General features: G+C 72.2%; 105 protein-coding genes (2 of these 105 only partly in view). 59 read left to right on the plus strand and 46 right to left on the minus strand.

Translation table 11 applies throughout. The annotated features are described in order from the left end of the window. A protein-coding gene (locus tag AS97_RS39055) for a helix-turn-helix transcriptional regulator (protein ID WP_059146175.1) crosses the window boundary here: on the minus strand, nt 1-230 show its beginning. The gene continues 637 nt to the left of window position 1, outside the view; the window shows 230 of its 867 coding nt (coding positions 1-230); the start codon lies at nt 228-230; its stop codon lies off the left edge, out of view. 278 nt (nt 231-508) lie between these two features. Here AS97_RS39055 and AS97_RS39060 point away from each other — a divergent pair, with 278 nt between their 5' ends. Next, on the plus strand, nt 509-1912 hold the full coding sequence (locus AS97_RS39060) for a hypothetical protein (RefSeq protein ID WP_059146174.1): 1404 nt from the start codon (nt 509-511) through the stop codon (nt 1910-1912). Between the two features lie 115 nt (nt 1913-2027). Here AS97_RS39060 and AS97_RS39065 read toward each other — a convergent pair whose 3' ends face one another. Continuing rightward, the gene (locus tag AS97_RS39065) at nt 2028-2852 is read right to left on the minus strand and encodes an SDR family oxidoreductase (RefSeq protein WP_312847013.1); all 825 of its coding nucleotides are present in this window, start codon (nt 2850-2852) and stop codon (nt 2028-2030) included. Between the two features lie 577 nt (nt 2853-3429). Here AS97_RS39065 and AS97_RS39070 point away from each other — a divergent pair. Further along, nucleotides 3430-3855 carry an ATP-binding protein gene (locus AS97_RS39070; protein ID WP_236669764.1) on the plus strand — a complete coding sequence of 142 codons (426 nt, stop codon included), beginning with the start codon at nt 3430-3432 and terminating at the stop codon, nt 3853-3855. After that, nucleotides 3852-4364, plus strand: a complete 513-nt coding sequence (locus AS97_RS39075) for a hypothetical protein (protein WP_059146172.1) — start codon at nt 3852-3854, stop codon at nt 4362-4364. The genes AS97_RS39070 and AS97_RS39075 overlap by 4 nt, the downstream gene beginning before the upstream one ends. A 203-nt stretch (nt 4365-4567) precedes the next feature. Here AS97_RS39075 and AS97_RS39080 read toward each other — a convergent pair whose 3' ends face one another. Together AS97_RS39080 and AS97_RS39085 are read right to left on the minus strand one after the other, a co-directional pair. Then, on the minus strand, nt 4568-5434 hold the full coding sequence (locus tag AS97_RS39080) for an NAD(P)H-binding protein (protein WP_210566555.1): 867 nt from the start codon (nt 5432-5434) through the stop codon (nt 4568-4570). Next, complete coding sequence (locus AS97_RS39085) at nt 5427-5849, minus strand: nuclear transport factor 2 family protein (RefSeq protein WP_086707770.1); 423 nt, start codon at nt 5847-5849, stop codon at nt 5427-5429. The genes AS97_RS39080 and AS97_RS39085 overlap by 8 nt, the downstream gene beginning before the upstream one ends. 115 nt (nt 5850-5964) lie before the next feature. On the opposite strand from AS97_RS39085, the gene AS97_RS39090 reads away from it, so the two are divergent. From AS97_RS39090 to AS97_RS39105, 4 genes are all read left to right on the plus strand, one after another. Continuing rightward, nucleotides 5965-6576, plus strand: a complete 612-nt coding sequence (locus AS97_RS39090; protein WP_086707767.1) for a TetR/AcrR family transcriptional regulator — start codon at nt 5965-5967, stop codon at nt 6574-6576. Between the two features lie 206 nt (nt 6577-6782). After that, entirely contained in the window at nt 6783-7637 is an 855-nt protein-coding gene (locus AS97_RS39095; RefSeq protein ID WP_210566556.1) for a caspase family protein, read from the plus strand. A 98-nt stretch (nt 7638-7735) separates the two neighbouring features. Continuing rightward, nucleotides 7736-9844 carry a SpoIIE family protein phosphatase gene (locus tag AS97_RS39100; protein WP_125760233.1) on the plus strand — a complete coding sequence of 703 codons (2109 nt, stop codon included), beginning with the start codon at nt 7736-7738 and terminating at the stop codon, nt 9842-9844. A 47-nt stretch (nt 9845-9891) separates the two neighbouring features. Beyond that, nucleotides 9892-11016 (plus strand): asparaginase, encoded by a 1125-nt coding sequence (locus AS97_RS39105; protein ID WP_059146166.1) that lies wholly within the window; start codon nt 9892-9894, stop codon nt 11014-11016. Here the strand turns inward: AS97_RS39105 and AS97_RS39110 are convergent. Continuing rightward, a complete protein-coding gene (locus tag AS97_RS39110) occupies nt 11013-12008 on the minus strand; it encodes a helix-turn-helix domain-containing protein (protein ID WP_086707757.1) in 996 nt (331 codons plus the stop codon). The two genes, AS97_RS39105 and AS97_RS39110, sit on opposite strands and share 4 nt — an antisense overlap. Before the next feature lie 34 nt (nt 12009-12042). After that, nucleotides 12043-13047 (minus strand): non-homologous end-joining DNA ligase, encoded by a 1005-nt coding sequence (ligD, locus tag AS97_RS39115; protein ID WP_059146165.1) that lies wholly within the window; start codon nt 13045-13047, stop codon nt 12043-12045. Nucleotides 13048-13125: 78 nt separating this feature from the next. On the opposite strand from ligD, the gene AS97_RS39120 reads away from it, so the two are divergent. After that, nucleotides 13126-14202 carry an ATP-dependent DNA ligase gene (locus AS97_RS39120; protein WP_125761741.1) on the plus strand — a complete coding sequence of 359 codons (1077 nt, stop codon included), beginning with the start codon at nt 13126-13128 and terminating at the stop codon, nt 14200-14202. A 60-nt stretch (nt 14203-14262) separates the two neighbouring features. On the opposite strand, the gene AS97_RS39125 is transcribed toward AS97_RS39120, so the two are convergent. After that, nucleotides 14263-14931: a dienelactone hydrolase family protein gene (locus AS97_RS39125; protein WP_059146163.1), complete on the minus strand. Its 669-nt coding sequence runs from the start codon at nt 14929-14931 to the stop codon at nt 14263-14265. A gap of 41 nt (nt 14932-14972) precedes the next feature. Then, nucleotides 14973-15758, minus strand: coding sequence for a sigma-70 family RNA polymerase sigma factor (locus AS97_RS39130; protein ID WP_210566557.1), 786 nt, complete (start codon nt 15756-15758; stop codon nt 14973-14975). Between the two features lie 162 nt (nt 15759-15920). Between AS97_RS39130 and AS97_RS39135 the strand changes: the two genes are divergently transcribed. Beyond that, nucleotides 15921-16517 carry an HhH-GPD-type base excision DNA repair protein gene (locus AS97_RS39135; protein ID WP_125761739.1) on the plus strand — a complete coding sequence of 199 codons (597 nt, stop codon included), beginning with the start codon at nt 15921-15923 and terminating at the stop codon, nt 16515-16517. 45 nt (nt 16518-16562) lie between these two features. Here the strand turns inward: AS97_RS39135 and AS97_RS39140 are convergent, their stop codons facing one another. Next, on the minus strand, nt 16563-17531 hold the full coding sequence (locus tag AS97_RS39140; protein WP_059146161.1) for an alpha/beta hydrolase: 969 nt from the start codon (nt 17529-17531) through the stop codon (nt 16563-16565). A 572-nt stretch (nt 17532-18103) separates the two neighbouring features. Here AS97_RS39140 and AS97_RS39145 point away from each other — a divergent pair. Both AS97_RS39145 and AS97_RS39150 read left to right on the plus strand, forming a co-directional pair. After that, complete coding sequence (locus AS97_RS39145; protein ID WP_125761981.1) at nt 18104-19846, plus strand: ABC transporter ATP-binding protein; 1743 nt, start codon at nt 18104-18106, stop codon at nt 19844-19846. Continuing rightward, on the plus strand, nt 19843-21585 hold the full coding sequence (locus tag AS97_RS39150; RefSeq protein ID WP_210566558.1) for an ABC transporter ATP-binding protein: 1743 nt from the start codon (nt 19843-19845) through the stop codon (nt 21583-21585). Before AS97_RS39145 ends, AS97_RS39150 begins: the two co-directional genes overlap by 4 nt. A 26-nt stretch (nt 21586-21611) precedes the next feature. On the opposite strand, the gene AS97_RS39155 is transcribed toward AS97_RS39150, so the two are convergent. The 3 genes from AS97_RS39155 to AS97_RS47930 all read right to left on the minus strand — a co-directional run bounded on the left by AS97_RS39155 (nt 21612) and on the right by AS97_RS47930 (nt 25847). After that, entirely contained in the window at nt 21612-22427 is an 816-nt protein-coding gene (locus AS97_RS39155) for a DeoR/GlpR family DNA-binding transcription regulator (protein WP_059146158.1), read from the minus strand. Between the two features lie 85 nt (nt 22428-22512). Continuing rightward, entirely contained in the window at nt 22513-23568 is a 1056-nt protein-coding gene (pdxA, locus tag AS97_RS39160) for a 4-hydroxythreonine-4-phosphate dehydrogenase PdxA (protein ID WP_201724694.1), read from the minus strand. After that, entirely contained in the window at nt 23565-25847 is a 2283-nt protein-coding gene (locus AS97_RS47930) for a four-carbon acid sugar kinase family protein (RefSeq protein ID WP_349017623.1), read from the minus strand. The genes pdxA and AS97_RS47930 overlap by 4 nt, the downstream gene beginning before the upstream one ends. Nucleotides 25848-25951: 104 nt before the next feature. Here AS97_RS47930 and AS97_RS39175 point away from each other — a divergent pair, with 104 nt between their 5' ends. The 8 genes from AS97_RS39175 (at nt 25952) to AS97_RS39210 (ending at nt 34324) form a co-directional block, all read left to right on the plus strand. Next, on the plus strand, nt 25952-27526 hold the full coding sequence (locus AS97_RS39175) for an ABC transporter substrate-binding protein (RefSeq protein ID WP_210566559.1): 1575 nt from the start codon (nt 25952-25954) through the stop codon (nt 27524-27526). Between the two features lie 3 nt (nt 27527-27529). Beyond that, a complete protein-coding gene (locus AS97_RS39180) occupies nt 27530-28459 on the plus strand; it encodes an ABC transporter permease (RefSeq protein ID WP_086710310.1) in 930 nt (309 codons plus the stop codon). Between the two features lies 1 nt (nt 28460). Continuing rightward, nucleotides 28461-29402 (plus strand): ABC transporter permease, encoded by a 942-nt coding sequence (locus tag AS97_RS39185; protein ID WP_059146154.1) that lies wholly within the window; start codon nt 28461-28463, stop codon nt 29400-29402. Next, nucleotides 29399-30292 carry an ABC transporter ATP-binding protein gene (locus AS97_RS39190; protein WP_247204629.1) on the plus strand — a complete coding sequence of 298 codons (894 nt, stop codon included), beginning with the start codon at nt 29399-29401 and terminating at the stop codon, nt 30290-30292. The genes AS97_RS39185 and AS97_RS39190 overlap by 4 nt, the downstream gene beginning before the upstream one ends. Beyond that, on the plus strand, nt 30289-31131 hold the full coding sequence (locus tag AS97_RS39195; protein ID WP_059146152.1) for a dipeptide/oligopeptide/nickel ABC transporter ATP-binding protein: 843 nt from the start codon (nt 30289-30291) through the stop codon (nt 31129-31131). The genes AS97_RS39190 and AS97_RS39195 overlap by 4 nt, the downstream gene beginning before the upstream one ends. Further along, a complete protein-coding gene (locus AS97_RS39200) occupies nt 31128-32147 on the plus strand; it encodes an aldo/keto reductase (RefSeq protein ID WP_210566560.1) in 1020 nt (339 codons plus the stop codon). The genes AS97_RS39195 and AS97_RS39200 overlap by 4 nt, the downstream gene beginning before the upstream one ends. 295 nt (nt 32148-32442) lie before the next feature. Continuing rightward, on the plus strand, nt 32443-33648 hold the full coding sequence (locus AS97_RS39205) for an exo-alpha-sialidase (RefSeq protein WP_210566561.1): 1206 nt from the start codon (nt 32443-32445) through the stop codon (nt 33646-33648). Further along, nucleotides 33641-34324, plus strand: a complete 684-nt coding sequence (locus AS97_RS39210) for an SDR family oxidoreductase (protein ID WP_059146149.1) — start codon at nt 33641-33643, stop codon at nt 34322-34324. Before AS97_RS39205 ends, AS97_RS39210 begins: the two co-directional genes overlap by 8 nt. Here the strand turns inward: AS97_RS39210 and AS97_RS39215 are convergent. After that, the gene (locus AS97_RS39215) at nt 34316-34957 is read right to left on the minus strand and encodes a ScbR family autoregulator-binding transcription factor (RefSeq protein ID WP_059146148.1); all 642 of its coding nucleotides are present in this window, start codon (nt 34955-34957) and stop codon (nt 34316-34318) included. The two genes, AS97_RS39210 and AS97_RS39215, sit on opposite strands and share 9 nt — an antisense overlap. 110 nt (nt 34958-35067) lie before the next feature. On the opposite strand from AS97_RS39215, the gene AS97_RS39220 reads away from it, so the two are divergent. Both AS97_RS39220 and AS97_RS39225 read left to right on the plus strand, forming a co-directional pair. Next, nucleotides 35068-36000, plus strand: a complete 933-nt coding sequence (locus tag AS97_RS39220; RefSeq protein ID WP_059146147.1) for a ScbA/BarX family gamma-butyrolactone biosynthesis protein — start codon at nt 35068-35070, stop codon at nt 35998-36000. A 274-nt stretch (nt 36001-36274) separates the two neighbouring features. After that, complete coding sequence (locus tag AS97_RS39225; protein WP_210566562.1) at nt 36275-36952, plus strand: HAD family phosphatase; 678 nt, start codon at nt 36275-36277, stop codon at nt 36950-36952. Between the two features lie 43 nt (nt 36953-36995). On the opposite strand, the gene AS97_RS39230 is transcribed toward AS97_RS39225, so the two are convergent. From AS97_RS39230 to AS97_RS39245, 4 genes are all read right to left on the minus strand, one after another. Next, nucleotides 36996-37520, minus strand: a complete 525-nt coding sequence (locus AS97_RS39230; protein ID WP_086708794.1) for a hypothetical protein — start codon at nt 37518-37520, stop codon at nt 36996-36998. 90 nt (nt 37521-37610) lie between these two features. Further along, nucleotides 37611-38588: an SCO0930 family lipoprotein gene (locus tag AS97_RS39235; RefSeq protein ID WP_059146219.1), complete on the minus strand. Its 978-nt coding sequence runs from the start codon at nt 38586-38588 to the stop codon at nt 37611-37613. Nucleotides 38589-38790: 202 nt separating this feature from the next. Next, a complete protein-coding gene (locus AS97_RS39240; RefSeq protein ID WP_063804931.1) occupies nt 38791-40305 on the minus strand; it encodes an NADH-quinone oxidoreductase subunit NuoF family protein in 1515 nt (504 codons plus the stop codon). Continuing rightward, nucleotides 40302-41090 (minus strand): hypothetical protein, encoded by a 789-nt coding sequence (locus AS97_RS39245; RefSeq protein WP_247204630.1) that lies wholly within the window; start codon nt 41088-41090, stop codon nt 40302-40304. The genes AS97_RS39240 and AS97_RS39245 overlap by 4 nt, the downstream gene beginning before the upstream one ends. Nucleotides 41091-41547: 457 nt before the next feature. Here AS97_RS39245 and AS97_RS39250 point away from each other — a divergent pair, with 457 nt between their 5' ends. After that, entirely contained in the window at nt 41548-42723 is a 1176-nt protein-coding gene (locus AS97_RS39250) for a PucR family transcriptional regulator (protein ID WP_059146142.1), read from the plus strand. Between the two features lie 114 nt (nt 42724-42837). Here AS97_RS39250 and AS97_RS39255 read toward each other — a convergent pair whose 3' ends face one another. The 4 genes from AS97_RS39255 to AS97_RS39270 all read right to left on the minus strand — a co-directional run bounded on the left by AS97_RS39255 (nt 42838) and on the right by AS97_RS39270 (nt 49043). Next, on the minus strand, nt 42838-43767 hold the full coding sequence (locus AS97_RS39255) for a sigma-70 family RNA polymerase sigma factor (RefSeq protein WP_059146218.1): 930 nt from the start codon (nt 43765-43767) through the stop codon (nt 42838-42840). Continuing rightward, entirely contained in the window at nt 43767-45254 is a 1488-nt protein-coding gene (locus AS97_RS39260) for a DUF1996 domain-containing protein (RefSeq protein WP_125760695.1), read from the minus strand. Before AS97_RS39260 ends, AS97_RS39255 begins: the two co-directional genes overlap by 1 nt. A 20-nt stretch (nt 45255-45274) precedes the next feature. Then, nucleotides 45275-45916 (minus strand): DUF4142 domain-containing protein, encoded by a 642-nt coding sequence (locus AS97_RS39265; RefSeq protein WP_059146140.1) that lies wholly within the window; start codon nt 45914-45916, stop codon nt 45275-45277. Between the two features lie 307 nt (nt 45917-46223). Continuing rightward, nucleotides 46224-49043, minus strand: a complete 2820-nt coding sequence (locus AS97_RS39270; protein WP_349017624.1) for a BTAD domain-containing putative transcriptional regulator — start codon at nt 49041-49043, stop codon at nt 46224-46226. Between the two features lie 185 nt (nt 49044-49228). On the opposite strand from AS97_RS39270, the gene AS97_RS39275 reads away from it, so the two are divergent. The 8 genes from AS97_RS39275 to AS97_RS39310 all read left to right on the plus strand — a co-directional run bounded on the left by AS97_RS39275 (nt 49229) and on the right by AS97_RS39310 (nt 58148). Continuing rightward, nucleotides 49229-49759, plus strand: a complete 531-nt coding sequence (locus tag AS97_RS39275; protein ID WP_086708789.1) for a sigma-70 family RNA polymerase sigma factor — start codon at nt 49229-49231, stop codon at nt 49757-49759. 100 nt (nt 49760-49859) lie between these two features. Beyond that, complete coding sequence (locus tag AS97_RS39280; RefSeq protein ID WP_210566564.1) at nt 49860-50942, plus strand: substrate-binding domain-containing protein; 1083 nt, start codon at nt 49860-49862, stop codon at nt 50940-50942. Nucleotides 50943-51042: 100 nt separating this feature from the next. Then, nucleotides 51043-52401, plus strand: coding sequence for a sugar ABC transporter substrate-binding protein (locus tag AS97_RS39285; RefSeq protein ID WP_210566565.1), 1359 nt, complete (start codon nt 51043-51045; stop codon nt 52399-52401). Nucleotides 52402-52475: 74 nt separating this feature from the next. After that, entirely contained in the window at nt 52476-53423 is a 948-nt protein-coding gene (locus AS97_RS39290; RefSeq protein ID WP_086708799.1) for a sugar ABC transporter permease, read from the plus strand. Next, entirely contained in the window at nt 53423-54337 is a 915-nt protein-coding gene (locus tag AS97_RS39295; protein ID WP_059146134.1) for a carbohydrate ABC transporter permease, read from the plus strand. Before AS97_RS39290 ends, AS97_RS39295 begins: the two co-directional genes overlap by 1 nt. Further along, a complete protein-coding gene (locus tag AS97_RS39300; RefSeq protein WP_210566566.1) occupies nt 54334-55365 on the plus strand; it encodes a hydroxyacid dehydrogenase in 1032 nt (343 codons plus the stop codon). Before AS97_RS39295 ends, AS97_RS39300 begins: the two co-directional genes overlap by 4 nt. 48 nt (nt 55366-55413) lie before the next feature. After that, a complete protein-coding gene (locus AS97_RS39305) occupies nt 55414-57357 on the plus strand; it encodes a DUF2264 domain-containing protein (protein WP_210566567.1) in 1944 nt (647 codons plus the stop codon). Next, nucleotides 57354-58148 carry a TIM barrel protein gene (locus AS97_RS39310; protein WP_210566568.1) on the plus strand — a complete coding sequence of 265 codons (795 nt, stop codon included), beginning with the start codon at nt 57354-57356 and terminating at the stop codon, nt 58146-58148. Before AS97_RS39305 ends, AS97_RS39310 begins: the two co-directional genes overlap by 4 nt. A 277-nt stretch (nt 58149-58425) precedes the next feature. On the opposite strand, the gene AS97_RS39315 is transcribed toward AS97_RS39310, so the two are convergent. Beyond that, nucleotides 58426-58956 (minus strand): hypothetical protein, encoded by a 531-nt coding sequence (locus tag AS97_RS39315; protein ID WP_210566569.1) that lies wholly within the window; start codon nt 58954-58956, stop codon nt 58426-58428. A gap of 232 nt (nt 58957-59188) precedes the next feature. Between AS97_RS39315 and paaK the strand changes: the two genes are divergently transcribed. After that, the gene (gene paaK, locus AS97_RS39320) at nt 59189-60496 is read left to right on the plus strand and encodes a phenylacetate--CoA ligase PaaK (protein ID WP_086707941.1); all 1308 of its coding nucleotides are present in this window, start codon (nt 59189-59191) and stop codon (nt 60494-60496) included. 202 nt (nt 60497-60698) lie between these two features. On the opposite strand, the gene AS97_RS39325 is transcribed toward paaK, so the two are convergent. The 3 genes from AS97_RS39325 to def all read right to left on the minus strand — a co-directional run bounded on the left by AS97_RS39325 (nt 60699) and on the right by def (nt 63196). Next, a complete protein-coding gene (locus tag AS97_RS39325; protein ID WP_210566570.1) occupies nt 60699-61556 on the minus strand; it encodes a lysophospholipid acyltransferase family protein in 858 nt (285 codons plus the stop codon). Next, on the minus strand, nt 61553-62311 hold the full coding sequence (locus AS97_RS39330) for a GNAT family N-acyltransferase (RefSeq protein ID WP_210566571.1): 759 nt from the start codon (nt 62309-62311) through the stop codon (nt 61553-61555). Before AS97_RS39330 ends, AS97_RS39325 begins: the two co-directional genes overlap by 4 nt. A gap of 204 nt (nt 62312-62515) precedes the next feature. Continuing rightward, entirely contained in the window at nt 62516-63196 is a 681-nt protein-coding gene (def, locus tag AS97_RS39335; RefSeq protein WP_210566572.1) for a peptide deformylase, read from the minus strand. 326 nt (nt 63197-63522) lie between these two features. Between def and AS97_RS39340 the strand changes: the two genes are divergently transcribed. Next, nucleotides 63523-63786 carry a hypothetical protein gene (locus AS97_RS39340; RefSeq protein ID WP_349017625.1) on the plus strand — a complete coding sequence of 88 codons (264 nt, stop codon included), beginning with the start codon at nt 63523-63525 and terminating at the stop codon, nt 63784-63786. Nucleotides 63787-63919: 133 nt separating this feature from the next. Here AS97_RS39340 and AS97_RS39345 read toward each other — a convergent pair whose 3' ends face one another. Both AS97_RS39345 and AS97_RS39350 read right to left on the minus strand, forming a co-directional pair. After that, nucleotides 63920-64354, minus strand: coding sequence for a DUF2267 domain-containing protein (locus tag AS97_RS39345; RefSeq protein ID WP_059146127.1), 435 nt, complete (start codon nt 64352-64354; stop codon nt 63920-63922). A gap of 60 nt (nt 64355-64414) precedes the next feature. Next, nucleotides 64415-64948, minus strand: a complete 534-nt coding sequence (locus AS97_RS39350) for a helix-turn-helix domain-containing protein (RefSeq protein ID WP_210566573.1) — start codon at nt 64946-64948, stop codon at nt 64415-64417. Here AS97_RS39350 and AS97_RS39355 point away from each other — a divergent pair. The 3 genes from AS97_RS39355 (at nt 64947) to AS97_RS39365 (ending at nt 67843) form a co-directional block, all read left to right on the plus strand. Then, nucleotides 64947-65126 (plus strand): hypothetical protein, encoded by a 180-nt coding sequence (locus tag AS97_RS39355; RefSeq protein WP_086711897.1) that lies wholly within the window; start codon nt 64947-64949, stop codon nt 65124-65126. The two genes, AS97_RS39350 and AS97_RS39355, sit on opposite strands and share 2 nt — an antisense overlap. A 51-nt stretch (nt 65127-65177) precedes the next feature. Continuing rightward, on the plus strand, nt 65178-65699 hold the full coding sequence (locus AS97_RS39360) for an NUDIX domain-containing protein (RefSeq protein ID WP_210566574.1): 522 nt from the start codon (nt 65178-65180) through the stop codon (nt 65697-65699). A gap of 431 nt (nt 65700-66130) precedes the next feature. Beyond that, complete coding sequence (locus AS97_RS39365; protein ID WP_210566575.1) at nt 66131-67843, plus strand: GAF domain-containing protein; 1713 nt, start codon at nt 66131-66133, stop codon at nt 67841-67843. A gap of 77 nt (nt 67844-67920) precedes the next feature. On the opposite strand, the gene AS97_RS39370 is transcribed toward AS97_RS39365, so the two are convergent. Next, the gene (locus AS97_RS39370; protein WP_059146124.1) at nt 67921-68958 is read right to left on the minus strand and encodes a hypothetical protein; all 1038 of its coding nucleotides are present in this window, start codon (nt 68956-68958) and stop codon (nt 67921-67923) included. Nucleotides 68959-69020: 62 nt separating this feature from the next. Next, a complete protein-coding gene (locus AS97_RS39375) occupies nt 69021-69749 on the minus strand; it encodes a response regulator transcription factor (protein WP_125755485.1) in 729 nt (242 codons plus the stop codon). 147 nt (nt 69750-69896) lie between these two features. On the opposite strand from AS97_RS39375, the gene AS97_RS39380 reads away from it, so the two are divergent. Further along, nucleotides 69897-70478 carry a hypothetical protein gene (locus AS97_RS39380; RefSeq protein ID WP_063804925.1) on the plus strand — a complete coding sequence of 194 codons (582 nt, stop codon included), beginning with the start codon at nt 69897-69899 and terminating at the stop codon, nt 70476-70478. Between the two features lie 685 nt (nt 70479-71163). On the opposite strand, the gene AS97_RS39385 is transcribed toward AS97_RS39380, so the two are convergent. The 7 genes from AS97_RS39385 to AS97_RS39415 form a co-directional block, all read right to left on the minus strand. Continuing rightward, the gene (locus tag AS97_RS39385) at nt 71164-71829 is read right to left on the minus strand and encodes a CBS domain-containing protein (RefSeq protein WP_059146213.1); all 666 of its coding nucleotides are present in this window, start codon (nt 71827-71829) and stop codon (nt 71164-71166) included. 14 nt (nt 71830-71843) lie between these two features. Further along, nucleotides 71844-73202 (minus strand): nicotinate phosphoribosyltransferase, encoded by a 1359-nt coding sequence (locus tag AS97_RS39390; protein ID WP_059146121.1) that lies wholly within the window; start codon nt 73200-73202, stop codon nt 71844-71846. A gap of 24 nt (nt 73203-73226) precedes the next feature. Beyond that, complete coding sequence (locus tag AS97_RS39395) at nt 73227-74036, minus strand: universal stress protein (RefSeq protein WP_210566576.1); 810 nt, start codon at nt 74034-74036, stop codon at nt 73227-73229. 20 nt (nt 74037-74056) lie between these two features. Beyond that, the gene (locus AS97_RS39400; RefSeq protein WP_210566577.1) at nt 74057-75124 is read right to left on the minus strand and encodes an alcohol dehydrogenase catalytic domain-containing protein; all 1068 of its coding nucleotides are present in this window, start codon (nt 75122-75124) and stop codon (nt 74057-74059) included. A 102-nt stretch (nt 75125-75226) separates the two neighbouring features. After that, the gene (locus tag AS97_RS39405) at nt 75227-76081 is read right to left on the minus strand and encodes a universal stress protein (RefSeq protein ID WP_059146118.1); all 855 of its coding nucleotides are present in this window, start codon (nt 76079-76081) and stop codon (nt 75227-75229) included. 612 nt (nt 76082-76693) lie between these two features. Then, the gene (locus tag AS97_RS39410) at nt 76694-77596 is read right to left on the minus strand and encodes a universal stress protein (RefSeq protein WP_059146117.1); all 903 of its coding nucleotides are present in this window, start codon (nt 77594-77596) and stop codon (nt 76694-76696) included. Continuing rightward, on the minus strand, nt 77593-78195 hold the full coding sequence (locus AS97_RS39415) for a CBS domain-containing protein (protein WP_059146212.1): 603 nt from the start codon (nt 78193-78195) through the stop codon (nt 77593-77595). Before AS97_RS39415 ends, AS97_RS39410 begins: the two co-directional genes overlap by 4 nt. A 231-nt stretch (nt 78196-78426) precedes the next feature. Here AS97_RS39415 and AS97_RS39420 point away from each other — a divergent pair, with 231 nt between their 5' ends. Together AS97_RS39420 and AS97_RS39425 are read left to right on the plus strand one after the other, a co-directional pair. Then, complete coding sequence (locus AS97_RS39420; RefSeq protein WP_059146116.1) at nt 78427-79305, plus strand: universal stress protein; 879 nt, start codon at nt 78427-78429, stop codon at nt 79303-79305. Between the two features lie 80 nt (nt 79306-79385). After that, nucleotides 79386-81800: a phosphoketolase family protein gene (locus tag AS97_RS39425; RefSeq protein ID WP_210566578.1), complete on the plus strand. Its 2415-nt coding sequence runs from the start codon at nt 79386-79388 to the stop codon at nt 81798-81800. Nucleotides 81801-81839: 39 nt separating this feature from the next. Here AS97_RS39425 and AS97_RS39430 read toward each other — a convergent pair whose 3' ends face one another. Continuing rightward, entirely contained in the window at nt 81840-83111 is a 1272-nt protein-coding gene (locus AS97_RS39430) for an FAD-binding protein (protein ID WP_210566579.1), read from the minus strand. Between the two features lie 212 nt (nt 83112-83323). Between AS97_RS39430 and AS97_RS39435 the strand changes: the two genes are divergently transcribed. From AS97_RS39435 to AS97_RS39500, 14 genes are all read left to right on the plus strand, one after another. Further along, nucleotides 83324-84166 (plus strand): MIP/aquaporin family protein, encoded by an 843-nt coding sequence (locus AS97_RS39435; protein ID WP_059146113.1) that lies wholly within the window; start codon nt 83324-83326, stop codon nt 84164-84166. Between the two features lie 39 nt (nt 84167-84205). Continuing rightward, nucleotides 84206-85723, plus strand: a complete 1518-nt coding sequence (gene glpK, locus AS97_RS39440) for a glycerol kinase GlpK (protein ID WP_125755502.1) — start codon at nt 84206-84208, stop codon at nt 85721-85723. A gap of 183 nt (nt 85724-85906) precedes the next feature. Continuing rightward, a complete protein-coding gene (locus tag AS97_RS39445) occupies nt 85907-87052 on the plus strand; it encodes a glutathione-independent formaldehyde dehydrogenase (RefSeq protein WP_086705933.1) in 1146 nt (381 codons plus the stop codon). A gap of 145 nt (nt 87053-87197) precedes the next feature. Next, nucleotides 87198-87689 (plus strand): hypothetical protein, encoded by a 492-nt coding sequence (locus AS97_RS39450; RefSeq protein ID WP_210566580.1) that lies wholly within the window; start codon nt 87198-87200, stop codon nt 87687-87689. A 4-nt stretch (nt 87690-87693) separates the two neighbouring features. Next, the gene (locus tag AS97_RS39455; protein WP_210566581.1) at nt 87694-88788 is read left to right on the plus strand and encodes an SRPBCC family protein; all 1095 of its coding nucleotides are present in this window, start codon (nt 87694-87696) and stop codon (nt 88786-88788) included. Nucleotides 88789-88818: 30 nt separating this feature from the next. Beyond that, a complete protein-coding gene (gene gvpJ, locus AS97_RS39460; protein ID WP_079059559.1) occupies nt 88819-89262 on the plus strand; it encodes a gas vesicle protein GvpJ in 444 nt (147 codons plus the stop codon). Further along, a complete protein-coding gene (locus AS97_RS39465) occupies nt 89262-90047 on the plus strand; it encodes a GvpL/GvpF family gas vesicle protein (protein ID WP_059146110.1) in 786 nt (261 codons plus the stop codon). Before gvpJ ends, AS97_RS39465 begins: the two co-directional genes overlap by 1 nt. A 2-nt stretch (nt 90048-90049) precedes the next feature. Beyond that, nucleotides 90050-90301 carry a gas vesicle protein GvpG gene (locus tag AS97_RS39470; RefSeq protein WP_059146109.1) on the plus strand — a complete coding sequence of 84 codons (252 nt, stop codon included), beginning with the start codon at nt 90050-90052 and terminating at the stop codon, nt 90299-90301. A gap of 3 nt (nt 90302-90304) precedes the next feature. Then, the gene (locus AS97_RS39475; protein ID WP_059146108.1) at nt 90305-90715 is read left to right on the plus strand and encodes a gas vesicle protein; all 411 of its coding nucleotides are present in this window, start codon (nt 90305-90307) and stop codon (nt 90713-90715) included. Beyond that, nucleotides 90712-91092 carry a gas vesicle protein gene (locus AS97_RS39480; protein ID WP_059146107.1) on the plus strand — a complete coding sequence of 127 codons (381 nt, stop codon included), beginning with the start codon at nt 90712-90714 and terminating at the stop codon, nt 91090-91092. Before AS97_RS39475 ends, AS97_RS39480 begins: the two co-directional genes overlap by 4 nt. Continuing rightward, nucleotides 91089-91898: a GvpL/GvpF family gas vesicle protein gene (locus AS97_RS39485; protein ID WP_210566582.1), complete on the plus strand. Its 810-nt coding sequence runs from the start codon at nt 91089-91091 to the stop codon at nt 91896-91898. Before AS97_RS39480 ends, AS97_RS39485 begins: the two co-directional genes overlap by 4 nt. Beyond that, nucleotides 91895-92107 (plus strand): gas vesicle protein, encoded by a 213-nt coding sequence (locus AS97_RS39490; protein ID WP_059146106.1) that lies wholly within the window; start codon nt 91895-91897, stop codon nt 92105-92107. The genes AS97_RS39485 and AS97_RS39490 overlap by 4 nt, the downstream gene beginning before the upstream one ends. Next, nucleotides 92097-92396 (plus strand): gas vesicle protein K, encoded by a 300-nt coding sequence (locus tag AS97_RS39495; RefSeq protein ID WP_059146105.1) that lies wholly within the window; start codon nt 92097-92099, stop codon nt 92394-92396. Before AS97_RS39490 ends, AS97_RS39495 begins: the two co-directional genes overlap by 11 nt. A gap of 109 nt (nt 92397-92505) precedes the next feature. After that, complete coding sequence (locus AS97_RS39500; RefSeq protein WP_059146104.1) at nt 92506-93597, plus strand: helix-turn-helix domain-containing protein; 1092 nt, start codon at nt 92506-92508, stop codon at nt 93595-93597. A gap of 21 nt (nt 93598-93618) precedes the next feature. Here the strand turns inward: AS97_RS39500 and AS97_RS39505 are convergent, their stop codons facing one another. The 7 genes from AS97_RS39505 to AS97_RS39535 form a co-directional block, all read right to left on the minus strand. Further along, a complete protein-coding gene (locus AS97_RS39505) occupies nt 93619-95520 on the minus strand; it encodes a CocE/NonD family hydrolase (RefSeq protein WP_086705920.1) in 1902 nt (633 codons plus the stop codon). 8 nt (nt 95521-95528) lie between these two features. Next, nucleotides 95529-96473, minus strand: a complete 945-nt coding sequence (locus tag AS97_RS39510) for a transporter substrate-binding domain-containing protein (protein WP_059146103.1) — start codon at nt 96471-96473, stop codon at nt 95529-95531. 54 nt (nt 96474-96527) lie between these two features. Beyond that, nucleotides 96528-97781, minus strand: coding sequence for a membrane dipeptidase (locus AS97_RS39515; protein ID WP_059146102.1), 1254 nt, complete (start codon nt 97779-97781; stop codon nt 96528-96530). Next, nucleotides 97778-98566 carry an amino acid ABC transporter ATP-binding protein gene (locus AS97_RS39520; protein WP_059146101.1) on the minus strand — a complete coding sequence of 263 codons (789 nt, stop codon included), beginning with the start codon at nt 98564-98566 and terminating at the stop codon, nt 97778-97780. Before AS97_RS39520 ends, AS97_RS39515 begins: the two co-directional genes overlap by 4 nt. Further along, a complete protein-coding gene (locus AS97_RS39525; RefSeq protein WP_210566583.1) occupies nt 98563-99471 on the minus strand; it encodes an amino acid ABC transporter permease in 909 nt (302 codons plus the stop codon). Before AS97_RS39525 ends, AS97_RS39520 begins: the two co-directional genes overlap by 4 nt. Nucleotides 99472-99661: 190 nt before the next feature. Further along, nucleotides 99662-100216: a GNAT family N-acetyltransferase gene (locus tag AS97_RS39530; RefSeq protein WP_236669517.1), complete on the minus strand. Its 555-nt coding sequence runs from the start codon at nt 100214-100216 to the stop codon at nt 99662-99664. A 437-nt stretch (nt 100217-100653) separates the two neighbouring features. Continuing rightward, complete coding sequence (locus AS97_RS39535) at nt 100654-102141, minus strand: MFS transporter (RefSeq protein ID WP_059146099.1); 1488 nt, start codon at nt 102139-102141, stop codon at nt 100654-100656. Between the two features lie 83 nt (nt 102142-102224). Here AS97_RS39535 and AS97_RS47935 point away from each other — a divergent pair, with 83 nt between their 5' ends. Both AS97_RS47935 and AS97_RS39545 read left to right on the plus strand, forming a co-directional pair. Next, nucleotides 102225-102581 (plus strand): AMP-binding protein, encoded by a 357-nt coding sequence (locus AS97_RS47935; protein WP_247204859.1) that lies wholly within the window; start codon nt 102225-102227, stop codon nt 102579-102581. Nucleotides 102582-102623: 42 nt separating this feature from the next. Beyond that, on the plus strand, nt 102624-103289 hold the full coding sequence (locus AS97_RS39545; RefSeq protein ID WP_086705917.1) for a TetR/AcrR family transcriptional regulator C-terminal domain-containing protein: 666 nt from the start codon (nt 102624-102626) through the stop codon (nt 103287-103289). A gap of 57 nt (nt 103290-103346) precedes the next feature. On the opposite strand, the gene AS97_RS39550 is transcribed toward AS97_RS39545, so the two are convergent. Continuing rightward, nucleotides 103347-105908, minus strand: a complete 2562-nt coding sequence (locus AS97_RS39550) for a PA14 domain-containing protein (protein WP_236669516.1) — start codon at nt 105906-105908, stop codon at nt 103347-103349. A 252-nt stretch (nt 105909-106160) separates the two neighbouring features. Here AS97_RS39550 and AS97_RS39555 point away from each other — a divergent pair, with 252 nt between their 5' ends. From AS97_RS39555 to AS97_RS39565, 3 genes are all read left to right on the plus strand, one after another. After that, entirely contained in the window at nt 106161-106904 is a 744-nt protein-coding gene (locus AS97_RS39555; RefSeq protein WP_059146095.1) for an SDR family oxidoreductase, read from the plus strand. 268 nt (nt 106905-107172) lie between these two features. Continuing rightward, a complete protein-coding gene (locus AS97_RS39560; protein ID WP_086705915.1) occupies nt 107173-107628 on the plus strand; it encodes a lamin tail domain-containing protein in 456 nt (151 codons plus the stop codon). A 92-nt stretch (nt 107629-107720) separates the two neighbouring features. After that, nucleotides 107721-110126, plus strand: a complete 2406-nt coding sequence (locus tag AS97_RS39565) for a glycosyl hydrolase family 65 protein (protein ID WP_086705914.1) — start codon at nt 107721-107723, stop codon at nt 110124-110126. 190 nt (nt 110127-110316) lie between these two features. Here AS97_RS39565 and AS97_RS39570 read toward each other — a convergent pair whose 3' ends face one another. Beyond that, nucleotides 110317-111588 (minus strand): SLC13 family permease, encoded by a 1272-nt coding sequence (locus AS97_RS39570; protein ID WP_059146092.1) that lies wholly within the window; start codon nt 111586-111588, stop codon nt 110317-110319. A 232-nt stretch (nt 111589-111820) separates the two neighbouring features. Between AS97_RS39570 and AS97_RS39575 the strand changes: the two genes are divergently transcribed. Together AS97_RS39575 and AS97_RS39580 are read left to right on the plus strand one after the other, a co-directional pair. Continuing rightward, on the plus strand, nt 111821-112531 hold the full coding sequence (locus AS97_RS39575; RefSeq protein WP_059146091.1) for a FadR/GntR family transcriptional regulator: 711 nt from the start codon (nt 111821-111823) through the stop codon (nt 112529-112531). A gap of 131 nt (nt 112532-112662) precedes the next feature. Beyond that, a protein-coding gene (locus AS97_RS39580; RefSeq protein WP_059146090.1) for a S1 family peptidase crosses the window boundary here: on the plus strand, nt 112663-112898 show its 5' portion. The gene runs 958 nt beyond the window's last position; the window shows 236 of its 1194 coding nt (coding positions 1-236); the start codon lies at nt 112663-112665; the stop codon falls past the right edge of the window.

Raw genomic sequence — 112898 nt, forward strand, 5'->3', positions numbered from 1 at the left:
TCCATCTCCGGGCCGCGGACGCCGTAGTTCCGCAGCAGCTCCTTGAGATACGGAATCTTGAGACCGACTTCCGCCTTCTCCATCCTGCGCACGGTCAGCGGGGTGACCTCGATGGCTTTCGCGGCTTCCTCGAACGACACCTTCGCCCGCTCGCGCAGATGCCGCAGGCGCTTGCCGAGGACTCTGCGCAAGACGGTGGGGGCGGCGCCGGCCGGCCGTGCCTCGCTCACGTCCCGCCTCCCGGAGGAATGGCTGTCATATGCCTGCACAGTGTGCCACGCGTCGGATGACACTGACAGAGCGAGTCGATCGGTTTGAAATTATCAGAACGATGGTTGCGGGGTGATGGCTTCACCACGCATAGTGAGCACGTGACCCATCTCACCCTCTATGGCGAGGGCTCCCAACCACCTATGTCCACAACGTCGTTGAGGTGCCCGGCCAGATGGTCGGCGCCGAGCGATGGGGAACCCGCAGATCGCCGTGGCTCGAAACAGGGACGGTCACGGTGACGCATCACGCACAGCCGGTAAGCGGGCGCCAAGGCGCCGTGGTCAACGTCGGGTTGGCCGCGGCTCTGAAGGAATCCGGGTGTTCCTACGCCTCATTGGCCCTGCGGGTCAATGAACTGGGCCGTAGGCAGGGGCGCGAGTCGAACTACGACAAGGCGTCCGTCACCCGCTGGCTGCAAGGCGGACAGCCGCGCGGCACCACGCCGGAGCTGATCGCCGCCGTGCTCTCCCACCGGCTCGGCAGGCCCGTGGCCCCCGCCGAGCTGGGGTTCATCTCCGACCGACAGCGCCCGGTCGTGGCCCGCGCGCTGGCCTACCGGGAGGACGTAGCAGAAACCTTGCACACGCTCGCCGAACTCGGCTCCACCGACATATCCCGCCGCAGCCTGCTGGGTGCGGTGCCCTTCGTCGCCGGCGCACTGGTGACCCCGCAGCGCGAATGGCTGCTGTGGATGGTCGAGAACCAGGACACCGCCCGGCTCGCACCCGCGGCCGAAGGCGGCCGCGTCGAACAGGTCCACGCGGCGATCAACATGTTCGACGAGATGGACAATCGCTTCGGCGGCGGCCAGGTCCGCGCCAGCATCGTGCTCTATCTGTCGACCGAGGTCGTCCCCATGCTCCAGCAGCGCGGCGCGCCCCCCCAGGAGCGGCGCCAGCTGTTCACCGCCGCCGCCAAGCTGGCCGCCATGGCCGGCTGGAGCAGCTATGACAACGCCGAATACGGCCTGGCCCAGCGCTATATGACCCAGGCGCTGCGGCTGTGCGCCGAGGGCGGCGACCGGGTCCTGGGCGGTCAGATCCTGGCCGGCCTGTCCCATCTGGCGACCAACCTGGGCCAGCCCGAGGCGGGGGTCGAGTTGGCCCGGGTCGGTGTCGCCACGGCCAAGCACGCCGGAAGCCCGCTCGGGCTGATGCGGCTGCACGCCATGGCCGCCCGGGGCTACGCCGCCCTGGACCAGCCCCGGGAGGCGTCCAAGTCGCTGCGCGCGGCCGACGCCCAGCTGGAGGCCAGCCAGGGTCCCGAGCAGGAGTCGCCCTGGGTGCGCTTCCTCGACCACCACTATCTGGCGGCCGAGGCGGCGCTGTGCTTCCGCGATCTGGGCAACGCCGCCGAGGCCGAGCACGCCGCCGCCGAATCCGTGCGCGCCAACGCCGACCGGCGCCGGCGCCAGGCCATCAGCAGATCCGTGCTGGCGACGTCCTATCTCCAGCAGAACCGGCTGGACGAGGCCGTCGGCACCGCGGGCGAGGCGCTGGACACGCTCAGCGGGGTGCACAGCGAGCGCTCGATCCAGGCGCTGCGCGACTTCCGCAGCCGGTTGCGGCCACACCGCGGGGAGCCCATGGTCCGGGAGTTCGAGCAGCGCTCCCGGACGGTGCTCGGCGTGGCCGCCTGAGGCTTCGGGCCCCGGGGCTCCGCCCCGCCCGGTGCCTCGGCGAAGTCTCCGGCCGCTCCGCGTGAGCGGCCGGTGACGTGTCCGGAGCGCCTCCGCTCGGGGGAGCGCCGGGGGGTCAATACCCTCCCGGCGTGGGGGCGTTCTGGGCTCGGTCGACGGGCAGATGCGCACCGGAGATCCCGCTCGCGGCGTCCGAGAGCAGGAACGCCACGACCTGGGCGACCTCCCGCGGGGTGACCAGTTCACCGCGTGGCAGCTCGGCCGTGAACCGGGCGTATGCCTCGGGCTCTTCGGTGCGCATCCGGTCCCACCGCTTCCCGGGGATCAGCATGGACCCCGGGGAAACGGCGTTCACCCGGATCCCGTCCGGGCCCAGCTCGCGGGCGAGCGAGGCCGCGAGATGGATCTGGGCGGCCTTGGCCGCCCCGTACTGCGCCTGGGGTCCCGGCTTCCAGCCGGAGATGGAGGCGATCACGACCACGGAGCCGCCGCCCGCGCGGCGCAGATGCGGCACCGCGGCCTTCACCAGCCGTGCCGTATGACCCACGTTCATCTCCCAGGTCAGTGACCAGTCCCGGGGGTCGGCGTCCTCGATGCCGCGGCCGCGGGCGCCACCGGCGCAGGCCACCACGCCGTCCAGACCGCTGAAACGTATCCCCGCCGCGTCGACGAATTCCTCCAGCAGCCCCGGCTCGGTGACATCCAGCGCACGGGTGAACAACTCCTCATGGCCCTCGGCGCTCAGGGACGCGGTGAGGGCCCGCAGATCCTCCGGCGTCCGCGCACACGTGGCCAATCGCGCCCCACCGGCGGCCAGTAGCCGTACGATCTGTTCACCCAGCCCCCGGGAGCCGCCGGTCACCAGGACCCGTTTGGCGTCCACACCGGACCGTTCCCCCGGGCCGAGCCGCCCCTCGCGGCCGTCGCTCACGCTTGCCACGTCCGGACCGTACAGCCCGAACCACTACGCCCGTACAACCGGACAACCCCCATGCCCTCTCGCCCACCGGCCGGTCCAACCGTTTGTCTACAGGAACGGCGACCGACGGCGCTTTGCGCTGCCTTCGAAGGAGGAACCATGCCGGTATCCGGCACTCACCGCGACCGGGCCGTCTCCGTCCGTGGCAGCCGGTCCAGGCGGGTCGGGTGGGGTGTGCGCACCACCTGTCACCAGCTCAGATGCCAGGCGGTCGGTCGCCAGAATGCGCTTACCCGCTCACCGGGGCATCAATCGCTCCATGGGCCCGTAGGCCACCACAGCCCACAGACCGACGAGGAGCGTGAGGACGGACACCGTGAGCCGATCCTTTCCAGGACTGTCGCACAGGCCGGCGTCGGCCGATGAGGAGCGCGAGACGATGGGCGCGAGCCATGGCATCGCGGTCTCCGCGGACCGCCCGCGAACCGATCCGGTTACCGGGCCGCGCGCTGATCCGCTTACCGCGCCGGGAGCCGATCCGGTTACCGGGCCGGTCGCCGCGGCGATCTCCGTCCCCTGCACTGGAGGGGAGAGGACGGTGATCCCGCTGGACACCCGCCGGCTCTTCCGGGCGGAGTTCCCCGCCCTTCCCGACCGCGCCGCCGCCGTACGCCGGATGGTCGCCGGGCATCTGCGCGACTGGCGGCTCGGCACGATCGTGGATCATGTCGTCCTGGCCACCAACGAGCTGTTCGCCAACGCCGTGGAGCACGGCAGCTCCGGCCCCGCCGATACCGTCACCATCACCGTCTCGCTGGAACGCTTCGGCCGTGAGCTGCGCGTGGAGGTGGCCGACGGCTCGCCCGTGATCCCGGTCGCCCGCAAGCCGGAGCCGACCGAGGAGTCCGGACGAGGACTGGCCATCGTCGAGGACCTCGCCCTCGACTGGGGCACCGAGCCGCCCGACCCCGGAGTCCGGGGGAAGAAGGTGTGGTTCACCCTGCCGCTGGTGGCCACCTCATGAACGCGGGGGCGCGCGGTGACCGCCGGATGCGGGTCACCGTGGAGACCGACGCGGCCGAATGGCTGCTCGCCGCGAGCGACGACCCCGGGCGGGTGCGGCTGCAGTGGGCCAGCGGAAGCGGCCTCGCCGATCTGCCGGTGGGTCCCGTCTTCGACCTGGTGCGGATGTGCGACGACATCGGCACCGCGGTGATCCAGGCGCTGCGGCGGCGCGACGCGGCGGGTCCCGTGATGCTCGCCACCGCCAGCCATGTGCTCTCCTTCCTGGTGCCGCCCGGATCGGCGGCCGAGTGGAAGGGCTGGCTGGCCGGGACGGCGTACGCCCGCCGCCGCTCGGTGGCCGCGGCCGGGCCCGGCCGGGTGCTGCGCTGCCCCAGGCCCGGCTGTGTCCGGCAGGGCCATGTCTGGCTGATCCGGCCCGGCGGCCCGCTCACCGACAGCCGTACCCTGCGCGCCGCCCTGGAGGAGGCCACCGACCGGCCCGGCCTCCCGGATGTGCTGTTCCGCTAAGCGCTCCGCCGGAAGTGTCGCTGTGCGTCGTCGGCCGACTGCGGCGGCGTCGTGGCTGGTCGCGCGGTTCCCCGCGCCCCTTCGGGCGCTGCCCGAACCGTAGCGGACTTCCTCTGGCCTGCTCAGGCCCTGTCCGGTGGACCTCGGCGCCTCGCTATCGGCGATGGGCGCCGCGGGCCCGTGACGGTCCGCCGGACAGGGGCCTAGGCGGCGGGCGCCGGGGCGAAGGCGGCCCGGTGCGCCTCGGCGAAGGCGCGGAAGGAGCGGGGCGCGCGCCCTGTGACCCGCTGGACGGTGTCGGTCGTCCGGTCCTCCGCGCCGTGCCGGATGTCCTCGTCGAGCCCGGCGAGCACCGCGGCGAACTCCGCCGGGATCCCTATCGCCTCCAGCCTCTCCCGCAACTCCCCGGTCTCCACCGCGACATGGCGGGCGGGCCGTCCGGAGACCTCGGTCACGATGCGCGCCGCCTCCGCGTAGCCGAGCGCCTCGGGGCCGGTGATGACGTGGTCCGTGTTGTGCGGGCGGTCGTCCAGCAGGGCCCGGGTGGCGACGGCGGCGATGTCCGTCGCGTCGACGAAGGCCACCCTGCCGTCCCCGGTGGCGGTGACGATCTCGCCGTCGCCGCGGATGGCGTGGGCCACCGCATGGTCACCGGTGAAGTTCTGCATGAACCACGAGGGCCGCAGCACCGCCCACTCCGGAACGGTCTCCTTCACCAGCGTGTGCAGCGCGCCGAGGCCCGTGGGCGCCTCGGGGACCGCGGAGGAGCCCAGCAGCACCACCCGCCGTACGCCCTGGGCGACAGCGGTGTTCAGGAACGGCTCGACCACGGGCCGCGGCTCGGCCACTCCCAGGGGCGAGATGAGATAGATCCGCTCCACGCCGTCCAGCGCCGCCGCATGGCCGGCCCGGTCGTGCCAGTCGAACCGGACGGTCTCGCCGGCCCCGGCCGCGGCCTCGGGCCGCCGGGTGGCGGCCAGCGCCCGCGCGCCCTGGGCGCGCACCATCCGCAGCACCTTGGAACCGGTGTTCCCAGTGGCGCCGAGGACCAGAACAGTGGGTTCAGCCATTGGTCCGGTCCTCCTGGGCACCGAAGCCGACCTCGCTGAGCATCAGCGGATTCCAGTAGTCGCGGTACGAGGCGATCTCGCCGTTGCGGACGGTGATGACGGCGATGTACGAGGGGCGGAGCGGGCGGCCGGACGAGACGGCCACGGCGTCCATCGAGAATTCCACGATCAGCACCTCGGGGTCCTCGGTGCGATGGATGACCTGATGCGCTACGGCGCGCAGATCGATGTGGTCGGCGTAGTCCCGCACGTATGCGCGCACGGCCTCACGCCCTTCCAGCAGGCGCGGCCGGCCGGCCGGGGCGAAGGGGAACTCCATGGTGCCGTCGACGGCCCACAGGTTCGCGAATCCCATCATGTCGTGGTCGAGCAGCAGTTCCTTCGCCCGCTCGAACACCTTGATGCGGTCGTCCATGACGTCCTTCTTTCGTACAGGGGAATCCCCTGACCAACGGACGGAACGGTACCGTCCCGTCCGCACATCATAGAACGAGACGGTCCCGTCCCGTCCATCTGTTAACCTCGAAGCCATGTCGGACACCAACCGGCGCCCCCCGAGCGGCGCCGCCACCCTGCGTGCGGACAAGACCGCCGCCATCGCCGAGGCCGTCCTGGACGAGCTCGCGGAGCACGGATACGGCCGACTGTCGATGGAGGCCGTGGCCAAACGGGCCGGAGTGGGCAAGAGCGCCCTGTACCGGCGGTGGCCCTCCAGGCAGCGGATGGTCATCGCGGTCGTCTCGGAGCTGAGCGTCGCCCTGGTCGAGGAGCCCGACACCGGATCCCTGCGCGGCGATGTGCTGGCCGCGCTTCATCTGGTCGCCGACTGGCTGACCCATCCGCGGTTCTCGCGGATCCTGCCGGACCTGATCGCCGAGGCGCAGCGGGACGAGGAGCTGTTCCAGGCCCTGGCCCGCTGCATCGGCGAGCCGCGGCGCGCCCGCGCCATCGGCATACTGGACCGGGCGGCCGAGCGCGGTGAGCTGCCGCAGGACCTCGACCGCGAGCTGGCGCTCGATCTGCTCGGCGGGCTGGTCTACTGGCGCGTCTCGGCCCGTGGGGCGGCCCTGGAGCCCGGCTACTTCGAGCGCGCCGCCGATATGGCGCTGCGGGCCCTGGGCGCCCGGCCGCGCGGGGAGTGACGGCCGGGGCGGCGCCGACGGGCGTGCGGGGCGCCACGTCGGCGGGGCGCCTCCTTTGACGGGCGCCTCCTTCGACGGGCGTCTCCTTCCGCGGGGCTCCTCCTCCGGATGGGCCGGAGAACGGGCATGGCGGTGCGCGGCCCCGCATCATCGCTTAGTGACGAGCGGTGGTGAGCCGCCGCGCGTCCTCGACCCTAGGAGCCCCCATGTCAACCGGCCTCTCCGTCCATATCGGACTCAATCAGGTCGACCCCGCCGCCTACGACGGCTGGAGCGGTGAGCTGGGCGCCTGCGAGCAGGACGCCGTCGACATGGCCGGGATCGCCGACGCCGCGGGGTTCGATGTGACCGACCCGCTGCTGAGCCCGGCCGCCACCGCGGAGACCGTCACCGCCACCCTGGAGGCCGCGGCCGGGCGGCTGGCCGAGGGGGACATCCTCTTCCTCACCTACTCGGGCCACGGCGGCCAGGTGCCCGATCTCAACCACGACGAGACCGGGGACCGCCTCGACGAGACCTGGGTGCTCCACGACCGGCAGCTGGTCGACGACGAGCTGTTCGAGCTGTTCGGGAAGTTCGCCAAGGGGGTGCGGATCTGGCTGCTCTCCGACAGCTGCCACAGCGGCACCGTGGCCCGGCGGCTGCCCGAGATGCTCAGCGCCCAAGAGCTCGGCCGGCGCTTCAGCACCGCCGACCCCGAGGAGGTCGGCCGCAGGATCCGGGCCATGCCACAGTCGGTGCAGTCCGCCGTCTACCGGCGCGACCGTGACGCCTACGACCGCATCCAGAACACCCGCACCGCCAAGGACCTCGCCAGAATCGACGCCAGCGTGCTGCGGATCTCCGGCTGCCAGGACAACCAGACCTCCGCCGACGGGATCGTCAACGGCCTGTTCACCGCCACGCTGCTGGAGGTCTGGCGGGGCGGTGCCTTCGCGGGCAGCTACCGCGGACTGCACCGGGAGATCGTCAAGCGGATGCCGCCCGACCAGACGCCCCACCTCTTCCAGGCGGGTGCGCCGCACTCCGCCTTCGCCCGGCAGCGGCCCTTCACCATCTGATCCGGGATCTGTAGCGTGCCCGCGTCATACCCGTGTGCGGCGGACCGCCGGGCGAGGTATGACAGTAGGAGGGCACGGCGAGCCGGTGAGGTGCCGGTATGACCACGCATGACCGTGTTGACCAGGAGGACGGGGCGGGTATCGGCAGTATGGCGACCGCCCCGGGAGGAGTGCTCGACCTGCTGCGGGTCGCCGCCGTGGCGCTGGACGTCGAGGGGCGGATCGCTCTGTGGAGCCCGGAGGCTGAACAGCTGTTCGGTTACCGTGCGGCCGAGGCGCTGGGGCGTCGCGCGGACAAGCTGCTGGTCCACCCGAAGGACCGGAGCGCGGCCGTGGAGCTGTTCGCGCGCGTACGGGCGGGCGACACCTGGGCCGGCGTCTTCCCGGTCCGCCGCCCGGACGGTTCCACCCTGAAGGTGGATTTCCGCACCATGGGCCTGCGCGACGCCCACGGCGAGGGCTACGCGCTGGGGCTGGCCGCCGACGAGGGGACCGTACGGCGGCTGGAGACCGATCTGGCCGTATCCGGCTTCCTGATCGGACAGTCGCCGGTGGGGCTCGCGGTGTTCGACACCGAGCTGCGCTGGCTGCGCGCCAACCCGGCCCTGCAGCGGATGAACTCCATCACCGAGCCCCAGGTGCGCGGTCTCCGCGTCGGGGAGGCGCTGCCGGGGCTCGACTGCGAGGCCATCGAGGCCGCGATGCGGCATGTGCTGGAGTCCGGGGAACCGCTGCTGGACCAGCAGAGCATAGGCCGGACCCCCGCCGACCCCGACCATGACCACGCCTGGTCGGAGTCGTACTACCGACTGGAGGACCCCAGTGGCCGGATCCTGGGCGTCGCCGTCTCCATCATGGACATCTCCCGACGCCACCGGGAGACCAGCGAGATCGCCGAGGCGCGCGAGCGGCTGGCCGTGATCGCCGACGCGAGCGTCCGCGTCGGCACCACGCTGGATCTGCGCCGGACCGCCCAGGAGCTGGCCGATGTGACCGTGCCCCGGCTCGCCGACCTCGCGGCCGTCGACGTCCTGGACTCCGTGGTGCACCGCGAGGCCACGCCCCGGGTGTGGACCGACGGCTCCGCCCGCTTCCGGGCGCTCGCCGTCGCCGCCGGCTACCCCACCGACGCCGTCCACGCGGCGGACCCGGTCGGCGAGATCGCCCGCTACGACCCCACCCGGCTGATCACCCAGTGCGTCCGCGAGGCCCGGCCGATCCTGGTGCCGCACGTGACGGAGCAGGACGTACGGCGGATCGCCCGGGACGACGACGCCGGGCGGGTGCTGCTGCGCGAGGGCGTGCACTCGTATATCGCCGCCCCGCTGATCGCCCGCGGCAGTGTGCTCGGCACCCTCAGCCTGCACCGCACCATCAACCCCAGGCCGTTCGACGAGGAGGACCTCACCCTCGCCTGCGAACTGGCCATCCGCGCCGCCCTGTGCATCGACAACGCCCGGCTCTACGCTCGCGAACGCGACGCCGCGCTCACCCTCCAGCGCAGCCTGCTCTCCCAGCAGCCACGCGACCTGGACGGCCTGGAGATCGCCTCCCGGTATCTGCCCGCGGTCAGTGCCGCCGGCGGCGACTGGTTCGATGTGCTGCCCCTCCCGGACGGCAGGGTCGGGCTGGTGGTCGGCGACGTCATGGGCAAGGGCATCCACGCCGCGGCGATCATGGGCCAGCTGCGCACCGCCACCCGGGCCTTCTCCCGGCTCGAACTGCCCCCGGCCCAGGTGCTGTGCCATCTCGACGAGATCACGCCCAGCCTGGGGGAGTCCATCGCCACCTGTCTCTACGCGGTCTGCGATCCGCGCACCGGGCGGTGCGAGATGTCCACCGCCGGCCATCTGCCGCCGGTGCTGGTGCACCCCGGCGGCGACGCCGAGCTCATCGACCTCCCCACCGGCGCGCCGCTGGGCGTCGGCGGCGTCCCCTTCGCCTCGGTGGAGCGGGAGCTGGCCGAGGGGGCGCTGCTGGCCCTGTTCACCGACGGCCTGGTGGAAAAGCGCCATCAGTCCCTCGACGTCGGACTGCACACCCTGGTTCAGTTGCTGCGGCGCCACCAGGGCCCGCTGGAGCGGATCTGCGACCAGGTGCTGGCCGCGCTGCACGGGGCGCCGGACGACGATGTGGCCCTGCTACTGGCCCGGCTGCGCTGCCCTCGCCTGCCGGAGGCGTCCGTGGTTACCGTGGAAAGCGGCTGAAGAAGGGCCGACACAGCACTCACCCCCATCGATGAAACGACGTCCCGATGGCTCAGCTCGCTCGCCGCTTCACCGTAGTGACCGCCCTGGTGGCCGTCGCCCTGGGGATCACGGCCTCCCCCACCGGTGCCGCGGAGCCGGACCCCAGGCCCACCCCCAAGGTCGCGGTCATCGGCACCGGCGGCACCATCGCGGGCGTCAGCAAGTCCAAGGTGTCCTTCGACGATTACGAGGCGGGGAAGCTCCGGGTCTCCCGGCTGGTGAACGACCTCAGGCCCGAGGTGAACCGGATCGCGGATGTGACCACCCAGCAGTTCGGCAACAAGGACTCCAACAACTACACGATCCCCGAGTACCGCCGGCTCACCGCCGCCGTCGACCACGCCCTGAAGTTCAACGACGGGGTGGTGGTGACCACCGGCACCGACACCATGGAGGAGTTCGCGTACTGGCTGGACCTGACCGTCCGCAGCGACAAGCCCGTGGTGCTCACCGGCTCCATGCGGCCCTGGACGGTGATCGGCTCCGACGCCCCGGCCAACCTCTACAATGCGATCCACCTCGCCGCCAGCGGGCGCACCACCTGCTTCGGCGCCGTGGTGATGCTCAACGACCAGATCCACGCCGCCCGCGAGGTGCGCAAGTCCGACACCCTGCGGCTGAACGCGTTCAGCAGCGGCAGCAGCGGAGAACTCGGCGTCATCGACCAGAACCACATCCGCGTCAACCGCGCGCCGGCCCGGGTCGAGCAGTGCGGCAAGCCCGCCTGGAAGACCCCGTTCGACCTCGACAAGATCGCCCGGCGGCCACTGCCCAAGGTCGACATCGCCTACAGCTACCAGGGCGCCGGACCCCAGGCCATCAAGGCGTTCGCCGATGCCGGGGCGGCCGGGATCGTCACCGCGGGCACCGGGGCGGGCGGCCTCTCCCCGGCCATGACCGAGGCCCGGGACGACGCCGTCAAGAACGGGGTGGTCATGGTCTCCGCCTCGCGCACCGGCTCCGGCTCGGTCTACGACCCCGATGTCCACGGCGTCATCGGCGCCCAGGACCTGACCCCGCAAAAGGCCCGGCTGCTGCTGCTTCTCTCGCTCGCCACCACCCACAACGAACACCGCATCCAGACGTGGTTCCACACCCTGGGCACCGGCCAGTTCACCGCCCGTCGTTAGAGGGCGGCGGCGCTGCCCCGGAACGTGGAGCGGTAGGCGCTCGGTGACACCCCGAGGGCGGTGTGCAGATGCTGCCGCAGCGAGGCGGCGGTACCGAAGCCCGCGTCGGCCGCGATCCGGTCCACCGGCAGATCGGTCTCCTCCAGCAGCTGCCGGGCGCGTTCGAGGCGCCGCTGGGTCAGCCACTGCACCGGGGTCATCCCCACCTCCTCGCGGAACCGCCGGGAGAAGGTCCGTACGCTCATCGACTCCCGCTCGGCCAGCTCCCGCAGGGTCGGCGGACGGTCGAGCCGGGTCAGCGCCCAGGCGCGGGCCGCGCCGGTGGAGCCCCCGCGCTGCTCCGGTACCGGCCGCCGGATGAACTGCGCCTGGCCGCCGTCGCGATGCGGGGCCACGACCGAACCGCGGGCGACCTCGCCGGCCACCGCCGCGCCGTGGTCGCACCGGATCATATGCAGGATCAGATCGATACCGGCGGCGTCCCCGGCCGAGGTCAGCACCTCGCCCTCGTCCGCGTAGAGGACGTCCGGGTCGAGCGCGACGGCCGGGAACAGCTCCCGGAACCGCTCGACCTCCTGCCAGTGGGTCGTCGCCCGGCGGCCGTCCAGCAGCCCCGCGGCCGCCAGCACGAACGCCCCCGTGCAGATCGAGGCGATCCGGGCGCCGGGGCGGATCCGGGCGAAGGCGCCGGTGAGCGGGGCACCCAGACGGCCCTCGGTCTGGGGCTCGTCCGGTTCATTGGCGGCCGGGACGAGCACGGTGTCGGCCTCGCCCAGCGCGTCCGGGCCATGCGCGACCCGCATCGTGACATCGGAGTCGGTGCGCACCTCACCGGGGACCAGCGCGCAGGTCACCACCTCGTACAGCGGCTCGCCGGCGGCCGATACGGCCCGGCCGAACAGCCGGTGCGCCATGCCCAGCTCGAACGGCAGCAGACCGTGGCGCACCAGCACCGCCACCCGATGGCGGCCGGGGTGAACGAAGACGGACATGGCGCGATTCTCGCAGCCGCTGAGGATCCGGCCATCATTTCTTGGCCCGGCTCGGCTGCACCCGCTTCGGCTCGCCCGCCACCTTCGGATGCTCCGGCGGATAGGGGAGGTCGCCGAGCCCATGCTCCTGCTCGTCCCGCGTGGCCAGCTCCAGCGCGGACTCCAGGCGGAAGGCGTGCTCGTCCATGTCCGCGTGTACATCGCCCAGCTCGCGGTAGCGCACCGGCATGGTGGCCAGGTCGAAGTCGCGCGGCCGGGCGTCGGGGACCTCCTCCCAGCGCAGCGGCGCGGAGACCGGGGCATGGGGGCGGGGGCGTACCGAGTAGGCGCTGGCGATGGTGCGGTCGCGGGCGGTCTGGTTGTAGTCCACGAAGATCTTCCGGCCCCGCTCCTCCTTCCACCACTTGGTGGTCACCCGCTCCGGATCCCGCCGTTCCAGCTCCCGCGCGATCGCGATCGCGGACCGCCGCACCTGCGTGAAGGTCCACTCCGGCGCGATCGGGACGAAGACGTGCAGCCCCCGCCCGCCCGAGGTCTTGGGCCACCCCCGCAGCCCCAGCCCGTCCAGCAGCTCGCGCAGCTCCTGCGCGGCCCGCACCGCGTCCTCGTAGTCGGTGCCCGGCTGGGGGTCGAGGTCGATCCGCAGCTCATCGGGGTGTTCGGTGTCCCCGCGCCGCACCGGCCACGGATGGAAGGTCAGGCTGCCCAGATTCGCCGCCCACACCACGGCGGCCGTCTCGGTGGGGCAGATCTCGTCCGCGTGCCGCCCGCTGGGGAAGGAGATACGGCCGGTCGGAATCCACTCCGGGAGGTTCTTCGGGGCCCGCTTCTGGAAGAACGACTCCCCGTCGACCCCGTCCGGATAGCGCTCCAGCGTCGTCGGCCGGTCCCGCAGCGCCCGCAGCGCGCCCTCGCCGACCGCCAGGTAGTAGCGGGCGAGGTCCAGCTTGGTGAACCCGCGCTCCGGGAAGTACACCTTCCCGGGGTTGGTCACCCGCACCGTGCGACCGCCGACCGTGAGTTCCACCGACTCTGCCATACGGCCACGCTAGGCCCGTCCGCTCGAGGCCGCCTCCCGGCGGGCGCGCGGTCCGCCACAGGAGCACAATCGGACATCATGGACCTTCCGGTGATGCCTCCTGTCGAGCCGATGCTGGCCAAGGCCGTGGCCACGATCCCGCCCGGGATGCGTTACGAGGGCAAATGGGACGGCTTCCGGGCCATCGTCTTCCGCGACGGGGACGAGATCGAGATCAGCAGCCGCACCACCAAGCCGCTCACCCGCTACTTCCCCGAGCTGGCCGAGGCGCTGCTCGCCAACCTGCCGCCGCGCTGCGTCCTGGACGGCGAGATCGTCATCGTGCGCGGCGGACGGCTGGACTTCGACGCCCTGCTGGAGCGGATCCACCCCGCCGACTCCCGGGTGCGGATGCTGGCCAGGAACACGCCGTCCAGCTTCGTCGCCTTCGACATCCTCGCCCTCGGCGACGTCTCACTCATGGAAGCCCCGCTCAGCGAGCGCCGCGAGGCACTGACCGAGGCGCTGCGCGACGCCGCGGACCCCGTGCACCTCGCCCCCTGCACCGACGACCTCGACGTGGCCCGGCAGTGGTTCGAGAGTTACGAGGGGGCGGGGCTCGACGGCGTCGTGGCCAAGAGCCCCGACCAGCGCTACCGCCCGGGCGAGCGCGTGATGGTCAAGGTCAAGCACGAGCGCACCGCGGACTGTGTGGTGGCGGGGTACCGCGTCCACAAGTCCGGCCAGGGCGTGGGCTCGCTGCTGCTCGGCCTGTACGACGCCACCGGCCGGCTCCAGCACGTGGGCGTCAGCGCGGCCTTCACCGCGCGCCGCCGCCAGGAGCTGCTGGCCGAGCTGGAGCCGCTGGCCATGGAGACCGTCGAAGGCCACCCCTGGGCCGACTGGGCGCGCGAGGAGGCCCATGCCGCGGGCCGGATGCCGGGCGCGCCCAGCCGCTGGACCGGGGTCAAGGATCTGTCGTGGCTGCCGCTGCGCCCGGAGCGGGTGTGCGAGGTGGCCTACGACCACATGCAGAGCGGCCGCTTCCGGCACACCGCCCGCTTCCGGCGCTGGCGGCCGGACCGGGAGCCCGGGCAGTGCACCTACGAACAGCTGGAGGAGCCGGTCTCCTACGATCTGCGCCGGGTGCTGGGGTCGTCCGCCGCGGACGCGTAGCGGTTGCCGTCACCCTTGCCGCCGTCCGCCACCGTACCGTTCGGTCCGTCGTTCGGTCCGTCACCGCTTGCCGCCCCGGGCCGGGTGCCTGGCCATCCGTACGAACCAGTCACGCGCGGCCTCGGCGGCCTCCTCCAGCGTTCCGGGCTCCTCGAACAGATGGCTCGCGCCGGGCACCACATGGATCTCGTGCGGGGCGACGAGCATGGCGGCCGCCTGCTGGTTGAGCCGCAGCACCTCGTGGTCGTCGCCGCCCACGATCAGCAGCACCGGCGCCCGCACCCGGTTCAGCGCACCGCCCGCGAGATCGGGCCGGCCGCCGCGGGAGACCACGGCCGCCGTCCGCTCCGGCCGCTCCGCGCCGGCCGTCAGCGCCGCCGCCGCGCCCGTACTGGCGCCGAACAGCCCCACCGGCAGCGCCGAGGTGGCCGGATGCTCGCCGAGCCAGTTCACCGCGGCCACCAGCCGCCGGCCCAGCAGCGGGATGTCGAAGCGCAGTTCGGCGGTGATCGCGTCCACCCGCTCCTCGGCGTCGGTGAGCAGGTCGAACAGCAGGGTGGCCAGATCCGCGTCCTGCAGCACCCGGGCCACCGCGCGATTGCGCGGGCTGTGCCGGGAGCTGCCGCTTCCGTGGGCGAACGCGACGACCCCGATGGGCTGGTCGGGAAGGGCCAGATCGCCCACGAGCATGGCGTCGTCCGCGGCGATACGGGCGGTCTCGGAGCGCATCGGCCACCTCCTGGCGGGGGTTGCGGGGGCTGGTGCCGCGGCTAGGCGTAGGCCATGAGCCCTTGCCGCAGCTCGCTGTAGAGCCGGGAGAGCCTGCGGGATATGTGCATCTGCGAGAAGCCCAGGATCTCACCGATCTGACTCTGCGAAAGCCCGGCGAAGAACCGCAGATAGAGGACGTAGCGGTCCTGCTCCGACAGTTCGGCGATCAGCACCCGCAGCGCCTCGCGGTTGACGACGCGTTCGATCGCGGCGTCGTCCGAGCCCACCGTCTCGGCGAGCAGCCGCTCCTCGGCGCCCTGGACCGCGGCGTTGAGGGACAGCGGGGTGCAGGAGGCGCTGGCCTCCAGACCCGCCTTCACATCCTCCTGGGGCATACCGGTGCGGAGGCAGATCTCATGGATGGTGGGGGTGCGCCCGCCGAGCTCCTGCTCCAGCGCGTCGCGCGCGGAGCGGGTGCGGGAACGGACCTCCTGGATGTTGCGGGGGATGTGCAGCGTCCACAGATAGTCGCGGAAATGGCGCTTGAGCTCACCGGTGATGACGGGGATCGCATAGGAGGGGAAGGCATGCCCGAGGTCGGGGTTGTAGCGGTCGACGGCCTTCACCAGGGCCAGCGAGGCGACCTGGGTGAGGTCCTCCATGTTCTCGCCCTTGTTGCGGAAGCGCAGCGCCAGGCGTTTGGCGACGGGCAGCCAGGCGCAGATGATCGCCTCGCGCAGCGCGTCGCGCTCAGGTCCGGACGGGAGCCGGGACAGACGCAGGAAGGCACCGCCGGTGTCGGGAGTGTCGTCATGGCGTCGTTGGCGAGTCGCGGTTGCTGACATGGTCACTCGCCTCCGTGTTCCGATGTCACGGCGGTTCGCCACCAGATTCGCATGCGCCCCATCGCCTCGCAATTCGACCAAATTAGTGATGGTATGCATGCTTTTGGGCGGTATGCGTGTTTCATCTGGTTCGTTCGGATGGTGGCGGGGTATCGCCAGGGGATGAACACACGCCTTCGTCTCGCCCAGCAGCCCGAGGCGGACGCCCTGCTCGAGCGCGACCCACTGGCCCTGCTGATCGGGATGCTGCTCGATCAGCAGGTGCCCATGGAGTGGGCGTTCTCCGGTCCGTACACCATCGCGAGGCGTCTGGGCAGGGACCGGCTGGACGCCCAGGAGATCGCCGCCCACGACCCCGAGGGATTCGCCGCGCTGCTGTCGGAGAAGCCCGCCGTGCATCGCTACCCGGGCGCGATGGCCGGGCGCATCCAGCAGCTGTGCGGGTATCTGGCCGAGCACTACGACGGCGACCCGACCGCCATGTGGCGCGATGCCCCCTCCGGTGAGGACCTGCTCCGGCGGCTGAACGAACTGCCGGGTTTCGGCAGGCAGAAGGCGCAGATCTTCCTCGCGCTGCTGGGCAAGCGGTTCGGAGTGCGGCCCAAGGGCTGGCGCGAGGCCGCCGGGTCCTACGGCGAGGAGGGCGCGTATCGCTCGGTGGCCGACATCACCGGACCCGAGTCGCTGGACAAGGTCCGCGCCCACAAGCAGGAGCTCAAGCGGCAGGCCAAGCAGGCCAAGGATGGCGCGGCAGGCTGAGCGGAGGTCTTCGTGGCGGTGCCGGGCGCCAGGCGTTGGAGGGCTTCAGGCAGTGCCCAGCGCGTCCCGCAGGGTGTCCACGGCCAGGGTGAGCGCGGCCCGGGCGGCTCGTGTGTCGCGGAGCGCGTCGAGCATCAGGAAGTCATGGATGATCCCCTGCATCCGCAGGGCGGTGACCGGTACCCCGGCCTCCCGCAGCTTGGCCGCGTACGCCTCGCCCTCGTCGCGCAGCACATCCGCCTCGCCGGTGATGACGAGGGCGGGCGGCAGCCCGGCGAGCTGGTCGGGGGCGGCGCGCAGCGGCGAGGCGGTGATCTCGGAGCGGTGCGCCGGGTCGGTCGTGTACTGGTCCCAGAACCACTTCATCGCCTCACGGGTGAGGAAGTAGCCCTCGGCGAACTCCTCGTAGGAGCCGGTGTCGAAGGCGGCGTTGGTCACCGGGTAGAAGAGCACCTGCCGCACCAGCGACAGATCGCCGCGCTCCTTGGCGAGCAGGGTGAGGGCGATGGCCAGGTTGCCGCCCACTGAGTCCCCGGCCACCGCGATCCGGGAGGCGTCGAGCCCCGCCCCTTCGCCATGGGCCACGATCCACTGACCCACGGCGTAGCTCTGCTCCAGCGCCACCGGGTAGTGGGCCTCGGGGGAGAGGTCGTACTCGGGGAAGACGACCGCGGCGCCCACTCGGACCGCCAGCTCCCGGACCAGCCGGTCATGGGTGTGGGCGTTGCCGAAGACCCAGCCCGCGCCGTGGATGTAGAGAATCACCGGAAGGGTGCCGACGGCCTTCGGAGGGCGGACGATCCGCGCCTTGACGCCGCCCGCCGGAATGCCGCCGACGCTGATCCACTCCTCGTCCACCTCCGGTTTGGGCACCTCGCCGGACTGCACCTCGTCGAGCGTCCGACGGCCCTCCGCGGGCGTCATCTGGTACGGATACGGCGGTTTGGCGGTGGCCTCGGCGAACGCCGCGGCGGCGGGTTCGAGGACGGGCCGGGCCGGAGCGGTGATGGACATCGGATTCTCCTTTTCCGGTCCGATTCCGTCCGACGATCTCACCCCGGCCGCCGCGGCACCCACCGCTGTTACGCCACCCGGGCCTCCGTCGGGCCCGGGTGGCCCATCGACGGCATCACCTGATCGGGCCCGGTGCCGGTGACGGATCGGGGACCGGGTCGGGGCCCGGCGGCCTGGGCACCGGATCGGGCGTCGGGCCCGGGGCGGGGCCGGGCGTGGGGTTGGGCGGCGGCTCGGGCGGAGGGGTGGGAATCGGGTCCGGCGGCGGCCCCGGAGGTGGTCCGGGCACGGGGCCCGGTGCGGGACCCGGCTCGGGGCCGCCCGGACCGGGCGACGGGGTCGGAGACGGCGGCCCGGGATCTCGCTGCGTCGGATGGATGAGGGTCGGGTCGGTCTGCCGTGCCACGGTGTCCTCCAAAACTCGTCGGCGGGTGGCCATGTCGTTTCCGGGGCGGGTGCCCCGGTCCCCCGGGATGTACGCATGGACGCGGCGCCGAACGCGCGAGCGGCGGGGAAGGCGGGCGATAATTCCTCCACCCGGCGGAAGCGGCGTCGCTAGCATCTCCGTCGTCATGCGACGTTTTCCTGATCCGGATCCCGGAAATCCAGACCATCGCTCACCCATATCCTATCTGTTATGGCTTGCCGCTTATCAGCACAATGCCATATTCCTTGGCGCTCTCTATGGAATTGTCCATATGCTGGCCCAGGCCCTGGTGCCCGCCGCCGTCGGCACCGCCATCGACGCCGGGATCATCGCCCGTGACCAGCGGGCACTCCTGTGGTGGGGCGGCGCGGTGGTGGCTCTTGGGACGATTCAGGCCGCCGCCGGAATTCTGCGCGACCGCGCCGCCCTCACCACCCGGCTGGGCGCCGCCTATCGCACCGCGCAACTCATCGCACGCCAGGCCGCCCGGCTGGGGGCGACCTTGCCGAAACGGGTGGCCAAAGGCGAGATCGTGAATGCCGGAGTGGCCGATATCGGCCGGCTCGGGGAAGCGCTCGCCGAAACCGCCCGGGGCAGCGGCTCCATCGTCGCCATCGCCGTCGTGGCGGCCATCCTGCTGCACACCTCCTGGCAGCTGGGCCTGGTGGTGCTGCTCGGGGTGCCGCTCATGGTGGGGACGGTGTCGCTGCTGATCCGCCCGCTGCACCGGCGCCAGCAGCGGCTGCGCGAACAGCAGGCCGAGCTGACCGGCCGTGCCGTGGACATCGTCAGCGGGCTGCGGGTGCTGCGCGGCATCGGCGGCGAGGACGTCTTCGCCGACCGCTATCGCGCCGACTCCCAGCGGGTGCGCGCCGCAGGAGTGGCGGTGGCCCGGGTGGAGGCCCTGCTCGAGGGTGCCAAGGTGCTGCTGCCGGGGCTGCTGACCACCGTCGTCGTCTGGCTGGGCGCGCACTACGTGGCGAGCGGGCGGATGGGCCCTGGCCAGCTCGTCGCCTTCTACGGCTACGCCGTCTTCCTGGTCGATCCGCTGCGCCGGCTCACCACCGCGGCCGGCCGGCTGACCCAGGGGCATGTGGCCGCGCGCCGTATCACGGCGTTTCTCGCGCTGCGGCCCGAGTTCGCCCCGGGGGCCGCCGCACCCGCTCCGTACGAGGGACCGTGCGAGGGACCCGTCCCGTGCGAGGGACGCCCGTGCGAGGGACCCGTCCCGCTCGCCGACCCCGACTCCGGGCTGATCGTGGCACCGGGCCGGTTCACCGCCGTGGCCTGCGCGTCCCCCACCGACACCGCGACCCTCGCCGCACGGCTGGGCCGCTACACCGACTCCACCGTCACGCTCGGGGACACCCCGCTCGGCGATCTGCCCCCGGACGAGATCCGCCGCCGCATCCTCGTCGCCGACAACGACGACCGCCTCTTCGCCGGTCCGCTGCGCGAGGAACTCCGTGGTCGGGGGAGTGACGCGGAGCTGGAGCGGGCCGTCGACGCCGCCTGTGCGCGGGACATCGCCGAGGCGCTCCCGGACGGACTCGACGACCTCGTCGCCGAGTCCGGGCGCAACTTCTCCGGCGGCCAGCAGCAGCGGCTGCGCCTGGTGCGCGCGCTCATGGCCGACCCGGAGGTGCTGATCCTCGTCGAGCCCACCAGCGCCGTCGACGCCCACACGGAGGCCCGTATCGCGCGCGGGGTGAGCGATCTGCGCGCGGGACGGACCACGCTGGTGTTCACCACCAGCCCCGTGGTGCTCGACCGGGCGGATCACGTCGTCTACGTACAGAGCGCGAAGGCCGTCGCCCAGGGCTCGCACGGCGATCTGCTCACCGATGTCCGCTACCGGTCCGTCGTGGCGCGGGAGGAGTCGGCATGAGTACCCACACCCCGCTGCCGGTCGCCCCGGCCGGCGACACCCGCGCCTACGCCCGGCGGCTGGCGCTGCGCCACCCGCGCGAGCTCACCGCCGTGCTCGTCCTGTACGCGCTCGCCGCGGGCTGCGGGCTGGTGGGCCCCCGGCTGCTGGGCGACCTGGTGGAGGACACCCGCGGCGGCGGCGGCGCCATCACCCGTACGGCGCTGCTGATCTGCGCGTTCGTCATCGTCCAGGCGCTGCTGACCCATGCCGCGACATACGCCGCGGCGCGGCTGGGCGAGAAGGTCCTGGCCGCGTTGCGCGAGCGGTTCGTCGGCGATGTGCTCGCCCTGCCGCTGGCCACCGTCGAACGGGCGGGCGCGGGCGATCTGGTCACCCGCACCATCCGGGACGTGGAGGTGCTCGCGGGCTGTGTGCGCCGCGCGGTCCCCGCCACCATGACCGCCCTGGTCACCATCGCCGTCACCTTCGGCGCCCTGGTCGTGGTGGGCCCGCTGCTGGCCTTCCCCTGCCTGATCGGGGTTCCGGTGCTGTGGGTCGCGGCCCGGTGGTTCTTCGGCCGGTCGCGCGAGGCGTTCCTGCGCCAGAGCGCGTCCTACGCACGGATCACCGAGGGCCTCACCGAGACCGTCGAGGGAGCCCGTACCGTCGAGGCACTGGGCCTGGCCGCTCCGCGCGCGGAGCGCACGGACCGGGACATCGCCGGGTCCTACGCGGCCGAGCGCCATACGATCGGGCTGCTCACGGTCTTTCTGCCGGTCATCGACACCGCCTATCTGCTGCCGGTGGCCGCGACCTTGGTGCTCGGCGGCCTCTTCGCGCTCCACGGCATGGTCTCGCTCGGCGCGGTCACCGCGGCCACCCTCTACGTCCAGCAGCTGCTGAGCCCGGTCGACACGGTGCTGTACTGCCTGGGCGACCTCCAGGCCGGCGCCGCCTCGCTGGCCCGGCTGCGCGGCGTCCACCGCACCCCCGGGCCCGGAGCCGACGCCTCCGCCACGGCCGCGCCCCGGCACCGTGGTCTGGCGCTGCGCGGAGTGCGCTACGCCTACCGGGACGGCAGGGATGTGCTGCGCGGGATCGATCTGGAGATCCAGCCGGGGGAGCGGCTGGCGGTCGTCGGGCCGTCGGGCGCGGGCAAGTCCACCCTCGGCCGGCTGCTCGCCGGGATCCACGCACCGCGCAGCGGCTCGGTGACGGTGGGCGGGGTGCCGCTCACCGCGCTCTCCCCGGACCGGCTGCGTGGCCAGGTGGCCCTGGTGACCCAGGAGACGTATGTGTTCTCCGGAACGCTCCGGGAGAATCTGCTCATCGTCGGGCCCGAGGCGGCCGACGCCGAACTGGAGCGGGTGCTGGACGCGGTCGGGGCCCGGGAGTGGGCCCTGGAGCTGGGGCTGGACGCGCGGGTGGGGGCGGGGGGCGCGGCCCTGGCCCCGGACCGGGTCCAGCAGCTGTCCCTCGCCCGGCTGGTGCTGGCCGATCCGCACACCCTGGTACTGGACGAGGCCACCTCGCTGCTCGATCCGCGTGCGGCCCGCCGACTGGAGCGCTCCCTCGCCGCCCTGCTCGAGGGGCGTACCGTCATCGCGATCGCCCACCGGCTGCACACCGCGCATGACGCCGACCGGGTGGCGGTGATGGAGGACGGCCGGATCAGCGAACTCGGCCCGCACCACGAACTCGTGGCGCGCGGGGGTGCGTACGCCGCGCTGTGGGAGTCGTGGCACGGCCGCGCATGAGGGGTGTGCGGCTCACGGATGGTGGATCAACGGCCGGCGCCGCGGTCGGGTGTCGCGGGGCGGGGGTCACCCGCCCCGACGACCGTGACCTCGACCCCCTGGGCCCGCAGCGCCCGGATCTCGTGGGGGTCGGCGCCGTCGTCGGTCACCAGCGTCCAGCCGGGCGGCAGCCGCACCCAGGTGTGGAAGGGGCGACGGCCGATCTTCGCGGAGTGCGCGAGTACGTACACCGCGTCCGCCCGGCGGGCCATCAGCTCCTTCAGCCGGGTCTGGCTCAGATCCGCCTCGCAGATGCCGTGTTCGGCCGTCACCCCGTCGGCGCCCAGGAACACCCGGTCGAAGGTCATGCGCTCCAGGGCCGCCTCGGCGAGTGGGCCCAGGAAGCTCTGGCTCAGCGGCCGGAGCGTACCGCCGAGGCATTCCACCCGTACGGTCTCCACATCGGCGAGCTCCTGCAGCGCGGTGAGCCCGGTCGTGGCCACCGTGAGTCCTTCAGCGGTGCGCAGCTCATGGGCGAGCGCGCCGACCGTCGAACCGGCGTCGAGCAGCACCGTCTCCCCGGTGCGGATCGTCGACGCCGCCCAGCGCGCGATGGCCCGCTTGGCCTCGAACGCCTCGCCGGTGCGCTGGCGCAGCGATGCCTCCGGGTGGGCGACCAGGGCCATCGCCCCGCCGTACGTCCGCGCCAGCCGCCCGTCCGCGGTGAGCTGGGCGAGGTCGCGGCGGATGGTGGAGGCGGTCACGCCGAAGGTGCGGGACAGCTCCTCCACGCTGGTCAGGCCCGTGGTCGTGGCGAGGTGGACGATCCGGTCGCGCCGGGCCCGCGCTCCGTTCACCGGCATCTCGCTCGCGTCTCTCGCGTTCCTCAACGTGGGCTCGGCCTCGCGTTCCTCAACTGGGGCTGGGCGTCAGCAACCGGGGTCGGCGTCACTGGGCGGGGGACGGAGCCATCTCGGCGGCCTGCCGCAGCGCCTCGATCATGCTACCGGCGTCGGCCGTGCCGGTACCGGCGATGTCGAAGGCGGTGCCGTGGTCGACGGAGGTGCGGATGACGGGCAGACCGACGGTCAGATTGACCCCGGCCTCCAGGCCCAGCACCTTGACCGGGCCGTGCCCCTGGTCGTGGTACATCGCCACGATCAGGTCGTAGTCACCGCGCCCGGCCAGGAAGAAGGCGGTGTCGGCGGGGAGCGGGCCGCGGGCGTCGATGCCGTCGGCGCGCAGCACCTCCAGCGCGGGCACGATCTTCTCCTCCTCCTCGCCGTAGCCGAACAGCCCGTTCTCCCCGGCGTGCGGATTGATCCCGCACACCCCGATCACCGGTTCGGGGGTCCCGGCGCGGACCATCGCCTCATGGCCGCGGCGCACGGTCCGCTCGACCAGACCCGGCTCGATCTTCCGCACCGCGTCGATGAGTCCGATGTGGGTGGTGACGTGAATGACCTTCACCGTGGGGGTGGCCAGCATCATCGACACCTCCTCGACCCCGGTGAGCTGGGCCAGCAGTTCGGTGTGGCCGGGGAAGACATGGCCGCCCGCGTGCAGCGCCTCCTTGTTGAGCGGCGCGGTGCAGATGCCCTGCACCTCACCGTTCATGGCGAGTTCGGCGGCGGTCCGTACGTACTGGTAGGCCGCGTCCCCGGCCACCGGGGAGAGCGTGCCCCAGGGCAGCTCGGCGGGGAGCAGCCCGAGGTCGACGACGTTGATCCGGCCCGGGGTGAACGCCGCGTCGGCGGGCCCGGCCACGGTGACGATCTCGCACGCGATATCGCGCAGCCGCGCGGCCTGGCGCAGCCGCTCGGCGTCCCCGATGACCACCGGACGGCAGCGCCGCAGCGTGTCCGGGTCGAGCAGCGCGGGGACGATCACCTCGGGTCCGATGCCGGCGCCGTCGCCCATGGTGACCGCGATGAGCGGAAGCGGGGCGGGATCGGCGTCCGCACCAGCGGCCCCGGCGGGGGCGAGGTTGGTGGAGGAGTTCATGAGGTGACCTTCCGTTCCATCGAATGGGGGCGCAGCGCCTGGACGATCTGGCGCAGGGAGTCGGGGTCGCCGAAGCTGCCCGGTCGGGTCACGACGGACCGCCCGTCGGGAGTGGAGAGATGAACGGCCCCGTGGTGCACCTGGCCAACCGGATCGAGCTCGGTCACCGCCAGGGCATCCAGCACCCGGCGTGCCGTCTCGCCGCCGGTCAGCACGAGGTCTACGGCGCCGTGGTGCGCGGCAACGGCGTCCTGGACGGCGCGGGCGAGGCCGAGCACCAGCCGCCGGGCGGACACGGGCCGGGGCCGCGGGCCTGCCCGGTTGGCAGGGCCTTCGGCCGGGGTTGGGTCCGGGACTCCGGCAGGGCATTCGCTCGGGCTCCCGTCCGAGACTTCGCTCGGGCTCCCGGCTCGGGCTCTGCTCGGGTCCGTGCGGTCGGTGCCGCCGCCGGACGGTGGCGGAGTGGCGGGCTGGAGGCCGGGTGCTGGGCTGGGCGGCGCGCCGGGGACGTCGGCGGGCGCGACGGCCTCGCGTTCCGGACGGGGGGACGGGATGGGCACCGCGCCCATTGCTGCCGCCGCTGCCGCCGCTGCCGCCGGGCCGTGCGTCGTCGTCGCGTCCGGGTCCCCCGGCGAGGCGGCGAGGGACACGACCGTGACCGGGACCGTCAGCGGGGGCAGCCGCGGCGGGGGACCCTCCGACAGCAGCATCGCGAGCGGAAGCCGGTGGTGGGTGGCGCCGTCCTCGACCAGGCGCCGGATCTGTTCGGAGGCCGCCGGTTCGGCCGTGCCGACGACGACCAGCACCGGTCGCCCGGTGTCCGCCGAGGGCGCTGCGCCTCCGGCCGCCGAGACGGCGGCGCCCGCCGGTGTGGTGGCGGGGCCGGCCGGGGGCGCGGTGGCCGTGTCGGCGCCCGGAGCCGCTGTGGTGGTGGGGGCGGCTCCGGCGTTCGTAGAGGGCGCCGCGGTTCCGGCCGTCGACGCGGCTGCCCCCGCCGGTGTGGTGATGGCCGGGGCGTTGGCGGCGCCCGGAGCCGTGATGGGGTCGTTGTCGGCCAGGTTGGTGGCGGTGGTGGCGGCCGGGACGGTGAGGGCCGGGGCGCCGGTGGGTTCGGGGGAGGCCGGTGCTTCGGTGGGTTCGGGGGTGGCCGGAGCCGTGGTGGGCTTGGTGGCGGCGGGGCTCGTGCCGGCGGGGTCGGCAGGGGGCGCGGGGGCCGTGTCGGCGGCCGGATCCGTGGTGGTGGTGGCGGCCGGGACGGTGAGGGTCGGGGCGCCGGTGGGGTCGGTGACGGCCGGAACCGTGGCGGCGGAGGCGGCCGCGTTCGTGGCGGCCGGAGCCGTCGACACCGCCGTGGCCTGGGCGGTGGCCGGAGCCGCCGTGGCGGGAAGAGCCGCCGTCAGGTGGCGGCCGAGGGCCACGGCCAGGCCCCCTGAGCCGACCAGCCGCATCCGGGGGCCCTCGGCGAGCGATGCCGCGACGACCGCGTCGAGATCGGCGTCCGTCTCCGCGTCGCAGATCGCCACCCGTCCGGCCGCCACGGCCGCGCGCAGCGCGGCCCGCAGGGCAGGCGGGGACGCCCGTACCGTCGTCAGCGGGATCAGCGCGATCGGAAGGCCGCCGAGCGCCTGGGCCACCGAACCGGGTGGGGGCAGGGTTTCGGCGCGCCATGCGTCGCCCTCGTGGAGCGCCACCCCGCCGATGTGGACCACCCCCGAGCGCACCACGCGACCGGCGATCGGCAGTGCGGGGGCGAGCACCACACCCGCCCCGCCCTCGGCGAGGGCGGCGATCTCGGCGGCGACATTGCCCCGCAGCAGCGAGTCGATCTTCTTCAGTACGAGGGTGTCCCCGTCGTTCCCGTCGGCCTCCCCGTCGGGCGACGACAGCCGCAGCGCGTCACGGACCGCCTCGGCCGCCTCGGCGGCCGGCCGGTAGCGGGAGTCGAGGTCCAGGACGGTCGCCTCGCCGGGATGGCGAGGGCGCAAGGCGCTCGCCACACCGCTGCTCGCCTCACCCCCGCTCACCGCGTCAGACATCCTCACAAGCACAACCCGGCTGCGTGTTGTGCGCGAATGAAGCGCGGCTGCCACTTCCGCGGCGCCCGACAGGTCATCCGCGATGGCCAACAGCCTCCGGTTGGGTGTCATGTCCACCGGCACCTCCTCGAACGACCGTGACGGACGGAGCGATCGGATGGCGTGGACATCGTCTCCGTGGTGCCGATGATGGCATACGTTGCGCGAAGTGCGCGAGGAGTATTGCGTAAAGCGCGCAGCCATGTCACGGTGACCGCCGCGACACTTTGACCCGTACGGCCGTCATCCGGACGCCGCGCGGGTCGAGCGATCCGGTCGCTCGCCTCAGGAACGCCGAGAGGTCAACGATGACCCGTATCCCCTTCGGTCCGGCCCCCAGCCGCCGGTCCGTGCTGCGCCTCGGAGCAGGCGCCTCAGCAGGTATCGCCCTCGCCCCGCTGACCGGGTGCGCGGGCCCCACCGGTGCCCCCGGGCCCGGGGCCATCAGCCTCGGGCTGAACCGCTCGCTGGTCAGCCTGGACAACAAGCTGAACCAGTTCGACGCGGCGGTCACGGTGCAGCGCGCGGTGCGCCAGGCGCTGACCCGGATCGGCAAGGGGCTCCGGCCCGAGATGGTGCTCGCCGACCGCTTCGAGATGACCGGGCCCACCGCCTGGACGGTGCGGCTGCGCGAAGGAGTCCGCTACTCCGACGGAACCCCGGTCACCGTCAAGGATGTCTCGACCGCGCTCAGGATGTACGCGGGCGTCAACGGCTCGTTCATCGTCGGCCTCTTCCCCGAGATGCCCACCGTCGAGCCGGTCGACGAGCGCACCTTCCGCCTGCACACCAAGCGCCCGGTGCCCATCCTCGACCAGCTGATGGCCAACATCCTGATCAGCCCCGCCGCGCGGAACCGGCCCGAGGAACTGTCCGGCGGTGTGGGCTCCGGCCCGTACGTGGTCGCCTCGGCCAACTCCGGCACCGGTGAGTACACCCTGGACGTCAACCCCCGGTACTGGGGGCGGCGCCCCACCGTGGACCGGGTCCGGGTGCGCTTCGTCCCCGAGGAGTCCAGCCGGGTCGTCGCCGTGCGCAGCGGTGAGCTGGATGTCATCGACACCATCACCCCCGACTCCGCCGAGCAGCTCAAGGGGTTGCCGGGGGTGCGTCTGGACCGCACCTCGGGCACCCGCGTCAACCAGTTGTTCTTCAACTTCCGCAAACCGCGCGGACATCCGCTGGCCGACGCCCGGGTGCGCGAGGCGCTCAGCTACGCCATCGACGGCGAGGCCCTGGTGCGCGATGTGCTCACCGGCTCCGCCCAGCAGGCCGAGGGCGTCATCCCGCTCGCCCTCAAGGGCTCGGTGCGCACCGGCCGTTACGTCCATGACCCCGGCCAGGCCCGCAAACGCCTCGCCGCGCTGGGCGCGAGCGATCTCAAGGTGAAGATCATCTGGGAGTCCGGCGAGTTCCCGGCGGACACCTCGGTGATGGAGGCCGTGCTGGAGATGCTGCGCGCGGTCGGCGTCCGCGCCTCCCTCCAGCAGTTCGAACCGGGCGGCGACATCCAGCAGTGGCGGCAGGGCCGCCGGGGCGACTGGGACGTCCTCGGCAACGGCTTCTCCGTCCCCACCGGCCACGCCTCCACCAGCCTCCAGGGCATGTACGGCGGCACCGCGGAGAAGGAGAAGACCCGGGACACCTACCAGGGCTATGTCTTTCCGAAGATCGCCGCCCGGCTGGCCGACGCCTCCGCCGAAACGGACGAGAAGACGCGGAACACCAAGCTCGCGGCCGTCCAGCAGCAGATCTGGGACACCCGCCCCTGCCTGTGGGCTTTCGTCCCCGATGTGGTGCTGGCCCGCCGCACCCGGGTGCGCGATGTGCGCCTGCTGCAGCTCAACTCCTACGACCTCGCCGCCGTGCGTCTGGAGGGCTGAGCCGTGACGCGCTATCTGATACGCCGCCTGGGCCAGAGCGTCCTGACGGTCTTCCTGACCCTCTCCACCGTTTTCGTCCTGGTCCGCATGGCCCCCGGCGACCCCGCCGCGGCCCTGGCCGGGCCCAACCCCTCCAGCGCCGACCTCGCCCGGATCCGGGAGCAGTTCGGCCTCGACCGCGGACTGCTCAGCCAGTACGGGCTCTTTCTGCGCGATCTGTTCACCGGCGACCTCGGCACCAGCTACTCCTTCCACGCGCCCGCCCTGGACGTGGTGCTCGACCGGGTGCCCTACACCATCACCCTCTCCCTCTCCGCGATCACCCTCACCGCGCTGGTGGCCGTGCCGCTGGGCGTATGGATGGCCCGCCGCGCCGACACCAAACGCGAGCTGGGCGCCAATGTGCTGACCATCGCCGGGCAGTCCATGCCGGACTTCTGGATCGGCGTGATGCTACTGACCCTCTTCGCCGTGGCCGTTCCGGTACTGCCCGCCTCCGGCTTCACCACCTGGGGCGGACTGGTGCTGCCCACCGTGACCGTGGCGATCCTCCAGATGGCGCTGATCTCCCGGCTGGTCCGCCGTGAGATGGTGGCGGCCCTCGCCGCGCCGTATGTCACCGTCGCCCGCTCCCGCGGGGTGTCGAACCGCGTACTGACCTGGCGCTACGCCATGGGCAACTCCGCCATCCCGGTGCTCACCGCACTCGGCACCCGCTTCGCCGCCATGCTCAACGGTGTCGTGGTGGTCGAGGTGGTCTTCGGCTGGCCCGGTGTCGGCTCGCTGGTCGTCCGCGCCCTGGAGACCCGCGACTATCCGCTGATCCAGGCGACCGTCCTGGTCACCGCCGCCCTGGCGGTCCTCGTCCAACTCCTCATCGACCTGGCCTACCCGTTGCTCGACCCGCGGGTACGCCTGGGAAAGGCGGCCTGAGATGAAAGGCGCCCTCGAAACCCCCGCCGAACCCCCGGCCCCCGCGAAGGCCGGTCCCGCGCCCCGCCCCAGCGCGGTCACCGGCAGGGACCTGGCACGCGCCACCGCCACCCGGCGCCGCCGCAGCGCGAGCCTCAAACTGTGGGCGGGCGCGGTGTGCACCCTGCTGGTGGTGGTCCCCGTCGCCCTCGCCCAGGTGCTGCCGCTGCCCGGCGCGGGCGATCAGGACCTCTCCCGGCGCCGGCTGGCGCCGCTGACCGACGGCCATCTCTTCGGCACCGACCAGCTCGGGCGCGATGTGCTCTCGCGGGTGCTGCACGGCGGCCAGGTCTCGCTGTCGATCGGTGTGCTCGCCGTCGTCGTCTCCGGTCTCATCGGCATCGTCGCGGGCGCCGCCGCCGGGTACTACGGCCGCTGGGTGGACGCCGTCGTCTCCCGGCTGCTGGAGGCCCAGATGTCGCTGCCGCTGCTGATGATGCTGCTGCTCGTGGTGGCCCTCTTCGGCCCCTCCGTCACCGTCATCACCTGCGTCATCGCCATCGCCCAGTGGCCCGAGGTGGCCCGGCTGACCCGGTCCCTGGTGCTGGTCGAGCGGGAGAAGCCGTATGTGGCCGCCGCCCAGGTGCTGGGGCTGCCCCGGATCGCCATCCTGGCCCGCCACATCATCCCCAACATCGTCCGCCAGTCCTCGCTCGTGGTCCTGCTGCTGCTCGCCCAGGCGGTGCTGCTGGAGAGCGCGCTGAGCTACCTCGGCGCGGGCCCCCAGCGGCCGTTCGCCACCTGGGGCCGGATCATCTCGGACGGCCAGGACTACATCACCACCTCCTGGTGGCTGGTGACCCTGCCCGGCCTCGTCATCGTGCTGCTGGTGGTCGGGGTCAATCTGCTCGGCGACGGACTGCGCGACCGTACCCGCCGACGTGCGACGGAGGGCACCCGATGAGCGGCACCCGCGGCACCCGCGACACCAACGGCACCCACGGCACGCCCGACACCGGCGCCCCGGGCCCTCTGGTGGAGGTCGAGGACCTGCAGATCGAGCTGATCACCGACCGCGGGGTGGTGCGCGCGGTTGACGGGGTCGGCTTCACCATCGACCCCGGCGAGACGGTGACGATCATCGGCGAGTCCGGCTCCGGCAAGTCCACCACCGCGATGGGCCTGCTGCGGCTGCTGCCCGACGGGCTCGCCGTCCTCTCCGGGACGGCCCGGATCTTCGGTGCCGACGTCATCGCCGACGCCAAGGCGGCCGGGCGGATCCGCGGCCGGGGGGTCTCCCTGATCCCCCAGGACCCGATGACCGCGCTCAGCCCGGTGCACACCATCGGCCGCCAGCTCGGCGAGGCGCTCCGGCTGCGCCACCCGGGGATGTCCCGCGCCGAGGCCCGCGCCAAGGGCGTCGAACTGCTCGGCCGGGTACGGATCCCGCACCCCGAGACCCGCTGGGGCGCCTACCCCCACCAGTTCTCCGGCGGCATGCTGCAGCGCGTCCTCATCGCCATCGCGCTGGCCGCCGAGCCCCGGCTGCTGGTGGCCGACGAGCCCACCTCCGCGCTCGACGTCACCGTCCAGGCGGGCGTCCTCGACCTGCTGATGGAGCTCCAGGAGCGCACCGGCATCGGCATCCTGATGATCACCCACGATCTGGGCGTGGCCCGGCTGGTCTCCGACCGCATCCACGTCATGCGCGGCGGCCGCTTCGTGGAGTCGGGACCGGTCGAACAGATCGTGGACCACCCCCGCGAGCGGTACACCCGCGATCTGCTGGCCGCCGTGCCCACTCTGGGCCCCTGGCACGAGACCCCCGCCGCCGTCACCGAGGAGGCGCTGTGACCACACCCCTGCTGGCCGTCGAGGACCTGGTGGTCGAATACCCGGTCGCCGGCGGTGTCTTCCGCGCGGTGGACGGCGTCAGCTTCTCCGTCCCGCCCGGCGGGGCGCTCGGCGTCGTCGGCGAATCCGGCTGCGGCAAGTCCACCATCGCCCGCTCCCTCGTCCGGCTGCTGCGCCCCACCGAGGGCCGGATCCTCCTCGACGGAACCGATATCGCGGGCCTGCCCGAGCGACGGCTGCGCCCGCTGCGCAAGCGGGTGCAGATGGTCTTCCAGGATCCGTACGGCTCGCTGGACCCGCATCTGACGGCCGAGGAGATCGTGGCCGAGCCGCTGCGGCTGAACGGCATGCGCTCCCGGGCCGAACGCGCCCGCCGCGCCGCCGTCCTCATCGACCAGGTGGGGCTGGACTCCGGCGCGCTCCAGCGCCGCCCGGCCGAGTTCTCCGGCGGCCAGCGCCAGCGGATCGGCATCGCCCGCGCCCTGGCCAGCGGCCCCGAACTGCTGGTGTGCGACGAGGCCACCTCCGCGCTGGACGTCTCCGTACAGGCCCAGGTCCTCCAGCTGCTGCGGGAACTCCAGGCCGAACAGGGGCTCGCCTACATCGTCATCTCCCACAACCTCGGAGTGGTCCGCGAGATCAGCTCCGAGGTGGTGGTGATGCGCGCCGGGAGGATCATCGAGTCCGGGCCGACCGGCACGGTGCTCTCCGCCCCCGCCGACCCGTACACCAGGGCGCTGCGCCGGGCGGCGCTCGACCCGACGACCATGCGGGGACGCAAACCGCGCGCCCTCGTGTCCGCGATCGCGACCGACCAGGAACCAGGAGCAACGCAGTGAACGCGCATCCGCAGCCCCACACCACCACCCAGGCGTCGCCCGGCGGGGTCGCCCTGCCGGGGGTCCCGGTGCCGCTCTCGCGGCTGGTGCTGGGCACCATGACCTTCGGCGACACGGTGGACCGCGCGGGCGCCGCCGCGATGCTGGACACCGCGCTGGACGCCGGGGTCACCGGAGTGGACACCGCCAACGCCTACGCGGGCGGCGCCACCGAGACGATCCTGGCCGAGCTGCTCCCCGGCCGCCGCGACCGGATCGTGCTCGCCACCAAGGCCGGTATGCCGCACCCCGACGCGGGCGACCACTCACCGCTGTCCGCGCGCGGGATGCGCGCGGCACTCGAAGGCAGTCTGCGCCGCCTGGGCACCGACCATGTCGACCTGTTCTATCTGCACCAGCCCGACCGCTCCACGCCGCTGGAGGAGACACTGGGCGCGGTCGCCGAGTTCGTCACCGAGGGCAAGATCCGGGCGCTCGGCGTCTCCAACTACGCCGCCTGGCAGATCGCCGAGATCACCCACGCCGCCGAACGGGTCGGCGCGCCCCGCCCGGTGGTGGCCCAGCAGCTCTACAACCTGCTGGCGCGGCGGATCGAGGAGGAGTACCGGGAGTACGCGGCCACCAGCGGACTGCGCACCATGGTCTACAACCCGCTCGGCGGCGGGCTGCTGACGGGCCGTCATACCTTCGAGGAGCAGCCGGAGTCGGGGCGCTTCGGCGACTCCCGGGTGGCCGCCATGTACCGGCAGCGCTACTGGGACGCCGGGCTCTTCGAGGCCGTACGGACCCTGTCCGGGATCGCCGAGGAGGCGGGCATCCCGCTCGTCGACCTCTCGCTGCGCTGGCTGCTCGGCCGGGACGGGGTGGACGCGCTGCTGCTCGGCGGCTCCCGCGTCGAACACCTCCGCGCCAATCTGGCCGCCGCGGCCGCGGGCCCCCTTCCGGCGGATGTGACGGCGGCGTGCGACGCGGTGGGCGCCCAGCTCAGGGGCCCGATGCCCGCGTACAACCGCTAGTGCCGCGTCAGCCAGGGTTTGCCCCGCTCGCCGCCCTGGCACGGCGCCACCCAGCTACCGCTGGAGGTGCCCCCGGCGGCGTTGCCGGACCGACCGAGTAGGCCCGCCCCCGGACTGAAGTCCGGGAGGTGCCCCCGCGAGGCCGGTTCGGCGCCTCGCGGCTGACCGCACCAGGACGCCTCGCTACCGGGCAAACCCTGACTGACGCGGCACTAGGTCCGCCCTCCGGCGGAGGGCCGGGGCCCGCCCGGCCGCAGACATCCCCGCACACCGCAACCATGAGGAGCCCGGCGCCATGACCGCCGACCAAGACACCGCGATGCCGCCGACGGACGGACGGCTCCGGCCGCGCCCGGGCGATCCGGCGCGCCAGGAGGCGTTCCTGCCGGCGCCCGCCGTCCAGAACCACGCCGCCAACCTCACCGTGCTGCCGGGAGGGGACCTCGGCTGTGTGTGGTTCGGCGGCACGCAGGAGGGCGTACCGGACATCTCCGTGTGGTTCTCCCGGCTCGCCCCCGGATCCTGTACCTGGACGGAGCCGGTCCGGCTCTCCGGCGACGACACCCGCTCGGAGCAGAATCCGCTGCTGTTCCCCACCCCGGCCGGGGAGCTGTGGCTGCTCTACACCGCCCAGCGGGCGGGCGACCAGGACACGGCGGAGGTCCGGCTGCGGGTGTCCGCCGACGCGGGCGCCACCTGGGGCACGCCGCGTACGCTGTTCCCGGCCACCGAGGCGGGTGGGGTGTTCATCCGTCAGCCGGTGGCCGTCCTGGACTCCGGGCGGTGGCTGCTGCCGGTGTTCCACTGCGTGGCCACCCCCGGGTCCACATGGGTCGGCGACCACGACACCAGCGCGGTGATGATCAGCGACGACCAGGGGCGGACCTGGCGCGAGCGGCCCGTGCCCGGCTCGACCGGCTGTGTGCACATGAACGTCCACCAACTGCCGGACACCACCGTGCTGGCCCTCTTCCGCAGCCGCTGGGCGGACGCGGTCTACCGCGCGCACAGCACCGACGGCGGGGAGACCTGGAGCGAGCCGGTCCGCACCGGACTGCCCAACAACAACTCCTCCGTGCAGTACGTCCCGCTCGCCGACGGGCGGCTCGCGCTGGTCTACAACCACAGCAGCCGGGCGGATGCCACGGCCCGCCGTATCTCCCTCTACGACGAGATCGACGACGAGGGACGGACCGGAGAGCCCCCCGCCCCGGCCGCCACGCGGGACGATGCGGCACCCGGTGCCTTCTGGGGTGCGCCGCGCGCCCCGATGAGCCTCGCGCTGTCCTCCGACAACGGCCTGACCTGGCCTGTACGGCGCGATCTGGACACCGGCGACGGCCACTGCCTGACCAACAACTCACGCGACCGGCTCAACCGCGAGCTGTCCTACCCCACCATCCGGCAGGGCTCCGACGGCACGCTGCACATCGCGTACACCTACCACCGCCGGGCCATCAAATACGTCCGGGTCACACCGGATTGGGCGGCCGATGTCTGAGCCCCGGCACGCCGTGGTCACCGGTGTCAGCTCCGGTATCGGCGCCGCGGTCGCCACCCGGCTGCTGGACCAGGGGTGGCGGATCACCGGGATCAGCCGTACGGCCCCCGCGCGGCCGGTCGCGGGGCTGCACTGGATCCCGGCCGATCTGTCCCGGCCGGAGGACCTCCCCGAGGTGCTCGCCCCGGTGTCCGGGGTGGACGCGATCGTGCACGCGGCGGGCGTTCAGCGCTCGGCGCGGCTGGGGGAGCTGGCGCCCGAGGACGGATCCCTCATGTGGCGGATCCATGTGCAGGCGGCGGGCGTCCTGGTCGACACCCTGGTGGACCGGGTGGCGGACGGCGGCCGGGTGGTGCTGGTGGGCAGCCGGACGATGACGGGCGTCCCGGGCAAGAGCCAGTACGCCGCCACCAAGGCGGCGCTGCCCGCCCTGGCCCGGTCCTGGGCGGCCGAGCTGGCGCCCCGGGCGGTCACGGTGAACGTGGTGGCGCCGGGGCCCACGGACACCCCCATGCTGCGCGACCCCGGCCGCAGCGGCACCCCGCCGGTGATGCCACCGCTGGGCCGGCTGGTCCGTCCCGAGGAGGTGGCGGGGCTGACATCGTTCTTGCTGGGCCCGGAGGGCGGCGCGGTCACCGGGCAGACGCTGGTGATGTGCGCGGGCGCCTCACTCTGACGGGGGCGGCGTGTCCGGGCGGGCGAGCGCCAGCAGCCTCGCGGTGTCCATGGGCCGGGCCTGGAGCGAGGGCAGCAGCAGGGTCCACAGATCGGCCAGATGGTCCTCGACCAGCCGCCGCCCGTCGAGGGCCTCGGAGACGGTGTGCAGCCCGAAGAAGGCGAAGACGACGGTCCGGGCGGCGGGCAGCGGATCGACATGCGGGGCCAGATCGCCCTCGGCCCGGGCCTTCTCCATCATCTGCCCCACGGCGTCCATCCAGCCCACGAAGGGTGGTGGCATGGGCGCCTCGATCAGGGTGCGCTCGGTCCACAGCCGGGCCCCGGCGCGGACCACGATGTCGTCGCGGAAGGCGCGGGCCACCGCGAAGCTGAGCCGCACGAGTTGCTCCAGGGGCGGCGCGTCGAGGGCGGTGTAGCGCTCGATCAGCGGGGGCCAGGTGGCGAAGTGTTCCTCCACCACGGCGAGGGCGAGCCTTTCCTTGCTCGTGTAATGGAAATAGATGGCGCCGCTGGTATGACCGGACCGGGCGGTGATGTCGCTGATGCTCGTGCCGGCGTATCCCCGTTCGTCGAAAAGGAACGCGGCGGCCTCCAGAAGGGATCGGCGTGTTTGCTCGGCCCGTTCTTGCACGTGTTCGCCGTCCTTCAGCAGCCCGTCGGATGTGACGGGGAGAACTTAGCGGACTTTCGGCCGGTGATGGTGATGAGGCGAGACAGGTCAAACATTATTAGTATTTTAAGGTGATCGTTCGTGAGGCTCATGGCCTTTCGGAGCCGTCCGGTCCCACCGGGCGGCCGCTCAGCTGGTCCCGCACCGTGGCGCGGGAGGCGGTGCACCGGGTCTCGGTGGCCGAGGTGCTGCTCACCGACGTGCGTACGCACGGTGACAATCGCTTCGAGGCCGCCGCCCAGTGGCCGAGGTCCCATCCCACCTTCCCGCACGGCAAAGACGGCCGCCACCATCCGCTGATGATCGCGGAAACCCTGCGCGAGCTGGGGATCTACATCCCCACGCGGTACTACGCGGTGCCCGCGGGGGCGCACTTCCTGATCCGGGACATCTCCTACCGGCTGGACCCCGAGACCGAACCCCGGGCGCCGTACGGCGCCTCCGACATCACCTGCCGGGCCGCCGTCACCGACATCCGCACCACCCCCTGCGGACGCTTCGTCTCCGGGATGCGGCTGGATGTCGTGCTGTCCGCGGGCGGCAAGCTCTTCGCCTGGGCCGGGGGTACCGCGCGCTTCCTGGACGGCACGGCCTACGCGGAGACCCGGTCCGCCTTCCACGGCCACACCGCACGCCGCAGGCTGCGCGCCGCGGTGCGGCCCTCACCTGCGCAACTGGCCGTTCCCGCGGCCCGGGACGTGCTGGTGGTACAGGACGGGGGAGTGGTCTACCTCGACCCCGCCGACCCCCGCCATCCGTTCTTCTTCGACCACTGGAGCGACCATGTGCCGGGCCTGGTGCTGCTGGAGGGCGCCCGTCAGGCGGCCGCGCTGGCCACCGGCGGAACGCTGACCCGGCCCGTCGCCTGCCGTATGAAGGCGATCCGCTTCACCGAGTCGTTTCCGCCGGCCGTGGTCGAGTGCACCTCCCACGGCCGAACGTGCGTCTTCCGGCTGCGCCAGGCCGATATCTGCACGGCGGTCGGCGTACTCCAGTACCTCTGAGCGACGAACACACTGTGCGACGAACTCATGGGCGACGAACGGACTGAACGACGAACAAACCGCCGACACTGAGTGACCCCTTGCTTACCGCGGGTCAGCTAACTAACGTAGTGATCGTTATGTTTCGGGCAGGCGAAGTTCACGGCCCGTACGACAGCAGCGGTCGGCGCACAGCGCCACTTCCGAGCCGCCAGGACATTTCCACTGCGCGGTTCCTCGCACGTACAGGCACTCCCTGCGCCGATCCCTCCACCTCCCATGGAACGGCAGACAGATGACAGCCGAAAAGTTTCTCGGATGGACCCCAGCCGCCATCGTCTTCGACTGCGACGGCACCCTGATGGATTCCGAACGACACTGGGTGGAGGCGCGCGAAGTGGTGCTCAGAAATCACGGAACCGCCCCCGACGAGGAGCTCGCGCAAAGCACGAAGGGGCTCCACTACACCGAATGCGGCCGCATGCTGGCCGAATTCGCCGGCCGCCCCGAACTCGCCGACGAGATGACCGAACAGCTCCTGGACGCCTTCCGCCGGCTGGTGGCCGAGGACCCGGTCACCATGCCGGGAGCGCCCCAACTGGTGGCGAAGGCGGCGGCGTTCGCCCCGCTGGCCGTGGCCAGCAACTGCCCGCGCGACGTCGTCGAGGACGGGCTCGCCAAGGCCGGGCTGCTGCGGTACTTCGGCCATGTGCTGGTCCCCGAGGGGCAGGTGCGGCCCAAGCCGTATCCCGACGTCTATCTGGAGGCCGCCCGGCTGTGCGGTGCGGCCCCCGAGGACGCCCTCGCGGTGGAGGACTCCCACTGCGGGTTTCTGTCCGCCTCGCGCGCCGGGCTGAGAGTGCTCGGCGTCGGGCCGCGGAAGCCGGTGGACGAGCCCCCGCCGGTGGATGTGTGGGTCTCCACCCTGGCCGACCCGGAGCTGGTCAAATGGGCGGACTCCCGGGCGGCCTGAGGGACTGGCGCACGCCCACCGCCTGGTCGGCGGGTGCCGCGTGTCACTTCTTCCCGTCGTGGCCCGTATGGCTCGCCGAGCCGTCCATGCCCTCCATGCCGTCCATCCCGTCCCCCTGCTTCATCCCGTCATGGGACGCACCGTGGGACATCCCCTTCTCGAGGGATCCGCCGAGCTTCTCGCGCAGGGGTTCCAGTGAGTTCATGGACAGACCGGTGACCGACCAGCGCTTGCCGACCAGGTACATGCCCCCGTAGTCCTTCGACGTCGTCAGCCAGTCGTGCTGGCCCTTGTCGGTGGCGAAGGTGACCATCGTGAACCGCTTCCCGCCGGACCCGCAGGCGCCCTGGCGCAGCTCGTCCGCCTCGGTGATGACCGTGGCCTTGCAGCCGATGGCGTCGGCGATCTTCGTCAGCGGCGCGGGCTTGCCGGGCTTGGCGAACTCCTTGGTGGCGGGGGAGACCTTCTTCTGCTCGTGCTTGGCGCCGTGTGTCTGATCGCCTCCACCGCAGCCGGCCAGGAACAGCAGGACCGCGCCGACCGCGGTGGCACGCAGTGCGAGTGACACATCAACCTCCCGTAGAAATCCGGCGGGGCGGCCCGGGCCGGACGGCCTCGGGCCACCCGCCGCGGTGGACCGTAAGTGATGGAGTCTGTCTTACTGGCCCGCCTTCTTGCCCTTGTCGGTGACCGCGAACCAGGTGCCCTTCACGCCCTGGCCGTTGATGTCCCCGGGCTTCTTGTCCCCGGTGAAGGTGTACAGCAGCCAGCAGTCGAACGCCGCCTGCTTGGTGCCGTCGGGGCGCTTGAAGGAGGTGACCTTCGCGGCGTCGAGCCCGGCGACCTTCGTGGTGTCCACGGCCTTGACGGGCTTCCAGGTGTCCAGGCAGGCACCGAGGCAGCCGGTCTTCATCGGCCAGGCGCTGTCCTTGTCGAACCGGTAGACGGTCATGCCCTTGCCGTCCACGATGATCTTGCCGAGTTCGGCGTTGTTGTTGACCATGAGCTGGAGGCTGTCGTCCGCGGCCGCGGTCTTGCCGGCCGGCTTCCCGTCGGGCGCCAGCGCGTTCCAGGTGCCGCCCACGCCCTGGCCCTTGGTGTCACCCGGCTTGGCGTCGCCCGCGAAGCGGTAGACCGGCCAGCCCGCCAGCGTGAGCTGCTTGGTGCCGTCGGAGCGGGTGACCGAGCCCAGCTTGCTCGATTCGATACCGGTGGTGGCCGCGGCGTCGTCCGCGGGCACCGCGGGCCACTTGGTGGCGCAGTCGTCGTTGCAGTTGGACTTGGCGGGCTTGGGGGTGTCCTCGTCGAACCGGTAGAGGGTCCAGCCCTTGCTGTCGGTGACGAACTTGCCCAGCTTGGCGTCCTCCTTGACCGCCAGCTGCTGGGCCGGACCGGTGCGCCCGGCCTCGCCGCCCGCGGCGGCACCGCTGTCGCCGCCCGCCTCGTAGCCGCCGGTCGCGCCGGCCACCGCGCCCGCGCCCGCCGACGCGGAGGCCCCCGCACCCACGGTCTGACTGCCACCCGCCGGCTGCACGTTGGCGCTGCCCGCGGAGTTGTCCTTGCTGCTGCCGCAAGCCGCCGTCAGCAGAACCATCGCTACCGACACCCCGGCGAACGCGATGTGACGCTTCTCCATGACCATCCCTCTGCAATCTCGATCGGTCCGGCGGTGATTGCGCCGACGTGATGTCCATACGGAGCCCGCGCGGAACGGCGCTCAGCGGCTTCCGAATTTGTCACCTGACGCAAAAAACGCCGGATCCTCGAGCGCGCAGCGGTCGACGGCCGTTCCGCACGGCCGTCGTGGTGTCGGGTGGTGCGGTGGGTCACCCGGTGGGCTACTCCTCGATACGCAGCGCCAGGGCGGGGCAGCGGCGGACCGCGCGCACCGCCTGGGCCCGCAGCTGCCGGGGCACATCCATCTTGGCCGAGGCCGGATAGCCGTCGATGCCGAGCGTCAGCACCTCGGGCGGCAGGATGTCCGCGCACAGCCCGTGGCCCTGGCACAGCGACCAGTCCACCAGGAGCTTTTCCATCGGCCCCCGCTGGGGGCGCCCGTCGCGCGCCGCGGGGTTCAGCGGGGCGGGTGGCAGGGCCGGCGGCAGGGCGTCCTCCGGCAGCGGCAGCACGCCCATCGTGGGCCGTCCGCAGCCGGCGCCGAGCGCATGCGCCTCGAACTCCTCGGGGAACGCGTCCAGCGCCGTGGTCACGAAACCGGCGGTTCCGTCGGGATGGCTGCAGGCCCCGCGCCCCCGCACGGAGTTGACGTAGGCGCGCACATTGTCGATCGAGGCCTGGCCGCCGCCGCGCTCCACCTGGCCGATGGCGTCCGCGAGCGCCGGCAGCCCGATGAAGCAGGGCCCGCACTGACCGGCCGTCTCGGCGGCCAGCCAGCGCGCCACCCGCGCGGTCTCGCCGAGCGGGCAGGTGTTCTCGGGGATGGGCAGCACCGCCCCGGCGCCCAGCCGGGCGCCGTACTTCTTCATGGACTCCCGGGAGATGGTGGCGGCGTTGATGCTCCGGGGGTCCAGCCACTTGCCGTGGTAGCCGCCCACCAGCACCGCCTGGCCGGGGGTGAGACCGCACAGCTCCAGGACGTAGGTCAGCGGCACCCCGGTGGGCGTCTCCATCACGTACTTCCCGCCGACCGTCAGCAGCGTTGTGCCCGGTTCGGTGGGCAGCCCCACCGAGCGGTACGGCAGGGCGCCCATCCGCGCGGCCACCGCGAGCTGGGCGAAGGTCTCGGTATTGGACAGCAGGGTGGGCAGACCGCTGAGCCCGCTGTCGCTGGTCCGGATCTTCCGGCCGTTGGGGATGGCCGGGGCGCCGCTGATGCCGTTGATGACCGCGCCGCCCTCACCGGCGACGAACCGGTCCGGGGTGCGGTTCACGCTCACCGGGACCCCGCTGGGGCCGCGTTCGGCGATCGCGGCGGCCACGGACTCCTCGACATCCGTACGGTGCACCGCGATGGCGACCTCCTCGGCACCGAGCGCCTCGGCGGCCAGGACGGCGCCGTCGATCACCAGATGCGGGGTGTGCAGCAGCAGCGCGGTGTCCTTGAGGCAGCTGGGCTCACCCTCGCTGCCATTGACCACGACGGCGCAGCGGCCCTCGCGCCGGCCGGCCGACTCCACGACGGCCTGGACCTTGGTGGCGAAGGGGAAACCGGCGCCGCCGCGCCCGCGCAGATCGATGTTCTCCGCGAGCGCCACGAGTTCGTCCGCCCGGAGGGCGGGCATGGTGCCATGAACGGTCAGATGGCCGACCCGGTCGAGCCGGTACACCTCGTCGAGCCCGGCCAGCAGCCGGGGCGGGTCGACACAGGCGAGCCTGGGTTTGGTCGTGATCACCGGTCCCACCCGCGAGAGGCACCGAGCGGCTGGCTGTCACGCGAGCCGGGCTCGGCCGAACGGGGGCGCGGCACGGCGGGACCGGCCCGCCGGGTCCGGCCCTCCTGCATGCTGCGGGCGGGAGGATTCCTGACCTCGATGCCGTCCGCCCGGTCGATGTCCTGGCGCCGCCGCGCGACCAGCCGCAGCCACAGCGCGATGGCCACACCGGCCAGCGCGGCGATGTAGCCGTAGGTGGCCCAGGTTTTGGCGGCGCGTCCCGCCTTCAGTCCATGGATCAGCGCGGCGCACCAGGCCGGATAGGCGCCCACGTGCAGCGCCCGCCACCAGCGGTACCGCCAGCGGGAGTTGCCGGCCGAGGCGAACGAGCTGCGCACCGCACCGGTCACCGCGGCGATCACGAAGAGATAGCCGGCGATGGTGCCGAGCCCGATCAGCACCGGCTGATTTGCGTCAGCGAACGGGAGCACGATGGACGCGGCGTTGGTGTGGCTCTCCGCGATCTTGACCCAGATGTGAACGGCCAGGAAGAGCAGACCGGCTACCGCGGCCGCCCGGTGGATTGCCTGGGCCATCAGCCGCTGCCTGGTGTGCAGGATCAGCTGGTCGGTCGCGGCGAGCCCCCACAGCACCGCCGACGTCAGACAGACCAGCGCGAGCACACCCGCGCCGAAGTCGAGGAACACAAAGGTCTTGGCGAACGCGCCGGCGTCCCAGGCCACATACAAGGACAGCGCGATGGAGCCGAGAATGGCGTAGATCCGGATGTGGCGTGGCCATCCCATCCCGGATGGATCACGCTGCTGAGTCCGGCGAGCGGCCCGTCGTCCGCCTCGAGCCCGGCGTCCCCCGTGACGCCCCTGCGAGGAGGGGAGCGGCGTTTGGGACATGGACATTGGAGCCTCCCGATCGCGCGGATTCGCGCGGGTGACGAGATACGTCAAAGTCGTCTTGGGGGCAGCAGCTTCTCGGAAGTACACGTGATCTCCATAAGATTTGTCGTAACGTGACAACTTCTCGTGGGCGGACCCTGACCACGCCGCCCCCGGCTGATCCACTGTCGTTTCAATGGCAAAGAACCGGCAAAGTGTCGGGACCGGGAGGGGGCAGGGTCCTCTATGACGTAGCGGAGGACCCTCGACTCCCTGACCGGTACTGGACGAACCGGTGACGGAGGCAACCTCCACGGACCTGGCCGACCCCCCAACGGCCCGGTCTCCCCCCGGCAAGAACGAGGTAATGATGGGCGAACTCGTGAACCGCATCTGGTCCCGCCCCCGTGGTGAGTGGACCCGAGTGCTGCGCAATGAACTCCCGTCCCTGGCCGACGAGGTGGTTGAGAACCTTCGGCACAGAATTCCGGGATTCGCCGAACTTCTGGAGGACTCTGAGCGAGACAAGGTCCGAGGGGGAGTCGAGCAGGCTCTCCTGACGGCACTCGGCCACCGCAAGGCGGGCGAGGACGGCGTGGGCGAGCAGGCCGCGACCCCCGCCTCCGGTGAGGAGGCGCTGGCCGAGGTGCCGCCCGAGCGGGCCCGGCGCGATCTGTTCGAGGCCCTCATCGGTGAAGTGGCGGTCTCCGAGCGCACCTTGATGGAGCTCTCCCGGGCCGCCCGGTGGCCGCTTCCCGAGACGGTGCAGGCCATCGCCCTGCCCACCCCGGGCGAGGCACCGCAGTTGGCCGCCGTGCTGGGCGACACCCTCATCGGCGCGGTCGGCGACGAGCTGTGCCTGCTGATCCCCGACCCGGACGCGGACCCGGGGCCCACAGTGGAGACCGCCGCCCCCGCCGCCACCCCGGAAGGCGACCGGGAGCCGGAGCGCGAAGCGCCCGCCGAGCCCGGCACCCGGGCGGCGCTGGAGACCGCGCTGCGCGGCCGTACCGCGGCCGTGGGCCATGTGGTGCCGCTCAACGACGCGTCCTCGTCGGTGCGATGGGCACGGCGCCTGCTGACCCTGGCACCCGCCCGCCCCGGCCCCGAGGCCCGGGTGCTCTTCGTCGACGACCATCTGTCGATGCTGCTGCTCCTGCAGGACGAGTCGCTGGTCCGGGCGCTGGCCGCCCGGTGGCTCAAGCCGCTGGTCGGGCTGACCCCCCGGCAGAGCGAGCGGCTGCAGATGACGCTGCTGGCCTGGCTGGAGGGCGGTGGCGCGCCCGAGGCGGCCAAGGCCCTCAAGGTGCATCCGCAGACCGTGCGCTACCGGCTGCGCCAGATCGAGAAGCTCTTCGGGCCGGGCCTGCGGGATCCCCGAATACGCTTCGAGCTGGAGATGGCGCTGCGCGGCCGCAGGCTGATGGCGCAGATGGACCGGATACGGCGCCACGCGTCCCGGGTCGGCCGCCGGACCCGTGCCGGTGCGCCCCCCGGTGTCCGTCCGCTGGGCATCGCCAGGGAGGCGCGTGTCAACGGACTCTGACCCGCGGAAGGCGAACCGCCGGCCGCGCTCACGCGGTCGGCGGTTCTCGCTGTCACGGGCGGATCCGGCGCCCGCCGCTCGGATGACGCGGATCGCCCGAGGAGGGCCCTAGCCTCACGCCCCGGCGGGCGCCGCGGTGCGCGGGGCCGTGCGCATCGCCGCGTTCAGGCCGAGCAGTTCGCTGTAGGCGTGGGAGCAGAAGGCGCATCCGGCCAGATGGCGCGCGAGCGCCCGGCCGGGCACCCCGCCCCGGCGCACCGAGGCGCCGATCTGGCCGCTGTACTGCCGGCACCGGTCGTCGCGTGCCGACTCCAGATGGGCCCGCAGATACGACTCCCGCAGCCCCTCCCGGGCCCGGAAGGCCAGCGAGGTCACCCCGCTGGGGGAGATGCCCAGGAGCACGGCCACCCGGTGCGGGGGCTCCTCCTCGACGAGGGTCAGCCACAGCACGATCTGCCAGCGCTCGGGAAGCCCCCGGAAGCTGCGGATGAGCAACCGGCGGTCCTCCCGGGCCACCAGATACTGCTGGGGATCGGCCGTGGACGCGTACTGCCGCCAGGACTCGAAGTCGGCGGTCAGCAGCACCCGGCGCGCCCCGGCGCTCCACTCCGTCGCCGTATGGCGCACCACCGTGAGCAGATACGGCCGCCAGGGACCCCGGGGTCCGCCCCCGGCACGAACGGCCTGGAAGGTGCGGAAGAACGCCTCGGAGGCCAGGTCCTCGGCGTCATGCGGGTCACGGCAGCAGGTCAGGGCGTAGCGCAGGGTCGCCGCGTGGTGGCGGCGGTAGAGCAGGTCGCCCGCCGCCGGGCTGCTGCTGCCCGACCGGTAACCCTCCGCCAATTGCCGGGTGAGCTCGTGGTCCGAGAGGGGGCGGACCGGGCGGTCGGTATGCTCCCGGCCCTGAAGCCCCTCGGTGTCCGGATGTTCCGCCGCCGGCGGGTCGGTGGCCGCGTCGTCGTCCGCGGCCTCGTGTAAGTGCCCGGTGACAGCGCGGCGCGCGCCGGCCTTCCGGCCGACGCGCGCCTGGTGAGCGTGTTCCATCAGCCGCACTGCTTGCCGCTGTTGATGCAGTCCACCGCCTCGTTCATCAGGTCCTCCGACATCACGTTGATGAAGTCGTCGTGGTCCGTGATGGGCTTGTGCAACTGCTCGGGGAACCCGTCCACGGCGAACGGGGTGTTGGCCGGCACGTCGTAGGTGATGGTGTTCACCAACTGGGGGATGGCCTTGAAGCCGTTGGGGCAGGAGCCGTCCTCGCCCGCGAACGCCACGTGGTCACGGTGGTTGGCGCTGTCGGTGTTCTGGCCGTCCCAGCAGCTCTGGAAGTCGAAGGTCCGGGTGACCGAGCTGCCCTCGGGGCAGAGCGGGTACTTGTCGGTCAGCTGACGGTCCTCGAAGCCGGTGCAGCTCCAGGAGGCGTTGGCGTTCTTGTCGCCGTTGGTGAACGCCTTGGCGTCACCGGTGATGATGCGCAGGAACTTCGGCATCGCCGTGACCTTGCTCTGCGCGTTGCCCTTGAACTCGATCTTGGAGCTCTTGGGGGTCAGGATCGTGCCGACGTTGCCCTCCTGGCCACCGCCGAGCTCATTGGCGTCCGCCTCGTCCTTGCCGTCCTGGGCGCGGACCACCGGCCAGTAGTAGGTCGACTTGTCCTCCTGGTTCTCGCAGGAGGTGCCGCCCTGCTCGAAGGTCTGGTTGTTGGCGAAGGCGTCGTTGCTGTCGTTGCCCACGTAGTCGTGGGTGTGGTGGGCGCCGTTGCCGACACCGGGCGCGACGATCACGTTGTCGCTGTTGCGCAGCTGGGGGTCGCCGACGCCGCACTCGGTGGCGAAGGTGCCGGTGGAGCCGTTCTGCTGGGCCTGCGGCGGCTGCTGAACGTTCGGCTGCACCTTGGTGATGTCGACGAAGTCGTCCTGCGAGGGGCCGTTGCCCGCCTGGCCGCCCGCGTTGCCGGGCACCTCGTTGGCGCCCTCGCCGCCCTGCTGACCACCTTGCTGGTCGCCGCCCTGCTGACCGCCTTGTTGGTCGCCGCCCTGCTGGTCGCCTTGTTGGTCGCCGCCTTGCTGCTGACCGCCCTGCTGCTGACCGCCCTGGGTGGCGACCTCCTGCCACTTGCAGTCGTTCATCCCCTGCAGCTGGGAGTTGTCGCCGCCCATGGCCGAGCCGATGTTGTCCATCGTCCGGGAGCGCTCGTCGTTGAGCTTGGAGAGCACCGCGTCGCTCGAACCCTGCCGCTGGTTCATCTGCTGGTAGGCCTTGGCCACCTGGTTGTCCAGCTCGGCCAGGTTCTTGTCGACCTCGGGCCTGGCCTTCTCCGGCACATCACTCAGCTTCTGCCCCACATCGGGGCACTGGATCGTCCCCGCCTTCGCGGCCACGGTGTTGTTCTGGCCGGAGTCGCCCTTGTCGCCGTGGGCGGACGCGTTGGCGGCGATGATCGCGGCCCCGCCACCGCCGAGCGCCAGGGCGGCGACGATGGCGACGGTCTTATTGGTGAACCGCCCGCGTTTGTGGGTCTGTTGCCTCATAAGATCACTTCACTTAGTCGTTAGAGGGTGTCGAAGTCGACAAGCCCGGTGTCCTCGAGGACCGTGATGTGGTCGAGAACGATGGCATTGGCCCTGGTGGCCAGAGATCTGACCATGGAGTTGCGGCTCTCGGCTCGCACCTGCGCCACAAGGTTGAACACCTTGCCGTGAGCGGCGCGCAACCGGTTTGCGAACACCCGCTCGAACTGGGCGCTGCTGCCGGCGCTGGTCATCTCGTTCAGCCAGCCCTGTTGCTGCGCGTTGGGCTGGTTGGGCAGCTGGATCCCGAGCGCCCGGCCGACCTCCTCGGAGCGGCGGTCGAGTTCGGTGTGTCCCTCGATGAGATGCTCACCGGCGGTCTTCACCGCGTCCCGGTCGCCCCGCTCCTGGGCGAGGCGCCCGGCGGGGAGCTCCCACGTTCCGGCGAGCCTGACTTTGCGGACAAAGTCCCGGTCAGTGGCCGTGAGTGGCCCGTACTGGGTGCTGACCGTCCCACCGCCGTCGTCCGTGACGCCGTTGCGCGGCAGGGCCGCGCTGCTCTCGCCGAACAGCGACACCGGGATGAGGATCGCCGCCAGCGTGACGGCGAGCGCTCCAATGATGAGCCCGGTGCCGATGGTTCGGCTGGAGGCGATGGGTCTGGTGAGGTTTGCTGGTGGCACAGCGCCCTCCTTGGTTCGGAGTGACACCGGACGCTAGTACCTCGTGTGGCTCGGTCGTGGAGACCTCATCACCAGTGAATAAAGCCGGGACAGAGATCACTTCCGGCTGCTACCCTGCGCGGCCGCGATCCGCAGGGGCGTTGAGAATTTTTCCCACCCGGTTGAGCAACTCACCGGGCCCGTACGTACGGCAGGGAGAACCCGGTGCCCGGCCGCGCCCGAGCAGCCCGCCGCGCACCGTCCCGACGACCCGGAGGCGCCCCGCCGTGGATACGACAGCGCGGAAGACCACGCCCACCAGGCTCCGTCACCCGCTGAGAGCCGAGGCCGGATGCGGTGACTGCCGGTACTGCCCCAGTTTGCCGTCGAGGACCCGGGCATCGGGGTGGTTCAGCTCCTGGAGAATCTCCAGGGCCCCGCGCCAGTCGATGAGAGCGGTGGCCAGGTCGCCCTGGGCCAGGCGCGTGTCCCCCTGGTGGTGCAGGGTGTCGGCCTCCAGGTACCGGTCGCTGATCTCGCGGTAGATGGCGAGCGCCCGGCCGTACGAGGTGAGGGCGTGCTCATACCGTGCGAGGTGGTGGTACGCGTACCCCACGCTGTCCAGCGCGGCGGCCTCGCCGGCCGAGTCGGCGATCCGCCGGTGCAGTTCGACGGCCTGGCGGCAGTGGGCCAGCGCGTGCTCGTACTCACCACGGAGGATATGGGTCCAGCCGATCTCGTTGAGCACGCTGGCCTGCCCGCTGAGGTCTTCCGCGGCGCGGTAGTGGTCGAGCGCGGGCCGGTAGTGGTCCAGCGCCTCCTGGTAGCGGCTCTGGCTGTTGGACAGAAACGCCAGGGAGCGCAGGGTGCGGGCCTGCCCGCCCGCCTCGCCGAGCTCCGTGAACATCTCCAGCGCCCGTTCCAGATGGCCACACCCCTCCTCGTACCGGCCCAGCCGTCCCTCGGCGAACCCCAGGGTGCGGTGGCTGTGTGCCTGGCCGAGCCGATCGGACAGCGCCAGGGCCGCACCCAGCGCGGTGCGCTGGATGGCGGTCTGCTCCTGCCAGTGGCCGCGCCGGTCCAGGAAGAGCTCCAGTGTCACGGCCAACTGCCAGGCGTGGGACGGGAATCCGTGGTCGCGGGCGTCATCGACGACCGACAGCAGAACGCCCCGCTCGGCCGAGAGCCATGCCTCGGCGCGGTCCTGGCCGCCGAGGTGCTCGGGCGCGGCGTCGGGCCGGGCCGGGGACAGCGGCAGCGGTTCGGTCCGGCGCGGGGCGAGCAGCGTGACGGCGGTGCGCGCGGTGTGCAGATAGTGGTCGGACATCCGGTGCCGGGCGTCCTGGCGGATCTCGTCCGTGTCGTGGTCCTGGACCAGCTCCATGGCGTAGGCCCGCAGCAGATCGTGGAAGGTGTAGCGGCCCGGGGCCTGCTCCACCAGCAGATGGGCGCGGGTGAGCGCGGTCAGCAGGGCACGGGTGACCCGGAGCGGGAGCCCGGCCAGACTCGCGGCCGCGGCTGCCGAGACCTCGGGCCCCGGATGCAGGGCGAGCAGCCGGAACAGCCGGGCGGCCTCCCGGTCCAGGGCCCGGTAGGACCAGGAGAAGACGCTCCGCGCGTCGGTGCTCGGATCGGGGCCCGCGAACGCGTCGAGGTTGCCCTGGCTCTCGCGTAACTCCGCGGCGACAGAAGAAAGGGGAAAGGACGGACGGGTCGCGGCGCGGGCGGCCACCACCGCCAGCGCGAGCGGCAGCCGCCCGCACAGCCGGACGATGGTCGCCACCGCCTGTGGCTCCGCGGCGACCCGGTCCGTGCCCAGCCGCCGGACCAGCGCCTCATGGGACTCGGCCGGGGACAGCGGCCCCAGAGTAAGGGGACGGGCCCCCTCGCTCGCGATCAGACCGTGGAGCTGATTGCGGCTGGTGACGATGGTCAGACAGCCGGGGGAGCCGGGCAGCAGCGGCCGCACGTGCTGGGAGTCCACCACATTGTCCAGCAGGATCAGCATCCGCCGCCCGGCCAGCAGACTGCGGTACAGCGCGGTCTTGGTGTCCAGACCCGTGGGCACCCGGTTCGGTGGAATCCCCAGTGCGTGGAGGAACGCCCGCAGCGCCTCGTTCGGCGACATCATCGAACCGGTCGGATCGAAGCCGCGCAGATTGGCGTAGAGCTGCCCGTCCGGAAAGCGGTGGGCGATCCGATGGGCCCAGTGCACGGCCAGCGTGGTCTTGCCGATCCCGGCCATCCCGTCGATCGCGCTGATCACCACCGGACCCGGTGTTCCGGCCTCGGCACCCTCGGGCAGCAGAGTATGGACACCGGCGAGTTCGGCATGGCGTCCGCTGAACGCGGGCAGGTCGGGCGGGAGCTGCGCCGGCCGGACCACCGGGGCGGGCGGCGCCGCCGGAGGGACCGGCTGGACCGGCTCGGCGGGGGCCGGGGTCGACCGGGGCACCACCTCGCGATGGGCGGCGCGCAGTTCACGGCCGGGCGGGACGCCGAGCTGATCGGCCAGCCGGTCGCGCGCGGTCGAGAAGACCTCCAGCGCCTCAGCCCGCCGTCCGGTGGCGGCGAGCACCCGGATCAGCTGGGCCTGCAGGGTCTCGTCCAGCGCATGGTGGGCGGCGAACTGCTGGAGCACGGTGGGCAGTTGCTCCGGGACTTCGGAGGCCAGCGCCGTCGTGGCGGCCTCCTTGGCGATGGCCAGAAGTTCCCGGTCGACACCGGAGAAGACGGGATGGGTCTGGATATCGGAGGGGACTCCGGTGGCGGTCGGCCCCTGCCACAGGGCGAGCGCCTGTGAGAAGAGCTCGGCCGCCCGCTCCGGCTCGCCCGCGGCGGCGGTGCGCCGCGCCGTTTCGCTCAGCTCCCGGAACCGCAGCAGATCCAGCGCGTCCGCGTCGGCGTTCAGCCGGTAGCCGCCCGAGCTGCGCACCAGCCGGCTGCCCTTCGCCCGCGCAGGCAGACCGGGTTCCAGCAGCCGGCGCACCGAGCCCACATGGCGGTGCACCACATTCACCGCGGTGCTCGGCGGATCCTGCGCCCAGAGGACATCGACGATTTCGCCGAGCGCCACAGGCTGTCCCGCCCGCACCAGCAGCAGTGCGAGCAGCGCTCGCTGTTTGGGCGGACCCAGCTCCAGTTCCACGTCGCCACGCCACGCCCTGACCGGGCCTACCACCGTAAATCGCACAACTAGGGATCTTAGTCGAGCCCGTTTCGGGCACCGCGTTCTTCCGGCCGCCATGCGACGTCAGACTTTCGTCACTCAATCGGCGTCGCCCTTCTCTACGCTCGCGCCATTGCCACATCAGCCTCGGGGGGAACGAGACGATGGACATCCGCACGGCGGCCGTCACGACCGACGCCGACACCTTCTTAAGGACGCTGTACCGACGACACGGCTCGGCACTGCACCGCCTGGCGGCCCGGATGCTGGGTGGGGACTGGCACCGGGCCCAGGACATCGTGCAGGAGGTGGCGATCCACGCCTGGCAGCGCCCCATGGACGTCGGCCCCATGGACGACACCGTCCGTAATCGGCTGTTCACCGTGGTCAGCGATCTGGTGACCGATGGCTACCGGGACCAGGCGGAGCGATCGGTGGAGACGGCCGGTGAGGCGGAGATGGCGCTGCCGGACGCGGTCGATCAGGCGCTCACCGCCCAGCTGGTGTGGGACGCGCTGGCGGATCTGGCGCCCCCGCAACGGGAAGTGCTGCTGCATCTGCACTATCTGGACCGCAGTGTCAGCCAGACCGCCCGGGCGCTCGGGGTGCCTCCCGGAACCATCAAATCGCGAACGTACTACGCGACTCGGGCCCTGCGAACGGCCCTGCGGGCGCGCGGCGTCACCGAGTGCTGACCTCCTCCGGACGCCCGCCGACTGCTTTCTGATCGAATGATCGCTACTATGGCGGTGTTTCGAGTACGGACGAAAGCCGATCGCGTCAGGGGCGGGGAACATGCGGGAGTCGGCGCGGAAGCGGCAGGCACGGATCGCGGCACTGGTGGAGGCCCGGGGCAGCGCCCGGATCACCGATCTCGCGGATGAGCTGGCGGTGTCCGTCGTCACCGTACGGCGGGACGTGGAGGACCTGGCCCAGCGCGGGGAGGTGCGCCGCGGCCACGGGGTGGCGCGCTCGCTGCGGCCGATGGCCCAGGAGTCCTCCGCCACCGGCGACACCATCGGCATGGTGGTTCCCGAGCGCAACACCTATCTGACCGAGGCCGTCCAGGCGGCGCGCGAGGCCGCCGAGAAGTCCGGGCTGCGGCTCGCGCTGCACATCGCCGCGGACGAGCGCGGCACCGAGCGCGCGGTCCGCCAGGCGCTGGACGCGGGTGCGCGGGGGCTGCTGCTCTCCCCGCGCTGGCGCACCGAGGCGGAGGAGCGGGCGGACCACGCGTGGCTCGGCGCCCTGGAGCTCCCCGTGGTCCTGGTGGAGCGCCGGCCCCACCGCGGCAGTGCCATCTACGGGCTGGACTGTGTGCGTTCGGACCACGCCCACGGAGTGCATCTGGCGCTCGAGCATCTGACCTCGCTGGGCCATCGGCGCATCGTGCTGGCGGCGCGCGACGACAGCCCCACCGCACGGGTGATCCGGTCGGAGTTCGCGGCGCAGACCGCGGCTCGTGGCATCCGTGAGGGGTGCCCGGTGATGCTCAGTTCGCGCACCGCCGGGCCCGACCCGCGCCCGCGTGACGCGGGCGCGGCCGACCTGGCCGACGCGGTGCGCCGCGCCGGAGCCACCGCCGCGCTGATCCACGGCGACATGGACGCGCTGGTGCTGGTCCAGCGGCTGCGGGAGGCGGGTGTCGAGGTGCCGCGCGACTGCTCGGTGGTCGCGTACAACGATGTGGTCGCCGACATGGGGCAGATCGCGCTGACGGCCGTGGCCCCGCCCAAGGGTGAAGTCGGACAGGCCGCGCTGGAGCTGCTGACCCGCCGCCTGGAGCGGACGCGGACCGGGCGGTGGGCCGGCGCCGCCCGCCATCTGGAGCTGCTGCCGGAGCTGGTGGTCCGGGATTCCACCGTCCCACTTCGCTGATTGTTTGACCGTTTTAGTTTCTTCTGTTCGATGTATTGACGGCTTTTCAGTCAAGCGCTCAAGATTCCCCTGACTCCACCGCTGACTCAGGGGAGGGCCCATGCCTGGTCATGGAGGCCCAGGTCGCTCGGCAACCGGACGCCGGGCGACGGCGGGCACCACCGCACTGCTCACGCTGCTCGCCCTCGTCCTGGCGGGCTGTTCGGGTTGCTCGACAAGTCGCGGATCCGACACCGTCGGCGACGGTCCCGTACGCCTGACCTTCTGGTCGGCGCTGCGCGGCAGTCAGGAAGTCGTGGACGAGTTCAACCGCACCCACGACCGCATCAAGGTCGAATTCCAGCAGGTGCCCTCCGGGGAGCAGGGCGGCTGGACCAAGCTCAGCAACGCCGCGCGCGCGGGCAACGCCCCCGACGTCGCCACCATCGAATACCCCCAGCTGCCCGGTTTCACCATCGACGGCGTGCCCCGGGACATCACCCAGCTGATGCCCGACTCGGTCCGCGAGAAGATCCTCCCGCAGGCGCTGGACCTCACCACCTTCGACGGGCGCACCTACGCCGTGCCGGTGGACATCGAGCCGATGGTCTTCCTGTACCGCAAGGACATCTTCACCAAGAACCGCATTCCGGTCCCCAAGACCTGGGCGGAGTTCGAGAGTTCGGCCCGCAAGCTCAAGCAGGCCCAGCCGCGGACCCGTATCGGCAGCCTCTTCACCACCGGCGGCACCCTCTATCTGGCCGGGTACGCCTGGCAGGCCGGGGCGAAGTGGTACGACACCGTCGGGGACACCTGGCAGATCTCCATGGACGACGCCCCCACCCGTAAGGTCGCCGGCTACTGGCAGCGGCTGATGGACGACGATCTGGTGCGGGTGGAGCCCGGGTCCAGTCAGCAGTGGCGGGCCCATCTGCGCAGCGGGGAGACGGCCGGCTATCTGGCGGGTGCCTGGGCCGCGGGCTCGATGATGGCGTCCACCCCCGACGGCAAGGGCAAATGGGCCATCGCGCCGATGCCGCAGTGGGATCCGGCGAAACCCAAGGTGAGCACCCAGGGCGGCTCGACCTTCATGGTCACCAAGGACAGCCGGCACCCCAAGGAGGCCATGGAGTTCATCTCCTGGATGGTGACCAGCCCCGGCGCACTGAAGGCCAAGCTCGCCAGCGGGGTCAGCAGCGCCTTCCCGTCCGTGCCCAGCCTGGTGCCGGTCGCCCGCAAGGAGATGGACACCAGCTACTACTCCGGCCAGGACATCTTCGGTCTCTTCCAGAAGGAGGCCGAGCGGATCGCGCCCACCTGGAAGTGGGGCCCGCGGATGACCTCGACCACCAGCTCCGGTGACGACGGGCTTGCCAAGGCGGGGGCCGGCAGCGGCGACATCCTCAAAGCCCTGCGCGATGCCCAGAGCCGGACGATGCCCGATCTGAAGAGCCTCGGCCTGTCGGTCACCACCCGCTGAACCCCCTCCTCTCCCCGTCCCACCCCGAGCCGCGCCTCTTCCCGTTGAAGCCGAGGTAATCCGTGAGCACCGTCATGTCCTCGAAAGGGGCGGCGCCGCCATCGACGGCCGCCGCCGACCCGCCCCGCAGAACCGGACGACGCCAGCAGAGGATCGCCGCCGCCGTTCTGCTGACCCCCTTCACGGCGCTGCTCGTCGCCGTGTTCCTGGTCCCCGTCGGCTACGCCATCTACCTCAGCCTCTTCTCCGAGGACCACGAGGGACTCGGCTTCGGCGGCGGGCGCACCGTCTTCACCGGATTGCGCAGCTATCTCTCGGTGCTGCAGGACCCGAGCTTCCTCTCCGGGTTCGGCACCATCGCCCTCTACTGCGTGATCTTCGTCCCGCTCGTGGTCATCAGCGCGCTCGCGCTCGGCCTGCTGCTCGACTCGGGCCTCGTCCGGATGCGGCGGACCGCGCAGATGCTGGTCTATCTGCCGCACGCCGTTCCCGGCATCATCGCGGCCGTCATCTGGCTGTACCTCTACACCCCGGGGCTCAGCCCCGTTATCAAGCTCTTCGCCCAGGCCGATATCACCATCGACTTCCTCGGTCTGCACACCGTGCTCCCGTCGATCGTCAACATCGCCCTGTGGAGCGGGCTCGGCTACAACATGATCATCTTCTATGCCGCGCTCCAGGCGCTGCCGCGTGAGGTGATCGAGGCGGCGACCATCGACGGCGCCGGGGGCCTCCGCACCGCGCTCCAGGTCAAGGTGCCCATCATCAGGGGCTCCGTCGTCATGGTGTGCATGTTCTCCCTGATCGGCGCGCTCCAGCTGTTCACCGAACCCATGCTGATGAACCAGGCCACCCCGATGGTCAACTCCCGCTTCACCCCGAACATGTACATCTACGACGCGGCCTTCCGCCGCAACAACTACGGACTCGCCTCCGCGGCCTCCATCATTCTTCTGATCGTCACCTGTGTCCTGTCGTACGCCGTGACGCGCTGGTCGGGCCGCCGGGAACGGAGAGCGTGATGACCACGACGACACCCACCACCCCCGTGAACGCCCCCCAGGGACCGCCGGCCAGACCGCTCGGTAAGCCGTTCGGGCGCTCCAAGCTGACCAGCCGTGGCATCGCCAACGCGGTCGTTCTGATCGCCGCCCTCTACACCATGCTGCCCGCGCTGTGGCTGCTGCTGGCGTCCACCAAGAACGCCGACGCCCTCTTCGGCAGCGACATCCTCTCCTTCGGCGACTTCTCCTTCGGGCGCAACCTCTCCGACCTGTTCTCCATGGACGGCGGGCTCTACGGCGAGTGGTACGTCAACAGCCTGCTGTACGCGGTCGTCGGCGCCCTGGTGGGCTCGCTGATCAGCGTCGCCGCGGGCTACGCCTTCGACAAGTACGAGTTCCGGCACAAGGAGAAGCTGTTCGGCCTCGTGCTCACCGGCGTCATGGTGCCGCCGACCGTGCTGGCCCTCCCGCTCTATCTGGTGGCCTCCAACATCGGCATGGTGAACACCTTCTGGTCGGTCTTCATCCCGGTGCTCTTCAACCCGTTCGGCGTCTACCTGGCCCGCCTGCTCAGCAGCGGCTATGTGCCGGGCGAGGTGCTGGAGGCGTCCCGGGTCGACGGCGCGGGCGAGCTGCAGACCTATGTGCGGGTCAGCCTGCGGATGCTCGGGCCGGGGTTCGTGACCGTCTTCCTCTTTCAGCTCACGGCCATCTGGAACAACTTCTTCCTTCCCATGGTGATGCTCTCCGACCAGCACCTGTATCCGCTCAGCCTCGGCCTCTACACCTGGAACAGCGCCGCCACCGTCTCGCCCGAGTACTACCCTCTCGTGGTCATCGGCTCACTGCTCGCCGTCGTGCCGCTGATCGTGGCGTTCGTGATGCTGCAGCGCTACTGGAAGTCCGGACTGACCGCAGGGAGCGTGAAGTGACCGACCCGCACATCTCCGCCCGTCACCGCCCCCGAGCCGCCCTGGCCATGGCCGAGCGCTCCGCCCGGCAAGTGCTCGGATCCGGACGTATGGACCGGCTCACCGAACTCCTCGATCTCGACCCCGGCCTCGTCCTCGACGACTTCACCACCCCGGCCGCGCGCCGTGCCCTCGCCGATGCCGAACTGCTGGTCACCGGCTGGGGCTGCCCGCCCCTGGACGGCGGCGCGCTCGACGCCGCGCCCCGGCTGCGCGCCGTCGTCCACACCGCGGGCACCGTGCGCCACCACATCACCGACGCCTGCTGGGAGCGCGGCATCGCGGTCTCCTCGGCGGCCGCGGCCAACGCCGTACCCGTCGCCGAGTACACCGTCGCCATGATCCTGCTGTCCAACAAGCGCGTCCTGGACATCGCCCGGGACTACCGCGCCGAGCGGCGCACGATCGACTGGAACGAGCGCTATCCGGACGCCGGCAACTACCGCCGGACAGTGGGCATCCTCAGCGCCTCCGTCATCGGCCGCCGGGTGATCGAGCTGCTGCGCCCGTACGACCTCGACCTGCGGCTGTACGACCCGTATGTCACGGCTCAGGAGGCGCGGGAACTCGGCGCGCGCCAGGTCGGCCTGCGGGAACTCTTCGCCGGCAGCGATGTCATCAGCGTCCACACCCCCCTGCTGCCGGCCACCCAGGGGCTGGTCAGCCGGGAGCTGCTGGCCGCCATGCCGGACGGCGCCACGCTCATCAACACCGCGCGCGGGGCGGTGGTGGACCAGGACGCGCTGACCGAGGAGCTGGTGGCCGGGCGGATCCGCGCCGTCCTCGACGTCACCGTGCCGGAGGTGCTGCCCGCCACCTCACCGCTGTACGACTGCGACAACGCGCTGCTCACCCCGCATATCGCCGGATCCAAGAGCGGTGAGCTGCGCCGGCTGGCCGACCTCGCCATCGGCGAGATCGAGAACTACGTCACCGGCCGCGACTTCGCCCACCCCGTACGACCGGAGATCCTCGACCGCTCGGCGTGAGAGGGCGCGCCCTCGCACGTCCCGCGTCCCCAGGAGGCCCACCCCGCCATGCCCGAGCTCCCCTTCCTCCTCCCCGCCGACGACCGCACCCTCAGCCCCCACACCGGCTACACCCGCGCCCACTGGGAGGCCGCCGCGGACGGCATGCTGCACGCCGCCCTCCGCTACGCCACCCCCGGCCAGGGCCTGATCGACCTGCCCGGACCCCCATCGAAGTCCGGGGTGCGCTCCGACGGGCTCGAAGGGTTCGCCCGCACCTTCCTCCTCGCCGCCTTCCGCGCCGCCGGGACCTCGGGCAAGGACCAGCACGGCTTCCTGGAGCGCTACACCGCGGGCATCGCCCGCGGCACCCGCACCCCCGGGCGCGACGACGCCGAGTCCTGGCCGGTGATCGGCCATCACGGCGCCCACGGCCAGCCCATGGTGGAGTCCGCGTCCGTGGCCCTGGGCCTGCGGCTGACCGCGCCGTGGACCTGGGACGCCCTGCCGCCCGACGCCCAGGACCGCACCGAGGAATGGCTGCGCGGTGCGCTGCGCCACCAGCCCGCCCCCAACAACTGGTATCTCTTCCCCCTCACCGTCGCCGGTTTCCTTCAGGCCGCCGGGCGCGGCGACGCCGAGACGGCCCGCGCCATCGAGCGCGGGCTCGGCCTCCTGGAGGGCTGGTACGAGGGCCAGGGCTGGTACTCCGACGGCGACGGACGGTCGTTCGACCACTACAACGGCTGGGCGCTGCACCTGTACCCGCTGCTCCACGCCCATCTGGCCGGCGACCGAGCGCTGCTGGACCGGCTCGGCCCGCGGCTGCGCACCTTCCTCGAGGGCTTCTCGCTGCTGTTCGACGCCGACGGCGCCCCCATCCACCACGGCCGCTCCCTCACCTACCGCTTCGCCGCCGTCGCCTCGGTGGCCCTCGGCGCCCTCACCGGCCACACCCCTCTCGCCCCCGGGGCCACCCGCCGCATCCTCAGCGGAGCGCTGCGCCACTTCCTGGACCGCGGGGCGCTGACCGAGGACGGGGTGCTGAGTCTGGGCTGGTACGGGCCGCACGCCGCGACCCTGCAGCGCTACTCCGGGCCCGGCTCGCCCTACTGGGCCTCCAAGGGGTTCCTCGGCCTGCTGCTCCCGCCCGACCACCCGGTGTGGACCGCCACCGAGGAGGCCGCGCCGGTCGAGGGGCCGGACCGGGCGCTGGCGCTGCCCGCCGCCGGGTTCCTCGTCCAGACCACCGGCCGGGACGGGCTGGTGCGGCTGCACAACCACGGCAGCTACAAACTCCGCCCCTGGGAGGCCGAGCACGGGCCGGCCGACCCGCTCTACGCCCGGCTCGCCTACTCCACCCGCACCGGTCCCACCAGCGCGGACAACACCCCCGACAACCACATCGCCGTCGAGATGCGCGGAGTGCGCAGCGCCCGGCTGCGCATCCACCCCCTGGCCGCGGGCTCCGACTGGCTCGCCTCCTCCCACGCCCCCGCCTTCCCCGACGCCGGCCCCAAGGTGCCCTCGATCCGCGTCGACAGCCTGACCCTCGTCCGCGGCCGGCTCGAAGTGCGGGTCCACCGCGCCGTGGGCGCCCCCGCCGGGACCCGGATCCACCACAGCGGCTGGGCCGTCGCGCTGCCCCCGGGCACCCCGGCGGAGACGGAACAGGGCCCCGAGATACGGCTGGACGGGGAAGAGGTGACCGGTCAGCTCCTCGGACTGCACGGCTGGCAGAGCGCCACCGCGGTCCGGGCGCCGCAGGGCACCGCGTACGGGCCATGGGCCCTGGTCCCCGAACTCACCGGCACCGTCGGCGAGGACCCGGCCGGCACCCTCTTCGTCGCACTGGCCTCGCTCACCGGCGAACGCGACCCGGCCCCCCTCGCCGATCTCGCCACCGCCGAGGTGAACGGGCTCGCGGTCACCGTACGGCTGCCGGACGGCCCAGGCGTCGTGGTGGACTTCGGCGCGGGCGACGCGCCCACCGTCACGGAGGCGGGCCCGTGACGCGGCTCGGCATCTGCTCGGTGACGCTGCGCGGGCTCGACCCGGACCGGGTGATCGCCGCCGTGGCCGGAGCGGGCCTGGAGTGCGTCGAATGGGGCGGTGACGTCCATGTGCCGCCCGGCGACGAGGACACCGCCCGGCGGGTCCGCGACGCCACCGTGGCCGCCGGGCTCGCCGTCGCCTCGTACGGCTCCTACTACCGCGCCGGGCGCGGCGACCCAAAGGAGTTCGACGCGGTGCTCCGCTCCGCCGTGGCGCTCGGCGCCCCGCGCATCCGGATCTGGGCGGGCGCCACCGGCACCCGAAAGACCCCGCCCGAGGCGCGCCGCGCGGTCGTCGAGGACACCCGGCGCGCGGCCGCGCTCGCCGCGGAGGCGGGGGTGGAACTCGCCTACGAATTCCACCGCAACACCTTGACCGACGGCGCCGAGCACACCCTCCGGCTGCTGGACGAGGTGGACCGTGCCGAGGTCGCCACCTACTGGCAGCCGCCCGTCGACATGCCCGACGCCGAGGCGCTGAAGGGGCTGGACGCGCTGGGGGACCGGATCGCCGCGGTGCACGCCTTCTCCTGGTGGCCCGGGACCACCCGGCTGCCGCTGACCGCCCGTGCCCCGCTGTGGCGCGGCGCCTTCGAGCGGCTGCTCACCCACCGCGCCGCGGTGTCCGGCGGCCCGCCGCTGGATGTCCTGCTGGAGTTCGTGCCGGGGGACGACGAGCGGCTGCTGCCGCGGGAGGCGGCCACGCTGCGGGCTCTCGCCGACGTTCAGGGGGTGTCCGGCGGGTCGTGAAGCCTGCGGCGGGCTGCTCCCCTCCCCGCACCTTCCCTCCGCTGGGGCCCCGCCCCAGACCCCGGGCCGGGCGCCCCGGAGGTGCGCGGGCGTCCGCCCGGTCATCGGCCGCGTCGGCGTGCCGACCGCGATCAGGCCGCCGGCGCGGGTGTTCACGGCGGCGACGGTCGGCTCGTCGACGCCTCGGGGTCCAGGGGCGAAGCCCCTGGTTCGGGAAGGGGCGGGGAGGGGAAGGAGCCGCCGGACACGGGATCGGTGGCGAGTGATGGGCAGGTGATCACTTGGGGGTGCGGGAGGCGCCCCCGTAGGAGGTGTCCTCCTCGATGGTGCCGCCGAATTCGTCCCGGAGCGTCGCCATGTTCTTCCGGGGCGAGGACGACAGCACCCAGCGGTTGCCGACCAGATAGACCCCGCCGTACATCTGCGCGGTCTCCAGCCAGTCGCGCTGGCCCTTGGCGGTCACGAAGTCGAGGAAGACGAACTCGCCCTTGGCGGTCTTGCAGACGGCCTGGCGGTAGTCGTCCACCTTGGTGGTGAACTGCGGCTCGCAGCCGGCGGCCGAGGCGAGCTGCTCCACCCGCGCGGCCTTGGGCGCGGGGCTCGCGCTCGGCCGGGCGGCGTTCCCGCCGGTCTCCGCCTTGGCGTCCGCCTTACCGTCCCCGTCCCCGTCCCCGCCCCCGCATCCGGCGACGGTCAGCAGCGCGCCCACCGCCGCCGCGACCGCCATCGCGCGCGGGCGGTGGCGGCGCGGGGGGCGGCCGGCGGGCCGGAGCGGGTGCCGGGCGGCGGCGTCGGCGGCGTCGTACATAAAAGGCCCTCTCGCATCGGATCCGGGTCGCGGCTGCGTCCTTCGCAGCTACGGATACGGAGGGACGGCGACGATCGTTCACCCCCCTCGCACGGTTCCGAGCCCGGCCGGGTGCGTACCGGCGCGGCCGGGCTGTCCGGACCCTTGACAGCCAGGTCGGATGCTGGATTACTGGACCGCGCCCGAACGGTAACCGAATGTTCGGTCGGCAAGCGGAGGTGGTGGACGGCCCATGGCGGAATCCCTGAGCGTGGCTCCGCTCGACGACGCCGAGCGGATGAGCCCCGAGGAGCTGAGGGCGCTCCAGCTCACCCGGCTGCGCGCCACCTTGCGCCATGCGTACGACCATGTCGAGCTGTACCGCAAGAAGTTCCGCGAGGCCGGGGTCGGCCCCGAGGACTGCCGCACCCTGGAGGACCTGGCCCGGTTCCCCTTCACCACCAAGGACGATCTGCGCGACACCTACCCCTTCGGGATGTTCGGCGTCGAGCACAGCGAGGTGCGGCGGCTCCACGCCTCCAGCGGCACCACCGGCCGCCCCACCCTCGTCGGCTACACCGAGCACGACCTGGCGGTCTGGGCGGAGGTGATCGCCCGCTCGATCCGCGCGGCCGGCGGCCGGCCCGGCCACAAGGTGCACATCTCCTACGGCTACGGGCTGTTCACCGGCGGCCTCGGCGCCCACTACGGCGCGGAGCGGCTCGGCTGCACCGTCATTCCCGCCTCCGGGGGCATGACCGCCCGGCAGGTGCGGCTCATCCAGGACCTCAGGCCCGAGATCATCATGATCACGCCGTCCTATCTGCTGACGCTCCTCGACGAGTTCGAGCGGCAGGGCGTCGATCCCCGCTCCACCTCCCTCCAGGTCGGCATCTTCGGCGCCGAACCCTGGACGGAGGAGATGCGCCGGGAAATCGAGGAGCGCATGGACATCCACGCGGTGGACATATACGGGCTCTCGGAGGTGATCGGCCCCGGGGTGGCCCAGGAGTGCGTGGAGACCAAGGACGGACTGCACGTCTGGGAGGACCACTTCTACCCGGAGATCGTCGACCCGCTCGGCGACGCGGTGCTGCCCGGCGGCGAGGAGGGGGAGCTGACCTTCACCACCCTCACCAAGGAGGCGCTCCCCGTCATCCGCTACCGCACCCGCGATCTGACCCGGCTGCTGCCCGGCACCGCCCGCCCCGCCTTCCGGCGCATCCAGAAGATCACCGGCCGCTGTGACGACATGCTCATCGTGCGCGGGGTCAACGTCTTCCCCAGCCAGGTCGAGGAGATCGTGCTGCGGGTCCCGGCGGTGGCCCCGCACTTCCAGCTCGAGCTGACCCGGCGCGGCCGGATGGACCATATGGCGGTGCGGATCGAGGCCCGCCCCGGCGTCGGTCCCGAGCAGCGCGCGGCCGCCGCGGCGGCGATCGGGCGGGGAGTGAAGGACGGGGTGGGGCTCACGGTCGAGGTGGCGGTCGTGGACCCGGAGACGCTGGAGCGCTCCGTGGGCAAGATCCGCCGGGTCAAGGACCGGCGGACGGAGAGCTGAGCACCGCCCCGGGCGCTCCATCCATGGACGGGAGGCGGCGCCCGGGACGGAGTGGCCGGGACGGGGAGCGGCCGGGACGCCTCGCCCTGGACGGAGTGGCCGGGACGGGGAGCGGCCGGGACGCCTCGCCCTGGACGGAGTGGCCGGGACGGGGAGCGGCCGGGACCCGTCGCCCGGGACGGAGGGCCCGGAGCGGACGGGCTCAGCGCGCCAGTTCGAGGGCGGGGATCTCCTGCTGCAGGGGCAACCGCGCCCCGCAGACGGTCGCCTGGGCCTGTGCCGCGACCCTGCGCCGGTCGTCGACATCCCGCATCGGCCGCAGCGCACGGTGCACGGCCACCCGCACGGTGAGCCCGTCGGCGCGCAGCACCCGGCGCAGCGAGCCGCCGAAGTCGTCCTCGCCGACGAAGGCCGCCACCGTGGTCGGGGCGCCGTGCTGGACGTACTCCAGTGTCACCGGACGCACCGGCGCGCCCGCGTCCAGCGCGGCCTGGAAGGTGGCCCGCCGGAAGCTGCCGCCGGTGCCCGAACACCAGGTGATGCCCTGGGGAAAGGCCATCACCGACTGGCCGTCACGCATCCGGGCAGCCATCTCCCGTACGGTGTCGGGGAGTTCGCGCAGCGAACCGCGGTCGATGTACAGCGTGCCCGCGCGGGTGGCCAGCGAGCCGATCAGCGGCCAGCCCGCGATCTCCCGCTTCGCCAGCATCACCACGGGCTCCACCGCGAGCAGCGCGAGGATGTCCAGCCAGGAGATGTGGTTCGCCACGACGAGCGTGCCGGTGCCGCCGGGCGCGCTGAGCGTGGGGTCGCCCGTCACCTCCAGCCGGATGCCGAGGGAGTCCAGCAGCGTCGCCGCCCGCGCCCGCAGGGTCTCGGGCTCGGCGATCCGCCGACCGGACAGCATCGCGCCCGTCACCGCCCGGACGAAGACCGCGGCCCGCCGGGCGCCCCGGGTGGCCGGGACGCGGTCGGCGGCGTGGGAGACACACCCGGGAGTGCACGGGGACCAGCCCGCCCAGGCGTGCTCGGGCAGACTCATCGCGGCCGTGTCGGTCACCGGGATTCACCGAGGAAGTAGCGGCGGTAGCGGTCGTTCATCCGCTCGGTGTCCAGCAGCACGAAGAAGTCGGCGTCGTTGAAGGCCCGGTCGTGCTGCGGGGAGCCGCACATCCAGGCGCCGACCCGCAGATAGCCGCGGAGCAGCGGCGGCAGGTCCGCGTAGCTGGGCTCGCCGTCCAGCGGCCGCGAGGGTATCCACGGGTCGAGCGGGTGGACCCGCATCTCGGCCGGGGCGGCGTGCTTGGTGGTGCCCAGCAGCCAGGCGTTGGCGGCCGCCCCCTCGCCCTCGGCCAGCGGGACCGAGGCACAGCCCGCGAGATAGCGATGGCCGGACAGCAGCACATAGCGGGCCAGGCCGGCCCACATGAGGTTGATGACCGCGCCCGTGCGGTGGTCGGCGTGGACACAGGCCCGGCCGGTCTCGACCATGGACGAGCGGACCTCGGTCGGAAGACCGCGCAGATCGAACTCGGTGTCCGAGTAGAGCCGCTCGCTGCGTCCGGGGGGAAGCAGCCGGTAGGTGCCGACCACGGTGCCCGTCGCCGTGTCCGTGACGATCAGGTGGTCCATGACCTCGTCGAACTCGTCCACGTCGCGGCCGTCGACCGCGGCGTCCAGCCGGCCGCCCCTCTCCTCGCCGAACACCTGGTAGCGCAGCCGCTGGGCGGCGTGGATCTGCTCCTGGGTGTGAGCGATCGAGGTGACGTACGAGCTGGTGGGCGCCGTCGTCGAGGACGTCGTGAGCACGGACATTCCTGTTCTCCGTTCAAGGGAAGTCAGGAGCGGCGGGAACTGGGGAAGAGCGGAAGAAACGCCTCACTCGCCGTGCGGTGCGCTGAGGCGGCGCGCACTGCAGGCGTTCACCAGTCTTGCCGTGGCGACGTACGTCACAGTGTCCGTGTGGTGATTCGGCGACTGCCAGTCGATGACGAACACATGCCGCTGGTCGGCCCGTGGTTACGGAGCGGTAGTGCCGGTGTCGCCGTCGTCATCGGTGCCAGAAGTGGCCCGGAGCGGGAAGCCCAGTGCGTGGGCGGCGGTGGCGGGGGTGGGCTGGGACCAGTAGTCGCTGACGGCCTGGGCCGAGGACAGGGAACGAGTTTCGGCCAGATCCAGATAGAGGACGCCGTCGAGATGGTCGGTCTCGTGCTGGACGATCCGCGCGGGCCAGCCGGTGAACTCCTCGTCCAGCTCGCGCCCCGTCTCGTCCTGCCCGCGCAGCCGGATCCGGTCCGGGCGGCTGACCACGGCCTGCCAGCCGGGGATGCTCAGGCACCCCTCGAAGAACGCCGCCCGGCCGTCGCCGACCGGTTCGTAGGCGGGATTGACCAGGACCCGGTACGGCTGCGGCACCCGGCCGCGCACCTCCCGCACCTCGTCCGCCACCTCCGCCGGGTCCTCGATCACCGCAAGCCGCAGCGGCACACCGATCTGCGGGGCGGCGAGTCCCACCCCGGGGGCGGAGTGCATCGTCTCCCGCATCGCCGCCAGCAGCCGGTCCAGCTGGTCCGCGGCCAGCTGGCCCTCGTACGGCAGGGCCGGCTGCCGGAGGACGGGGACGCCCGCGGAGATGATCGGCAGCGGGCGGGTCCCGGAGAGCAGTTCGTCGACGCGCTCGGACACGGTGGTGGTCGGCATGGGAACAGCCTGACAGACGATCACCGGAGGCGTGGCCGGTGCTCGAGCGGCGGGTGCTCACCCGTGGGTGCTCACCTTCGGACAAAAGGTGAACAGGGCACCGATGGGGTCCGTAGACGCCGATGAGCCGCCGGGAACATCCCACGCCCCAGCGGCTCGGCCGAGTCCTCCCGGCTCGGTCGCTGCCGCCCCGCGGTGCTCTCCCCGTTGTGCACGGCGGGGTGGCAGCCCTCCCCGCCGCCCTCGCCCGTGATGTCGTTTTCGCCGTACGTGCGCGGGTGCCCGCTCGCCGCACGGGCCCCGGGGGAGGGGCGGAGGGAGGGCGGATGGCCGGCCATGACGACCTGCCGCTCGCGGATGACGACCATCTGCCGCTCGGCGCCCTGCGGCACCGCGTCCGCGCCCTCACCGAGGAGCGGCTGCGGAAGCTGCTGGAGTACGAGCGCTCCCACGCCGACCGCCTTCCGGCCGTCGAGGTGGTCACGGCGCGCCTGCGCCGGCTGGAGGCGGCGCCACCCCCTCGCCCGGTGAGCCGGGCGCCGAGCCGCTCCCCGAGCGGCCCGATCCGCCGCGCGGGGGATCGCCGGTGACGCCGCAGACGGCGGCCGAGCCGGGCCCGCCGCCGCGCCACGGCCACCCCGGCCACCCCGGCCACCCGGGGCAGCCGGGGCAGCCGGAGTGAACCGCTCGCACAGCCCCTCGGGACCCCCGGGCGCGCTCTCGCTAGCCCTGCTCGGCCCGTGCCTCCGGCAGCAGCTCCCGGATGTCGCTCGGCAGCACACCGTAGAGCTTCTCCATCAGCTCCGGGTCCACGGCCGAGTCCAGCACCTCGAAGAAGGCGGCCGCCTCGCGCAGCGCCTCCTCCTCGGTGTGTTCGGTGCGCCAGGCGACCCGGCCCGCGAAACCGGTGAGGTCGAACCGCTCGCCGTGGTCCCGCCGGTGCGCCCGCTCCTCGGGCGTGCCCTCGTGTGCGGCGGCGACCCGGCGCAGGGGCTCGCCCGCCTCCTGCGGCAGCTGTGCCGCCATATGGTCCGCCAGTCCGCCCGGGATGCGCTCGGCGAGGGTCTCGAGCGTCGCCCGTATCGCCCGCTCGGCCGACTGCCGGTCGGGGAGCTGGGCCCGGGCCTGGACCAGGCCCGTCAGTTCTTCGTAGCGCATGGTCGGCGCTCCTCGTGGTCGGATGCCCGGCTGCTGCGCCGAGTGCCCCGTGCCGTTCGCTCAAACCGTCGTCGGTCGCCCGGTCTCCGGGGTGTCCTCCCGCGCGGCGAGCAACGGCCCGAGCACCCGGGTGCCGGGTCCGGTGCGCCCGCCGGGGCCCGGGAGCTGGGTGGTGTTGCCGACCGTCAGGGGCTCCCCGCAGTGGGCGCACGCGGACACCGGCGTGGTGTCCTGTCCGCAGCCGAGATGGCGGATCCGGGCCGGCGGCCCAGCGGGACCCGCGTACCAGCGGTCGCCCCACTCCATCAGGGCGAGCAGCACCGGATACAGCTCCTCGCCCTTCGGGGTGGCGCGATAGTGCTCACGCGGCGGACGCTCCTGGTACCGCTCCCGGACCAGCACCCCCTCCTCGACCAACCGGGACAGCCGGGCGGCCAGGACCTTCCGCGATATGCCCAGGTCATGGGCGAGATCGTCGAAGCGGGTGACCCCGGTGAGCACATCCCGCATGATCAGCGTCGTCCAGGCGTCGCCGAAGAGATCGGTGGCGCGGGCGATCGAGCAGGCCACATCGGCGAGCGGAGTACGGGTCATGACACAGGAGGACATCTGCGACTTCAAGCCCAAGGACCCGCGCAGCCTGGTCAAGGCCACCATGGCGCGCCGCAAGGGGCAGATCGGCGATGGGCAGATCCCGCCGATCGTCGACTTCGTGCTGGCCCCGGACGCCCGGCCGCTGGTCACCTACCTCGGCTACGCCCGCAAGGGCTGACCCGGCGAGCCCGGCACTCCACCCGGGTGGCATGGGCGCACACTGGTCGCTGTGACGCGTAAGCGCAGCGCCGGACTCCTGCTGTACCGCGGTGCGGGCCCGGCCACCGAGGTGCTGCTCGCCCATATGGGAGGCCCGTTCTGGGCCACCAAGGACGCGGGCGCCTGGACCGTGCCCAAGGGGGAGTACGACGAGGACGAGACCCCGGAGGCCGCCGCGCGCCGGGAGTTCGAGGAGGAACTCGGCGTACCCCCGCCCGGCGGCGAGCCGATTCCGCTCGGCTCCGTGACGCAGACCGGGGGCAAGGAGGTCACCGTCTGGGCGCTCGCGGGCGATCTTGACCCGGCGCGGATCACACCCGGCACGTTCACGATGGAGTGGCCGAAGGGGTCCGGCCGAACGCGGGAGTTCCCCGAGATCGACCGGGTCGCCTGGTTCGGCCCGGACGAGGCCCGCCGGAAGATCGTGACGAAGCAGCGGGTCTTCCTGGACCGGCTCGAGGAACTGCTCCAGGGGACGGACGGCGCGGGGGCCGGGGACCGGACGGACGGCGCGGGCCCCGGGGGCGCGTGACCGGGGGCCCGCGGCCGTCCGCCCTCAGGTCACCCCGTTCCTCCCGTTCCGCATCCGGGTCCTCCAGCAGCTTGTAGACATCCGCGGGCGGACCGGTGGGGTTCGCCGCTGCCGCCGGGGCGGCGGGGGGCGGCGAGCGCGAGGGCCAGGGCGAAGGCGGCGAGCCGGGATATCCGGGGCGGCCGGGGTGGCCGGGAGAAGCGGGGGAGGAGGAGACGACCACGGAGGCGTCGGGACATCTGGTGGTCCACCCTTTTATGGGTGTGGAAAACGCTCCAGAGTGAACAGGGCCGCACATGAGCCAACGTGTCCTCTCGCGCCAAGATGGTCCGACCGACTCACCGTCGGCCGGGCGCGGCTACCGTGAAGAGAGTGAGGGCCGTGCGGAATGCCGCGCCGGGCGCGGTGAGGCCGACGGAGGCGCCGTGGGTATGGAGAGCGCGAGGAGTACGGGGTCCCTGCCCCAGCTGCGGCTGGACGAGCTGCTGGAGGAGCTGCAACTGCGCATCGACGGGGTGCGCGGCACCCAGGACCGGGTGCACAGCCTGCTGGAAGCCGTCCTGTCGGTGGGCCGGGAGCTGGATCTTTCGCATGTGCTGCGGAGGATCGTCGAGGCCGCCGTGGTGCTCGTGGACGCCGAATACGGTGCGCTGGGGGTGATCGGCGAGGACCAGCGGCTGGCCGAATTCCTGCCGGTGGGCATCGACAAGGACCGGATCGAGGCGATCGGGCATCTGCCGTCCGGCCACGGCCTCCTGGGGGAGCTGATCCGCCACCCCCAGCCGCTGCGGCCCGGCGAGCTCTCGGAGCATCCGGCCTCCTACGGCTTTCCGCCGAACCATCCGCCGATGGGCTCCTTCCTCGGGGTGCCCATCCGGGTGCGCGACGAGGTCTTCGGCAACCTCTATCTCACCGAGAAGCGCGGCGGTAAGGAGTTCGACGGCGAGGACGAGACGGTGCTGTCCACCCTCGCCGTGGCCGCCGGAGTGGCCATCGAGAACGCCCGGCTGTACGAGGAGGCCCGGCACCGCCAGCGCTGGCTGGAGGCTAATGCCGAGGTCACCCACAGCCTGCTGTCCGGAGTGGACGAGACCCGGGTCCTGGAGCTGATCGTCGAGCATGCCCGCCGGATCCTCTCCGCCGATCTGGGCGTGCTGATGCTGCCGGTGGCCGGCACCGACGAACTGCAGGTCGCACTGGCGGCGGGGACCGATGCCGAGGCCCACCGCGGTCTGGTGCTGCCCCGCCGGGGCACCTTCGGCGGTGCGGCCTTCACCGCCTCCGAGCCGGTGACCAGCACCGACGTCCAGAACGACCCGCGGATCACCGTCGGCCCGCAGCGCTGGGAGGGGCTCGGCCCGGCCGTCGCGGTGCCGATGCGGACGAGCGACGGGGTGGGCGGAGTGCTCTCGCTGGCCCGCATGGCGGACAGCCCCGCCTTCACCCAGATCGAGACCGACACCCTGCTGGGCTTCGCGGGCCAGGCGGCCATCGCGATGAAACTGGCCGAGCGGCGGCGCGACGCGGAGCAGTTCGCGCTGCTCGAGGACCGCGACCGGATCGCCCGCGATCTGCACGACCTGGCCATCCAGCGGCTCTTCGCCGCCGGGATGACGCTGCAGTCCACCCTGCGCTTCGTCCAGCACCCGGAGGGCTCCGAACGGCTGCTGCGGGTGGTGGACGACCTCGACGACACCATCAAGATCATCCGCTCGACGATCTTCGGGCTGCGCTCGCACGAGGCGGGCCCCGCCGTCCAGGGGCTGCGGGTCCGTACCGCCAAGACCATCGAGGAGGCCGTGCCCGCGCTCGGCTTCACCCCCTCGCTGCGCACCGAGGGCCTGGTCGACACCGATGTGCCGCGCACCGTCGCGGACGACATGGTCGCCGTCCTGGCCGAGGCGATGTCGAACATCGCCCGGCACGCACGGGCCGACGCCGCCGAGATCTCGCTGGTCGTGGCGGCCGGGCGACTGACCCTCATGGTCACGGACAACGGGATGGGCATCCCCGAGGGCGGCCGTCGCAGCGGACTGCGCAACATGGCCGAGCGCGCCGAGAAACTCGGCGGTGAGCTGGAGCTCGCCGAGCCGCCGGGCGGCGGCACCCGCCTGGTGTGGCGCGTACCGCTGCCGGAGCGGTAGGCGTAGGCGGTGGGCGTAGGGGGTGGGCGTGTCCGTTGCAGGGGCGGTGGGGGGCGTGTCGCCCTGGCCGTGCCGCCTCAGCGGCCCCCGTCCAGGGTCTCGGCCGCCCCGCTGCGCGCAGTGGCCGGCCCGACCGGTCCGTAACCCAGCCGGATCAGCATCTGCACATGGCCCGGCGTCCGGTGGGCGTCGCTCAGCGACCACCGCAGGTCAGGCCACTCCAGCGCCTGGTGCAGCAGGGAGGCCCGGACCGTGTACGAGGTCGCCAGCAGCAGTACGTGTTCCAGCGCCTGCCCGGCCCGCAGCCAGTCGGTGCGCCGGTCCTGGTCCGTGGCCAGCACGGCGATGGCCGGATGGCTCTCGAACGCCGCGGCGGGCGCATCACCGCCCCGGCGGCCGTCCGGCCCCGGACCGAGGTAGTCGCGCATCGGCAGCCGCCCGGTGACGTCCCGCGGCCCGAGGGCGGCGGCCGGGATGCCGTACGGCCCGGTGTCGCGGACCCAGTCGCGGCTCTCGGCGAGCCGGCGCGGATCCCCCGAGGCGCGCCGTTCCGCCTCGGCGGTCAGCCGCAGCAGCCGTGAGGTCTCCTCGGGGCCCGCCAGCCACAGCGTGGCCCCGTGTGCCCGCGCGGCCTCCGTCAGTTCGCACAGCACCCGTGGCGGCAGCCGGCGCCCGGAGAAGGGGGAGCGGCTGCTGTGCCGCCGCCAGATGACGTCGTACAGATCGTGGTCCGGGGCGCCGTGCGGGGCATCGTGCCGCTCGCCGTGGTGCGGGGCCTCGCGCCCGGCGCCGTCGTGGGGCGACGCGGCCAGGCGCACCGTGGCCAGCAGATCGGGCTGTGACCGGTACGGCAGCAGCCGGACCACCGGGTCCCAGCCGAAATGGGCCACGGCGACCCGCAGATTGAACACGGCGGCCCCGGCGGAGACGCTCAGCGCCCGGCCCATCGGATCGGCGTACCGCAGCGCCCGCTCGGGGGCGGCCCGGACCTCCAGCGTGACGGTGTCGGGGTTCAGCCGGTAGCGCCACGGCTGGGTGTTGTGCATCGACGGGGCGGCCACGGCCGCGGAGATGAGCTTCTCCAGGATCGCCGCGTCGAGCATCGCGGGCTGCATGGGGTCTCCTCGCCGGTGGGCCATCAGTGGTGGTGGGCCGTCAGGATGGGGGCAGTCGAGGGCTACGGACGGGTTTCCGCGGCTCCGGGCCCGGGGCATCCCGGATGGTCGTCGGCGGGGGGCGGGGCCGAGTGGGTCGCCAGCACCGCCGCCTGGATACGGCGCTCCACGCCCAGCTTGGCCAGCAGCCGGGAGATGTGGTTCTTGACCGTCTTCTCGGACAGGAAGAGCCGCTTGCCGATCTGCCGATTGGTGAGCCCGTCGCCGACCAGCACCAGGATTTCCCGCTCGCGCGGGGACAGCCCGGCCAGCACCTCGTCCCTGGGCTCCTGTGGGGCGGTGTCGCCCCGCAGGGTGCTCATCAGCCGGGCGGTGGTGGCCGGGTCCAGCATCGACTGACCGGAGGCGACGGTCCGCACCGCCGAGACCAGGTCCGACCCCTTGATCTGCTTGAGCACGTAGCCCGCCGCCCCGGCCATGATCGCGTCCAGCAGAGCATCGTCGTCGTCGAACGAGGTCAGCATCAGACAGGCCAGATCCGGCATCCGGGAGCGCAGCTCACGGCAGACCGTGATGCCGTCCCCGTCCGGCAGCCGGACGTCCAGGATGGCCACATCGGGTCGCAGCGCCGGGCCCCGGGCCAGCGCGTGGTCCACGGTTCCCGCGTCGCCGACCACCTCGATGTCCGGTTCGGCGTCCAGGAGATCGTGCAGTCCGCGCCGGACGACCTCGTGGTCGTCGAGTACGAACACCCTGATCGGTGTCGCCGGTGTCGCTCGTGTCTCGGTCATGGGCTCTCGCACTGTTCGTCCGCCGTCTGCCCTGCCCCCGGTGGGAATCGTGGCGCAGCAGGTCAGGGCGGTACCAGGGCCGAACGGGCCCCCAAGGGGGCTGCCCGGCCCTCGTCCCACCCTCCCCGCGCGTGGGACGGTCGCGACATGGGCACGGAAGTGCGGGGGCGGCGGACATGGCGGTGGCATCGCAATCCGCTCAGACGCCGCTCGGATGTGATCGAGGCGTGGGTCGTGCTGGTCACCGGCCTGGTGATGGCGGTCGGCGGCCCGGTGGCGGGGGTGGCCGCGGGCACCGCCGTGGACACGTCGCTGCGGCAGGAGCGGGCGGACCGGCACCGGGTGCCCGCGGTCCTGAAGGAGGACGCGCCCGTCGCGCAGCCCGCCGGCGACGGGTCCACCACCGGCCAGGTGCGCGCGATCGTCCGGTGGACCGGCCCGGACGGCACCGTCCACACCGGCACGGCCCGGGTCCACGACGGCAGCAAGGCGGGCACCGCCACCGAGGTCTGGACCGATGACCGGGGCCGCCTCGTCCAGCGGCCGCCCACCCCCGAGCAGATCGCCACCCGCGCGGTGCTCGCCGGGACGTCGGCCGCGGCGGGCGTGGGCGCGATCTCGCTGGCCGGACGCGGGGTGGCCCGCTGGCGCCTGGACCGCGCCCGCACCCAGGAATGGGGCCGCGCCTGGGCCGAGGTCGGCCCCCGCTGGAGCCGCCACATCCGGTGACGAGCGGTCCCGTGGCGCCCGTGTCCGGCGGGTCTTTCGGGTGTGCGGCACCGCGGCCGGCGCTGCCCGGGCCTGTGGCATCCGGGACCCGGGCGCTTCCCAGCGGCGCTGGGCCGCCGTATCCGGCGAGGCCCGGTCACCAACCGCGGTGGCCGGCCGGTCTTGGCGCGTGTGGCACCGGCGGGACGCCGCCGGGCGGCATCCGGCGGCGGATCTCCCCAGCGGTTGCTGGCGGGCGTCGCGCGCCGCTGAGCCGCCTGGGCCCTGTCGGGTGGATCTTCGCGCCTGTGACATCAGCGGCTGCCGCCGCGGGGCCCGCGGCGTCCGGTGCGGGGGGCACCTCCCAGCGGTAGCCGGGGGAGCATCGCGAGGCGGCGGGTCGTCCTCGTACCGGGTCGTCCTCGGACGATCCCGGCAACGTGGCCCGGGGGCACCTCCCAGCGGTAGCTGGGGGCGCCGTGCCAGGCGTCGCGGGCCCGCGAAGATCCACCGGACAGGGCCCAGGGGCAGAACGCCGCCGCGGTGCGCGCGGCCGCGCGGGACGTGGCGTAGGGGACGTCTCCTCCGCCGTCGTGCCGGGCGCGCCCTCGGTGACGGTCCCGGCCACGCCGCCGCGCGACGGCGCGGCCGGGCGCCCCGTTCCGCGGCCCCGACCACGCACGGCCCGCCGGGCCGCACCGCAGACCTACCGCCGCTGGGCCGTATGAGGCCCGGCCGTGAGGTGGTTGTCGAAGTCGACCACGCCCTCGATCGCCCGGATGAGACGGGCCGCCGCCGGGATGAGAACGGCCTCCTTGACCCGTCCCGTCAGGGTGACCACGCCCTCGTCCACGCTCACCCGGACGGTTTCCCCAGCCGCCGGGAAGAGATGGGCCACCACCTCGCGGCGCACCTCCTCCTCGATGTCGCTGTCCGGCCGCAGAAACACCTTCAGCAGGTCGGCGCGGCTGACGATGCCCTCCAGGCGGCCCTCCTCGTCCACCACCGGGAGCCGTTTGACCCGCTTATGGGTCATGATCCGCGCGGCCTCGGCGAGCGTCGCGCTCGCGTGGACGGTGATGGCGGGGGCCGTCATCAGCTCATCGGCCGTCACCGCGCCCGCCTTGGCGATACCGGGGAGGTCGGGCAGTTGCGCCGACCGCGCCGGATCGCTGTCGCGGAACTCCTCCTTGGGCAGCAGATCCGCCTCCGAGACCACCCCGATGACCCGGCCCTCGCCCTCCAGCACCGGCAGGGCGCTCACCCTCCACTGCTCCAGCGTTCTGACGATCTCCTTGAACGGCGCTTCGCGGCCGACGGCGACGACGGTATGGGTCATCACATCGCTCACAATGTGCGCACTCCGGGGCACGGCATCCTCCTTGGTCACGCTGCCTGTCTTCCGGCCGCCTCGCCGTCGGCCGCCAGCCGGTGCTCGATCCGGTGGCGTACCCGCCCCGCGAGGCCGGCCAGTCCGGCGGAGGTGGCCGGCCGGGGCGGGACCGGGTGGCGGATCCGCCGGGCGTGCGGCGGCAGCCCCGCGAGATCGGTGGCGAACCGCCGCCGCGCGCGGTCGAGGGTGTCGGGGGCTCCGGTGCGCCTGCCCTCGCGCATCACGGTCTCCAGCAGTGGCGTGCCGCCGTTGGGCGGAAGCTCGCCGCGTTCGCCGATCACATCGGCGTAGCCGGGGCGGCGCCAGACCTGCTTGGTTCCGGGGGCGGTGGCCTTGGCCGAGGACAGTTTCATCACCGGGGTCCCGTCGTAGTCGACCAGCTTGTACGCGGTGTCGAGGGCGGCGGCGTCGGCTGACACCCCCATCCGGGTGCCCACGGCGAAGACATCGATCGGCGCGCCCGCGTGGACCAGCTCCTCCAGGGCGTACTCGTCGAGCCCGCCGCTCGCCACGATCCGCACCTCGGGCAGCCCCGCCGCGTCGAGGATCTTCCGCGCCCGCACCGCCTGCTCGCCCAGGTCGCCGCTGTCCAGCCGGATCGCGCCGCTGGGCCCGGATTCCAGCTCGCGCAGCACCCGGGCCGCGGTGGCCACTCCGGTCGCGGTGTCGTAGGTGTCCACCAGGAAGGTGACCGGGCCGGGATGGGTACGGGCGAACGCGCGGAACGCGGTCTCCTCGTCCGGGAACGCCTCGATGTACGCATGCGCCATCGTCCCGCTGGCCTCGATCCCGTACGCGGCGGCCGCCGCCACATTGCTGGTCGCCGTGAATCCGGTCATCGCGCTCAGCCGCGCCGACTGCATCCCGGCCCAGGGGCCGTGGGTGCGGCGCAGCGAGAAGTCCACCACCGGGCGCCCCTCCGCGGCCAGCACACACCGGGCCGCCTTGGAGGCGATGGTGGTCTGATGGCTCAGCTGCCCCATCAGATACGTCTCGACCAGCTGGGCCTGCGGCAGTGGCGCGGTCAGCTCCAGCAGCGGCTCCCCGGCCAGGACGATCCGCCCCTCGGGCACCGCCCGCACCTCGCCGTCGAAGCCGAGCCCCAGCAGGGGTTCGAGGTCCTCGGACGGACGGTGCATCGCCGCGGCGAACGCCGCCACGTCCTCGGGCTCCACGCGGAAGCCGGACAGAAAGTCCAGCGCCGGCTCCAGGCCCGCGGCGACAAGGAAGCCCCGCTCGGGCGGCAGCCCGCGGGCGTAGAGGTCGAAGGTGGCCGGGCCGGTCATGCCCTCGCGCAGATACGACAGGGCCATCGTCGCCTCGTAGAGGTCGGTGGTCATCGCCTCCGACACGTCACTCTCGCCTCCCTTCGGACATCAGCCGCATGGGACGACCACCACCGGGCACGGCGCGTGGTGCACCGCCGCCTGGATCACCGAGCCCAGGCGGGGGACGGGGTCCGGCTCCGTCTCCGCACGGCCCAGCACGAGCAGCCCGGAGCCCGGCGCGGTGTGCATCACCCCGAGGGCCGGGCGCTCGGAGGTGAGGGCCTCCGCCACCGGTACCCCGGGGTACTTCTCCCGCCAGGGGCGCAGCGCCGCGTCCAGCGCGCCCGCCGCCGCTTCCCCGCTTTCCGGCCCGCCCGCGCCCGCGTGTACGGCGCGCAGCGCACCACCGCGCCGGGCGGCGGCGTCGAAGGCGAACCGCAGCGTCTCCTCGTTCGCCCCCCGCAGACACACCCCCACGGTCACATCGGCGGTCAGCGGCCGGTCGTCGGCGTGCACCATGACCACCGGCCGTTCCCCGTGCGCCAGGACATGGCGGCCGGTCGAGCCGAGCAGAAAGCCGCCGGGGGTGCCGCGGCCGCGCGAGCCGAGCACCAGCATCTCGGCGTCCCGGGCCGCGTCCAGCAGGGCGGGCACGGTTTCGCGCGGCACCAGCTCGGCCGAGACCCGCAGCCCCGGATGGGTGTCGCGCAACTCGCCCACCAGGTCGGTCAGCAGACGCTGCGCCCAGTAGTTCAGATCGTCCTCGTGGGGGAGGGTCGGGGCCTCGGGCGACGGCGGGTTCCAGGCGTGGATCAGACGCAGCCGCAGATCCCGCAGCAGCGCCTCGCGGGCCGCCCAGTGTGCGGCCGGCGGGCTCTCGGCGAAACCGTCGACGCCGACGGCGATCGGCGCTCCCATACGTGTCACCTCCTCCCCGCTCACGTCCCCCGGGCCACCAGTGGACGGGCGGCCTCGCCGAGCGCGATCTTGATCGCGCCGGTGTCGGCCGCGCGGGCGAAGACGTCGTACGCCTCCTCCATCTGGTCCAGCTCGAAGAGATGGGTGATCAGCGTGGACGCCGGCAGCCGCCCGGCTGCCAGCAGGGAGAGCAGGGTCGGGGTGGAGAAGGTGTCGACCAGCCCGGTGGTGATCGTCAGGTTCTTGATCCACAGCTCTTCGAGATGCAGCGTCGCGGGCCGGGCGTGCACCCCGACATTGGCGATCCGGCCGCCCGGCCGCACCATCCGGGTGCAGGTCTCGAAGCTCCGCGGGCTCCCGACGGCCTCGATCACCACGTCGGCGCCGAGCCCATCGGTGAGATCGCCGACCAGCCGCTCCGGGTCCTCGGCGGGATCCGCCACCGCGTCGGCGCCGACCCGCTTGGCGGCCTCCAGCCGGGCCGGGTCCGGATCGACGGAGATGATCCGGCCGGGGGAGAAGAAGTGCGCCGTGGCGATCGAGGCCAGCCCGACCGGCCCGGCGCCCACCACCACGACCGTATCGCCCGGCCCCACCTGGCCGTTGAGGACGCCCACCTCGTAGGCGGTGGGGAAGACATCCGACAGCAGCACGGCGTCATGGCCCTCGGCCGCCCCCGTCAGCGGATACGTGGACAGATCGGCGAACGGCACCCGGACGTACTCGGCCTGGGTGCCGTCGATCACGCGCCCGAGAATCCAGCCCCCGCCGTCACGGCACTGTCCGTAGATGCGCTCCCGGCAGAAGCGGCAGTGGCCGCAGGCCGAGATGCAGGAGAGCAGCACCCGGTCGCCGGGCCGGACCTCGCGGACATCGGCACCGGTCTCGACGATCTCGCCGACCCCCTCGTGGCCGAGCACCCTGCCGGGGCTGACGTCCGGCAGCTCGCCTCGGAGGATATGGAGATCGGTGCCGCAGATGGTCGTGGTGTCGATCCGGACGATCGCGTCGGTGGTGGCCTCGAGTTCGGGGTCGGGCACCTCCTGCCAGGAGGACTGCTCCGGCCCGTGGAAGACGAGTGCTTTCATGGCCGTTTCCCTCTCCTCCGGTTGTTCGCGTTCGGCTTCCGCCGTGGTTCTCAGCCGCCTGGTCGCGCGGTGTGTGGTGAGGCGGCCGGGCTCCCCGAGGTCTCATCGCTGGGGCACGATCGCGACCGGGCAGGCGGCGTGGTGCGCCACCGCCTGGGTGACCGGCCCCAGCCGGGGGCCGAACCCCACCTGGCGCGGACCGCGGCCCACGACCATCAACGCCGTCCCCGCCGCCACGCCCACCAACTGCCGCGCCGGGCTGTCCGACGCGATCTCCTCGAAGACCCGCACCTCGGAGAACTTGTCCCGCCACGGCGCCAGCACCTCGCCCAGCGCATGCTCGGACTCCTCGCGCGCGTCGCTCAGCCCCACGTCCACCACCCACGGGGCGTCGCCCCGGATGGCGGGGACCCGGCTGGCGTACACGGCCCGCAGCACACCGGCGCGGCGGGCCGCGGCGTCGAAGGCGAACTCCAGGATGTCGTCGCCCGGCTCGCCCGGCTCCACCCCGACCACCACATCGCCCTGCCGGTCCTCGTGCGCGTCCGCCCGCACCAGGACCACGGGGGTCACGGCACGTGCGGCGAGCTCCAGGCCGACGGAGCCGAGGAAGAACCCGGCGACCGCGCCGATCGAGCGGGACCCCACCACGAGCAGTTGGGCCCGCTCCGCCTCGGCCAGCAGAACGGGCGCGGCCCGGCCGGGGATCTGGTCGGTGAGGATCGCCATGTCCGGGTGGTCGGCGTCCAGCTCGGCGCGCGCCGAGCCCAGGGCGCGCTCGGCCCAGTGGCGCCAGGCGGCCTCCCGGCCCGGGGCCAGATCCTCCTGATCGGGCCCCGGCCAGGCGTTCACCAGCCGCAGCGGCGCGTCGCGCGAACGAGCCTCATGCGCCGCCCAGCCGGCGGCGGCCAGACTCTCGGGGGAACCGTCCAGTCCGACGGTGACGGGGCGCGCCATCGCTGCCTCCTTCCCTGCAGACCCACTCGGCACCTCGGCCCATCTCCGGGGCGTACGAGCCGCCGTCCGCCCAGCCGCAGCCGACGGTCCGACCGCGCTCGGCCGCATGCCTGACCGCGGCCCGCGCGCATGCCCTCAGGGCAGCGGCACCAAGCCCCGTGGCCACGGCCGCGGCCACCGCTGGGAGGCGCCCAGTACGAGGCGCGGCGCCGGGGGCGCCCACTTCTCGCGGGCCCTGATTGCGCGGTGCGCGGTACTCGTGCGTCCGCTTCTCCGCGTCTGCCGGATGCCCCCGGTGCCATTTCCAGCGGACCATGACCGGGCCCCCACCGACAGGGCCGACCGGTCCCGGGCAGGTCCCAGGGACCAGGTCATCCGGCCCTTTCCACCGCCCGGAACACTCCCCGGAACCCGGCCGGGCCAACCTGCCCACCCGGCTCGGCGGCCCGGTACCCCCGCGTGCCACGGTCGCCTGATGTGCCTGCCTGCCTGACGCGGCGGCCCGGTCGGGCCGCTGACCTCGGTCGCCCCGTCCGGTCACCCGGCCTCCGCCGCCGGGGCCGTCGCCCGGCGGTGGAAGCCGCTGGGGTCCCGTCCCGTCCCGTCCCGGAGCTACTCCACCGGCACCAGCACCACCGGGCAGTGCGCATGGTGGAGTGCCGCGTGGGTGACCGGGCCGAGTTGCATGCCGAGGCGGGGGGTTCGCCGGTGGACGGCGAGTACCAGGACATCGGCCGCTCGTGACGCCTCCACCAGCGCCTGGGCGGGGGCGGTGTGGGTGGTGTGCTCGCGTATCCGGAGCTGGCCGAACTCCTCGCGCAGGCCGGCCACCATGTCGTAGGCCACCGTCTGTTCCCGCTCGGCGCGCAGCGCCACCACCTCGCGTGCGGGCAGGGCGTGATCGCCCGCGAAGACCCGGGGCCGCGGCCAGGCGTAGAGCACGCGCAGCCGGGCGCGGCGCCGCTTGGCCTCCTCGAAGGCGAACCGGGCCGCCGCCGCGTCCGCACCGCTCTCCACCCCGACCAGCACCTTGCCGTGGCTCTTGAGCCCGTACGTCGTCGGTGGCCCGCCGCGTACCACCAGGAGTGGGCGCCGGGTGTGGGCGGCCAGCCGGAGCCCGACCGAGCCGAGCAGCAGTCCGGTGAAACCGCCCAGCCCCCGGGTGCCGATGACGATCAGCGCGGCGTCCCCGCCGATCCGCAGCAGTTCGGGCACCGCGTCCTGCGCCGTCAGGGTGGGCACGATCCGCAGCTGGGGATCCTGCTCCTGGGCCCGCGACACGGCCAGTCGCAGCACGGTCCTGGCGATCTCCACCGCGGGCCGCCGCGGTTCGCTGTCCGGGTCGAAGGCGAGCGGGTCGGTCCGCGCCCACGGCCAGGCGTGCACGATCTCCAGCGTGGCGTGACGGCGCCGGGCCTCGGCGACCGCCCCGTCCAGCGCGGCCCAGGCGCTGTCCGAGCCGTCCAGGCCCACCACCACCCGGCCGTCCCGCACCGGCTTGGCCGGGTGGGTCATCGCCGCGCACCTCCCCGGCCGGCGGAGTCGTCGATGAGGTAGGTGAGCCGGTCGACCACGGCCACCACGCCGTCCACCTGTCCGGTCATCCGGACCGCGATGGGGATCTCGCTGTGCCGGTCCAGTTGGCCCTCCAGCCGTACGATCCCGTCGGTCACGGTGACCGCGACGGACTGCGGGCCGAGCCACAGCGAGCGGACCAGCACCTCGTCGATCACCTCGGCACGGATCTCGTCGTCCGGGCGGAGGAAGACCCGCAGCAGATCCCGGCGGGTGACGATGCCGATCAGCCGGTCCTCCTCGTCGACGACGGGCAGCCGCTCGACGCGATGGCGGTCCATCGCGCGGGCCGCGTCCACGATGCTGTCCTGGGGGCGCACGGTGACCGCGGGTCGCGACATCAGCTGCCCGGCCGTCGGGGCGGGTGCGCTGAGATCGGTCCCAGTGATCATGCCGACCACCTTGTCGTCGTCGTCCACCACGGGCAGCCCGTTGAAGCGGTGCCGGGAGAGCAGCGCACCGACCTCGTCGAACGAGGTCATGGAACTCACCCGGACGACGTCGTCGGTCATCACGTTGCCGATCTTGCGGTGCTTCATCCGTGCCTCCCCGGTCCGGTCCCAGCTTGGGACGGCGACCCGGCCGCCCTCTTGGGCTGCCCGGGGTCCGATGCGGACCGTTCGGCCCGCATGGGCGCCCTGGGCCGAACGACCCCCGACGGGGCCGAAACGCCCCTCGCGCCGGACCCCGCACGCCGCGAGGGTGAAGAAGGCGAAGAGAGTGAGAGGCGTCGGCACAGTGCGGCCGCCGCGCGGAAGGTGGTGGAAAGGGTGGACCTCCCCCTCGTCGTGGGCGTCGACGGCTCCCACCACAGCCTTCAGGCCGTGGACTGGGCGGTGGACGCGGCGGCCCGGCACGCCGTACCGCTGCGGCTGATCCACGCCTCGCTGTGGCAGCGGTACGAGGGCATCGCCCCCGCCGCCGACCCGGCGCGCCCCTGGGAGCTGATCAGGGACGAGGAGATCGCCGCCTCCGCCGCGGAGCGCGCCCGCCGGGGCGGACCCGAGGTGAAGGTCTGCGCCGAGGTCCTGCCGGAGGACCCGGTCGCCGCGCTGCTGCGCGCCGGCCGGGACGCCTCGGGCCTGGTCACCGGCTGCCGCGGCCGCGGCGGACTCGCCGCGCTGCTCCTCGGCTCGGTCAGCCTCGCGGTCGCCGCCCGCGCCTCGTGCCCGGTGACCGTCGTACGCGGCGGCGAGCCCAACCGGCGCGGCGCCTTCGGCCGGATCGTGCTCGGCGTGGGCGAGACGGCCGGCCCCTCGGCCGCGACCCGGTTCGCCTTCCGCGAGGCCGAGGTGAGCGGCCGCACCCTGGAGGCCGTACGCGCCTGGCGCGCCCCGGCCGGTGAGGTGACGGATGAGCTGCTGCTGGAGGGGGACCCGGCACGTGCCCACTGGGCACGGGCGGAGCGGACGCTGGATCACGCCCTGCGGGCCCCCGAACGGGACCGCCCCGAGGTCACCGTCGACCGCGAGACGGTCGAGGGAACGGCCCGCAAGGCGCTCCTCCACGCGGCGGCCACCGCCGATCTGCTGGTCCTCGGCGCCCGCCGCGGCCACGGTCACGCGGTGGGGCTGGAGCTCGGCCGCATCGCCCACGCGGCACTGCACCACGCGCCCTGCCCGGTAGTGATCGTGCCGGAGTGGGCCTGAACGGCCGACCGGCGGCGCGACCGGCGGGCAGGTAACGCGACCGTTAGGCAAGGCAACCGACACCACGAGGAGAGAGGCCCATGCCAGACGCACCGACCACGGCGGGCTCGCCGGACAGCTCGACGGGCTCGCCGGACAGCGGGCTCGGCGACGACCGGATCCGCGCCCTGGACGCCCACTGGCGCGCCGCCAACTACCTCGCGGCGGGCCAGATCTATCTGGTGACCAACCCCCTGCTGACCGAACCGCTGCGCCCGGACCACATCAAGCCCCGGCTGCTGGGCCACTGGGGCACCTCGCCCGGCCTCAACCTCGTCCACACCCACCTGAACCGCGTCATCAAGGACCGCGACCTGGACGCCATCTGCGTCTGGGGCCCCGGCCACGGCGGCCCCGCGGTGCTCGCCGGCTCCTGGCTGGACGGCAGCTACTCCGAGATCTATCCGGACGTCAGCCGGGACGCGGCGGGCATGGCCCGGCTCTTCCGGCAGTTCTCCTTCCCCGGCGGGGTGCCCAGCCATGTCGCCCCCGAGACCCCCGGCTCGATCCACGAGGGCGGCGAACTCGGCTACTCCCTCGCCCACGCCTACGGGGCCGCGCTGGACAACCCCGGTCTGCTGGTCGCCTGCGTCATCGGCGACGGCGAGGCCGAGACCGGCCCGCTGGCCGGCTCCTGGCATGCGAACAAGTTCCTGGACCCCGTCCACGACGGCGCTGTGCTGCCGATCCTCCACCTCAATGGGTACAAGATCGCCAATCCCACGGTGTTGGCGCGGCTGCCCCGGCCCGAACTCGACGAGCTGCTGCGGGGGTACGGCCATGAGCCGATCCACGTCGTCGGGGACGAACCGCTCGCAGTGCACCGGGCCATGGCGCACGCTCTGGACGAGGCCCTGGACCGGATCGCCCTGCTCCAGCGCACCGCTCGCCAGGACGGCCTCGCCGAGCGGCCGCGCTGGCCGGTGATCGTGCTCCGTACGCCCAAGGGCTGGACCGGGCCCGAGGTGGTCGACGGGCTCCCGGTGGAGGGCACCTGGCGCGCCCATCAGGTCCCCCTGCCGGGCGTCCGGGAGAACCCGGAGCATCTGCGGCAGCTGGAGCGCTGGCTGCGTTCGTACCGTCCCGAGGAACTCTTCGACGCCGACGGGCGGCCCCGGCCGCACCTCCTGGCCGAGGTCCCCGAGGGCGACCGCCGCCTGGGCGCCAATCCGCACGCCAACGGCGGGCTGCTGCTGCGCTCGCTGCCCCTGCCCGACCTGGAGCGGTACGCGGTCCCCGTGGACAAGCCCGGTGCGACCCTGCACGAGCCGACCCGGGTCCTCGGCGGGCTGCTGGAGAAAGTCATGGCGGACACCGGCGCCCGCCGCGACTTCAGGGTGGTCGGCCCCGACGAGACCGCCTCCAACCGGCTGGAGGGCCTCTTCCGTGCCACCGGCAAGGCGTGGCAGGACGCCGTCCTGCCCACCGATGAGCACCTCAGCCGGAGCGGCCGGGTCATGGAGATCCTCTCCGAGCACCTCTGCCAGGGTTGGCTGGAGGGCTATCTGCTGACCGGGCGGCACGGCCTCTTCTCCTGCTACGAGGCGTTCGTGCACATCGTCGACTCCATGGTCAACCAGCACATCAAATGGCTGAAGGTGTCCCGCGCACTGCCGTGGCGGCGCCCCGTGGCCTCCCTCAACTATCTGCTGACCTCGCATGTGTGGCGCCAGGACCACAACGGCTTCTCGCACCAGGACCCCGGTTTCGTCGACCATGTGCTCAACAAGAGCCCGGAAGTGGTGCGCGTCTATCTGCCGCCGGACGCCAACACCCTGCTCAGCGTGGCCGACCACATCCTGCGCACCCGCGACTACGTCAATGTCGTCGTCGCGGGCAAACAGCCCTGCTTCGACTGGCTCGATCTCGACCAGGCGCGTGCCCACTGCGCCCGCGGCGCCGGGACCTGGGACTGGGCCGGTACCGAGAACGGCGCGGGGGAGCCGGATGTGGTGCTGGCCGGCGCGGGCGACGTGCCCACCCAGGAGGTCGTCGCGGCCGCCGGAATCCTCCGCCGCCATCTGCCCGATGTGGCCGTGCGCGTGGTCAACGTCGTCGACATGACCCGGCTGCTGCCGAAGGAGGAGCATCCGCACGGGATGCCGGACCACGAGTTCGACGCCCTGTTCACCCGCGACCGACCGGTCATCTTCGCCTACCACGGGTATCCGTGGCTGGTGCACCGGCTGTCCTACCGCCGGGCCGTCCACCCGCACCTCCATGTGCGCGGCTACAAGGAGATGGGCACCACGACCACGCCGTTCGACATGGTGGTCCGCAACGACCTGGACCGCTACCGGCTGGTGATGGACGTCATCGACCGGACCCCGGGGCTCGCGGCGCGCGCCGTGGGCGTACGGCAGCGGATGCAGGACGCCCGCACCCGCCACCACGCCTGGATCCGCGAGCACGGCACCGATATGCCCGAGGTCGCCGAATGGTCCTGGACCGGCTGAGGACCGGCCCGGACGTTCTCACCCAGCGGGTCGACGGGCTCACCCGGCGGGGAAGTAGCCGTCCAGATAGGCGTTGCGGAACTTCCCCGCCGGGTCGTGCTCGGCCAGCAGCCGCGCGAAGTCGGCGGCCCGGTCGTACGAGGCGAGAACCCGCTCCGGCGCGGCCGTCGTCAGCTTGCCCCAGTGCGGCCGCGCCCCCAGCGGCAGCAGCGCCTCCTCCATGGCGGCCACCACCTCGATCACCGCCTCGTGGTCGGGGACCCAGGTGAAGTGGAAGGCGACGCTGTCCCGGCCGTACGCGGGGCTCAGCCACAGCTCGTCCGCCGCGACCGTACGGATCTCGGACACCTGCACCACGGGCGCGATCCGGTCGCCGAGGCCGCGCAGCGCGGCGAACGCCGCCGAGGCGGCCTCGCGCGGCAGCAGCAGCTCCGACTGCAGCTCATCGCCGTTGCTGGGAGTGAAGTCCGGGCGGAAGTGCGGCAGCCGCTCATGCCACGGCCCCGGCGCGCCCAGCTGTTCGGTGCAGTGCAGCGGCGGCATCGCGGGCACCGGGTGGTGGTGGCGGTCGGCCGGGACGGCCCCCAGCCACGGCTGCCCGGGCTCCGGGGGATCGGGCAGATCGGTGCGGCACTTCAGCCACACCACCCCCTCGCCCGAGCGCCAGTCGGTGAAGACGCTGACGCTGTAGGCGGCGCCGAAGATCTCCTCGAAGCTGTCGTCCAGCCGGTCCAGCGGAAGCCCGGTCCACACCCACTGGGCCACGTCGTAGGTGGGCTCGATGTCCAGCGTCATGGCGGTGACGACGCCCAGTCCGCCGAGTCCGACCACGGCCCCGTTCAGCCGGTCCCGGTCCTCGTCCCGGCTTATCCGGGTCACCTCGCCGTCGGGGCCGACGATCTCCAGCCCCGCGACCGCCGCCGCCAGGCACTGCTGGGCGCTCCCCGAGCCATGGGTGGCGGTGGCACAGGCTCCCGCGACCGTGATGTGCGGCAGCGAGGCGAGGTTGGCCAGGGCCAGACCCTCCGCGTGCAGGGCCTGGGCCACATGGGCGTAGCGCATCCCGGCCGCGATGGTCGCGGTGCGCCTTTCGGCGTCGATCTCCACCCGGGGCGGCAGCCGGTCCAGGTTCACCAGATCGCCCTCGGTGTCGGCGATGCGGTTGAAGGAGTGGCCCGTGCCGAGCACCCGCACCCGGTCGGCGCAGCGGACGATCCGCCGCAGCTCGTCGACGGTGTCGGGGTGGTGCAGCCGGGCGGCGGAGAACGTGATGTTCCCGGCCCAGTTCGTCGGGGCGTGGGTGGTCGGCATCCGTGTCGTCCTGTTTCCGCTGGAGGGCGAGGGGTGATGGTGTCCTGACCTTGGTACAGGGCCGCACCCTGATCCGTACAGACCGGGTTTCGCCGTCCATGACCGATCCATGCCCCGTCGCCGCCCCGGCCTCGTGACCCGTCCATGACGTCCATGCCCCGGACGGCCCAGCAGGACGGGCCGCCGGGCCGCCGCGCGCCCAGGATGGGCGCATGACTGACCCGAAGGCGAACCGTCCGAGGTCGATACTGATCGGCGAGCTGTGCGCGGAGTTCGCGGGCACCATGGTGCTGATCCTCTTCGGCTGCGGCGTGGTGGCCCAGGTCGTGGCCGGTGGCGCCCTCACCAAGCCCCCGGGCGGTCTCGGCGACCACGACTCCATCGCCTGGGCCTGGGGCCTGGGCGTCACCTTCGGTGTCTATGTGGCGGCGCGGCTCAGCGGAGCCCATATCAACCCGGCGGTCACCGTCTCGCTGGCGGCCTTCAAGGGCTTCCCCTGGAGCAAGGTCCTGCCCTACGTGGGGGCCCAGACGTTCGGCGCGTTCGTCGGGGCCCTGCTGGTGCGCTGGAACTACACCGAGGCGCTGGGCCACGCCGACCCGGGGCACACCTTCAAGACCCAGTTCGTCTTCTCCACCCTCCCCGGCAACGGCGTCCTTCCGGTCAGCGAATGGGGCGCGCTGCGCGACCAGATCATCGGCACCGCGATCCTGGTACTGCTCATCTTCGCCGTCACCGATCTGCTGAATTCGGCCCCCAAGGCCAATCTGGGGCCGTTCATCATCGGCCTGATCGTGGTCGCGATCGGCATGGCGTGGGGCGCCGACGCGGGGTACGCCATCAACCCGGCCCGTGACTTCGGCCCCCGGCTCGCCAGCTACATCACCGGCTATCACAGCGCCTGGCGGGACCAGTTCGGGAACATCTACTTCTGGGTGCCGATCGTGGGCCCGCTGGTCGGAGGGCTGATCGGCGCCGCCCTCTACAAGGTCCTGGTCGCTCGCTACCTCCCGGTGGCCGAACCCGAGGTGGGCCGCACCCCCACCCCCGAATAGCCGATCCGGGGCCGGACCCCACCCACGAGAGGCGGCATCATGCCGGAATTCGTCGGTGCGGTGGACCAGGGAACCACCAGCACCCGCTTCATGATCTTCAACCACGACGGCGACGAGGTGGCTCGGTACCAGCTCGAGCACCGCCAGATCCTGCCGCGCGCGGGGTGGATCGAGCACGATCCGGTGGAGATCTACGAGCGCACCAACTCCGTGATGCAGAACGCCCTCCGCGCGGGCGGCCTCTCGCCCACCGACCTGGCCGCGATCGGCATCACCAATCAGCGCGAGACCACGGTGATCTGGGATCCGCGCAACGGCCGCCCGTACTGCAACGCCATCGTCTGGCAGGACACCCGCACCGACACCATCGCCGCCGCCCTCGAACGGGACGGCCGTGGCGAGATCATCCGCCGTAAGGCCGGGCTGCCGCCCGCCACCTACTTCTCCGGCGGCAAGATCAAATGGATTCTGGAGAACGTCGAGGGCGTCCGCGAGGCCGCCGAGCGCGGCCACGCCCTCTTCGGCAACACCGACGCCTGGGTGCTGTGGAACCTCACCGGCGGCCCCGGCGCCGGCATCCACGCCACCGATGTCACCAACGCCAGCCGCACCATGCTGATGAACCTGGAGACGCTGGACTGGGACGACGAGCTGCTGGAGATCTTCGGCATTCCGCGGGCGATGCTGCCGACGATCAACCCCTCCTCCCACCCCGAGGCGTTCGGCCAGGCCCGCACCTCCCGCCCACTGCGCACCGCCATCCCGATCACCGGCGTCCTCGGCGACCAGCAGGCGGCCACGGTCGGCCAGGTCTGCTTCGCCCCCGGCGAGGCCAAGAACACCTACGGCACCGGTAACTTCCTGCTGCTCAACACCGGAGCGGAGCTGATCCGCTCGACCAGCGGACTGCTCACGACCGTGGCGTACCAGTTCGGCGACAGCCCTCCCGTCTACGCCCTGGAGGGCTCGATCGCCGTCACCGGCTCGGCCGTCCAGTGGCTGCGCGACCAGATGAAGATGATCGACGACGCCCCCGGGAGCGAGCGGCTCGCCCGCACCGTGGAGGACAACGGCGGGGTGTACTTCGTCCCCGCCTTCTCCGGGCTCTTCGCCCCGTACTGGCGCTCCGACGCCCGGGGCGCGATCGTCGGCCTCACCCGCTACAACACCAATGGCCATATCGCCCGGGCCACCCTGGAGGCCATCTGCTACCAGAGCCGGGATGTGGTCGAGGCCATGGAGCGGGACGCCGACATCCACCTGGACGTCCTGCGGGTGGACGGCGGGGTCACCGACAACGAGCTGTGCATGCAGATCCAGGCCGATGTGCTGGGCGTACCGGTCAGCCGCCCCGTCATCGCCGAGACCACCGCCCTGGGCGCCGCCTACGCCGCGGGGCTGGCCACGGGTTTCTGGCGGGACACCGATGAGCTGCGCTCCCACTGGAGCGAGTCCCGGCGGTGGGAGCCCCAGTGGGACAAGAAGGCCAGGGAGGAGGGCTACACGGGCTGGAAGAAGGCCGTCCAGCGCACCCTGGACTGGATCACGGTCGAGTAGGCCCCGGATCACGGTCGAATACGCCCGGCAGGGCCCGGGGCCGGGTGGCCGCGCCGGGACCCGGTTGCGCCGGGCGTCCGACGGCGTTTCGCTGGAAGTACCCGGTGGTGGCCGAGACACCCTGGGACCGCGCTGTTCCGCCACCACCGCCGCTCGTCAGCATCCGACGCGGAGGTGATCCAGGTGAAAGCCGTCGTCTACGAGAAGCCCTATGCGGTGGCGGTGAGGGATGTCGACGATCCTCGGATCGAGCATCCGAACGATGTGATCGTGCGCGTCACGTCCAGCGCTATCTGCGGCTCCGATCTGCATATGTACGAGGGCCGTACGGCGGCCGAGCCCGGCATCGTCTTCGGGCACGAGAACCTCGGCGTCGTCGAGGAGACCGGCCCCGGCGTCGTCACGCTGTCCAAGGGCGACCGCGTCGTCATGCCGTTCAACGTGGCCTGCGGATTCTGCAAGAACTGCCTCGCGGGCGACACCGGCTTCTGTCTCACCGTCAACCCCGGTTTCGCGGGCGGTGCCTACGGCTATGTGGCGATGGGGCCCTACCCGGGCGGCCAGGCCGAGCGGCTGCGGGTGCCCTTCGCCGACTTCAACTGCCTGAAGCTGCCCGCGGGCGAGGAGTTCGAGACCGACTTCGTCATGCTCGCCGACATCTTCCCGACCGGCTATCACGGTTGTGAGCTGGCCGAGGTCTCCCCGGGCGAGAGCGTGGCCGTCTACGGCGCGGGCCCGGTGGGGCTGATGGCCGCCTACTCCGCGCTGCTGCGCGGCGCCGCCAAGGTGTTCGTGGTGGACCGGGTCCCCGAGCGGCTGGCCAAGGCCGAGGAGATCGGCGCCATCCCCATCGACTTCAGCAAGGACGACGCGGTGCGGCAGATCATGGACCGCACCGGCGGCGAGGGCACCGACAAGGGCATCGACGCGGTGGGCTACCAGGCCCAGGGACGCGAGGCCGGCCATGAGGAGCCCGCGGTGGTGCTCAACTCGCTGGTCGACACGGTGCGGCCGACCGGACGGCTCGGCGTGCCGGGGCTGTACGTCCCCTCCGACCCCGGCGCCCCCGACGAGCACGCCAAACGCGGTCAGCTGCTGGTCTCCATCGGCCGGATGTTCGAGAAGGGCCAGCGCATGGGCACGGGCCAGTGCAATGTCAAGCGCTACAACCGCCAGTTGCGCGACCTGATCATCGCGGGCCGCGCCAGGCCCAGCTTCGTGGTCTCGCATGAACTCCCGCTGGACCAGGCCCCGCAGGCGTACGAGAAGTTCGACAGGCGAGTGGAGGGCTACACCAAGGTGGTGCTGCATCCGGTGCTCGCGGCCTGACGGCCCCTCGGTCGCGCCCCAATCCCTCAGTGGTCCAGAAGATATCCATATAACCCAAAAGGTCACTGAATGGGGTGAAATGCACCATACTTGGTGATGTGTACCCGAACGGCTGTCTCGTTCGGCTCCGGAAGGAGGAGCGATCATGAAGAACTGCCGGGTGGCGCTGGCCTTCGTCAGCGGCTATCTCTTCGGGCGCGGCCATAAGGGGACCCTGGTCCTCGGCCTCGCCGGTCTCGCCGCGGGCAAGCGCCTCAGCTCCGGTATCAGCCCACCGGGCGCCGAGCAGCTGAAGTCCTCCGAGTTCGGAAAGCTCGGCCAGGAGATCGGCGGCCGGCTGGTCACCGCGGGGCGGGAGGCGGCCATGTCGGCGGCCAGTAGGCGCATGGACGCCCTGAGCGACCGGCTGGAGCAGCGCGCCTCGACCCTGCGCACCGGCGGTGCGCAAGGCCAGGAGCAGGCGGCCGGGGAGCACGAGGAGCCGGACGAGCACGAGGAGCCGGACGAGCGCGAGGAGCGCGAGGAGCGCGAGCCGCGTGAGCGCACCGGCAAGCAGCAGCGCAAGCCGGCCGACCGTCCGGCACAGGCCAGGAAGCGGACCGGTTCCGATGGGCCCGCGCGGCGAAGCCAGAGGTGAGGGCATGGCTGAGGAAAACCCCAAGGGACAGACCGGCGGGCGCGGAGCGCTCTCCAAGGACCTGCCCACCGACCGCCTGGTGAAGGAAGCACAGGGCCTGCTGGTGGCGCTGGGTGAACGGGCCCTGGAATCGGTCACCCACCTGGGCAAGAACCCCGGGACGGCCTCGCTGGGACCGCTGAAGGGCGGGCTGGAGCAGCTCAAGGAGAAGGTTGTCGACACGGCCAAGGACCAAGTCAAGGACCAAGTCAAGGGCCAGGTCAAGGAGAAGGTCGTCGACAAGGTCAAGAGCGTGATCCCGGGCCTGGGCGGCGGTGGCGACAGCGACGGTGGCGGCAAGGGCGGCAAGAAGCTCAAGGTCACCAACATCGTGGAGCAGATGGACGTGGGCGCTCCCCTCTCCCTCACCTACAACCTCTGGACGGAGTGGGAGAACTTCCCCTCGTACATGAAGAAGGTCGAGGCCGTCCAGAACGAGGACGAGGACGAGGTCGGGACGGAAACCGAGTGGAAGGCCCAGGTCTTCTGGTCGCACCGCAAGTGGCGGGCCGAGGTCGTCGAGCAGGTGCCCGACAAGCGGATCATCTGGACGTCACGGGCCGACAAGGGCCATGTGGACGGCACGATCACCTTCCATGAGCTGGCCCCCGAGCTCACCCGGATCCTGTTCGTCCTGGAGTACTGGCCGCAGGGCTTCATGGAGCGCACCGGGAACCTCTGGCGCGCCCAGGGCCGCCGGGTTCGGCTGGAGATGAAGCACTTCCGCCGTCATCTCATGCGCGAGGTGCTGCTCAACCCCGACGAGATCGTGGGCTGGCGCGGTGTGGTGCGCGACGGCGAGATCGTGGAGGACGACGACCGGGAGGGACGGGAGTCCGAGGAGGAAGAGCCCGAGGAAGGCGAAGAAGGCGAGGAAGGCGAGGAAGGCGAGGAAGGCGAGGAAGGCGAGGAAGGCGAGGAAGGCGAGGAGCGCGACGAGTATGACGAGGAGGAAGAGCCCGAGGAGCCCGAGGACGACGAGGACGAGGAGCCCCGGGACGCCTATGAGGAGGAGTACGAGGAGGACGAGGAGCCCGTACGGCGCCGCGAGCGACGCTGACGGACCCCGCCCCGGGAACGGGTGAGCGCGGTGACCGTAGCACGCCAGCAGCAGAGCCAGTATCTGGACCGGGCGAGTTCCAGCGCCCTGGTCGACGTGGTCGACCTGATCCTGGACAAGGGCCTGGTCATCGATGTGTATGTGCGGGTGTCCCTGGTGGGCATCGAGCTCTTGACCATCGACGCCCGGATCGTCGTCGCCAGCGTGGACACGTATCTGCGGTTCGCCGAGGCGACCAACCGACTCGACCTCGCCCGCAGCGGCACCGAGACCCACGGCCTGCCCGGCCTCATGGACGACCTCCGGGAGGGCGGCGGCAAGAAGAAGACCAAGGGCGCCCTGGAAGGCGTCAAGGAATCGGTCTCGGATCTGCTGCAGGACGATGACGACGAGGACCGGGAGCCCGAGCCCGAGGAGCGGAGCAGGCCCCGGCGCACGAGGGGTTCCACCAGCCACAGGGAGCGGGAGCGGTGATGGCCGAGGACGGACGTGCCTGCTATGTCTACGGGGTCGTCCCGGGCGACCGGACCGATGAGTCGGTCAAGGACCTCCCCGCCGTCGGGGATCCGGAGGCCCCGGTGACCCTGGTCCGCCACCGCGGCCAGGCCGCGGTGGTCAGCGAGGTGCCCGTCGGCAAGCCACTGGGCACCCCCGAGGATCTGCGCACCCACGCCAAGGTGCTCGACAGCCTGGCCGAGCAGGGCCCACCGGTGCTGCCGTTCCGCTTCGGCACCGTGGTGAGCGACACCGCGGCGGTGACCGACGAGCTGCTGGCCGAGGGGCATGACGACTTCGCCCGCGGCTTCGACCGGCTCCGCGGCCGCTCGCAGCTCACCGTGCGGGCCCGGTACGAACAGGACGCGGTCCTGCGCGAGGTGGTGACCGAACAGCCCGAGGCCAGACGGCTCCGCGAGGAGCTGCGGGGGCTGCCGGAGGAAGAGGGGTACGAGCAGCGGATCCAGCTCGGCCGGCTCGTCCTGGAGACCATCGAGGCGAAGCGGAGCGTGGACGCGCTGGAGCTCGACCGGCGGCTGGGGCCGTACGCGCTGGCCTCGGTGTCGCAGGAGGCGGCGTCCGCCGAAGGGCTGGTCAACGCCTCGTTCCTGGTGGAGGACGCGAAGCGGCAGGCGTTCGAAGAGGCGGCCGAGGAGCTCGCCGAGTACTGGCACGGCCGGGTCCGGCTGCGTCTGCTCGGCCCGCTGGCGCCGTACGACTTCGTAGCTGACGCACTGTTCGAAGGAGAGGAAGGCGACGAGTAGCCATGGGACTGTTCACCGGCCTGGCCACACTGCCGCTGGCCCCGGTGCGAGGTGTCGTCTGGGTCGCCGAGCGGCTCCATGACGAGGCCCATCGGCAGCTGTACGACCCCGAGGTGATCAAGCAACGGCTGGAAGAGGTCGCGGAGGCCCGGGAGAGCGGAGAGCTCACCGAGGAGGAGGCGGCCCGCGAGGAGGACGAGCTGGTCCGCAGGCTGATGTCCCAGGGGCCGCCCGGCGGGGGCATGGAGGTATGAGCCGTGCCCCCCGAGGAACGGCCTCGCGAGGAGCGCCGCCGCGAGGAGCGCCATCACGAGGAGCGCCGCGAGGAGCGGTCGCGCACCCGGCCCCATGAGGAACGGGACCGGCACGAGCAGGGCCACGAGCGGGAGCGTTCCCGGCCCCGCCGCCCCGTCCTGGATGCCCGCGATGCCGCGCGGAGTGCGGCGCGCCATGTCGAGGGGCTGACCGGACGGGCAGCGGAGGGCGTCACCTCGCTGGAGCGCGGGGAGGACGGCTGGGTCATCGGCATCGAGGTCGTCGAGACCCACCGGATACCGGACTCCACCGACATCCTCGCCGAGTACCAGGTCGAGCTGGACGACCACGGCGAGCTCGCCTCCTACCGCCGCACCGAGCGCTACTACCGGGGCAGGGGGGAGAACACATGAACCAGAGCTCCGACTGGAACGCGCCGGCCCGGCGCACCGGCGGCGCACGCGAACCGGCGCGCCGTGGGTCCGAGCCCTCCAGCCTGGCCGACATCCTGGAGCGAGTGCTCGACAAGGGCATCGTCATCGCCGGGGATATCCAGATCAATCTGCTGGACATCGAACTGCTGACGATCAAGATCCGGCTGCTGGTCGCCTCCGTGGACCGGGCCAAGGAGATGGGCATCGACTGGTGGGAGCACGACCCCACGCTCTCCTCCGGCGCCCGGGACGTCCTGGAGGAGAACGAGCGGCTGCGGCGCCGCGTCGGCGAGCTGGAGGAAGGCCCCGGCGCCCGCGAGGCGGACCGCGGCGCGGAGCGGGAGGACGAACGGTGACCGATTCCCTCGCCACCTGGCTGTACGCGGTGATGGCCGCCCCGGAGGACGGCGCCCCGCCGCAGGGGCTCACCGGCGTGGCGGACGAGCCGGTGCGCCTGGTGGAGAAGGCGGGGCTGGCCGCCGTGGTGGGCTCCGTACCGCTGGAGGAGTTCGACGAGGAAGCGCTGCGCGGCCATCTGGAGGACCTGGAGTGGCTGGAGCGCACAGCCCGCGCCCACCACCGGGTGATCAACGGCGCGGCCCGCCAGGGCCAGGTCATCCCGCTGCGCTTCGCCACGCTCTACCACGACGACGACCGGGTCCGCGCGATGCTCCAGGAGCGCCGGGAGGACTTCACGGCCACGCTGCGGCGGGTGGCGGGCCGCACCGAGTGGGGCGTCAAGGCGTATGTCGACCCCAGGTCCTTCCTGCCCGACCCGGACGAGCCCGCCGGCGGCGAGGACAGCCCCGGCACCGCCTATCTGCTGCGCCGGCGGGCTCAGCGGCAGGACCAGGAGACCGCGCATCTGCGGGCGACCGAGCGCGCGGAGGAGATCCATGCCTCCCTCGCCGCGCTGGCGGTGGCGACGGCCGCCCATCCACCGCAGGACACCGCGCTGGCCGCGTACGAGGGATGGATGGTGCTGAACAACTCCTATCTGGTGCCCGACGGCCTCACCGAGGAGTTCACCGCCCTGGTGGCCACGCTGGGGGAGCGCTGCCCCGCCGTCACCCTGGAGGTCAGCGGCCCCTGGCCGCCGTACTCCTTCACCGGTCCGCCGAAGGCCGAAGGCCCGGTCCGGCCGGAGGAGGCGACGTCGTGACCCGTGCGATCGAGCGCAGGGAGGTGGCCCTGGTCGACCTGCTCGACCGGGTGCTCGCCGGAGGCGTGGTGATCGCGGGGGAGATCACCCTGACCATCGCCGACATCGACCTGGTGCGGATCTCCCTGCGCGCCCTGATCGCCTCCGTACGGGTGGAGAGCGAGGAGGAGGAACGAGGAGGAAGGCAGGGGGCCCGCCATGACGGATGACCGTGCTCACCGGCCCGGCCGGCGGATCGAGGTGGACGAGGAGTCGGTCCGCAAGAGCCTGGCCGGTCTGGTGCTCACCATCGTCGAGCTGCTGCGGCAGCTCATGGAGCGGCAGGCGCTGCGCCGCGTCGAACAGGGTGGCATCAGCGATGAACAGATAGAGAAGCTCGGGCTGACGCTGATGGCCCTGGAGCAGAACATGGCCGAGCTGCGCGAGCACTTCGGGCTGACCGAGGACGACCTCAACCTGGACCTGGGCCCGCTGGGCCCCCTGCTGCCCCGCGACTGACCGGGCCCCGCGACCGGCCCCGGCCACTCCGAGCCCCTGACCTGGGGGTCCGGCGCCGATTGGCGAGACACCCCGGCCGGGCGCGTCACCCGCCGAGTAATGTGCGGGTGTGGGGATCACGCTCAACCTCCAGCGCGCACGACCGGCCGATGTGTACGTCGGCCGGTCGGCGCTGGCCGAGCTCATGTCGGTGCTGCACATCATGGCCGAGTCCGACCACCACCCCGAGGCCCAGCGCTGGACGCACCGGCTCGGGACGGCGATCTCCCCCTCCCTCGCCCATGAGATGAGCGCCCTGTCCCCGCTGTGGGCCCGGCTCCGCTGCCGGCTGCTGTTTCCGCTGGGGCTCCCGCTGGACCAGCCCTTCGAGGCCGAGCTGCGCCATCTGGAGAAGCTGCCGCTGGAGGAGTTCGTGGGCCTGTGCTCCCAGGGAGTGCTCGGCTTCCGTGAGGCCGTCCCCCCGGCGCACCGCCTGCTCACCGACCCCGAGGCCGCCGAGCGCTATGTGGCCCAGTGCGAGCGGCGGTCCATCCGGCGGGGGGAGCTGGCCCACGATCTGGTGGCCTCGCCCGAGGGGCTGCGCGGCCGGCTCCTGTGCTTTCTGGACTCCTGCGCCGAGGCGTTCTTCGCCTCCGAGTGGCGTACGGTCCGCGACCGGCTGGAGTCGGCCGCCGCCCGGGTCCGCAGCGACATCCGGCGGCGGGGGCTGGCCGAGGTGCTGGCCGGGCTCAGCCCCACCGCGGTGGTCTCCCGGGGCGGGGCGCGGGTGCGCTACGACAAGCTGGCCGTCGCCGAGATCGAGATCGGCCCGCGCCCGCTCTTCCTGCTCCCCTCCGTCCATGTCTGGCCGCATCTGACCGTCAAGGACGAGGAGTCCCACCCCGTGGTGCTCCAGTTCGCCGCCCGGGAGGACGGGACGGCCGATCAGCTCACCCAGGCGGAGCTGCGGGCCCGGATGTCCGCGCTGGCGTCCCTGGGCCGGATGGAGGTGTGCCGCCATCTGCTGGGCGAGCCCATCACCACCTCCGAACTTGCCCAGCGGATGGGGCTCGCCGATACGCAGGTCTCCCGCACCCTGCGCCAGCTCAGGGACGCCGGGCTCATCGAGTCCGAGCGCGAGGGCAAGTACGTCTACCACCGGCTGGCCACCAGCACCCTGCTCCGGCTGGGGCAGGACGTGCTGGCGACCATCATGCGGTGACGGCCGCGCGCCCGCGGCACGTCAGCCCGGCTGGGTCCACAACAGCACCGCCGAGGGGCGGTCCGCGTCCATATGGACCCGGTTGGTCGCGACCACCTTGCGGCGGCTCACCGCCTCCGGCACCCCGGTATTGGAATTGACGTCGAACCGGGGGAAGTCGCTGGAGGAGATGTCCACCCGCAGCCGGTGCCCGGCCTCGAAGCGGTTGGCCGTGTCCGGCGCCGGGATCTCGATCTCGTACACCTCGCCCGGCTCCAGCGGCTCCGGGCGCTCGAACGACTCGTGGAAGCGGCAGCGGAAGATGCCCTCGGTGAGGTTCATCGCGAAGCCGTGCGGATAGTCCTCGTTCGGCGGATGCACATCGACCAGCTTCACCGTGAAGTCGGTGTCCGGCGCGGAAGAGGAGACGAACAGCCGCGCCGTGACCGGTCCGGCCACCACCAGCGGCTCCTCCAGCGGCGGGGTGGCCAGCGAGATCACATCGGGCCGGGAGTTCAGCGGCAGATACGGCGGGCGGGCACCGTAGAACCGCTCGTCCGGCACCTGGTCGAAGGCGCCGCCGACCATCACCGGCTCACCCGAGGTGACCTGGCCGCCCAGCGTCGGCACCGGGTCGTTCGGATCGAAGTCGTACTCCACCCAGGCCCGTGTCGCCGTCGGCCGCTCCCGGCTCAGCTCGCCCGAGGTGTGGCAGTAGAACGCGGTCTCCCGGGTCCCGGTCGGGGGCCACTGGGTGTCGGTGTGCCACCGGCCGCCGTGCCGCATCCGCCCGGCCTCGTCCCGCCGGCCGTCCCCGCCGCCCATCAGGAAGTACCGCACCCGCGGGATCGACTCCGGGTCGCCGTCCGCCAGCACCGCGTCGAACCAGCGCTGCCGGAAGGACAGATACGAGGTGTCCACATTGCCGCTGAACGTCGACGCGGGCCCGAAGTCCACATCACCGGCGAAGGTGACACAGCGCAGCCCGTGCTTCCACGGCCCCATCACCAGATACGCCGGGGACCGCTTGAGACGGCCCATGGCGGTGAAGTTCTCGATGGTGGAGCGCACATACGGGTCGTACCAGCTCGACATGTGCAGGGTCGGCACATCCGGGAAGCGGTCGTAGTGGCCGCGCCCGTAGATGGCCGGCTGGCGCCAGTACGCCCCGAAGGCGTCATGCCGCCACTGGTCGAGCAGATAGCGTTCGTAACTCCCCACCTGACGCAGCGGGGAGACACCCGTGCGCCACGGCAGCACGGTGAACCAGTCACGCAGATCCGTCCTCGCGAACGCCTTGCGCACCAGCGGGTCCCGCTCCGCCTCCGGGCTCTCCTCACCGTGCCGGAAGGCCCAGGTGATCTGCTTGAGCTCGAAGGCGCCGCCCATCCGCATCCCGGCCTCGTAGGCGCAGGCGAAGCCGCCGGAGTCCATGAACATCGCGGACAGGCCCGTGGGGGACTCGGCCGCGGCCGCCGTCTGGGCGTGTGCCGAGTAGGACACCCCCATCATGGCCACCCGGCCGTCGCACCAGGGCTGGGCGGCGATCCAGTCGATGGTGTCCGCGCCGTCCGGCCCCTCGCCCAGGTACTTCACGAAGGTACCGTCCGAGTCCCCGCGGCCCCGGCAGTCCTGCCGCACCACGTGGTACCCCGCGCGGACGAAGAACGCCGAGGTCTCCTCCGGCGTCGGCACCGGCTCGTCGTGGCGGCTGCGGTCGGAGTCGCGCGTCTGGCGGCGGCCGTAGGGGGTCCGCTCGAGGATGACCGGGCGGGGCCCGGGCCGCTCCTCGGCGGTGAACAGATCGGCGGCCAGGACGATCCCGTCCCGCATCGGAACGCGCAGGGTGCGTCGCCACACCCGCTCGTCCAGCAGCCGGGCGGGCTCCTCCCAGGCCGCCCGCTCTCTGCCCCCGCTCGTTTCGGCCCGACCGGTTCGTGTCATGGAAGATCTCACCGGGTCTGGGATTGCTTGGAGCCGTTGAGGGCGATCTGGCCCCGGGTGACTGTGGACAGCGGCAGCCCCCACTGGCCGAAGAGCTTGGCGTAGGTGCCCGATTCGTACATCTTCTGCAGCCCCTTGACGATCACGGAGGCCAGCCCGGTGCCCTTCTTGGCCTGGATGCCGTAGATGGCCGACGCGGCGGGCAGGTCCAGCATGTCCTTGAGCTCGAGCGTCTCGAAGCGGTCCTTCGCGTTCTGGCTCACCGAGGTGTTGGAGGCGCTGGGCGCGGCCACCGCGTCCACGCGCTTGCTCTGCAGCGCCAGCGAGGCGGCGGGCAGATCGGTGTACAGCTTCGCGTCCACCGACGGCTTGCCCTTCGCGGCACAGCGCTTGTTCTGCGCGGCGAGCACATTCTCCGTTCCCGCGCCCTTTTCGACGCCGACCTTGTGCCCGCAGACCTCGAGCCCGTTCTTGGGGCGGAACGAGCCGTCCTTGAGCACCATCAGCGTCACGCTGCTCTGAGCGAAGTCGGCGAAGTCGACCTCCTTCTGACGCTCGATGAAGTCGCCGGAGGGGGCGCTGAGGTCGATCCGGCCGGACTTCAGCCCCGGGATCACCGCGTCGAAGTTGGTCCGCTCCACCTTGATCTTCACATCGAGCAACGAGGAGAGCTGCGCGGCCAGTTCGGGCACCAGCCCGGTGATCTTCCCGTCGGACTCGAAGGTGACATACGGCGCGTACTCGCTGACACCCATGATCAGTGTCCTCTTGGTGTACTCCTCGGGCACCTCGGCCGCCAGCGCGCTGTCCTTGGGCTCGGGAGCGAGCGTGGCCGCCGGATGGCTCTTCTCGGCCGTGCCGTCGCCGGGCGTGTCGTCCACCGAACAGGCGGACAGGGCCAGCGTCAGGGAGGCCAGCAGGGCGCATGCGGCGACATGGGGACGGTTGCGCATGGGTGCTCCATTCCGGGAGGTGGGGGTAGCGGATGAGGAAGAGCGGGACCGGTTCTAGCGGCCCCAGACGGTCTCGGCGACGCGCCGTACGTTGCCCCCGGCGAGCTTGGCCACGTCCGCTTCGGAGTAGCCCCGCTCGAACAGCCACCGGATCATGTTGCCGACCGCCTCCGCGGGGTTCTCGCAGCCGCGTACGTACCCGACCTCCTCGTGCGGCGGCAGTTCGGGGGCCTTGCCGTCGTGCGCGTCGTCCTTGCCGAACAGCGGGGCGAACGTCCGGTGCCAGGCCGTGTGGTCGCCGAAGTTGGTGTCCGGACCGAAGGCCACATGGTCGATGCCGACCAGATCGATACAGCGCTCGATGTGCTCCATGACCGAGTCCAGGCTGTGCCGGGGGTGCTGGGCGGTGATGGTCGTATGCGGGGCCGCCTCGACGCCGATGAACCCGCCGGACCCGGCGCAGGCCCGGATCACATCGTCCGGCTTCATCCGCGGGGTCGGCCACAGTGCCCGCGACCCGGCGTGGGTGATCACCACGGGAGCGGCGGAGCGGCGCACGGCGTCCAGGGCCGTCGCGTCCCCGCTGTGCGAGACATCGACGATGATCCCGAGGTCGTTCATCCGGCGCAGCGCCCGGCGGCCGAGCAGGGTCAGACCGGTGTCCCCGGCGTCGGCGAGCCCCGAACCCAGCTGATTGCTCTCGCTGTAGACCAGACCGAGCAGGCGGACGCCCAGACCGTAGAGCAGATCGAGCCGGTCGATGTCATTGCCGATGGGGGAGGCGGACTCCAGGGTCAGCACCACTCCCACCTGATCGCCGTCCCGTGCCCGGTCGGCCTCCTCGAGCGTGCGGACGGTCGTCACCAGCCGCTGATGGGCGAGGTCCGCCTGGCGCATGGCCAGATCGCTGACCGCGTCGTCCCAGTCCCAGGGGGCATGCGAGCGGATCATGCTCACCGCGGCCGGGCCGCCGTCGAAGAACAGGTCCACCCCCGAGTGGGCGATGCCCTCGTAGGGAATCGACTCCCGGCCCTGGCGGCGGTAGTCGGCGAAGTCCCCCGGATTCGCGGGGCGCAGCGAGAGGTGGTCATGGGCGGAGACCACCGGATGGCGCTCCTCGAAGTCCCGCGCGCGGGCCTCGACCTCCTCGCGCCACTCCAGGGCGGACCCGGGGACCCGGCCGAGCGCGGGCGCCAGCTCGAAGGCGCGGAAGTCCTCCCCGGCCTCGAGATACTGGTACGAGCGGTAGGAGTCCCACAGCTCCAGACGCCGGACGGTCTTGGCGGGCAGGGGAAGTTCGGTACTCATGAGCTGACCTTCGACAGGAACGTACGGGTGCGATCGTGTGAGGGGGTGCGCAGCAGCAGGTCGGGAGCACCCTCTTCGACGATCCGGCCGTCGTCCATGAAAACGATCCGGTCAGCGATATCGGCGGCGAAGCGCATCTCATGGGTGACGACGACCAGCGTCATGCCCTCACGGGCCAGGTCCCTGATGACGCTGAGCACCTCCTGCACCATCTCGGGGTCGAGGGCGGAGGTCGGCTCGTCGAAGAGCATCACCGTGGGGCGCATCGCCAGGGCGCGGGCGATGGCCACCCGCTGCTGCTGGCCGCCGGAGAGCTTGTCCGGGTAGCTGTCCAGCTTGTGGACGAGCCCGACCCGGGTCATCAGTTCCACGGCGCGCGCGTCGGCCTGGGCCTTGGAGAGCCCGAGCACCCGGCGCGGGGCCTCCACGATGTTCTCGCGGGCGGTCAGGTGCGGGAACAGATTGAAGCTCTGGAACACCATGCCCATCGCCGAGCGCTGGGCGGCCAGCTCCCGGGGGCCCAGCTCATGCAGGGTGCGGCCGCGCAGCTGGTAGCCGATGACGCTGCCGTCGACCACCACCACGCCCTGGTCCGGCACTTCGAGGTGGTTGACGCAGCGCAGCAGCGTGCTCTTTCCGGATCCGGAGGGACCGATCAGACAGACCGTCTCACCTCGGTGAATATCCAGGGAGATACCGTGCAGCACCTCGGTGTCGCGGAACGACTTGCGGATCCCACGCAGGGAGACGATGGCCTGCGATTGCTTTTCCGATGCCACGGTCATACCGAGTGCTCGATCCTCTTCGCTTTCCCGGCCTTGTCGGTCGAAATCAGGGTGTGCCGTCCCAGACGTCGCTCCAGGCGCTGCTGCAGAAGAGTGATGACGCCAGTGATGATCATGTACCAAATGGCGGCCACGATCAACAGCGGAACGGTCTGGAAGTTCTTGGCGTAAATCAGCTGGACCGAGTAGAGCAGGTCGGCCAAGGTGATCACGCTGACCAGGGAGGTCGCCTTGAGGAGAGATATCAGCTCATTTCCCATCGGTGGGACGATCACCCGCAGCGCCTGGGGGAGGGTGATGCGGAAGAAGATCTGAGTCGGCGTCAACCCCAGTGCGGACGCCGCCTGGTGCTGTCCGTCGGGCACCGCGAGCAGCCCCGAACGGATCAACTCCGCGATGTACGCGGTCTCATGGAGGGCCAGGCCAATGATCGCGGCGGTCAGCGGGCCGATGACGTCGTTCGAGTCGAAGGTGAGGAAACGCGGCCCCCAGGGAATGCCGAGGGACAGTGTCGGAAACAGGGCGGCGAGATTGTACCAGAACAGCAGCTGTACCAGCATGGGAATGCTGCGGAAAACCCAGATAAAGGCGGCCGCGACGGTGGACATGAGCCGGGAGTCGCCCATCCGCATCAGGGCGACCAGAGTGCCGGTAACCAGGGAAATCGCCATGGTCACCGCGGTCATTCCGATGCTGACCCCGATGCCCTTCAGCACCCGGATTTCAAAGAAGTATTTCGCGACGGTGTGCCACTCGAAACGAGGGTTGGTGAATATCGTGGTGACCGCCATCGCGGCCAGTACCAGCACGATCGCATTGGCCACCAGAAGTCCGGGACGCCGTCGCTTCGCGCGTTTGAGCACGGTTGGCTCGGGGAGTGCATCGACGTTCGAGACTTTGGTCATGGCATGCCTTCGGACGGTCGGGTCGCGGCAGAATTACCGCATCCTAAAACCGCACGTGGCGACGGTCACCAACAGTTGACACAGAACGGTCAACCGTAAACGGGGAAATGTGCCCGCCCGCCTGGAGCGGCCGGGCGGGCGAACGGCGGGGGCCGACGGGCGGGCGTTGGCGGACCGGACTCCGCCGGACCTACAGCCCCTTTTCGAAGGGAAGCGGGCCGATGGTCTCCGGATCGGCCGAGATATCGAACAACGGGGTGTAGCCGGTGGCCAGATACAGCCCGCGCGCCTCTGGCTGGCGGGGCCCGGTGGTGAGGTAGATCCGGCGGTAGCCGCGCTCGGCGGCCGACCGCTCCAACTCCGCCACCACCCGGCGGGCCAGCCCGCGCCGCCGATGGCCCGAGTGCGTCCAGATCCGCTTGAGCTCCGCCGTCCGCCCGTCATACCGCCGGTACGCACCCCCGGCGACCGGCTCTCCGCCCTCCAGCAGCAGAAGCAGCTCCCCGTGCGGCGGGGCGAACTCCTCGGCCGGATAGCGGTTCAGCTCACGGTCGGCCGCCCTGCCGTAGCGGGTGGAGTACTCGTACGCCAACTCGCGCAGCAGCGGCTCGACCCGCGGATCGTCCACGGTCACCCGGGCCACCGTCAGCCGGGGCGGGGGTTCGGCCGCGAAGGCCGCGCCGAGGTGCGGACCGGGCTGCGAGCCGTCGTCGGTGGCGGCGGTGCCGAGGGACTCCACGGACATGGGGTGACCTTTCGGGAAGCGGGAAAGGGGGCAGAGCGGAACACGGGAGAAGCACCCCGGAACCGGAGTGGCGCGGTTCGCGGGTGATGGCGCGTCGGGCGCGGAAGTGGCAGGCGAGGGCCCCGAGAGCAGAAAAATCCGAGATCAGAGGAGTCCGAGAGCAGAGGAGTCCGAGATCAAAAGAGGGCGGCCGGTGGGACGGCCCGCTGCCGGGTCAGCCGGAACAGGAGGCGGACCACACCCGACCGAAGTCGATGTGGTCGCGTGTGACCAGGGGCAGCTCAGTCCTCACCCGCAACATTCAGCCCCGCACGGGCCCGTTCCGTCAACCGCTGTCCACATGATGGCCCGTATGCGCTCCCGCCACGACAAAGCCGCCCGTATCCCCCTTCCGCCACGCGGGCCGGGGGTACAGGCGGCTGTCGTAGGCCCTCGGTTCAGCGGCCCGCCACCGGCTGCGGTGTGCCGGACCGCTCCGATGGGGCCGTGGTGAGCCGGCCCGGCCCGCGGCCCGGCAGCAGCGAGGCGACCGCGAGCGCCACCAGCGCGGCACCTCCGCCGATCACGAAGGCGGTGCGGAAGCCGTTCAGGGACGGGAGCTCGGTGGGCCCGAACGCGGTGGTCATATGGGCCAGGACGACGCCCACCACCGCACTGGCGGTCGAGGTGCCGATGGACCGCATCAGGGTGTTGAGGCCGTTGGCCGCGCCCGTCTCGGACACCGGCACCGCCGACATGATCAGCGCGGGCATGGCGGAGTAGGCGAGTCCGATCCCGGCGCCGATCACACACGAGATGATCACGACCTGCCATGCGGCGTCCATCAGGAAGACACCCATGCCGTACCCGGCGGCGATCACCCCCGCGCCGAGCATCAGCGACACCTTGGGGCCCCAGGTGGCAGTGATCCGCGCCGACAGCGGTGAGATGGCCATCATCACCAGACCGGACGGGCCCAGGCACAGACCGGCGGTCATCATCGACTGGCCCAGTCCGTACCCCGTCGCCTCGGGCATCTGCAGCAGCTGCGGCAGCACCAGCGACATCCCGAACATCGCGAAGCCGATGACGATGGAGGCCAGATTGGTCAGCAGCACCTGACGCCGGACGGTGGTGCGCAGATCCACCAGCGGCCCGGTCACCCGCAGCTCCCACCGGCTCCACAGCAGCAGCACGACCACCGCCGCGCCGAACAGTCCGGTGGTGGTCGCGCTGCCCCAGCCCCAGTCGGCGCCCTTGGAGATGGCCAGCAGCAGACAGAGCAGCCCGGCCGACAGCCCGATGGCGCCCACCAGGTCGAACCGCCCGCCGCCGCGTACCGGGGACTCCGGTACGAGCGCCAGCACCAGCGCGATCACCACCACGCCCAGGCTCGCCGATACCCAGAACAGCACATGCCAGTCGGCGTGTTCGGCCAGCGCCGCAGCGCCGGGCAGACCGAGGGCGCCGCCGACGCCCAGCGAGGAGCTCATCAGGGCCATCGCCGAGCCGAGCCGTTCGGCGGGCAACTCGTCCCGCATGATGCTGATGCCCAGCGGGATCACACCCGCGGAGAAGCCCTGGAGCGCCCGGCCGACGATCATGGGCGCGAGCGCGTCGGAGAGCGCGCACACCACCGATCCGACCACCAGCATCGTCAGGCTGAGCAGCAGCGTCCGCCGCTTGCCGTACATATCGCCGAGCCGGCCCAGTACGGGGGTGGCCACGGCGCCGGCGAGCAGGGTGGCGGTGATCGCCCAGGAGGCGTCCGAGGCCGAGGTGTGCAGCAGTCCCGGGAGATCCGGGATCAGCGGCACCACGAGGGTCTGCATCAGGGAGACGACGATTCCGCCGAACGCCAGGACGGCGACCACCGCTCCGGAGCGCGGCGGGTGGGCGGCCGGCGCCGCTTCGGGGGCATCGGGGGTCGGAGGTAAGGAAGTCACGGTGGTCCTTCGTCGGGGCACGGCCGATCCACGTCAGGTGCCGCAGCAGTGTCGCATAAATTTGTGTAACTGGTACGTCAAATATAGCCGCCGCTCTCGCCCGTCGGCTCGGCCGCCACGCCGCGGTAGCTCTCCCGCAGTTCACGCTTGAGGATCTGTACAACCTCTACGGGCAGACCGAGATGTCCCCGATCGCGACCGTGCCGGGCCCGGCCGACCAGGAGCGCGAGGCCGGTTCGGCGGGGCGGCCCGCGCTGAACGTCGAGACCCGGGTGGCCGTGGCGACGGGGCGCACGATGTCCACGGGCAGGTCGGATGCGGTCATCGTCAGGTCTCCCGGGGGGCTCGGACGGGCTGGACGGGTCGTCACGCCGGCACGGCGCGCGGCGGCGTTCAAGGCGGCGGACGGCCACGAGCGGCACCCGAGCCGACTTGCGTAGCCTTGGGGCCTGGCACGACGGGGGCGAGCGAAAGGACACCGGATGGCCGGGACCGCGGAGGGGACCGTCCGCAGGGGACGGGGGCGCCCGCCCCGCCTGTCGCGCGAGCAGATCGTCCGCAGCGCCGCCGAGCTGGCGCTCCGCGAGCCGGAGGTAGCGCTGACCGTCAAGAGGGTCGCCGAGGCGGTCGGCTCCGCCCCCATGGCGCTCTACCGCTACTTCCCCGATCGCGACGATCTCCTCCAGGCCGTGGCCGACCGGGTCCTGGCCGAGACCCAGCACAAGGATCCGCCGGGGGAGACCTGGCAGGAGCGGCTGCGCGCCTGGATGCACAGCAGTCGCGACTATCTGCTGCCCCACCGCCAGTTGCTCCCCTATATGGCCGCCACCCAGCAGCCCGCCCGGATCTCCTCCCTGGTGACCCTGACCCGGATGCTGCGCCCCCTGCGGCTGACCGAGGACGATCTCGCGCTGGCGGTGACCCTCATCGGCTCCACCGTCATCGGCCACGCGGTCTACGAGACCCACCGCGGCCCCGTCTCCGCCCGCAAACTGGACGCCCTGAGCGAGGCGCTGGCCCGCTACCCCCAGGAGGAGCGGGAAGTGGTCGCCCCGCTGCTGTCGAGGCTGCCGCGGGCGCAGAGCAGGCTGTACGACGTGGTGGTGGACCGTACGGTCGCCGCCATCGAGGCGCTGGCGACGGAATGACCCGCCCCGGGGCTGCCGCGCCCCGGAGCGGGTCACCACCCTGTCCGAGCAGTGTGCCTACGTGGTGCACTCCATGGACGCCGGGTTCGCCGCGTCGCGGATCAGTGCCTGATGGGCCCGGCGCAGCCGCTCCACATCGGGCTTGACCTCCTTGCGGTCATAGGTGAGCAGCCCGTTCAGCTCGCCCTCCACATCCGTGATCTGGGTGTAGACGGCCCCGCTGCTGCCGTTGCACGCGACCAGCTCGCGCACCTTGTCCAGCAGCTTCAGGTACTCCTCGGTGTACTGGTCCTTGTCCACGCCGACATAGGTGTGCTGCACGGGCCAGGCGTGTCCCGGTATGGCCAGGCCCAGGCCGCCGTACTCACCCGTGACGCCCGCCCGTGAGGCGTCGGGGCGCGGATCGCCCGGTCCTGGATAGGCGTGGATATCGGCGAGGTCGCCGTTGCCGGTGTCGTTCCAGCCGCTGGCGCCGTCGATGAGCCGGGTGGGGTCCCAGCCCTTGGCGAGCTCGGGCACCTTCGGGCCGCCGTACTGGCCCCAGCTCTCGTTGAAGGTGACCCAGATGGCGATCGACGGACTGCTGATGTGCTGGTCGATCATCCGCTTCATCTCGTGCTCGTACTGCGCCTGCGCCTTCTCGGACGGGGCGACCGTGTTCATGGCGGGCATGTCCTGCCACACCATCAGGCCCAGCCGGTCGGCCCAGTAGTACCAGCGGTCGGGCTCGACCTTGATGTGCTTGCGCACCGAGTTGAAGCCCATGCGCTTATGCATCTTCAGGTCGTACGCGAGGGCCTCGTCGGTCGGCGCGGTGTGCAGTCCGTCGGGCCAGAACCCCTGGTCGAGGGTGGCCATGGAGAAGATCGGCTTCCCGTTGAGCACCGTGCGCTGCTTGCCGTCCACCTCCTTGACGGCGATGCTCCGCATGCCGAAGTAGCTCTCCACCCGGTCCGCCGAGGCGCCCCGGCCGACCGTGACCTTCAGCTGGTACAGATGCGGATCGTCGGGGGACCACAGATGCGGCGAGGGCACGGGGACGGTCAGCGGCTTCCCGGTGCGCCCGGTGGCGGTGCCGACCACGCGCCGTCCGTCGTAGGCGGTCGCGGTGACCGGGACGCCGTCGCGCACCCCGCGGACCTCGGTGGTGAGGGCCTTGCCGGGGACGTCCGGGGTCAGCTTGAGGGTGTCCACGTGGTCGGCGGCGACCGGCTCCATCCAGACGGTCTGCCAGATGCCGGAGGAGGGGGTGTAGAAGATGCCGCTGGGGTCCAGACGCTGCTTGCCCATCGGCGGGTTCTCGCCGTCGGCCGCGTCGGTCGGGTCGTAGACGCCGACGATCAGTTCCTGGGTGCGGCCCGGCCGCAGGGCGTCGGTGACATCGGCGCTGAACCGGTCGTAGCCGCCCCGGTGGTCGGCCACCCGGGTGCCGTTCACATACACCTCGGCCTGCCAGTCGACGGCGTCGAAGTTCAGCCGCAACCGCCTTCCGTCGCCGACCTTCCAGTCGGCCGGCACGGTGAACGTCCGCCGGTACCACATGCGGTCCTCATGGCGCTCCACGCCGGAGAGCTTGGACTCCACCGGGTACGGCACCAGGATCCGCTCCCCCAGCCGCTGCCCGACGGGGGGCTTCTCCCCCTCCTTCGCGGCGGCGAACTGCCAGCTCCCGTTGAGGTTCCGCCACTGATCGCGGGTCAGCTGAGGGCGCGGGTACTCGGGGTGCGCGTTGTCGGGCCCGACGTCCTTGGCCCAGGGGGTGCTCAGCTGATACGTCGACGTGTTGCCGCCGAACGACACATACGGCTCGATGGCGCCGTCGCCGTCCTCCAGCCCGCCCTCGCCGTCGTAGCGCACAACGGCCTCGCCGCCGCGGCCGACCACCGGCTCCTTCAGGGCGAGCAGCAGCCGGGACGGGTCGGAAGCGTCCAGCCGGGCGCGCCCGAGCGGCCAGGCCGCTCCGCCGATGACGGCGGTCAGATGCGACGTCAGGTCGGCCGGGGGAGTGGTCAGGGGCTGGGCGAAGTCCAGCAGCAGAGTGCGGCCGTCGGGCTGGACGGCGCTGGTCAGGGGGCCGTCGTAGGTGAAGTCGGCGGGCAGCCGGAAGGCGGACGCGGGCACGGGCGCCTTGGCCGCGCCCGGCGGGGTCCAGGACAGGTGGAGGTTGGAGCCGCCGTAGTGCTCGAAGTACTCGACCTTGATGTCATACGCCTTGCCCGCGGTGAGCTCGACGGGCTGGGAGGTCTGCTCCTTGTCCCAGTCGTCCACCCAGTGGTCGATGACCGGTTTGCCGTCGATCCACAGCCGGAAGCCGTTGTCGCCGGTGATCGAGAAGGTGTGCGCACCGGAGCGCTCCGGTGTGATCTGGCCGGTCCAGCGGACGCTGACGTCGTCGGACCGTCCGGTGGTCGCCTGCAGCCGCGGATCCAGATTGTCGAAGTCCAGGGCGGTGTCGAGGCTGGTGGCCTTCAGCTCATGGAAGTCGAAGGCCCCCGGGGCGGACTGGAGGTAGTAGTCGCCGCGGAGGCCCTGGACGACCGGGGAGCCGTCGGAGGGGGTGTCGGCCGCGGCCGGGCCTGGACCGGTCAGCAGACCGAGCGCGCCAAGCGCCAAGGCCACGGTCGCGACCACGGATCTGGCGAAAGATGAACGAAAACGCACATGTCCTCCTTGCTGGAACAGCTACTGAGGCTGTTGCTGGGACAAGTGGGGCGCCGCCATTGCGCCATCTCCAACAGAACCTGTCAATAGTGAACGCAAGGCAACAGCCTGCCTGTTGGGTACTGAGCCTTGACGGGAATGCGCTTTCTCCCTAGCGTGCGGTTCATAGATGTGACTGGCATTCAATAAGCTGCACGGAGGGAGCCCGTGATGGGGCGACGGATCGTGGTGTCGGGCGGCGGTACCGGCATAGGACTGGCGGCCGCGGAGACCTTCGCCGCCGAAGGGGACCGGGTGGTCATCCTCGGGCGCCGCGCCGAGGTGCTGCGCACCGCGGCGGACAAGCTCAATGCCGCCTACGGCCCCGGCCTGGTCACCTGGACCAGTGCGGACCTCAGCGACCCCGAGCAGACCCGGCGCGCCGCCGAGTTCATCGCGGCGGACGGTGGGGTGGACGTCGTCGTCACCAACGCCGGAGGCAATGTCGCGGCCTCCAACGACGGCACCCTGGAGGGCATCGCCGACCAGTACCAGCGGAACTTCGCGGCCAACGTGCTGACCGCCGTACTGCTCACCGAGGCGCTGCTGCCCCACCTCACCCGGCCCGGCGGCCGGATCGTCCATCTGTCCTCGGTCGCGGCGCTGCGCGGCCCCGGATCGTACGGCGGCACCAAGGCCGCGCTGCACACCTACACCTTCGAGCTGGCCAAGCGGCTCGGCCCGGAGGGCGTCACCGCCAACGCGGTGGCCCCCGGCTATGTCGAGGACACCGAATTCTTCGGCGAGCGCGGCACGCCCGAGTTCATCGCCCAGCAGATCGGGCAGACGCTCACCGGGCAGCCCGGGACGCCCGTCGAGATCGCGGCCGCCATCCGCTATCTGGCCTCCCCGGAGGCGGCGTACGTCACCGGCCAGGTCCTGCACATCAACGGCGGTGCGCAGTTCGGCCGCTGACGCCGTCTCACCCCCCGGCGGCCCCGGGCCGGATAGAGCCGTGGACCGGTTCCGCGCTAGGGCCGTACGGCCCTGGAGCAAGGGCCGCGCAGCCCTGCCGCCGCGTTCAGCCGTGGTCCACTCTGGTCCTCCACACAGGTGGGGGGAAGACGGACGGACGGCCGCGCCGAAGGAGTCAGCTCGCTGACTCCAAACCATCTTCGGGCGCGGCCGCCCGTCCGTCCTGCGTTACCACTGCTTCACCATGCACGACGCAAGGGGGGACCTCATGTCCGCATACACCGCCCGCATCGGCGCGGCGCTCGCCGCCGGCTGCGCGCTCGCCCTGCTGTACCCGGCGACGCCCGCCGGTGCCGCGGGCTCCGTACACCTTTCCAAGATCTACTACGACTCGCCCGGCACGGACAACCGGAGCACCTCCAGCCTCAACGGCGAGTACGTACAGATCAAGAACTCCACCTCGCGCGGGGTCAGCCTCAAGGGCTGGGTGCTGGTCGACGCGAGCAACCACAAGTACACCTTCCCGAGCTACACCCTCGGCGCGGGCAAGACCGTGACCGTCCGGACCGGCATCGGATCCGACACCTCGGCCACCAAGTACCAGGACCGCCGGGCGTACGTCTGGAACAACGACGCGGACAAGGCCACCCTCCGCAAGACCGGCGGCTCCACGGTCGACACCTGCTCGTACAACAGCAGCCGGGTCGACTACAAGATCTGCTGAGCGCCCGCCGCGCGGGGGCGCGGCGCAGCCGGTGAAGTCCCGCGGCCTCGATGACAATGGGGGTGTCGAGGGAGGAGAGCCGGTGAGCGGCCGTGGCGGACTGGGTGTGGGAGTACGAGGGCTATGAGCCCGGCGAGGAGCGGCTGCGCGAGTCGCTGTGCACGCTCGGCAACGGCTATCTCGCCACCCGGGGCGCGGCCTCCGAGGCGGTCGCCGATGCGATGCACTACCCGGGCACCTATGTGGCGGGCTGCTACAACCGGCTGACGTCGGTGATCGGCGGACGGCGGGTCCAGAACGAGGACCTGGTCAACCTGCCGAACTGGCTCCCGCTGCGCTACCGCGTCCACGACCCGGAGCGGCCCGCCGGCACCGGCGGCTGGCTCACCCCCGACGGGGACGAGCTGACCGGCTATCGGCAGACCCTCGACCTCCGGCACGGCACCCTCCTGCGGCGGCTGCGGTACACCGACCGGCACGGCCGGGTGCTCCACGTCGACCAGGAGCGGCTCGTCCACATGGGCGATCCGCACCTGGCGGCGATGCGCGTCACCTTCCGGGCCGAGGGCTGGTCCGGCACCGTCGAGCTGGAGTCGGGGCTCGACAGTGCCGTGGCCAACACCGGCGTGGCCCGCTACGCCGCGCTGGCCGGCCGCCATCTCATCGACCGTCGCACCGGCGCCGCGGGCCCCGACACCGTCTGGCTGAGCTGCCGCACCACCACCTCCGAGGTGCGCGTGGCCATGGCCGCGCGCACCCGGGCCGTCGGCGGCGCGCCCACCGGCAGCGGGCAGCGGCTCACCGAGAGCGCGGTGCTGCGCACCCTGACCGTGCCGGTAGCGCCGGACGCACCGGTCACCGTGGAGAAAACCGTGGCGGTGTACACCTCCAAGGACCCCGCGATGAGCGATCCGACCCAGGCCGCCCTCGACGGAGTGGCCCGGGCACCGGAGTTCGGGAAGCTACTCGCCTCCCACCACACCGCATGGGAACACCTGTGGCGCGAGGCGGCGTTGGAGGTCCCGGGCGAGGCGGGCCACGTCCTTCGGCTGCACCTGTTCCACATCCTGCAGACGCTCTCGCCGCACACCGCGGAGCTGGACGTGGGCGTCCCGGCCCGCGGCCTCCACGGCGAGGCGTACCGCGGCCATGTCTTCTGGGACGAGCTCTTCGTGCTGTCGTATCTGAACCTCCACTTCCCCGAGGTGTCCCGGGCCCTGCTGCACTACCGCCACCGGCGGCTGCCCCAGGCGTGCCGCGCCGCCGCGGACGCCGGGCGGGCCGGGGCGATGTATCCGTGGCAGAGCGGTGGCGACGGGCGTGAGGAGACCCAGACGCTGCATCTGAACCCGCGCTCCGGCCGCTGGCTGCCGGACCACTCCCGGCTGCAGCACCATGTGGGCTCGGCGGTGGCGTACAACGTGTGGCAGTACTGCCAGGCCAGCGGCGACACCGACTTCCTGTACACCAAGGGTGCGGAGATGCTGGTGCAGATCGCCCGCTTCTGGGCGGACACCGCCGTGCTGGATCCGGACCACGCGCGGTACCGCATCCGTGGGGTGGTCGGGCCCGATGAGTACCACGACGGCTATCCCGGCACCGACCGCCCCGGGATCGACGACAACGCGTACACCAACGTCACCGCCGCCTGGGTGCTCGACCGGGCCCTGGAGCTGGCCCGCACCCTGCCCGAGCCGCGCCGCCGCGAGCTGTTCGAGCGGGTGGGCCTGGACCGCGCCGAGCCGGAGCGCTGGGAGGACGTCTCGCGGCGGCTGCTGGTCCCCTTCCACCGGGGCGTCATCAGCCAGTTCGAGGGCTACGGGGAGCTGGCCGAACTCGACTGGGACGGCTACCGCGCCCGCTACGGCGACATCCGCCGGCTGGACCGGATCCTGGAGTCCGAGGGCGACTCCGTCAACCGCTATCAGGCATCCAAACAGGCCGACGCGCTGATGCTCGGCTATCTCTTCGCCCCCGCCGAGCTGGCGGGCCTCTTCCGGCGGCTCGGCTACGCCCTGGACGACGACGTCTGGGGAGCCACCGTGGCCTACTACCTGCCCCGGACCAGCCACGGCTCGACCCTCAGCGAGCTGGTGCACGGCTGGGTGCTGGTGCGGGCGCGCCGGGCCGAGGCATGGCGGCACTGCCAGGAGGCGCTGCTCGGCGACGTGGCGGACGTCCAGGGCGGCACCACCGGCGAGGGCATCCACCTCGGCGCCATGGGCGGCACCCTCGATCTGGTGCAGCGCGGCCTGACCGGGCTGGAGACCCGCGAGGACGCGTTGTGGCTGGACCCGGTGCCGCTCCCCGAGCTGTCGGAGTACCGCTTCTCGGTGCGCTATCGCGGCCACTGGGGGGTCGCCCTGCGGGTGCGGGCCGGGAGGCTGTGGATCAGTGTGCCGGACTCGGAGGAGTCCCCGATCGAGGTGCGGCTCGCCGACCGCTCGCTGAGCGTCGCCCCGGGGGAATCCCGCTGGGTTCCGCTGCCGCCCGGCTGAACCAGCGGGCTGGACCGGTGGGCTGGACCGGTGGGCTGGGCCCGTCGGCTGGACCCGTCGGCTGGAGCCGCGGGCTGCGACGGGACCCGTTGGCTGGACCGGTGGGCTGGAGCCGCGGGCTGACCCGCCGACTGGCCCCGTCGGCTGGAGCCGCGGGCTGAACCCTGGGTGGGATTCCCCGTCGGCCCGCTCAGCCGAGGCCGGGGACCACCAAGGCCAGCCAGACGACCGGGGGCACCGCGACCACCATGATCCCGCCGTAGACCATCAACTGCCGGAAGAACCGGTCCCGGTCCACATCCGGCGCGTTGGCCAGCACCAGCGCCCCGTTGGTCGAGAAGGGGCTGACGTCGACGACGGTCGCCGACACCGCGAGGGCCGCGATCATCCCCACCGCGCCGATGTCGCCCTGGGCCAGGAAGGGAACGGCGAGCGGGATCAGCGCGCCCATGATGCCCACCGAGGAGGCGAAGGCGGAGACGATCGCGCCGATGTAGCAGAGCAGCAGGGCGGCGAGCAGCGGAATCCCGATGTCGCTGACCGCCTTGCCCGCGTAGTCGATGGTGCCCATCTCGTCCAGCACCCCGACATAGGTGAGCACACCGCAGATCAGCAGCACGGTGGGCCAGGTGACCTCGTTCACGGCCTTCTTGCCGTGGTCCGGCCAGAAGACGCTCAGAGCCACGGCGAGGGTGATCGAGGTGAGCCCGGCGTCCAGGTCGAAGGCGAGCACCGCGACCACCAGCACCACCAGCGCGCTCAGCGTGGCGATACGCGCCGGGGTGAGACGGCCCTCCGCGTCGGCCGGTGCCTCCCCGGCCCCGTCCGCCCGCTCCTCGCCGGCGGCGACGGCGGTCCTGGGGAGCTTCAGCCCGCCGCAGGCGACGAAGACGACGGCGGCGATGATCAGGTTGACCACCAGGCTCGCGAGGAACAGCGTGACCTCGTTGCCGGGCAGCTTCTCCCGGTCCACGATGCCGTTGACGATCGAGCCGTAGATGCTGATGGGGGAGAAGCCGCCGCCCTGGGCGCCGTGCACCACCATGGCCCCCATCAGCAGCGGGCTGATGCGGTACCGCGCGGCGAAGGAGAGCGCGAGAGGGGCGACGATCGCGACTGCCGCCGGACTCACCGCCCCGATCGCGGTCAGCACCCCGCTGATCGCGAACATCACCCAGGGGATCAGCGCGACCCGCCCGCCCACCATCCGGATCGAGGCGTGCACCAGCCAGTCGGTGGTGCCGTTCGCCCGGGCGAGGGCGAAGAGATACGTCACCCCGACCAGGACCACGAACAGATCGCCCGGGAACCCGGCGAAGATGTGGTCCGCGCTGAAGTCGGCGACCAGCTCGCCCACGCCGAAGGCGGCGGCGAAGGACAGGGCGCCCATGTTGATCGAACGAGTGGTGGCGATGACGAAGACCACCACCAGCACGAGTATCGAGATCAATTCGTCGGACATCGACGGCTCCCGTCACGGGGACCCGGTCGGCGGACCGGGGACGGTCGGGCCAAGTGGCCTGCTGGCTGACTCACGTTGGGGGCCGGGTGGTTCAGCAGTCAAGACATCGGTGGCAGATTGGCTCAGCCAATTGACCAATGCTCCATCGGTCCGTCAGACCACCGCACCATCCCTCCACCCAGTGCTACGCTGCGAATCGGGGCCATCACAAACCGCGATGGGGGGAGCCCGTATGGCCGGGGATCCGCTGCGCCCGATGAACCGTCAGCGTCTGTACGAGCAAGTGCTGGAGAGGCTGCGCGCCTACGTCGAGGAGGGCGGGCTGCGCGCGGGCGACCGGCTGCCGACCGAGCGCGAGCTGGCCCAGCGCCTCGGCATCAGCCGCGCCTCCGTCAAACAGGCCATCGTCGTCCTCGAGGTACAGGGGCTGGTCGAGGTGCGCCAGGGCGGCGGTATGTGCCTGCTGCGCGACAGCCTCGACACCGAGCCCGTCGAGCGGCTGGTGGAGCGCCGCCGCAGGCTGCCCGATGTGCTCGACGCCCGCGAGGCGTTGGAGACCAAGCTGGCCGAACTCGCCGCCGAGCGCCGCACCGACGACGACCTCATGGCCCTCCAGCAGGCCCTGATCTGGATGGAGGACGAGATCGAGTCCGGGCGCCACGGTGTCGAGGGCGACCGCCGTTTCCACGCCGCCGTCACCGCGGCCGCGCACAGCCCGCTGCTCGGCGAGTTCATGCGCTCGATCGCCGACCAGATCGCCGAGAGCCGCGAGGAGTCGCTGCGCCAGCCCGGCCGCCCCAGGCGTTCGCTCGGCCAGCACCAGAGCATCCTGGACGCCATCGCCGAGCGCCGCCCCAAGGCCGCCGCCGCGGCCATGCGCCGCCATGTGCGTACCGTCGCCCAAGTGCGGCTGCTCAACTGGAATCCGGACGACGGCACCTGAGCCCACCGCGGCATCCGTTTCCGAGTGTGACCGATCACGGTCTTGGTCTGGACTTTCCCCCGTGGCTCGCTAGGCTCGGCGCGATCGACCCGTGAAAGCGCTCTCACCTGCCGAACCGAAGGGGAACTTCCATGAGACGGAAGCCCGTTGTCCGTGCCGGACTGTCCGCACTCCTCGTCCTCGGTGCCCTCTCGGGCGCCGGCGGGGCCTTCTCGACCGCCGCCGCGGCATCCGGCGCCGACGCCCCCGCGGCGAAGCCCGCCGCCGCGTCGGCGCCGTCCGCCACCCTCGTCCGCGCGCTCGGCCGGGACCTCGGCCTGACCGCGGACCAGGCGCGCGAGCGGCTGGCCCAGGAGGCCGCCGCCAT

The organism is Streptomyces sp. AgN23 (assembly GCF_001598115.1).
GTDB lineage: Bacteria > Actinomycetota > Actinomycetes > Streptomycetales > Streptomycetaceae > Streptomyces > Streptomyces antimycoticus.

What these genes read in the sequence shown, in the direction of transcription:
- AS97_RS39075 (WP_059146172.1), top strand. Translation starts at nt 3,852, where the DNA reads ATGAACGCGGGGGCGCGCGGTGACCGCCGGATGCGGGTCACCGTGGAG.
- AS97_RS39080 (WP_210566555.1), bottom strand. Translation starts at nt 5,434, where the DNA reads ATGGCTGAACCCACTGTTCTGGTCCTCGGCGCCACTGGGAACACCGGT.
- AS97_RS39085 (WP_086707770.1), bottom strand. Translation starts at nt 5,849, where the DNA reads ATGGACGACCGCATCAAGGTGTTCGAGCGGGCGAAGGAACTGCTGCTC.
- AS97_RS39090 (WP_086707767.1), top strand. Translation starts at nt 5,965, where the DNA reads ATGTCGGACACCAACCGGCGCCCCCCGAGCGGCGCCGCCACCCTGCGT.
- AS97_RS39095 (WP_210566556.1), top strand. Translation starts at nt 6,783, where the DNA reads ATGTCAACCGGCCTCTCCGTCCATATCGGACTCAATCAGGTCGACCCC.
- AS97_RS39100 (WP_125760233.1), top strand. Translation starts at nt 7,736, where the DNA reads ATGACCACGCATGACCGTGTTGACCAGGAGGACGGGGCGGGTATCGGC.
- AS97_RS39105 (WP_059146166.1), top strand. Translation starts at nt 9,892, where the DNA reads ATGGCTCAGCTCGCTCGCCGCTTCACCGTAGTGACCGCCCTGGTGGCC.
- AS97_RS39110 (WP_086707757.1), bottom strand. Translation starts at nt 12,008, where the DNA reads ATGTCCGTCTTCGTTCACCCCGGCCGCCATCGGGTGGCGGTGCTGGTG.
- ligD (WP_059146165.1), bottom strand. Translation starts at nt 13,047, where the DNA reads ATGGCAGAGTCGGTGGAACTCACGGTCGGCGGTCGCACGGTGCGGGTG.
- AS97_RS39120 (WP_125761741.1), top strand. Translation starts at nt 13,126, where the DNA reads ATGGACCTTCCGGTGATGCCTCCTGTCGAGCCGATGCTGGCCAAGGCC.
- AS97_RS39125 (WP_059146163.1), bottom strand. Translation starts at nt 14,931, where the DNA reads ATGCGCTCCGAGACCGCCCGTATCGCCGCGGACGACGCCATGCTCGTG.
- AS97_RS39130 (WP_210566557.1), bottom strand. Translation starts at nt 15,758, where the DNA reads ATGTCAGCAACCGCGACTCGCCAACGACGCCATGACGACACTCCCGAC.
- AS97_RS39135 (WP_125761739.1), top strand. Translation starts at nt 15,921, where the DNA reads ATGAACACACGCCTTCGTCTCGCCCAGCAGCCCGAGGCGGACGCCCTG.
- AS97_RS39140 (WP_059146161.1), bottom strand. Translation starts at nt 17,531, where the DNA reads ATGTCCATCACCGCTCCGGCCCGGCCCGTCCTCGAACCCGCCGCCGCG.
- AS97_RS39145 (WP_125761981.1), top strand. Translation starts at nt 18,104, where the DNA reads ATGCGACGTTTTCCTGATCCGGATCCCGGAAATCCAGACCATCGCTCA.
- AS97_RS39150 (WP_210566558.1), top strand. Translation starts at nt 19,843, where the DNA reads ATGAGTACCCACACCCCGCTGCCGGTCGCCCCGGCCGGCGACACCCGC.
- AS97_RS39155 (WP_059146158.1), bottom strand. Translation starts at nt 22,427, where the DNA reads ATGCCGGTGAACGGAGCGCGGGCCCGGCGCGACCGGATCGTCCACCTC.
- pdxA (WP_201724694.1), bottom strand. Translation starts at nt 23,568, where the DNA reads ATGAACTCCTCCACCAACCTCGCCCCCGCCGGGGCCGCTGGTGCGGAC.
- AS97_RS47930 (WP_349017623.1), bottom strand. Translation starts at nt 25,847, where the DNA reads ATGGCTGCGCGCTTTACGCAATACTCCTCGCGCACTTCGCGCAACGTA.
- AS97_RS39175 (WP_210566559.1), top strand. Translation starts at nt 25,952, where the DNA reads ATGACCCGTATCCCCTTCGGTCCGGCCCCCAGCCGCCGGTCCGTGCTG.
- AS97_RS39185 (WP_059146154.1), top strand. Translation starts at nt 28,461, where the DNA reads ATGAAAGGCGCCCTCGAAACCCCCGCCGAACCCCCGGCCCCCGCGAAG.
- AS97_RS39190 (WP_247204629.1), top strand. Translation starts at nt 29,399, where the DNA reads ATGAGCGGCACCCGCGGCACCCGCGACACCAACGGCACCCACGGCACG.
- AS97_RS39205 (WP_210566561.1), top strand. Translation starts at nt 32,443, where the DNA reads ATGACCGCCGACCAAGACACCGCGATGCCGCCGACGGACGGACGGCTC.
- AS97_RS39210 (WP_059146149.1), top strand. Translation starts at nt 33,641, where the DNA reads ATGTCTGAGCCCCGGCACGCCGTGGTCACCGGTGTCAGCTCCGGTATC.
- AS97_RS39225 (WP_210566562.1), top strand. Translation starts at nt 36,275, where the DNA reads ATGACAGCCGAAAAGTTTCTCGGATGGACCCCAGCCGCCATCGTCTTC.
- AS97_RS39235 (WP_059146219.1), bottom strand. Translation starts at nt 38,588, where the DNA reads ATGGAGAAGCGTCACATCGCGTTCGCCGGGGTGTCGGTAGCGATGGTT.
- AS97_RS39245 (WP_247204630.1), bottom strand. Translation starts at nt 41,090, where the DNA reads ATGGGATGGCCACGCCACATCCGGATCTACGCCATTCTCGGCTCCATC.
- AS97_RS39250 (WP_059146142.1), top strand. Translation starts at nt 41,548, where the DNA reads ATGGGCGAACTCGTGAACCGCATCTGGTCCCGCCCCCGTGGTGAGTGG.
- AS97_RS39255 (WP_059146218.1), bottom strand. Translation starts at nt 43,767, where the DNA reads ATGGAACACGCTCACCAGGCGCGCGTCGGCCGGAAGGCCGGCGCGCGC.
- AS97_RS39260 (WP_125760695.1), bottom strand. Translation starts at nt 45,254, where the DNA reads ATGAGGCAACAGACCCACAAACGCGGGCGGTTCACCAATAAGACCGTC.
- AS97_RS39275 (WP_086708789.1), top strand. Translation starts at nt 49,229, where the DNA reads ATGGACATCCGCACGGCGGCCGTCACGACCGACGCCGACACCTTCTTA.
- AS97_RS39280 (WP_210566564.1), top strand. Translation starts at nt 49,860, where the DNA reads ATGCGGGAGTCGGCGCGGAAGCGGCAGGCACGGATCGCGGCACTGGTG.
- AS97_RS39285 (WP_210566565.1), top strand. Translation starts at nt 51,043, where the DNA reads ATGCCTGGTCATGGAGGCCCAGGTCGCTCGGCAACCGGACGCCGGGCG.
- AS97_RS39290 (WP_086708799.1), top strand. Translation starts at nt 52,476, where the DNA reads ATGTCCTCGAAAGGGGCGGCGCCGCCATCGACGGCCGCCGCCGACCCG.
- AS97_RS39295 (WP_059146134.1), top strand. Translation starts at nt 53,423, where the DNA reads ATGACCACGACGACACCCACCACCCCCGTGAACGCCCCCCAGGGACCG.
- AS97_RS39305 (WP_210566567.1), top strand. Translation starts at nt 55,414, where the DNA reads ATGCCCGAGCTCCCCTTCCTCCTCCCCGCCGACGACCGCACCCTCAGC.
- AS97_RS39315 (WP_210566569.1), bottom strand. Translation starts at nt 58,956, where the DNA reads ATGTACGACGCCGCCGACGCCGCCGCCCGGCACCCGCTCCGGCCCGCC.
- paaK (WP_086707941.1), top strand. Translation starts at nt 59,189, where the DNA reads ATGGCGGAATCCCTGAGCGTGGCTCCGCTCGACGACGCCGAGCGGATG.
- AS97_RS39330 (WP_210566571.1), bottom strand. Translation starts at nt 62,311, where the DNA reads ATGTCCGTGCTCACGACGTCCTCGACGACGGCGCCCACCAGCTCGTAC.
- def (WP_210566572.1), bottom strand. Translation starts at nt 63,196, where the DNA reads ATGCCGACCACCACCGTGTCCGAGCGCGTCGACGAACTGCTCTCCGGG.
- AS97_RS39340 (WP_349017625.1), top strand. Translation starts at nt 63,523, where the DNA reads ATGGCCGGCCATGACGACCTGCCGCTCGCGGATGACGACCATCTGCCG.
- AS97_RS39345 (WP_059146127.1), bottom strand. Translation starts at nt 64,354, where the DNA reads ATGCGCTACGAAGAACTGACGGGCCTGGTCCAGGCCCGGGCCCAGCTC.
- AS97_RS39355 (WP_086711897.1), top strand. Translation starts at nt 64,947, where the DNA reads ATGACACAGGAGGACATCTGCGACTTCAAGCCCAAGGACCCGCGCAGC.
- AS97_RS39350 (WP_210566573.1), bottom strand. Translation starts at nt 64,948, where the DNA reads ATGACCCGTACTCCGCTCGCCGATGTGGCCTGCTCGATCGCCCGCGCC.
- AS97_RS39365 (WP_210566575.1), top strand. Translation starts at nt 66,131, where the DNA reads ATGGAGAGCGCGAGGAGTACGGGGTCCCTGCCCCAGCTGCGGCTGGAC.
- AS97_RS39370 (WP_059146124.1), bottom strand. Translation starts at nt 68,958, where the DNA reads ATGCAGCCCGCGATGCTCGACGCGGCGATCCTGGAGAAGCTCATCTCC.
- AS97_RS39375 (WP_125755485.1), bottom strand. Translation starts at nt 69,749, where the DNA reads ATGACCGAGACACGAGCGACACCGGCGACACCGATCAGGGTGTTCGTA.
- AS97_RS39380 (WP_063804925.1), top strand. Translation starts at nt 69,897, where the DNA reads ATGGGCACGGAAGTGCGGGGGCGGCGGACATGGCGGTGGCATCGCAAT.
- AS97_RS39395 (WP_210566576.1), bottom strand. Translation starts at nt 74,036, where the DNA reads ATGGGAGCGCCGATCGCCGTCGGCGTCGACGGTTTCGCCGAGAGCCCG.
- AS97_RS39400 (WP_210566577.1), bottom strand. Translation starts at nt 75,124, where the DNA reads ATGAAAGCACTCGTCTTCCACGGGCCGGAGCAGTCCTCCTGGCAGGAG.
- AS97_RS39405 (WP_059146118.1), bottom strand. Translation starts at nt 76,081, where the DNA reads ATGGCGCGCCCCGTCACCGTCGGACTGGACGGTTCCCCCGAGAGTCTG.
- AS97_RS39410 (WP_059146117.1), bottom strand. Translation starts at nt 77,596, where the DNA reads ATGACCCACCCGGCCAAGCCGGTGCGGGACGGCCGGGTGGTGGTGGGC.
- AS97_RS39415 (WP_059146212.1), bottom strand. Translation starts at nt 78,195, where the DNA reads ATGAAGCACCGCAAGATCGGCAACGTGATGACCGACGACGTCGTCCGG.
- AS97_RS39425 (WP_210566578.1), top strand. Translation starts at nt 79,386, where the DNA reads ATGCCAGACGCACCGACCACGGCGGGCTCGCCGGACAGCTCGACGGGC.
- AS97_RS39430 (WP_210566579.1), bottom strand. Translation starts at nt 83,111, where the DNA reads ATGCCGACCACCCACGCCCCGACGAACTGGGCCGGGAACATCACGTTC.
- AS97_RS39435 (WP_059146113.1), top strand. Translation starts at nt 83,324, where the DNA reads ATGACTGACCCGAAGGCGAACCGTCCGAGGTCGATACTGATCGGCGAG.
- glpK (WP_125755502.1), top strand. Translation starts at nt 84,206, where the DNA reads ATGCCGGAATTCGTCGGTGCGGTGGACCAGGGAACCACCAGCACCCGC.
- AS97_RS39450 (WP_210566580.1), top strand. Translation starts at nt 87,198, where the DNA reads ATGAAGAACTGCCGGGTGGCGCTGGCCTTCGTCAGCGGCTATCTCTTC.
- AS97_RS39455 (WP_210566581.1), top strand. Translation starts at nt 87,694, where the DNA reads ATGGCTGAGGAAAACCCCAAGGGACAGACCGGCGGGCGCGGAGCGCTC.
- AS97_RS39465 (WP_059146110.1), top strand. Translation starts at nt 89,262, where the DNA reads ATGGCCGAGGACGGACGTGCCTGCTATGTCTACGGGGTCGTCCCGGGC.
- AS97_RS39470 (WP_059146109.1), top strand. Translation starts at nt 90,050, where the DNA reads ATGGGACTGTTCACCGGCCTGGCCACACTGCCGCTGGCCCCGGTGCGA.
- AS97_RS39480 (WP_059146107.1), top strand. Translation starts at nt 90,712, where the DNA reads ATGAACCAGAGCTCCGACTGGAACGCGCCGGCCCGGCGCACCGGCGGC.
- AS97_RS39495 (WP_059146105.1), top strand. Translation starts at nt 92,097, where the DNA reads ATGACGGATGACCGTGCTCACCGGCCCGGCCGGCGGATCGAGGTGGAC.
- AS97_RS39505 (WP_086705920.1), bottom strand. Translation starts at nt 95,520, where the DNA reads ATGACACGAACCGGTCGGGCCGAAACGAGCGGGGGCAGAGAGCGGGCG.
- AS97_RS39510 (WP_059146103.1), bottom strand. Translation starts at nt 96,473, where the DNA reads ATGCGCAACCGTCCCCATGTCGCCGCATGCGCCCTGCTGGCCTCCCTG.
- AS97_RS39515 (WP_059146102.1), bottom strand. Translation starts at nt 97,781, where the DNA reads ATGAGTACCGAACTTCCCCTGCCCGCCAAGACCGTCCGGCGTCTGGAG.
- AS97_RS39520 (WP_059146101.1), bottom strand. Translation starts at nt 98,566, where the DNA reads ATGACCGTGGCATCGGAAAAGCAATCGCAGGCCATCGTCTCCCTGCGT.
- AS97_RS39525 (WP_210566583.1), bottom strand. Translation starts at nt 99,471, where the DNA reads ATGACCAAAGTCTCGAACGTCGATGCACTCCCCGAGCCAACCGTGCTC.
- AS97_RS39530 (WP_236669517.1), bottom strand. Translation starts at nt 100,216, where the DNA reads ATGTCCGTGGAGTCCCTCGGCACCGCCGCCACCGACGACGGCTCGCAG.
- AS97_RS39545 (WP_086705917.1), top strand. Translation starts at nt 102,624, where the DNA reads ATGGCCGGGACCGCGGAGGGGACCGTCCGCAGGGGACGGGGGCGCCCG.
- AS97_RS39555 (WP_059146095.1), top strand. Translation starts at nt 106,161, where the DNA reads ATGGGGCGACGGATCGTGGTGTCGGGCGGCGGTACCGGCATAGGACTG.
- AS97_RS39560 (WP_086705915.1), top strand. Translation starts at nt 107,173, where the DNA reads ATGTCCGCATACACCGCCCGCATCGGCGCGGCGCTCGCCGCCGGCTGC.
- AS97_RS39570 (WP_059146092.1), bottom strand. Translation starts at nt 111,588, where the DNA reads ATGTCCGACGAATTGATCTCGATACTCGTGCTGGTGGTGGTCTTCGTC.
- AS97_RS39575 (WP_059146091.1), top strand. Translation starts at nt 111,821, where the DNA reads ATGGCCGGGGATCCGCTGCGCCCGATGAACCGTCAGCGTCTGTACGAG.